Origin of the sequence: Paucibacter aquatile (assembly GCF_002885975.1) — a bacterium.
Lineage (GTDB): Bacteria > Pseudomonadota > Gammaproteobacteria > Burkholderiales > Burkholderiaceae_C > Paucibacter_A > Paucibacter_A aquatilis.
In genome coordinates this window covers 3,403,042-3,515,689 of the sequence record NZ_POSP01000003.1, presented here as the reverse complement: position 1 = coordinate 3,515,689, position 112,648 = coordinate 3,403,042, and the positions used below count along the sequence as shown (strand labels likewise).

Below are 112,648 nucleotides of genomic sequence, written 5' to 3'. Positions count from 1 at the left end.
CACCCAGCGCATCACGGTGGGGCTGACTTGCGCGGTGATCCAGGCGCCCAGGGCGCCGGCACCGGCATGGTTGACCACGGTGGCGATGAAGATACCCAGGATGATGGGCAGGGGCTTGCGGAAGCGGGCGGCCAGCAAAAAGGCCAGGAGCTGGGTTTTGTCGCCGATTTCAGCGAGGGCGACGATGCCGGTGGAGACGAGAAAGGCTTCCATGGTGGGCGAACACTGTTCCTGCGGCCGGCATGAAAACAACCGATGACCACGCACACGCCGGCCGCAAAGCAGGTGTGGGTGGCCAAAGGTCTTGCCAGGGGTCAGGTCTTGCACACTGCACAAGAGATGACGCTGCCCGCGCCATGGCCGAACGCTCGACCAAGTGTGTTGACGCGGGCCGGCAGCCAGGGCGGCTGCAGCGGCTACTCCCCAATGACCCGACCATTGTAGCCGCGGGCTTGAAGCCGGCCTATTTGCGGCCGCCGCGGCGCAGCGTCGGGCTGGCCAGGTCCAGCTCCTCGGCCTTGAGCACCAGGGCATCCGGGAACTGCTGGCGCAGGGCCAGACCGCCCTGCTTGAAATCGGCCACGATGACGGTGCGCAAGCGCTCGCCCTGCCAGTGGCGGGTGGCCAGGGTGCGCACGATGTCGCCGTCCAGGGCCGCCAGTTCATCCGGCACCCGGCCCAGCTCGGCCAGGGGTCGGCCGCGCATCAGGCCCTCGGCCGCCAGGGCGGCCAGGCCGGCCGTGGTTTCCAGCTGGCGGCCGAAGTCGCCGATCAGCACCGCGCGGCGTGCCACCAGCTCGGGGTCGGGCACACGCTCCGTAGACAGGCGGCGGATCTCCTGCTGCAGCAAGGCCGCCACCTCACCGGCGCTTTCATGCTTGGTCTGGGCGCTGGTGATCAGCTGGGCGCCCCCGGGCTGGGCGTCGATGCCGCTGGTGGCACCGTAGCTCAGGCCGCGTTTGATGCGCACCTCCTGGTTGATGCGCGAGGAGTAGCCCTGACCCAGGACCGCATTGGCCAGGGCGTTGGCCTGCTGGGTCAGCACCTCGGTGGCCTGGGCTTCGGGTGTCAGGCGGGCAAAGGGCACGGGGCTTGGGCCGGCGGTCGGTGCCATCACCTGCACCGCACTCTGGCCGGCACCGGGCAGGTCGACCAGTACCGTGCGCGCCGCCAGCGGCTTGGGCACCAAGGACGGTTGTTGCGGCAGTGCCATGCGATGGGCTCGCCATTTGCCGAAATGCTTGTCTGCCAGGCTGCGCGCCTGGGCCGGCGTGATGTCGCCGGCCAGGATCAGGGTGACCCGCTCGGGCCGCACATGCAGGCGGTGGAAGGCGCGCACATCGTCAAGCTGGATGCGGCTGAGGCTGGCCAGGGTGGGCTGCTGACCATGCGGGCTGTCGCCCCAGTACAGGCGGCGGCCGATCTGGGCGGCCAACTGGCCCGGGTCGGAGCGGCCGAGCTTGAGCGCATCGACCGCCTGGGCCTGCAGGCGCTGGAACTCCTCTTCCGCCAGGCTGGGACTGCGCAACATCTCGGACAGCAGGCCCAGGCTGCCGTCCAGGCGGTGGCTGGCCACCGTCACGCCCAGGTGGCTGCTGCGAGCGGCGCTGCCGATCTCCAGCTGCGTGCCCAAGGCCTCGATCTCGGCGGCCAGGGCCGCGGCCGACACCGGGCCGGCGCCACGCTGCACGCCCTTGCCCATCAGGGCCAGGCTCAGCTCGGCCAGGCCGGACTTGCCGCCCGGGTCATAAGCCCCACCCGCCTGGACCAACAGCCAGGCCGTGACCAGAGGCTGGGCATGACGCTCGACCACGGCCAGGCCCAGGCCATTGGCCAGGCGCTGCTGAATGAAATCGGGCACCTGCAAAGGCTGGGGCGAGGCCGGGCGGGGCGGCGACTCAAACCCGGTCTGGGCCCAGGCGCAGCCCAAGGAGGCGGCCAAGGCCAGACCCAGGGCCGCAGCCAACACAGGCGGGCGGCGAACGAACGAAAACATGGTCCGGCGGCTCATGGCTTGCCCACTTTCTTGCGGGCCGGCGCAGCCTCGGCCTCGTACAACACGGTCACCCGGGCGCCGCGCAGCACATCGCGCTTGAGCACGCCTTGCACATCGGCGGCGCTGACCGCCTGCAAATCGTTCAACTCGCGGTTCACCCACTGCACATCACCGCGCAGCAAGGCCGCCTCGCCCAGCACCTCACCCAGGCCCAGCGGCGTTTGCCGGCGAATCAAGGCAGCGGTCAGCAGCTGAGCCTTGACCTTCTCCAGCTCTGCTGCGGCGATGGGCTCCTCGGCCAGCTTTTGCAGCTCACGCATCAGCGGCGCCACCAGCTCGGCGGCGCTCTGCTTGCCGCTGGCAATGGCATGGGCCACCAACAGGCCGGCGTCGGCATTGAGCTGGGCTTCGAAGCCGGCACTCTGCGCCAGCTGCTGGCGGTAGACCAGGCTCTCGTTCAGGCGCGAGGACTCGCCCATGGCCAGCAGCCCTTGGGCCACCTGCCAGACCGGCGCATCGGCGCTGGAGGCCTTGGGACCTTGCCAGATCAGCAAGGCCGCCGGCAGCGGCACATTGGGCGCCTTGAGCTGATGCAGCTCGTCGCGTGCACGCCGCGGCTCGCTCTGTTGCACCCGCGGGATGGCACTGGCCGGTTGGCGGATGCTGCCGAAGTAATGGTTCACCCAGCGATTCAGCTGCACCGGGTCAAACGCGCCGGTGACGATGAGCACCGCGTTATCCGGCCGGTAGTACTGGGCATGGAAGGCACTGACGTCCTGCAGGGTCGCGGCGTCCAGCTCCTCGATGCTGCCGATCACCGGGCGGCGGTAGGGGTGCAGCTGGTAGCCCAGGCGCGGCACGGCGTGAAACAACCGGCCGTAGGGCTCGGCCAGCACGCGCTGGCGGAACTCTTCCTTGACCACGGCGCGCTCGCTGTCGAAATTGGCCTGATCCACGGTCAGGTTGGACATGCGCTCGGCCTCGGCCCAGAGCAGGGGTTCCAGGTGGTTGGCCGGCACGACGCTGTGGTAAGCCGTCATGTCATCGGCGGTGAAGGCATTGTTGTTGCCGCCGACATCCTCGGTCATGCGGTCGAACTGTTCGTTGGCCATGTAGCGGGTGCGCTTGAACATCATGTGCTCGAACAAATGCGCAAAGCCGCTGCGACCGGCCGGGTCGTCCTTGCCGCCCACGCGGTACCAGACCTGCACGCTGACTGTGGCCCCGGCCTGAGGCAGGGCAATCAGCTCCAGGCCATTGGTCAGAATGCGGCGCTCGAAGGCCAGGGGTGCGATCTTGAGCGGCGCCACGGCGCTCTCGGCGGCGGTCTGCGCCCAGACCGCCGGGCTGGCGCCGGCCAGCAAGGTCGGGCCGGCCGTGCCGAGGCTCAGACCCAGGCCCAGGCTCAGAAAGCGGCGACGCGCGCCGCTCATGCCCTGCGCTTCCCCGGCCCCTCCCGCACCGACCTGCTGTCCTGGCTCTCGTCGTTCTCTGCTGTGCATGCTGCTCACGCTGATCCCATCATCGTCTTCTTCTGATGCGCCCACGGCGGCCGAAGCGCCGTGCGCAGACGCCCATGCTGCCACAAGGAACCGGCTCGGCCGTGACGGCCCGGCTGCAGATGCCGCCGCCGGGCGCCCTCCCCCCTAACTGCTGACAGCCGATGTCAGCAGCGGGCAGGCAAGATGCGCCGCAGCCATCCCCCCACCCCATCCACACGCACTGCCGGAGACCCTCGCATGAACTATGCCTACACCATTGTTTACGTGGCCGATGTGGCCGCCTCCCTGGCGTTTTTCGAGGCCGCCTTCGGCCTGAAGCGCCGCTTCCTGCATGAATCGGGCGCCTACGGCGAACTGGACACCGGCGCCACCGCCCTGGCCTTTGTCGACCACGAAACCGCACTGGACAGCGTCGGCCAGCCCTATGTGGTGGCGGCCGAGAGCGCGCGCCCGCTGGGCATGGAGATCGGCTTCAGCACCGAGGACGTGCCTGCCGCCTTCGCCCGCGCCGTGGCCGCCGGCGCCACGCCGCTGAAAGAACCGGTCACCAAGCCCTGGGGCCAGACGGTCGCCTATGTGCGCTGCCCGGATGGCAGCCTGGTCGAGTTGTGCTCGCCCATGGGCTGAGGACCATGCGCGGTCTCGGGCCCCGCAGCCGGGAACAACTTGCTGCGCTCGGCATCCACGATCTGGACCAACTTCGCCAGCACGATGCCTATGCGCTCTACGCAAAGCTCAAGGCACGATGGCCCGGGGCCAGCCTCAATCTTCTGTACGCTTTGATGGGTGCACAGGAAGATCGTGACTGGCGCGACATCGCCCGCGAACGGCGCAGCGAAGCCTTGCTGCATCTGGACGCCCTGGGTTTGGCACCCCGTTGAGACCTGACGACACTGGATACGGCAAGCATGAAGCCCAACCCCCACACCGACCCTCTGGCCCACCATCTGCTCAGCATGGCCTACAACAATGCCTGGGCCAACCACCGCCTGCTGGCGGCCTGCGCCCAGCTGAGCCCGTCTGAGCTGCAAGCGACCCGCTGCAACTTCTTCCCCAGCATCCTCGCGACCCTGAACCACAACCTCTGCGTGGACTGGTTTTACGTCGATGCGCTGGAGCGCGAGCTGGCCGGCGACGCCCCGCACGAGGACTGCTACCAGTTCTTCGCTGTCGACGAGCCGTTTCAGTACGCTGCCGATTTGCAGCGCGAGCAGGCCGCCGTCGACCGGCGCCTGCTGGCTTACTGCGCGGCCCAGCGCGACGCCGATCTGGGCCGCATCGTCACCATCGCCCGGCCGGGGGGCGCGCAGCAGGACAGCCGCACACGCCTGCTCGCCCATCTGTTCCAGCACCAGATCCACCACCGCGGTCAGGTGCACGCCATGCTGGCCGGCACCGCCGTCAAGCCGCCTCAGCTGGACGAGTTTTTCTGTGCCGGCGAGGCGGATCTGCGCGCCACAGAGTTTCAGGATCTGGGCTGGACCGAGGCGGACATCTGGGCCTGATGAGTCCGCTCGGGACGGGGCCGGATCACGCCTCCGGCGCCCCCAGGGCCTGCATGGCCTGGCGCGTGTCCTGGATCACACGCTGCGCCACCCGGCGCTCGGTCTCGGGCAGCTGGCGCGCCGCTTCGGCCTCCAGCAGCAACGGCCGCAGCAAGGCATTGGCGCTGGCACGGAACTCCTGGCCCAGGGTGTCGAGCTGGGCGAAGCTGTCGACGCGCATGGCGGACAGGCGCTCGCGCAGCGCTGCCTCAAATGCCTCGCGCTTGTGGCGCAGCTCTTCATCCTTGCGGCCGCTCTTGTCCATCATCCACTTGAGCAGGCCGGCCACCAGCAAGGCACCGCCCGCAAACGGCGCCACCGGCGCGATCACCGGCAGCACGGCGGCTGCACCCAGGGCATAGACCGCCGCGCCCGTGCCTGCGGCAGCCACCGCGCCGGCGCCCAGGGTCAGCTCGGCCGCACTCTCGGTGGAATTCTTCAGCCGCGTGCTGATCTGCAGGGCCGGCATCAGGCGGCGCAGCTGGCTGTGGTGCGGGCGCTCGAGCACGCTGGCGTGGACCAGGCTGAACTCTTCGCGGAACAGGCGCAGCTCTTCCTTCAGCAGGCGCAGCTGCCCCTCCTGGCGGCGGGCGGCACGGTCCAGGCGGCGCTCCAGCTCCTTGGCAAAGGTCGAGCGGGCCATCTCGGCCCAGACCTTGTGCTCGGTCCAATCGTCCGTGCGCAGGCGCTCCAGCATCTGCAGCTCGACGGCATTGCCGGCATCGTGGATCAGCTCTTCAAAGTCCTCTTCGAAGCTGCGTTTTTCATGCGCGATGCGCGCTTCCACCATGGCGATGCGCTGACCCACCTGCTGGAACAGCTGCTCCACCCGCTGCGCGTACGCGGCGGCCGAGCCGGCCTCCGGCGGCGGCGCCTGCAGGCCGCGCTCGAACTCGCTGAGTCGCCGCGCCAGCACGGTCAGGCTGGAGCTCATGCCCTGCTGCAAGACCTGATCGCTGCTGGCGCCGTCCAGGTAACGGCCCACGCCCAGGGCCAGATCGATGTCGCCCGACAGTCGCGCCGCCGTCTGCGCCGCCGGCAACAATGGCCGGCCGCCGAACAGCCGGGCCGATTGGCGGCTGACGGTTTTCCACAACGAGGGCGCCGGGCCCACCGCCTCGGCCAGGCGCGAAAGCTCCTGGCTGGGCAGCAGCAAGGCTTGCGCCAGCTCCTGCGCAAACTTGTGTGCCTGCTCGCCCTGCAACTGCAGCAGAGGCTGGGCATCCAGGAAGGCCTGGCGGCGCTGGGCCTCGGGCAGCTCGGCGCTGGCGCGCTTGAGCTGAGCAAAGGCGGCTTTTTGCTCGCCGGGCGACTCCAGCGCCCGCAGGGCCGCGTGGGCGCCCAGGGCCGAATCCTGCAGCCGGGCGGCCAAGGCCGACACCCGCTCGAACTCCCCCAGCGTGACAAAACCGTCGGCCGCGGCCAGCGCAGCCAGGGCGCGGATGAAGGCCTGCGGGAAGCCGCCATCTTCGCGTGCGAACTGTTCCAGATCGGGCCGATCCAGAGGGGTGGCGACGGGCTTGACGGATGGACTGGTCGGTGGCGAAAAAACACTCACGGGGACGGGGCTCCAGGCTTGAAGGTCAGACCCGCATCGTCCCAGATTCTGGGCCGCCCTAGATTCATGCGGGCGCCGAGGCGCGCAAATCCTGCAGCCAGAGGCCCGCCGCCCGGGCCTCGGCCTCATGCGCTTCATCACGCCAGGTTTCAGCCAGGGCCGCGCGGTACCAGTCCTGCATGGCCGGCAGCTGCAGCAATCGCTGGGCATAGGCCTGCGCGGCCTCGCCCAAGGCCGGCCCATAGCTCTGCACCCGAAAAGCCACCGGGGCGAAAAACGCATCCACAGCCGTGAAATCGGGGCCGGTGAGGTAGGGGCCGCCGAAGCGCTTCAAGCCCTCCAGCCACAAGGCCTCGATGCGCTGCCAGTCGGCCAGCAAGGCGGGCGACCAATCGCCCACCTGCACTCGCAGGCCGCAGTTCATGGTGCAGACATCGCGCAGGCGCTGGAATCCGGAGTGCATTTCAGCGCAGACGCTGCGCGCCCAGGCGCGCGCCGCACGGTCCTGCGGCCAGACCCGCGGGTCCAGCTCGGCCAGATACTCGACGATGGCCAGGGAGTCCCAAACTGTCAGGCCCTCGTGATGCAGGCAGGGCACGCGGCCGCTCGGCGAGAACAAGCGGTAGTCTCCGGCGCTGCCCGGCGCCTGGCCGAACACCACCAGTCGCTCCTCGAAGGGCAGTTGCAGCTGCATCAGCAGCACCCAGGGTCGCAAGGACCAGGACGAGTAGTTTTTGTTGGCGATGAAGAGTTGCAGCATGGTGGGCACCCGTGAGCCAAGTGGCGGGCGCCAGCATATGCCAGAGCGCGGCAGGGCAGCGGCCCCAGGCTGTCGACGGGTTGCACCCATCGGGCCGATCGGCAGCTCATGTCGACCAGCCTCCCGTCTGTCGCCGCAAGCGGGTGGAGCTCTGGCAAGTTTGACTATGCTGCAAGCCTGCAGTTCCAAATCCTGGGCCCAGCGCATGCCCGACGTCCCCTTCCTCAGAATGGGCCGCCGAGCTTCGAAGGCCCGCACGTTTCCACCTGCCCTGTCTCTTTCTGAGGTGCACATGACATCGTCTGCTTCTGCGGTTCGCCCCTTCGCCCCCACCCTGTTGGCTCTGGCCAGCCTGGCCTTGAGCGCCACGCTGACCCAAAGCGCCGTGGCCGCCACGGCCAATGCCCGTGGCGAAACGCCGCTGATCGCCCGCTCAGCCTTGTTTGGCAACCCGGTCAAGAGCGGCGCCCAGCTGAGCCCGGATGGCCAGTGGCTGTCCTGGATGGCACCGGTGAATGGCGTGATGAACGTCTGGGTGGCGCCGGCTGACAAGCCCGAGGCGGCCAAGGCCGTCACCGACTCCAAGGACCGCCCGATCCCCGGCCATTTCTGGTCGGGCAACAGCGAGCAGGTGCTGTTCATCAAGGACAACGCCGGCGATGAGAACTTCCGCCTCTACGGTGTCGATTTGAAGAGCGGCCAGCAGCGCGACTACACGCCCTACAACAAGGTGCGGGTGCGCATGATGGCACGCTCGAACACGCGACCCGACGAGCTGCTGATCGGCATTAACAACCGCGACCCGCGCTGGCACGATGTGCATTTGCTCAATCTCAAGACCGGCGAGCTGAAGCTGCTGATGCAGGGCGACGGCTTTGCCGGCTTCCTCGGCGACGACGATCTGAATGTGCGCATGGCCCTGCGCCCCAATGCCGCGGGCGGGCAGGATTTCTTCCCGGTCCAGAACGGCAAGACCGCCGACAAGCCAGTGCTGAGCACGACGCTGGAAGACAGCGCCACCTCGCCGCTGGGCTACACCCGTGACGGCAAGACCCTGTACTGGATGGACTCGCGCGAACGCGACACCACGGCCTTGTTCGCCGAGGATGTAGCCAGCGGTAAACGCACCCTGCTGGCCGAGGACGCCAGGGCCGATCTGGGGGCCAGCTTGCGCGACCCGGTCAGCGGCGTGATCCAGGCCTATGCTGTGGACTATCTGCAGACCGAATGGAAGTTCCTTGACAAGACGCTGAAGGCCGACTTCGACTGGCTGCAAAAGCAGCTGGGCCAGGGCGAGGTGATCGTTTCCAGCCGCACGCGCGCCGACGACAAGTGGATCGTCGGCATCGATCCGGTCTCCAAGGTCGCTGCCACCTACCTCTACGACCGCAAGGCCAAGAAGCTGCAGGCGCTCTATGTCGCCCGCCCCGAGTTGCAGGACGCACCGCTGGTGCCCATGCAAGGCCTGGAGATCAAGGCCCGCGACGGCCTGATCCTGCCCAGCTACCTGAGCCTACCCAAGGAGGCCGACAAGAACGGCGACGGCAAGGCCGACAAGCCTGTGCCCCTGGTGCTGTTTGTGCACGGCGGCCCCTGGGCCCGCGACGGCCATGGTTACAACGGCTACCACCAATGGCTGGCCAACCGCGGCTATGCGGTGCTGTCGGTCAACTTCCGCGCTTCCACCGGCTTTGGCAAGAAGTTCCTGAACGCCGGCAACAAGCAATGGGGCCTGGCCATGCACAACGACCTGCTGGACGCCGTGGACTGGGCCGTCAAGCAAGGCGTCACAACCAAGGACAAGGTCGCCATCATGGGTGGCAGCTATGGCGGCTACGCGGCCCTGGCCGGTGTGGCCTTCACGCCCACCACTTTTGCCTGCGCCGTGGACATCGTCGGCCCCTCGAACCTGGAAACCCTGCTCAGCACCATTCCCCCGTACTGGGAGGCCGGCAAGAAGCAGATGTACAGCCGCATGGGTGACCCGACGACCGAGGAAGGCAAGGCCATCCTGCGCGCCGCCTCGCCGCTCTACAAGGCCGACCAGATCGTCCGCCCCCTGCTGATCGGCCAGGGTGCCAACGACCCGCGTGTCAAACAGGCCGAAAGTGACCAGATCGTCCAGGCCATGCAAGCCAAGAAGATCCCGGTCACCTACGTGCTCTACCCCGACGAAGGCCATGGCTTCAACAAGCCCAACAACCGCATCGGTTTCAACGCCGTGGCCGAGGCTTTCCTGGGGCAATGCCTGGGCGGCCGTGTCGAGCCCCTGGGCGAGACCGTGCGCCAGTCCACCGCACAAATCGTGACCGGTGCGGAGCATGTGCCGGGTCTGGAGGCGGCCGCGAAGAAGTAAATCGCTGAACCGCTGGCCCATTCATCGCCCGATCCTGGGCGGTGATCTGCGCCCTGGAGTCTGTCATGGCTCTGGGGCGCTTTTCTTTGCCGAGCCAGCGAGAACCACCTGGGCCCATTGGCGGGGAACGGCACAGAGCAGCCCTTGAAGTTTGGGCTTGTGACAAGGGGTGTCGGGCAAGTGCTTCCGCTCATGTCCCCCGGCCCGCGCTGCGCGCGGACCTCCTCCTTTACTTCGCTTCAGCACTCACCCGACACCCCTTGTCAGTTCAACCGGTCGGCGTCTTCGTCGAAGGGGCAAGGCCTTGCTGGATCGGGTCGGCTGGGCGCTCTGCGAAGTGAAGTAAAGGAGGAGGCGCCCGACGCAGTCGGGCGCCGGGGGACATGAACGGAGCAGAGCGCCCAGTCGGCCCGATCAACAAGCAACCCAAGGACTGCTTCGTGCCGAAGCCGGTCCCTCAAGGCCCTTGCAACACGATATCGAGTGCACGCCTTCACCCGCCCGAGCTCAACATCCCCCGCTCCTCGATGAAACGCACCACCTCGGCCACGCCGGCCAGGGTCTTGAGGTTGCTCATCACAAAAGGCTTGCTGGCGCCGCGCATGCGGCGGGTGTCGGCTTCCATGATCTCGAGGTTGGCGCCGACATGCGGGGCCAGGTCGGTCTTGTTGATGACAAAAAGATCGCTCTTGGTGATGCCGGGGCCGCCCTTGCGCGGGATCTTCTCGCCGGCGGCGACGTCGATGACGTAGATGGTCAGGTCGCTGAGCTCGGGGCTGAAGGTGGCGGCCAGGTTGTCGCCGCCCGATTCGACGAAGACCACATCGGCATCGGGGAACTGCGCCAGCATGCGGTCGATCGCCTCCAGATTGATGGAGCAGTCTTCGCGGATGGCGGTGTGCGGGCAGCCGCCCGTCTCCACGCCCAGGATGCGCTCGGCCGGCAGCGCGCCGCTGAGGGTCAGCAGGCGCTGGTCTTCCTTGGTGTAGATGTCGTTGGTGATGGCCACCAGATCCCAGCGTTCACGCATGGCCTTGCACAGCATCTCCAGCAAGGTAGTCTTGCCCGAACCGACCGGGCCGCCGATGCCCACGCGCAGGGGCGGCAGGCGCTTGCTGCGACCGGGGATGTGGTGCAGCGGAGTCAGGTGCGAGGTGCTTGGCGTCATGATCGGAACAGGCGGGAGTACTGGGTTTCGTGGCGGGCTGAGAGGATCGCCAGCATGGGAGAAAAGGCCTGACGCCGAGATTCATCGGTGGTGATCGCCTCGGCCACCGCCGCGGGAATCTCGGCGGCCAGGCGGGCCAGGATGCGCTGTCCAGCGCTCTGCCCCAGGGGCACCGACTTGATGGCGGCGCCGACCATGGCCTCGGCCCAGGCGAAGGCGTAGGCCAGCAGCGCATCCTCGGGCGCAGCCTCGCTGGCTGCCAGGGCCAGGGCCATCACCAGCGGGTAGCAGGGCTGGCCCAAAGCCTGGCACTGCGCGATCTGTGCCGGCGTGGCGGTGTCGTGGTTGCGCAGCCAGTCCAGCAGCGAACGGCCCATCTGCTCGGACTGCAGGCGCAGCTCGGCACTCTCGCGGGTTTTCAGCAACCAGTCGTTCAGGCGGCGCAGAGTCGCCCGGTCGTCTTCGCGCCAGGCTCGCAAGGCCTGGGCCGCCAAGGACAGGTCACCGCGCGCTTGGCTCAGGCGCAGCTGCTGCGAGAGCCAGTGCGCGGTGCTGACTTCGTCATGCACCCAGCCATGGGCCACGGCCGATTCGATGCCCTCGGAATAGGAGAAGCCGCCGATGGGCAAAGCCGGCGAGGCCAGCCAGAGCAGTTGCAGCAGGGCGCTCATGGATGGGCGTGATGATGATGGTGAGGAGGGTGAGCATGACCGTGGTCCTGCCCATGGTCATGGCTGTGCCCATGCCCCGCCGCATACGCCCCGCCCTCCGGTTCAAACGGCGCGTCCAGCGCCTGCACCTGCAGATGCGGCTGGGCGCGCAGCATCTCGGCCAGCACATGGTCGGGCTCGATCTGCAAATAGCCGGGCTGCAGCTCGATGGGCACATGGCGGTTGCCCAGGTGGTAGGCCGCGCGAGTCAAGTCAAAGGGCGAGCCGTGCTCCGCGCAAGCGCTGATGCGCAGCAGCGCCTGGGGCGCCGCCTCGACGCGGATCAGGCTGCCATCCTCGGCCAGCAGCACATCGCCGCCGCGCAGCTGGGTGCCGCGCGGCAGGAACACGCCCAAGACTCGACCACTGGAGTCCTCAGCCTGAAAGCGGCTCTTCTGCCGCGTGTCCCAGTCCAGGCTGAGGCAGGCCGCACGGCGCAGCAGCACCGGCGCCAGGCCCTGGCCTTGCGGGATCAGACGGGCCACTTGCAAGAGCGCTGCGGCGCTCATGCCAGCGCCAAGGTCATGTAGCAGCTGTGGGGGTCGATCCGGTAGCTGCCGAAGGGCTCGCAGACGACAAAGCCCTCGCTGGCGTAGAGCTGGTGGGCCGGCTCGAAAAATGCCTGCGTGCCGGTTTCCAGGCTCAAGCGGCGATAGCCGCGCTGACGGGCCTCGGCCAGCACATGGCGCAGCATGCGGCGCGCCAGGCCGCGGCCACGCAGCGCGGCCGCGGTGCGCATGGACTTGAGTTCAGCGTGCTCCGCATCCAGGCGCTTGATCGCGGCGGTGGCCGCCAGCACCGGGCCTGCGGGCTCGTTCAGCCACGCCGTCCAGAAAGCGATCTCCGGTTGGCGCAGCTTGTTCATGTCCAGCGCGTGCACACTTTCCGGCGGCGAGGTGGCGCGCATGTCCTGCATATGCTCTTCCATGAAGGCGGCAATGCGCGGGTCGCTCAGGTCATCGAGGCGGATCAGCAAGTCGGTTTCGGTGGTCATGGCAAGTGGGGACATCAGAACAAGAAATAGCGTTGGGTCATGGGCAGGCTCTGCGCCGGCTCGCAGCTGAGCAAGAGGCCATCCGCCCGCACGGCATAGCTTTGCGCATCGACCTCCATGCGCGGCGCGTAATCGTTGTGGATCATGTCGCGCTTGCCCAGGCCACGGATGCCGCGCACGGCAGCCAGGGTCTTTTGCAAACCATAGCGCTGGCCCACCCCGGCCGCCAGGCCGGCCTGCGACACAAAGCTCAACGAGCTGCGCGCCAGGGCGCCGCCGAAGGCCGCGAACATGGGCCGGTAATGCACCGGCTGGGGCGTCGGGATGGAAGCATTGGGGTCGCCCATGGCGGCCAAGGCGATGCTGCCACCCTTGAGGATGATGCTGGGCTTGACGCCAAAAAAGGCTGGCTTCCAGAGCACCAGATCGGCCCATTTGCCGACCTCGACACTGCCCACCTCGTGGCTGATGCCATGCGCAATCGCGGGGTTGATGGCCAGCTTGGCCACATAACGCTTGACCCGCGCGTTGTCATTGCCAGGCCCATCGCCAGGCAAAGGCCCGCGCTGCAGCTTCATCTTGTGCGCCGTCTGCCAGCAGCGCAGGATCACCTCGCCGACCCGGCCCATGGCCTGGGAGTCGGAGCTGAACATGCTGATGGCGCCCAGGTCGTGCAGGATGTCCTCGGCCGCAATGGTCTCGCGGCGGATGCGGCTCTCGGCAAAAGCCAGGTCCTCGGCAATCGCAGGGTCCAGGTGGTGGCAGACCATGAGCATGTCGACATGCTCGTCCAGGGTGTTGATGGTGTAGGGCCGGGTCGGGTTGGTGGAGCTGGGCAGCACGTTCGCCTCGCCCACCACCTTGAGGATGTCGGGCGCATGGCCGCCGCCGGCGCCCTCGGTGTGGAAGGTGTGGATGGTGCGGCCTTTGAAAGCGGCCACCGTGTCCTCGACAAAACCGCTCTCGTTGAGCGTGTCGGTGTGGATGGCGACCTGGGTGTCGGTGGCCTCGGCCACGTTCAAACAGTTGTCGATGGCGGCCGGCGTGCTGCCCCAGTCTTCGTGCAGCTTGAGGCCGATGGCGCCGGCCTCGATCTGCTCCTGCAAGGCCAGTGGCTGGCTGGCATTGCCCTTGCCGAGAAAGCCCAGGTTCATGGGGAAGGCATCGGCGGCCTGCAGCATGCGCTCCAGATGCCAGGCGCCGGGCGTGCAGGTGGTGGCCAGGGTGCCGGTGGCCGGGCCGGTGCCGCCGCCCAGCATGGTGGTCACGCCGCTGGCCAGGGCTTCCTCGATCTGCTGCGGGCAGATGAAATGGATGTGGGTGTCCACCGCGCCGGCGGTGACGATCAGCCCTTCGCAGGCGATCACTTCGGTGCCGGGGCCGATGATGATGTCCACGCCGGGCTGGGTGTCGGGGTTGCCGGCCTTGCCGATGGCGACGATGCGGCTGTTCTTGAGGCCGATATCGGCCTTGATGATGCCCCAGTGGTCGAGGATCAGGGCGTTGGTCATGACCGTGTCGACAGCACCCTCATCACGAGCACGCTGCGATTGCGCCATGCCGTCACGGATCGTCTTGCCGCCACCGAACTTGACCTCCTCCCCATAGCCGCCCGCGCGCAGGGTCAGGTCTTGTTCGACCTCGATGATCAGCTCCGTGTCGGCCAGGCGCAGGCGGTCGCCCACGGTGGGGCCGTACATCTCGGCATAGGCGCGTCGTCCCAGCGTGGCCATCACAAGCTCCCTTGCACCAGGCCGCGGAAGCCGTGAACGATGCGCGCGCCGGCCAGGTCCACCAGCTCCACGGTGCGCTGCTGGCCCGGCTCGAAGCGCACGGCCAGGCCGGAACCGATGTTCAGCCGCATGCCGCGCGCCGCGGCGCGGTCGAACTGCAGGGCCGCATTGGTTTCGGCGAAGTGGTAGTGGGAACCAACCTGAATGGGCCGGTCGCCCGCGTTCTGCACCACCAGGCTCAGCGTGCGCCGGCCCGGGTTGAGCAGGTGCTCGCCCTCGGACGTGAACAGCTCGCCGGGAATCATGCGCCGACCACCCGGGTCATCAAGGCCAGGCCCAGCAGCGCAATGCCGCCACCCAGCACGCGGCTCAGCGGCAGGGCCCAGCGCGCCTGCGTGCGGCGCAGCCACAGGCCCAGGCCCAGGCCGGCCACATGGAGCAGCCAGGTCGCCAGCACCATGCCCAGCAAGGCCAGACCGCCGTCCAGCTCGCGGCCATGGGCCACGCCGTGGAAGCAGGCGAAGAAGCCCACCAGGCCCATGGCCAGGGCCGGTGCCAGGGCGCGCCGGGTGGCGGCCAGCAGGCCCAGGGCCAGCACCGAGGCGGCGATCATGGGCTCCACCGCCGGCAGCTCCAGGCCACTCAAGCCCAGCAGCGCGCCGACGAGCAGCAGCACGGCAAAGGCCAGCGGCGCCTGCCAGGGCCGGCGCAGGGCCAGGCCGCTCCACAAGCCCACGGTCAGCATGGCCGCCAGATGATCGGCCCCACTCAAAGGGTGGAAGAAACCGGTAATGAAGTCATGGCCATGGGCGGCATCGCCGGTGTGCGACACGGCCACCAGGGGCAGCAAGCCAGCGAGGGCGGAGACGAGGGCGCGTTTCATGAGGGCGGGTTCCTGTCGGTGTCGTTGAAATAAATGCGGGGACGGCTCAAACGATGGGCTGATGCACAGTCACGAGCTTGCTGCCATCCGGGAAGGTCGCTTCCACCTGGATGTCGGGAATCATCTCGGCCACGCCGTCCATCACATCGGCGCGGCCGAGCAGTTCGCGGCCCTCGCTCATCAGCTGGGCGACGGTCTTGCCGTCGCGGGCGCCTTCCATCACGGCGGCGCTGATGAAGGCCACGGCCTCGGGATAGTTGAGCTTGAGCCCGCGGGCGCGCCGGCGTTCGGCCAGCAGGGCGGCCGTGAAGATCAGCAACTTGTCTTTCTCTCTCGGCGTCAGTTCCATGGTGTTCGGCTCGGGTGTTGCGAGGGGTGTTTGCAAGTCCCGTGCCGACTTGGAGACCGCCGCGCGCAGGCGGCACGAAACCTGCTCGCCGTTCGCCCATGAGCGCCCTGCCCCACGATGTGCCGCTGCCCCTGCACCCGCCCCTTCATCCGCCTGAAGGCGGCCCGGCGCCGCAGCGCGTCATCAAGATCCGGCGCGACTACAACGCCTGGGTGGCGCGCGAAACGCTGGAGGACTACGCCCTGCGCTTCACGCCGCAGCGCTTTCGCCGCTGGTCGGGCTTCCGGGTGGCCAACACGGCTTTCGGCGCGGCCTCCTTCCTGATCCTGGAGGCCGTGGGCGCCACCTTGCTGCTGCAGTACGGCTGGGCCAATGCGGCCTGGGCCATCGTCGCCACCGGCCTGATCATCTTTCTGGCCGGCCTGCCCATCAGCATCTACGCCGCCCGCTACGGCGTGGACATGGACCTGCTGACCCGCGGCGCCGGCTTCGGCTACCTGGGCTCGACCCTGACCTCGCTGATCTACGCCAGCTTCACCTTCATCTTCTTTGCGCTGGAAGCGGCCGTCATGGCCTACGCCCTGGACCTGGCGCTGGACATCCCGCCGCGCTGGGGCTATCTGATCTGCGCGCTGGTGGTGATTCCCCTGGTCACCCACGGTGTGTCGGTCATCAGCCGCCTGCAGCTGATCACGCAACCGCTCTGGCTGGTCCTGCTGCTGCTGCCTTTCGCGGCGGTGCTGTGGCAAGAGCCGCAGGCCTTTGCCGGTGCTCTGCACCATGCTGGCGCGCTCTCGGGCACGGCCGGCTTCGAGTTGCGCCACTTTGGTGCGGCGCTGACCGTGGGCATTGCCCTGATCACGCAAATGGGCGAACAGGCCGACTACCTGCGCTTCATGCCCGCCCTGCCGGCCAATGCCGCGCCGGCGCAGCGGCGGCGCTGGTGGGCGGCGGTGCTGGTGGGCGGGCCGGGCTGGGTGCTGCTGGGCGTGCTCAAGATGCTGGGCGGCGCCTTGCTGGCCTGGCTGGCGCTGAGCCACGCCGTGCCGGCCGAGCGCGCGGTGGACCCCAACCAGATGTACCTGGCCGCCTACGAGTATGTGTTCCCGCACTACGGCTGGGCGGTGGCGGCCACGGCCCTGTTCGTGATCGTGTCGCAGCTCAAGATCAATGTCACCAATGCCTATGCCGGCTCGCTGGCCTGGAGCAATTTCTTCTCGCGCCTGACGCACAGCCACCCGGGGCGGGTGGTCTGGGTGGTGTTCAACACCTTGATCGCCTTCTTGCTGATGGAGATGAATGTCTTCGAGGCCTTGAGCGCTGTGCTGGGCCTGTACGGCAATGTGGCCATCGCCTGGATCATGGCCGTGGTGGCCGATCTGGTGATCAACAAGCCCCTGGGGCTGTCGCCGCCGGGCATCGAGTTCAAGCGCGCCCACCTTTACGACGTCAACCCGGTCGGCGTGGGCGCCATGGCCCTGGCCTCGGCGCTGTCGGTCAGCGCCCACCTGGGCCTGTTCGGGCCGGATGCACAGGCCTTCTCGGCCCTGATCGCCCTGGTGACGGCCTTGCTCGCCTCGCCCTTGATCGCCTGGGCCACACGCGGGCGCTACTACCTGGCGCGTGCACCGTTCGGCGAAGACCCAGACGAAGGCCGCCCCCTGCGCGCGCGCCGCTGCGTGATCTGCGAGCGCGAGTACGAAGGCCCGGACATGGCCCAATGCCCCGCTTACCAGGGCGCCATCTGCTCGCTCTGCTGCAGCCTGGACGCGCGCTGCGGTGATCTCTGCAAGCCCCAGGCCCGGCTCTCGGCCCAATGGTCGGGCGCGCTGCGCCGCCTGCTGCCGCGGCCGCTCTGGCCGGTGCTGGACAAAGGCCTGGGCCACTTCCTGCTGCTGATGGGCGTGCTGCTGCCCCTGCTGGCGGCGCTGTTCGGCCTGCTCTACCACCAGGAGCTGCAAAGCCTGGGATCCGGCGAAACGCCGGCCAGCCTGCGCGCCGGCTTCCTCAAGGCCTATGTGCTGCTGAGCCTGGGCCTGGGCATTGCCGCATGGTGGCTGGTGCTGGCCCACCAGAGCCGCGAGGTGGCGCAAGAAGAATCCAACCGCCAGACCGAGGCCTTGATGCGCGAGATCGCCTCGCACCGCCGCACCGACGAGGCCTTGCAAGCGGCCCGCGTGCTGGCCGAGCGCGCGCAAGCCGCGGCCGAGGCCGCCAACCAGGCCAAGAGCCGCTACGTCAGCGCCATCAGCCACGAGCTGCGCACGCCACTCAACAGCATCCTCGGCTATGCCCAGCTGATGGCCGAGGACACGCACGAGCTGCCGCCGCGCCGGCGCCAGGCCGTGCAGGTGATCAAGCGCAGCGGCGAGCACCTGCTGAGCCTGATCGACGGCACCCTGGACCTGGCCCGCATCGAAGCCGGCCGCCTGAGCCTGGAGCTGGCGCCCCTGCGCTTCGAAGACTGCATGCACGAGCTGGCCGAGATGTTCGAGCCCCAGGCTGCCGCCCAGGGCTTGCAGTTCCGCTTTGAAGTGCAGGGCGAGCTGCCGGCCTGCGTGCGCGGCGACGAGCGGCGGCTGCGCCAGATCCTGATCAATCTGATCGGCAATGCCATCAAGTTCACGCCGCGGGGTCGGGTCACCCTGCGCGTGCGCCATGCCCGCGAGCTGGCCCTGATCGAGGTGGAGGACAGCGGCCCCGGCCTGGACGCGGCCGAGCTGGCGCGCATCTTCGAGCCCTTCACCCGCGGCAGCAGCCGCGGCACCGGTGCCACCGTCGGCGCTGGCCTGGGCCTGACCATGGCGCAGATGCTGGCGCGGCTGATGGGCGGCGAGTTGAACGCGCGCAGCACGCCGGGCCAGGGCTCGGTGTTCAGCGTGCGCCTGTTCCTGCCGGCCTTGCCGGACAGCGCCCTGCCGCCCGCGCGCGCGCCCCGCCCGCGTCTGGGCTATGCCGGGCCGCGCCGCCTGCTGCTGCTGGTCGACAACGAAGAGGCCGACCGCCAGCTGCTGATCGAGCTGCTGGCGCCGCTGGGCTTTGAGCTGCGCAGCGCCAGCAGCGGCCATGATGCGCTGGACCTGATCGTCAGCGGCGGCCTGCGGCCTGACGCCGTCCTGCTGGACCTGGCCATGCCCGGCATCGACGGCTGGGAGACCCTGCGCCGCCTGCGCGCCCTGAGCCTGCCCCAGCCGCCACGCGTGGCCATCGTCTCGGCCAATGCCTTCGAGAAAGGCCAGGAGCATGAGGGCGGCATCAGTGCCGTCGACTTCATCACCAAGCCGGTGCGCCATGCCGAGCTGCTGGACTGGCTGGGCCAGGCTTTGACGCTGCAGTGGTTGGATCAAGCCACGGAAGCGCCGGCAGCCTTGCCGCTGAAGCAGACGCCCTTGCCCGCTGAGCACCTGCCGGCCCTGCGCGAGGCCCTGGAGCTGGGCCACTACCGCGGCGTGCTGGCCGCCCTGGACCGCATGCAAGCCAGCCAGCACGACTGCCAGCCTCGTGTGGAGCAGCTGCGCGAGCAGGCGCGGCAGTTCCAGTTCGAAGCCATGCTGCTGAACCTGGAGGATGCGCCATGCTGACGCCGACATTCAGCGGCACGGAGGGGCCGCGCAGCGAGCGCGTGTTGATCGTTGACGATGTGCCGGACAACCTGGCCCTTTTGCACGACGCGCTCGATGAATCGGGCTACACCGTCTTCGTCGCCACCAGCGGCGAGGCGGCCCTGGCCCGCGCGCGCCAGGCCCAGCCCGACATCGTGTTGCTGGACGCGGTGATGCCCGGCATGGATGGCTTTGAGCTGGCGCGTCGACTCAAGGCCACCCCGGCCACGGCCGGCATCCCGCTGATCTTCATGACCGGCCTGACCGAGACCGAGCATCTGGTGGCCGCGCTCGAAGCGGGCGGCGCCGACTATGTGACCAAGCCCATCAAGCCCAAGGAGGTGCTGGCGCGCATGCAGGTCCATCTGCGCGCGGCCGCGCAAGCCCAGGGCGCCGTGCAGACGCGGCGCGCGCTCGATGCCTTCGGCTACGCCAGCGTCACCGTGCGCCTCAGTGACGGCCGCCTGATGTGGCAGACACCGCTGGCGCGCGAACTGCTGCAGCGCCACTTCCCGGCCGAGCCCGGCGGCCTGCTGCCCGCGCCGGTGCGCGCATGGCTGGCGCAGCAGCCGCTCAGGGCTCAGGAGCACTTACGCGAGCCACCGCGCTTTCAGCATGAGCAAGGCGCTCGCCGCCTCAGCTTTGCCCTGCACCCCTCGGGCCTGGAGAACTTGGACGAAGGCGATGAATGCCTGCTGGTCATGCGCGAGCAGAGCGACGCCGCCCTGATCGAAGCCATGGGCCTGAACTTCCGCCTGACCGCGCGCGAGGCCGAGGTGCTCTACTGGGTGGTCAAGGGCAAGATCAACCGCGACATTGGCGACATCCTGGGCGCCAGCCCGGCCACGGTGAAAAAACATCTGGAGCGCGTCTTCGCCAAGCTCGGCGTCGAGACCCGCACCTCGGCGGCGGCCATGGCCTTGAACCGCCTGCGCCAGCTGCACCCGCAGTGGGAGTTGTGAATCCGTCCTCGGGCTGCCCCGCTCAGCGCGGCGCCGCCAACCAGGCCTCCAGATCGGCCACGGGCATGGGTCGGCCAAAGCAATAACCCTGAGCCTCCTCGCAGCCGAGCTCGATCAGGATCTGGCGCTGGCCCTCGGTCTCCACGCCCTCGGCCACCACGGCCAGGCCCAGGGCCCGGCCGATGCCCAGTACGGCGCTGGCCAGGGCGCGGTCGTCGGCATCGGTTTCCAGATCGCGCACAAAGCTGCGATCCAGCTTGAGCTCGCTGACAGGCAGGCGCTTGAGGTAGCTGAGGCTGGAGTAGCCGGTGCCGAAATCATCGAGCGAGAGCCGCACGCCCATGGCGAAGAGCTTGGCCAGCTGCCCGGCGGTGCGCGGGTCGTGATCCAGCAGCAGGCGCTCGGTCACCTCCAATGTCAGCTGCTCGGGCCGCAGGCCGTGGCGCGCCAGCAGCGAAGCCACATGCGCGGCCACATCGTCCTGCTGGAAGCGGGTGGGCGAGACATTGACCGAGACCGCGCGGATGGCCACGCCCTGCTCGCGCCAGCGGGCCAGCTGCTCGCAGGCGGCCTCCAGCACCCAGGCGTCCAGCGCATTGACCAGGCCGCATTCCTCGGCCACCGGGATGAACTTGTCCGGTGGCACCGCGCCACGCTGCGGATCGGTCCAGCGCAACAAGGCCTCGGCGCCCACCACCGCACGGTCGCTCAAGCGCAGCTTGGGCTGGTAATGCAGGCGCAGGGCCTGGGTGGACAGGGCCTGGCGCAGCGCCCCCTCCAAGGCCACACGCTCATCCAGGGCCTGGTTCATGGCCGGCAGGAAGAAGCGCGCGCAGTTGCGGCCGGCGCGCTTGGCCTCGTACATGGCGATGTCGGCGTTCTTGAACAGCAGCTCGGGGTCCTGGCCGTCCTCGGGGAAGCAGCTGATGCCGATGCTGGCACTGATCAGCAAGGGCGCCTGATTGGGCAGTTGCAGGGGCGGCTGCAAGGCGGCCAGCAGCTTGTCAGCCACCTGCATGGCCTGGCTGCCGCTGCAGCCGGGCAGCCAGGCGACGAACTCATCGCCGCCGAAGCGGGCCAGGGTGTCGGCTTCGCGCAGGCAGGCCTGCAAGCGGGCCGCGACCTGGCGCAGCACCTCGTCGCCCGTCGCGTGGCCAAAGCTGTCGTTGACGGTCTTGAAGCGGTCCAGGTCCAGCAGCAGGAGCGCGGCCGGGCTGCCGCTGAGCATGGCCACCGGCAGGGCCTGGCCCAGGCGGTCGTGGAAGAGGCTGCGATTGGGCAGGCCGGTGACGCCGTCGAAATAGGCCAGGCGCTCGATCTGGCGCAGATGCTCGTCGTGCTTGAGCGCGACGCTGCAGAGCTGGGCGCAGGCCTCGACCATGCGCCGGTGGAAGGGCGCCACCTCGCGCGACTCGCGGTAGTAGAGCGCAAAGGTCGCGGCCACACGCGTGCCGTCGAGCAGGATGGGCGTGGACCAACACGCCCCCAAGCCCACCGACAAGGCCAGGCCTTTGTAATCGGCCCAGAGCGGGTCCTCGGCGATGTCGCGCACCTCTACCGCCTGCTTGCGCCAGGCCGCCGTGCCGCAGGAACCCACGGCCGGGCCGATGGGCAGGCCGTCCAGCGCATTGCTGTAGCTGGACGGCAGGCTCGGCGCAGCCAGCGGGCGCAGCCGCCCCTGGGCATCGACCGCCAGCACCGAGCAGATCACATCCGGCGCCAGCGACTCGACACGCCGGCACAGCAGATCCATCACCACGGGCAGCGGCCGCCCCAAGGCCACGGCCTCCAGCACCTGGCGCTGCAGGATGGCCACGCTTTCGCGCTCACCCCGCTCGTCCATGGGGCGCAGGGCCAGCAGGGTCAGGACGCCGGGCACAGCCCCGGCCTGCGCCGGCTCCTGGCCCTGGGCCTGGACTTGCAACTCATAACTTGCCAAGCCACCGGCAGCCAGGCGCAGCTGGGCATGAAAGCTCTCGCGCTGGGCGCCGCGGCTGGGGTCGAGCAAGGCTTGCCAGCAGCTGTCCAGAATGTCGGGAAAACAGTCCGCCAGCCGATCGGCCGGCACGGCGCGCTCGAGGAAGAAACGGTTGGCGTGGCGGATGCAGCCCTGGCCATCGACCCAGACCAGGCCCATGAAGGCGTGGTCGAGAGAGGCACAGAGGGCTTGGGCGTCGAGCGACGCGAGTCGGGTCAAGGTTTGCACTTCAGCCTGCTCGCTCCGGGTAAGACTGCAGGCCATGGTACGCCGCCCACCGGCGCAGGGCTAACTTGCAGGCATGCCACAGCGGCACGGTGTGGCTTTCTCGCGGCGCCAGCGCCGGTGGCGCCGTGGTTCCGCCCTCAGATCAGACGAAGGGCGGCAGTGGTGCCGGACGGCCGATCAGGCGGCGGGCTCGGCGCTTCAAATCCAGCCATTGCTTGGCCCGCGAGTGGTCGAAGCGCTTGACATCGATCAGGGTCAGGTCTTGACAGGCGGACAGGGTGTGCAAGCCGTCTGCATGATCGGCGCGCGCGAGGGCACCATGCAGATGCAGCCCGGTGGGGGCGCAGTGCACGCGGTCCAGGCCCAACTGCTCGAAGCGCAGCATGCGGGTGGCGCCGCCATAGGTGCGCGAGCTGTCCTGCACCGGCAGCATCACCGCGCCATCGGCGGCGTGGAAGGGCCGGCCCGCCGGGCGCGCGCCGCTGCGGTCGACGCGGATGGGGTTGCCGGCATGGAGCTTCCAGGGCCCGGTCAGCGCCGGGGCATGGGCCAGATGCAGCTCGCGCTGGTCGCGCGCGCCCGGCCCCACCAGGGAGAAGAACATCCACCAACGGCCCTGGTGCTCGATCAGCGAGGCGTCGGCCACCGGCAGATCGCTGAGCAGGGCGCATTCGCGCTGCCAGTGGTTCAGGCTGTCGTCACCGCGGTAGAGCGCCACCTCACCGGCCTGGGCACTCTCGGGCACCATGAACGTGGCACCTTCATGCTCAAAGACCTGGGGGTAGGACAGATGAAAAGGCCGGGCCAGCACGGTACGCCGGCTGCGCCACTGCAGATCGGCCGCGCCCAGCTCGTGGCGCTCGATCACGGCGTGCTTGGTCCGGTAGTCGAAGGCCTCGACGAAGACATGCAGGGTGTCACCACGACGCAGGCCAAAGGGATCGGCCAGATAGCGCCAGGGCCCGGCCGAAGGCAGCCAGGTGATGGCACCGGCCAGGGCCTGCAAACGGGTGGCGTCGAGCGCCTCAATCGGTGCCGGCACGATGCCGACCTGCCAGAAATCGGTGCGCGGCCGCTTAAACATGGGCCGCGCCGCTCCGCAGACGCGGCTGCATTCGCGGCGCCTTGGCACGCCGGCTGAGCACATCGCGGTAGAAAGCGATCACACGGGCCACAGCCTGCGGGCGCTGGTAGGCCTGCAGGCAATACTCGACCCGCTGGCGGTCCACGGCCTGGCCGGGCAGCGCGCGCAAGGCCTCGATCCGTTCACGCAGCGCCCGGCCCAGGGCCACAACATCGTTCACTGGCACCAGGGTGGCCGGCTGCTGAGCCAGCATCTCCGAAGGGCCTTGAGTCGCCGTGGCCAGAATGGGCAGGCCGACGCGCATCGCCTCCAGGATGGCGAGCGGGAAAGCCTCTTCACGCGAGGGTGACACGAACAGATCCATGGACTGCAAGGCCTGTTCAACATCGGCGCGGTAACCCAGCAAATGGATGCGGGCATCACCGCCGCGCAGGCGCTGCAAGGCCTCCAGGTCCTTGCCTTCGCCGAGGATGGCCAGAGCGGCATCGGCCGGCGCGTGGTCGCGGAAGGCCTGGATCAGCAAGTCCATGCCCTTGCTCGGATGCAGGCGCCCGACCGAGCCGACCAGGGGCTGGTCGGGGCGCAAGCCCAGCTCGCGGCGCAGGCACAGCGACAGGGGCGCGGGCGCACGCTCGGGCGCCCAGTTGTGGATCACGCTGACCGCGCCGTCGAAGGCCGGCAGCTGCTGGGCCTGCGTGCGGTTGACGCAGATCAGGCCGTCCTGGCGGGCATGGTGATGGGCTTTGTAGCCGACATGCAGGGTGGCCACACGGGCCGCGCCGCGCACTGCGGCCACCGCCTTGCAGGCCGGGCCCAGGTGGCCGTGGCAGACATCGGCGCCCAGGCGACGGGCCAGACGGCGCACGCGGCAAGCACGCAAGAGCGGCAGGGCCAGGCCATGGAACTGGATGCCGGGGCCCAGCTCGCCGGCCACGGCCGAACCGCGGCTGCCGATCACGTGCACTCGGTGTCCGAGCGCGGCCTGGGCTTGGGCCAGATCGATGCAATGGCGTTCGCCGCCGGCGATGCGCGAAGAAAACACCACGTGAACGATGGTGAGCGCGGGGCTGGAAGCAGGGCTGGCGAGCGACATATCCGGGGCCTCAGAGCTGGGCGATAGGTGTATCAAATTGAAACCGCAGCAAATCTTAACAATGCTTAACATTGCAATTCCACCGTACAGACCCCGTGTTTGCTGGGGTTGGGGCGAAAGGCGCAGCGGGTGGAACGCCCGGGCGCGGCGGACAGGACGGCGGCCCGCCGAACGGCGCGATCTGCGCCCACAACAGAAGCGCAGCTCGCATCGGCCTTGCTTTTCGGACCCACAGGCGATGCTTCGCGTGGCCGCCGGCCCTGGCGGATGGCTGCGCAGCTCGCCCCGATCCCGCAGGGCCCACGGGGGCTGCGGCACAATCCCGGCCCATGTCCAAGCGCTCCTTGCCTTCGGCCTCACCGGCTTCGCCGCCGGCCGAGGCTGCCGCTGAATCTCCCGCCGCCAGCCCGGCGCCGCGCACCGCCGCCGCGGGCGGTCTGGCCGAACAACGCCGCCTGCAAATGGCCGACATCGCCCGCCTGGCCGGGGTGTCGGTGTCCACCGTGTCGCGCGCGCTGAGCGGCAGCAAGCTGGTCAATGCCGAGACGCGCCAACGCGTGGCCGAGCTGGCCCGCTCGCTGAACTATTCGATCAACCTTGGCGCCCAGAACCTGCGCCTGCAGAAGAACCGCACCGTGGCGGTGGTCGTGCCCTTCGAGGCGGCTTCGCGCCAGCACATCTCCGACCCCTTCTTCCTGGCCCTGGTGGGCAGCATTGCCGATGCCCTGACGGACCAGGGCTACGACATGCTGCTCTCGCGCGTGGACGCCGAACACCTGGACCTGGCCGCGCAGTTCTACGACTCGGGCAAGGCCATCGGCGTGATCATGGTGGGCCAGTGGCGCCATCACGACCAGCTCAACGCCCTGGCCGCACGCCAGCTGCCCCTGGTGGTCTGGGGTGGAGCGATGCCCCAACAGCTGTACTGCACCGTGGGCGGCGACAACACCGACGGCGGCCTGCAAGCCACCCGCCATCTGCTGCAGCTGGGCCGGCGCCGCATTGCCTTCCTCGGTGACGCCGCCCTGCCCGAGGTCTGGCTGCGCCGCGAGGGCTACCAGCAGGCCTTGCGCGAAGCCGGCCTGCAGGCCGACCCCGCGCTGGAACTGGCCCTGCCGTTTGAGCCCGGCGGTGCCCGTACGGCGCTGGAACGCTGGCTGCCGCAAGCGCCGGCCTTCGACGCCGTGGTGGCCTGCAGCGATCTGCTGGCCTTGCAGGCCATCCACACCCTGCGCGCGGCGGGCCGGCGCGTGCCGGAAGACGTGGCAGTGGTCGGTTATGACGACATGCCTCTGGCCGCTTACTGCGACCCGCCGCTGAGCACCGTGCACCAGCCGGTGGCCGAAGCCGGGGCCGAACTCGTGGCCACGCTGATGGCCCAGCTGCGCGGCGAGCGCAGCCCCTCACGCACCCTCGGCGTGAGCCTGATCGTCCGGCGCAGCGCCGCCTGACGATCGATTGCAATAAGTTTTGTAGAAACCTTGTTGCTTCAAGGCAGATACGCGTTTTCCCTTGTTTGCAATCGATTGCAATAAGTTCCAAAATGGTGCCCAAGAAGACGGCAGTGGTGCACGATGCCCCAAAAGGCAGCAAGCCCGCCAGCGGTCTCGATGTTCCGCGGGTCGCGCCGCCTTCCCTGAGCGTGACCCGCCCCTCCAAGGAGACAGACACCATGCGACAGCACCAGCCCTCGTTCACCACCGCCACCTTCTCTCGCCGAGCCGCGCGCCCGGCCCTGGCCGCCATCACCCTGGCCCTGCTGCAACTGCCGGCCCTGGCCCAGCAAGCGGCCGCGCCCGCCGGCGAGGCCGAAGCGGCTCAGGACAATAAACAGGACAAGCTGAAACTCAACCAGGTGGTGGTGACCGGCAGCTCGGTGCGCACGACCAAGATGAAGCAAAGCCTCTCGGTCAGCTCCATCGACAGCGAACAGATCGCCAAGACCGGCGCCAGCAACGCGGCCGAGCTGCTGCGCAGCGTGCCGGGCCTGCGCTCGGAATCGACCGGCGGCGAAGGCAATGCCAACGTCACCGTGCGCGGTGTGCCGCTGTCGGCCGGTGGCTCGCGCTATGTGCAGATGCAGGAAGACGGCCTGCCCGTGCTGCTCTTCGGTGACATCTCCTTCGGCACCGCCGACCAGTTCCTGCGCGCCGACTACAGCACGGCCCGCCTGGAGGTGGTGCGCGGCGGTTCGGCCTCCACCCTCGCGTCCAACTCGCCCGGCGGCCTGATCAACTTCATCAGCAAGACCGGCGCCGGCAAGCCCGCTGGCGCCATCGGCCTGAGCGTGGGCCTGGACGACCGCCTGATGCGACTCGACGCCGACTACGGCGGCAGCATCGGCAATGGCACCAGTTTCCACATCGGTGGCTTCCAGCGCATCGGCGAAGGCGGCCGGCCGACCGGCATGAATGTCGAAAACGGCGGCCAGATCCGCGCCAAGCTGACCCAAAAGATCGACGCAGGCTATGTGAGCGTCAGCCTCAAGGCCCTGAACGACCGCACGCCCTCCTTCATGCCGGTGCCCGTGACCGTGGACAAGGGCACGATCCGCACCATCTCCGGCATCGACCCGCGCACCGCCTTCTTCATCACCCCCAGCCTGGCCAAGGACACCGGCTACAACAAGGACGGCGGCACCACGACCAGCAACACCCGCGACGGCCTGCGCATCAAGAGCCTGGCCCTGGGCTTCGAGGCCGGCCTGGATCTGGGCAACGGCTTCAGCGTGGAAGAAAAGTTCCGCAAGGCCAGCAACTCGGGCCGTTTCATCGCCCTCTTCCCGGCCGACAACGGCAACAACGGCGCGGCCAACTCCTTCACCGGCACCCTGTTCAACACCTCGCTGGACAACTTCGACAACACCTTCAACGACCTGAAGTTGAGCAAGGTGATGCAGAGCGACGGCGTCAAGACCACCCTGGTCGCCGGCCTGTTCTACGGCGTGCAGAACGTGGCCCAGACCTGGTTCTGGAACCAGTACAAGCTGAGCATGCAAGGCGTTGGCTCGCAGGTGCTGAACGCCGCCGGCCAGCCAGGCACCGGCCCGATCGCCGAAGGCTGGACCACCTGGGGCGGCTGCTGCACGCGCACCTTTGACGTGCAGTACACCCAGACCTCCCCCTATGCCGCGGCTGCGGTCGACCTGGGCAGCCTGACACTCGACGGCAGCCTGCGCCGCGACGAGCAAAAGGCCAGCGGCACCACCCTGTCCGGCAACAACACGGCCAAGACCTGGGATGCAGCCAGCCAGAAGACGGTCAACTACAAGGTCGGCCACACCTCCTACTCGCTGGGCGCCAACTACAGCGTGACGCCCAATCTGGCCGGCTTCGCCCGCGTCAGCAACGGCGTGTCCTTCAGCGCCGACCGCCTGCTCTACGGCAACCCGCTGGACGGCTCGGTGCCCATTAGCGTCAATGAGATCGACCAGGTCGAGGGCGGCCTGAAATGGCGCCAAGCCGGCCTGAGCCTGTTCGCGACCCTGTTCAACGCCCGCACGACCGAAAGCAATTTCGAGGTCACCACCCAGAAGTTCAGCGCCAACAAGTACAAGGCCAGCGGCCTGGAGCTGGAAGCGGCCTACAGCTGGGGCGACTTCAGCCTGAGCGGCGGCGCCACCTTCACCAGCGCCAAGATCAAGGCCTCGAACGACGCCACCATCGTCGGCAAGAAGCCGCGCCGTCAGGCCAACTTCGTCTACCAGCTGGCACCGAGCGTGATGCTGGGCCAGATCGAGGTGGGCGCCGCCCTGGTCGGCTCGGGCAAGTCCTACGGTGACGATGCCAACACCATCACGATGAAGGGCTACACCCTGGTCAATGCCTTTGTGAATGTGCCCCTGGGTGACAAGGCCCAGCTCTCGCTCTCGGCCAACAATCTGTTCAACACCCTGGCCTACACCGAGATCGAGGGCGATGGCCATGCCGCACGCGCCTTCAACGGCCGCAGCCTGCGCGCCACGCTGAAGTACAACTTCTGATCGCGGCGGCCCCATGCACAAGGAGCTGAACTCCGCCATCCTGCTGGTGGGCGAAGCGCTGGTGGACGAGTTCCACGAGCGCCAGATCGCCGGCGGCGCACCCTTCAATGTGGCGCGCTCGCTGGGGGCCTTGCTGGCCGACGGGGCCGGCGGTTCAGCCCCGGTGTGCCTGGTCAGCCGCATCGGCCATGACGATGCCGGCGGTGCCCTGATCCGCGCCAGCCTGCAACGCTTCGGCCTGGCGACCGAAGGCGTGCAGATCGACCCCACGCACGCGACCGGCCGTGTCACCGTCAGCGAGCAGTTGGACGCCGACGGCAGTCCGGCCGGCCACAGCTTTCACATCCACACGCCGGCCGCCTGGGACTTCATCGCATCGGAACCGGCCTTGGCCTCACTGGAAGCCTTGCGGCCGCGTTTCTTCTACTTCGGCACCTTGGCCCAGCGCGGCGCGGTCTCGGGGGCCAGCATCCAGGCCCTGGCCGAACGCGCCCGCAGCCTCGGTTGCACACGCTACCTGGACCTGAACCTGCGCGCCGGTACCGACACGCCCGAGCTGGCCGTCGCCTCGTTGGCCCAGGCCGACTGGCTCAAGGTCAATGACGAGGAACTGGGCCTGCTGCTGCGCTGGTTCGGCCGCGCGGGTGATGCGGCGCTGAATCCGCTGAAGGAGGCCGAGGCCTTGAGCCCCGCCTTGGCGGCGCTGATGCAGCGCTTCGGTCTGCAGCGCCTGATCCTGACCCGCGGCAGTGCGGGCTATGCCGCCTTCGGCACGGACGGTGCGCTTCTGGCGCAGGGGCCCGGCCTGAGCCTGCCGCGCATGATCGACACCGTCGGCGCCGGCGATGCCTTCAGCGCCATGCTGCTGGCCGCCCAGCTGAGCGGGCAAGCCCTGGAACACAGCCTGGCCTTGGCCAATGGCTATGCCGCAGCCCTGTGTGGCGAGCGCGGCCCCATGCCGGAGGACGACGCCTTCTTCCTGCCCTGGCGGCAGGTCTTGAAGCCCGCAATGCTCAAGAGCGAGGCCGCATGAATCTCTCCAGCAAACCCAGACTCAGCTTCTGGCAGATCGTCAACATGAACATCGGATTCTTCGGCATCCAGTTCAGCTTCGGTCTGCAGCAGAGCAATATGAGCCCGATCTACCAGTACCTGGGCGCGGACGAAGCCAGCCTGCCCTTGCTGTGGCTGGCCGGACCCATGACCGGCCTGCTGGTGCAGCCTCTGGTGGGTGCTTTCAGCGACCGCACGGTCAGCCGCTGGGGCCGGCGCACACCCTACTTCCTGATCGGCGCCCTGCTCTGCAGCCTGGGCCTGCTGGCCATGCCCTTCAGCCCGACGCTGTGGTTTGCCGCCGGCCTGCTCTGGATCCTGGATGCCGCCAACAACGTGACCATGGAGCCCTACCGCGCCTACGTCTCGGACCGGCTCGACGCCAGCCAGTATTCCCTGGGCTTCCTGACCCAAAGCGCTTTCACCGGCCTGGCCCAGACCCTGGCCTATCTCGCACCCACCTTGCTGGTCCTGATGGGCATGGACAAAGACGCGCTGGGCAGCAACAACATCCCGCAGATCACCCTGACGGCTTTTCTCATCGGTGCCGTGTTTTCCATCAGCACGGTCTGGTGGTCGGTGCGGAGGGTGCCCGAGTTGCCGTTGAGCGCCGACGAACTGGCGCAGATGCGCCGCCAGCCGCGCGGCCTGGGTGCGGCGCTGCGCGAGATCTGGAGCGCGCTGCGTGAGATGCCGCGCACCATGCGCCAGCTCTGGTGGATGAAGCTGTTCCAGTGGTACGCCATGATGTGCTACTGGATCTACATCGTGCCGTCCCTGGCGCTGACGCTATTCCAGAGCAGCGACCCGCATTCCGCCGGCTTTCGCGAGGCCGGCCTGGTGAACGGGCAGATCGGCGGCTTCTACAACTTCGTGGCCTTCCTTGCGGCCTTTGCGATGGTGCCCTTCACCCGGCGCTTCGGCCCCAGGCGCGTGCATGCGCTGTGCCTGGTGCTGGCCGGCGCCGGCATGTGGGCCATCCCCGAGATCCAGAACCGCTGGCTGCTGCTGCTGCCCATGCTGGGCGTGGGCCTGGCTTGGGCCAGCATCATGGGCAACCCCTATGTGCTGCTGGCCGGCAGCATCCCGCCCGAGCGGGCCGGGGTGTACATGGGCATCTTCAATATGTTCATCGTCATCCCCATGCTGATCCAGATGGTGACGCTGCCGCTGATTTATCACAGCCTGTTGGGCGGCCGCCCGGACCATGTGATCCGCCTGGCCGGCGTCCTGCTGGTCTGCGCCGCGGTCGCGATGCTGCGCGTGCAGACCACGCCCCAGCCTTCCCAGTCCGAATTGAAATCATGAAGAACCAAGTCCAACTGATCACCTACGTCGACCGCCTCGGCGGCCGCCTCGACGGGCAGGACCTGCAGCGCCTGCGCCGCCTGCTGGGCCCGGGCGGCGCGCTCGGCGAGGTCTTCGGCGGCGTGCACCTGCTGCCCTTCTTTCATGCCATCGACGGCGCCGATGCCGGCTTCGACCCGATCGACCACACCCAGGTCGACCCGCGCTTAGGAAGTTGGAACGACATCAAAGACCTGACGGACAACCTCGACGTCATGGGGGATGTGATCGTGAACCACATGTCGAGCAGCTCGCCGCAGTTTCTGGACTACTCGGCGCGCGGCGACGCCTCGCCCTATGCCGGCCTGTTTCTGACCCTGGATGCGGTCTTTCCGGAGGGCGCCACCGAAGCCGATCTGCTGGCCGTCTACCGGCCGCGCCCCGGCCTGCCTGTGCAGATGGCCACACTGAAGAACGGCCAGAAAAAGCTGCTCTGGACCACCTTCACCGCCGCCCAGATCGACATCGCCGTGCACCACCCGCAGGGCCGCGCTTACTTGCTGAGCATCCTGCAAACCTTTGCCGACAAAGGCATCCGCATGGTGCGCCTCGATGCCGTGGGCTATGCCATCAAGAAAGCCGGCGCCAGCTGCTTCATGATGCCGGAAACTTTTGCCTTCATCGATGAGTTCGCGGCGCAGGCGCGCAGCCTCGGCATCGAGGTGCTGGTGGAGATCCATGCCTACTACCGGCGCCAGATCGAGATCGCCGCGCGCGTGGACTGGGTTTACGACTTCGCCTTGCCGCCGCTGGTGCTGCATGCCTTCTTCTTCGCCCAATCCGGCCCGCTGCAGCAGTGGATTGCGCAGCGCCCCTGCAATGCGCTGACGGTGCTGGACACCCACGACGGCATCGGCATCATCGACATCGGCGCCGACGCCAGCGACCGCGTAGGCCAACCCGGCCTGGTGCCGCCGGCCGAGCTGGACGCCCTGGTCGAGCGCATCCACAGCAACAGCGGCGGCGAGAGCCGCCAGGCCACGGGCGCTGCGGCCTCCAACCTCGATCTTTACCAGGTCAACTGCACCTTCTACGACGCCCTGGGCCGCGACGATGTGCGCTACCTGCTGGCGCGGGCGCTGCAGTTCTTCCTGCCCGGTGTGCCCCAGGTCTACTACGTCGGCCTGCTGGCCGGCCACAACGACATGGAGCTGCTGGCCCGCAGCGGCGTCGGCCGCGACATCAACCGCCACTACTACGACGAGGGCGAGATTGCCTCGGAGCTGCAGCGCCCCGTGGTGCAGCAGCTGATCCTGCTGATCCGCCTGCGCAACAGCCACCCCGCCTTTGCCGGCGAGTTCAGCAGCGAGGCCACCAGCCCGCAAGACCTGACCCTGCGCTGGCAAGCCGGCGCCCAGCAGGCCACCCTGCATGTGAACTTCGCCACCCTGGCCCACGAACTGAGCCACACCGACGCCAGCGGCCAGCTGCAAAGCCTGCAGTTCCACTGAGCGCGCCTGCTGGCCCTGGCCCTCGCTTGGTGCAATTCGGGCACGCCCCTGGTGCGGATGCACCGCCTCGCGCCGTCAAAGGGTCAGCGGCCGAGGTCGGCACATTGCGGACCTCCGCTGTCTTGATCGTTCTCGCTGCGGTGTCTCGGCCCGCCGCCGGGCTCATGGTTCGCGGGTCGGCTCTTCGAGCCGACTCCCCTCGGTGCTCACTGCGCGGCTCAGCGGCGCCAAACTCCCTCCGTTCGCTGCGCTCACTGCGGTCAAACAGTGGCCCCGAGTCAGAGCTTGATGCGCGTGAGACCACGCGCCTGAGCCGCTCCGCTGCGCCCTCGGCCGCGCACAAATCGCCCGTCGGCGGGCCGAGCCACCTTCGGAGGTGGCGTGTTCCACCGTTGATGGGGCGCGTCGATCGCGATGCAAGCGCCCTGCAGCCCGTGCCGCTGCCGGGCGATTTGTGAGGGGCCGAGCAGCACAGCGCCTCGGGGCGCGCGCGTACCCGCGCGCTTCAAGCTCTGACTTGGCGCTTCTGTCTGAACGAAGCGAACGCAGGGAGCGGAGTGAGTTATGCGCCAGCCCCGAGGCGCTAGCAGCACAGGGGAGTCGGCCCGTCAGGGCCGACCCCGGAACCATGAGCCCGGTGGCGGCACGAGCTGCAGGGCCTCACGAGCAAAACCAAAGGCGGCTTCGTACCCAAGGCCGTCTTGCCTGCCCCAAAAAAAAGCCCCAGGCACAAGGCCTGAGGCTGGAATCCACCCAGGGGCGGTGGAGGAGACAACTGAAGTTGAGAAAGCTATTGCAGCTTCCGTGCCAGCCTGACTCGGCCGCCCATGACCAAAGACAGAGTCGCCTGCTGTCGCTAGGCTGCCAGGCGCTTCCACCCCGTTTCCACATCCCAGCCCGGGCACCTGCCAACGTGCACAGAGCAAGGAGACTCCTCATGCGCAAGCGCTTTGCCATCCCTGAGACCCGCCACGGACTCCGCAAGCTGGCAGGCCTGACCCTGATGGCCCTGCTGTCCGCGGTCTGCCAGGCGGAGACATCCACGATGGCGGAACGTCTGCAGCAGGCGGCGAGCGACGGACTCTACGAACCGGGCTTGATTTCCGATGGCGGCGTCTTCTGCCTGACCCTCTCGCCAGCCGAGGACCGCGCCCTTTGGGTGCGCTCGGGGGGCGGTCGCAGCAGCCTTGCGATCATGGAGGCCAAGCGTCGAGACGGGCGCTGGCTGGCGCCCTTCCCTGCCAGCTTTTCCATGGACCCGCGCTGGAAAGACATCGACCCGATGTTCAGCCCCGATGGGCGCAGCCTGATCTTTCAATCCAACCGGCCGGTACCGAACCGCCCCGAGCGCAGCGGATTCGACATCTGGCAGGTCCGACTGCAGGCCGAGGGCTGGGGGGAGCCCGAGCACCTGGGGGACGGCATCAACGGCGATGACTCCGAGTCCTCGGCTTCGATGGCCGCAGATGGCAGCATCTATTTCATGAAGAACAACCCTGACGGCGAGGGGCAATCCGACCTCTATGTCTCCAGGTTCAAGGATGGCCGCTACCAAGCTCCGGAAAACCTCGGCGCGCCCATCAACACCCGACAGCGAGAGTCCAATCCCTTCATCGCTCCCGATCAAAGTTACCTGATCTACTTTTCCAGCGGACCTGATGTGCAGGGGGAAACCGATCTTTTGATCAGCTTCCGCGAGGGCGGCCATTGGCGCCCGCCCATCAATCTCGGCCCGCCGATCAACAGTATCGGCGCTGAGTTTTGTCCCATGGTGCATCGGGATCGGCTGTATCTGTCGCGCCAGTTCAAGGCCGAGGGGCGCATGATCGAGAACATCCACAGCTTTCCCATCGATCTCCAGCGTCTGCGCGAACGAGATCGAGAGCAAAGAACCAGCGTGCCTGCCGGCCCTGTGACGCGCCCCGCGTTTGCTGCACCTCCGGGAACCACCCCGACTCCTGCACCAGCCGAGAACGCGCTCGGGCGGCGCCCTTGACCACCGCGAGCCGACGCCTCCCGGGCGGCCGTGCCTGCTCTGCCCCCTCAGGCCCAGACCGCGTACAGCTGGTTCAAGACCGACAGCGCACCGTCCGCCAGACCCAGATCCATGCCACTGGGCACCTGTGATTCACGTGGATTGATGCGCAGAAGACGGCCACCGTGCCGCTGCAGCAGACGATGGCTGAAATGCCGCACCGAGGGCACGTCGCTGCCCGCGCCGATCTCGATCACCAGCGGCCGGCGGGCTCGGGCCAGCAGCGCCTGAAGGCGCTCGCCCTGCTCGGCGCTGCGTTCGTCCTGCCAGCTCCAGTCGCCGAACATCAGGATGTTGGGACGGGCCAGGCCGCCGCAGCGCGGGCAGACCGGTGCGGCATTGAGCAGCAGGCAGGCCTCGGCATCCACCTCGGGCTCGAAATCATCGGCCGGCCAGATCGCCTGGCCACAGCCGGCCAGGCATTGCAGATGGTGGATGGAGCCGTGGCATTCATGCAGCAGCTCCGGCGCGTAGCCGGCCTTCTGAAACTGGCCGTCGACATTGCTGGTGAACACCGCCAGGCCGAGCGGCAGACGCTCACCCCAGCGGCGCAGGATGTCGAAGCCGGCATGGGGCTGGGTCTGGCGGTAGAGCTGCAGGCGGTGGCCGTAAAAGCCCCAGGCCAGGCGCGGCTGGCGTTCAAAAGCCAAGGGGTTGGCGATGTGCTGAAAGCTCAGGTTCGCCCGGGCCAGGGCCGGATAGGCACGCCAGAAGCCCTCGCGGCCGCGGAAATCCGGCAGGCCTGAATCAACGCCCATGCCCGCGCCGGCCGCCACCAGCAGCAGATCGGCCTGCTCCAGCAGCTCCAGAGCATGGGCGATCTGGGCGGCCGACAGGCCGTGCAACGGGGGCGACTCCAGGGACTCGGAAGACAAAGAAGCAGATGCGTCGCTCATGCCCCATTGTTCCCGAGCCACAGCCGGGTCGCAGACGCTTTCAGCTGTCTGCGCAGAACTTGCGTCAGCTCAAAGCGGCACGGCGGCGGCAGGCGCCCAATGCCGGCATGGGCACGAACAAGCATGCCCGCAGCAGCAACAGCAAGGAGTGATCGATGTTGAACCTGTTCAAAGACCTGTTCTCTTCCGATGTCGGCCTGATGAGCGCCGCCGTGATTGCCATCACGCTGGGCATGGGCGCGTTCTATGTGCGCTACTTTTTGAGCCACATCGCCAGCGACACCGCGGCTCACCGCAACGATTGAGCGCTGAACGCTGAACGCTGAGCGTCGCACGCCAAGGCGACGCACGCTCAGAGCTCCAGCACGAAGTTGTCGCGCCCCTGCGATTTGGCGCGGTACATGGCGGCATCGGCCCGCTCGATCAGCGCCGCCGCGCTCTCGCCTGAACCGGCCAGGGCCAGGCCCAGGCTGGTGCGTACGGCCAGGCTCAGACCGTTGCTGAGCACAAAGGGCTGGCGGATGTGGGCGAGGATCTTGCTCGCCAGAGGCTCCAGCTCGTGGGCCTGCTGCACGTCTTCGAGCAGCACGGTGAACTCATCGCCGGCCAGGCGGGCGACGAAATCGGTCTGACGCAGACTCTGGCGCAGGCGCCGGCCGAACTCCTGCAGCACCTCGTCGCCGATGGCGTGGCCGTGGCGGTCGTTGATCTGCTTGAAGCCATCGAGATCCAGGAAACCCAGGGCCAGCTGGGTGCCGTGGCGCTGGGCGCGCAGCAGGCCCTGATCCAGCTGCTCGTGAAAATGGCGGCGGTTGGGCAGGCCGGTCAGGGCGTCGAAGCGTGCCTCCTCGGCCAGCTGCAGCTGCAGCTGCTTCATCGCCGTCAGATCACTGGCCAGGACGAAAAAACCCTGCACCGGGCCGCTGCCATCCAGGCAATCGGGCACATGGCTGAACTGGAAAAAACGCCCGTCCTCCGGGTCCAGTGCCCAGAGCCCGAAATCGCGGCGCTGGCCCTGCAAGGCCGCCTCCACATGCTCGCGGTGGCGGGCGTACTCCGCATCGCCCAGCACCGCCTGCAGGGTCTGGCCCAGAACCTCGGATTCGGGGCGCCCGCACCAATCGATCAGCTTGCGATTGCAGAACTGGACCCGCTGCTGTGCGTCGACGTAGGCAATCACGGCCGGCACGTTGTCGGTGACGCCGCGCAGCCGCGCCTCGCTGGTGCGCAGGGTGCGCTCCTGCTGCTCCAGCCGGGCGCGCTTGCTGCGCAGCTCGATCAAGAGGCCCACCTGGCGCGCCAGCACCTCCAGCGCATGGACTTGCGAGGCCGTCAGCTCCCGCGGCTGGCTGTCGATGACGCAGAGCGCGCCCAGGGCATGGCCCTCGGTCGTCAGCAGAGGCGCACCGGCATAAAACCGCACATGGGGTGCCCCCGTCACCAGCGGGTTGTCGGCAAAGCGCGGGTCCAGCCGGGCATCACGCACCTGCAGCAACTCATGTGGATGCACGATGGCATGGGTGCAGAAGGATTCCTCGCGCGGCGTCTCGCGGATATCGAGGCCGCAACAGGCTTTGAACCACTGCCGGTCGGCATCGATCAGGCTGATGGCGGCCACCGGCACGCCGCACCATTCGGCCGCCAGCTGCACCAGATCATCGAAGGCCGGATCACGGCCGCTGTCCATCAATTCCAATGCCTGCAAGGCCTTCAAGCGTTCGGCTTCCTGAGCAGGCACGGGGTAAGACATGAGAGGCTCCAGGCGGGGGGTCGGCGCCATATTAAGCGAGGCCAGCCCCGGCTGCTGAGACCCCGGTGCGGGACAGACAGGAGCCCAGCGCCAGGCCTCAGTTCTGCGTGATCTTGGAGCCGCGCAGCTTCACATCCGTGCCCGCCTTGACATCGACCGTGCCGCTGGCCTCAATCTGCACACGGCCGCCCTGGATCAGGATGCTGCCGTCTTTCTTCAGCAGCAGGCGGGTCTTGCCAACCACCAGCTCCAGAGAATCGGCCGCCTCGATGCGCAGCTTGCGCCCGACGGTGACGGTCAGGTCCTGATCGACGCTCAGGGTCTGCGAGCCCGTCAGGCTCAGGCGTTCGGGCGGGCGGGGTTTGGGATCGGTGGCCATGGGGTGAGTCCCCTCACAAGCCAGCGGCCACGGCCACCAGCTGATCCAGCGCCGCACCCCAGCCCTGATGGAAGCCCATGGCCTCGTGGGTCTGGCGGCCGGACTCATCGCTGTGCATGACCGTGGCGGTGTAGAGCGTGCCCCCATCGGCATGCGGCGCCAGGCTGATGACGGCGGTGAAGACGAAGGGATGGGCGGCCGCGTCGGCTGGGCGGAAGCCGGCCTTGAGCGCGCCGGTCCAGACCAGGCGCTCGTTCGGCACCAGCTCCAGATAGCAGCCCTCATTGGGGTGCTGATCACCGGAGGGCGACTGCATGACGGTGCGGAAGATGCCGCCCGGGCGCAGATCGATCTCGCATTCGACCGTCTGCCAGGGCTTGGGGCAGAACCACTGCATCAGCAGCGCCGGCTCGGTCCAGCAGCGCCAGACCTGGGCGACCGGGGTCGGAATGACGCGTTGCAGGACCAGGTCGAGATGGGGCATGGAGCTCATGGCGGGGTTCCGATCGGCCAAGTGTGGGTGTGGTGGGAAGGCTGCAGGCGATTGTGACCACCCCGGCCGCCCGCGGCAAACCGGCGGCGACTTTCCTGCGGCATGGCCAGCCCTGTACGCCATCCGCCGTATATGCCAGCGCGAGCCGGCTGCCTACATTGGCTTCGTCAGACCGCAGCTTCCCACCAACCCGGAATCCTTAGGAGCCCCGCCATGCCCGTCCCGTCCCAGACCCCCAGCCGCCGCGTCTTCTCGCTGAAAGCCCTGGCCGTCGTCAGCGCGCTGGCCGGCCTCAGCGTCACCAGCCTGTCGGCCCAGGCGGCCGACACCATCAAGGTCGGCGTGCTGCACAGCCTGTCCGGCACCATGGCCATCTCGGAAACCGTGCTCAAGGACACGGTGCTGATGGCCATCGACGAGATCAATGCCAAGGGCGGCGTGCTCGGCAAGAAGCTGGAGCCCGTGGTCGTGGACCCGGCCTCCAACTGGCCGCTGTTCGCCGAGAAGACCAAACAGCTGCTCACGCAGGACAAGGTCGCCGTGATCTTCGGCTGCTGGACCTCGGTCTCGCGCAAATCGGTGCTGCCGGTGGTCGAGGAGCTCAACGGCCTGCTGTTCTACCCGGTGCAGTACGAGGGTGAAGAGCTGAGCAAAAACGTGTTCTACACCGGCGCCGCGCCCAACCAGCAGGCCATCCCCGCGGTGGACTATCTGATGAGCAAGGACGGCGGCGGCGCCAAGCGTTGGGTGCTTTTGGGCACCGACTACGTCTACCCGCGCACCACCAACAAGATCCTGCGCGCCTACCTCAAGAGCAAGGGCGTGAAGGACACGGACATCGACGAGAAGTACACGCCTTTTGGCCACAGCGACTACCAGACCATCGTTGCCGACATCAAGAAATTCTCGGCCGGCGGCAAGACCGCCGTGGTTTCCACCATCAACGGCGACTCCAACGTGCCCTTCTACAAAGAGCTGGGCAATGCCGGCCTGAAGGCCAAGGATGTGCCCGTGGTCGCCTTCTCGGTCGGCGAGGAAGAGCTGCGCGGCGTGGACACCAAGCCCCTGGTCGGCCACCTGGCCGCCTGGAACTACTTCATGTCCATCAAGAACCCGGCCAACACCGCTTTCATCCAGAAGTGGAGCGCCTACGCCAAGGCCAAGAAGCTGCCCGGCCATATGGACAAGCCGCTGACCAATGACCCGATGGAGGCCACCTACATCGGCATCCATATGTGGAAGCAGGCGGTCGAGAAGGCCAAGAGCACGGACGTGGACAAGGTCATCGCCGCCATGGCCGGCCAGACCTTCACCGCGCCCTCGGGCATCACCTCCAAGATGGACGAGAAGAACCACCACCTGCACAAGTCGGTGTTCATCGGCGAGATCAAGGCGGACGGCCAGTTCGGCGTGGTCTGGAAGACCCCGGCCCCGGTCAAGGCCAAGCCCTGGAGCCCCTACATCGAAGGCAACGACAAGAAGCCCGATGAGCCGGTGAAGAAGTAACTTTTCTATTGAGCTGACCCAATGGGCCGCGAGGCCCGTGGTCGGCAGCCTTCCTTTTTGAACCGCGGAGCCCTCATGGCCACACTCGTGCACCGCGCGGCCTCCCTGCTGAGCGCGCTGCTGCTGGGCTTGCTGATGCTGCTACCGACACCGCCCGCGCAGGCGCTGACGCTGGCGCAGGCGCGCACCATGGCCAGCGACGAAGACAGCGAGGCCCGCATCGCCGCGCTGCATGCCGCCTTGCTCGCCGCCGCGCAAGCACCCGACCCACGCCTGCAGGCCTTCATCCAGGCCCTGGCCGCCGAGCAACTGAAGACCAGCGGCACGCGCCTGCTGATCCTGCACGCCGATGGCAGCGCTGAGGACGCCCTGAGCGGCGCCCCGCTCAACCCGGTGCCGCAAGACCTGGCCGAGGTGATGATCAACAACCGCCTGCGCGGCGAGTTGGATCAAGCCCTGGCCGCGCTGCAATTGTTCAGCGCCAAGCCTGCCGAACGCCTGGCCGCCGCTCAGGCCCTGCAACAGAATGCCAGCGAGCAGCAGCTGCCCTTGCTGGACCGCGCGCTGGCCCGCGAGAGCGATGAAGACGTGTTGGCCGAACTGAGCCTGGCGCGCGCCGCCGCCTTGGCCGGCAGCAGCGACCCGAGCCTGCGTCTGCAAGCTGCGCGCGAGCTGGGCCGCTCAAACCGGCCCGCCACCCAGCTGCTGATCAACCAGCGCCTGGCCGAAGAGACCGACCCCAATGTCAAAAGCGCGCTGGCCGCCTCGCTGCGCAAGCTGGAATCCAGCCTGGCCTGGGGCGAGCGCCTGGGCGAGCTGTTCACCGGCCTGAGCCTGGGCAGCATCCTGCTGCTGGTGGCCCTGGGCCTGGCCATCACCTACGGGCTGATGGGCGTGATCAATATGGCCCATGGCGAGCTGATGATGATGGGCGCTTACGCCACCTATCTGGTGCAGCTGGCCTTCCGCCATTGGCTGCCTGCCGCTGCGTTTGACTATTACTTGCTGGCCGCCCTGCCGGCCGCCTTTCTGGCCGCGGCGGCCGTCGGCGCGCTGATGGAGCGCCTGGTGCTGCGCTGGCTCTATGGCCGGCCACTGGAAACCTTGCTGGCCACCTGGGGCATCAGCCTGGTGCTGATGCAGGCGGTGCGCAGCCTCTTCGGCGCGCAGAACGTCAGCGTCGAAAACCCGGCCTGGATGAGCGGCGGCCTGCAGCTGCTGCCCTCGCTGTCCCTGCCCTGGAATCGGCTGCTGATCATGGGCTTCGCCCTGGCGGTGCTGGCCGGCATGAGCCTGCTGCTGCGACGCACCCGCCTGGGCTTGTTCGTGCGCGGCGTGACGCAGAACCGCGCCATGGCCTCCTGCATGGGCGTCAACACCGCCCGCACCGACACCTACGCCTTCGCCCTGGGTTCGGGCATTGCCGGCCTGGCCGGCTGCGCGCTGAGCCAGATCGGCAATGTCGGCCCCGACCTGGGCCAGAGCTATATCGTCGACGCCTTCATGGTGGTGGTGCTGGGCGGCGTCGGCCAACTGGCCGGCACGGTCTACGCCGCCCTCGGCCTGGGCCTGGGCAACAAGCTGCTGGAAGGCATGGTCGGCGCGGTGCTGGCCAAGATCGCCGTGCTGGTGTTCATCATCGTCTTCATCCAGAAGCGGCCGCAGGGCATCTTCGCGATGAAGGGGCGGGTGGTGGAGGCCTGAATGTTGAGGTCTTCCAGCCTGTGTGAAGGAAGCGAACTCCGGCCGAGTGCCTCCGCTCATGTCCCCCGGGCGGGGCTGCGCCCCGCCCTCCTCCTGATGCCAGTCTCTTTCGCTTCGACACTCGGCCGAAGCCCGCTTCCAGCCAACGATGGGCGCTCGCGATGCATGGGTGGGGGTCTGCCCGAAAGGAAGGGTGGCTGGGTGCTCTGTGGAGCGAAGTCAAGGGGGAGGCACGGGCGCAGCCCGGGCCGGAGGACATGAGCGCAACAGAGCGCCCAGCCACCCTGACCACTCATAACCCAACACCAACATCCCCCTGCAAACCATGAAGCCCCAATCCTTCCTCAGCCCCCGCGCCTGGCTGCTCGTCGCCTGCGCCCTGCTGCTGATCTGCGTGCTGGCGCCGGTGCTGAATCTGTGGGTGCCCGAGGGTCAGGTCTTGCATCTGAGCGACTACGGCGTGGCCTTGCTGGGCAAGTTCATGTGCTACGCCATCTGCGCCCTGGCCATGGATCTGATCTGGGGCTTTGCCGGCATCCTGTCGCTGGGCCATGGCCTGTTCTTCGCGCTCGGCGGCTATGTGATGGGCATGCATCTGATGCGCCAGATCGGTCGCGAAGGCCAGTACCAAAGCACCCTGCCCGACTTCATGGTCTTCCTCGACTGGAAGACGCTGCCCTGGCATTGGCAGCTCAGCGACAGCTTTCTCGCCACCCTGGTGCTGGTGCTGGCCGTGCCGGGCGGCCTGGCCTTTGTGTTCGGCTACTTCGCCTTCCGTTCGCGCATCAAGGGCGTGTACTTCTCCATCATCACCCAGGCCCTGACCTACGCGGCCATGCTGCTGTTCTTCCGGAATGAGACGGGTCTCGGCGGCAACAACGGCTTCACCGATTTCAAGCGCATCCTCGGCCAGCCCATCCACACGGCGCAGACCCGCATGGTCTTGTTCGTGCTCAGTGGCCTGGCCCTGGTGGGCTGCTATCTGCTGGCGCGCTGGCTGACGCGATCCAAGTTCGGCCGCGTGCTGCAGGCCGTGCGTGACGCCGAATCTCGGCTGATGTTCTGCGGCTACTCACCCCTGCCCTACAAGCTCTGCATCTGGACCGTCTCGGCCATGATGTGCGGCCTGGCCGGCGCGCTCTATGTGCCGCAGGTCGGCATCATCAACCCGAGCGAGATGAGCGTGGCCAACTCCATCGAGATCGCGGTCTGGGCCGCGGTCGGCGGGCGCGGCAGCCTGCTGGGGCCGATCGCCGGCGCCTTTGCGGTCAACGGTGCCAAGAGCTGGCTCACGGTCAGCGCGCCCGAGTTCTGGCTCTACTTCCTCGGCGCGCTCTTCATTGCCGTCACCCTCTTCCTGCCGCAGGGCTTGGCCGGACTGGTCTCCCGATTCAGCTCGTTGCGAAAGGCAGGCCAGGCATGAGCCCCGATCTGCTCGAACAAGGCCAGGAACGTCTGGCCGAACAGCAAGGCAAACATGGCGGCGACCGCAGCCCCGGCTACGCCCGCCCGCACCGCGCCGGCGAGCTGGACCTGACCCACGGCCGCATCCTCTACCTCGAAGACGTGCACGTCGCTTTCGACGGCTTCAAGGCCATCAACGGCCTGTCCCTGGACATCGCGCCGGGCGAGCTGCGCTGCATCATCGGCCCCAATGGCGCGGGCAAGACCACGATGATGGACATCATCACCGGCAAGACCCGGCCCGACCGCGGCGAGGTCTTCTTCGGCGGCACCATCGACCTGCTGCGCCACAGCGAGGCCGAGATCGCCTCCATGGGCTTGTGCCGCAAGTTCCAGAAGCCCACGGTGTTCGAGGCGCTGAGCGTGTTCGAGAACCTGGAGCTGGCCCTGCAAGGCCCGCGCGGCGTGGCGGCGGCGCTGTGGCACCGGCTCAGCGGCGCGCAGCGTGATCGCCTGGCCGAGGTGCTGGAGCTGATCCAGCTGCAGGCCGAGGCGCAGCGCCCGGCCGGCCTGCTCAGCCACGGCCAGAAGCAGTGGCTGGAGATCGGCATGCTCTTGATCCAGGAGCCGAAACTGCTGCTGCTCGACGAGCCTGTGGCCGGCATGACCGACCAGGAAACCGAGCGCACGGCCGAGCTCTTTCTGCAGCTGAAGGGTCGGCACAGCCTGATCGTGGTCGAGCATGACATGGGCTTCATCGCCCGCCTGGGCGGCACCGTCACCGTGCTCTGCGAAGGCCGCGTGCTGGCCCAGGGCCCGCTGTCCCAGGTGCAGGCCGACGAGCGCGTGATCGAGGTCTACCTCGGACGTTGAGCGGCATGCACACACGATCCATCAACCCTTCCTCCTCCTGCCTGCCATGCTGATCGCCCAGAACCTCCAGCAGTACTACGGCGGCTCGCACATCCTGCGCGATGTCTCGCTGCGCGTGCAGCCCGGCCGCATCACCGTGCTGCTGGGCCGCAACGGCGTCGGCAAGACCACCTTGCTCAAGTCGCTGATGGGCCTGGTGCCGGTGAAAAGCGGCGAGGTCCGGCTGCAAGGCCAGGACATCACGCGCGCCAAGCCCTTCGAGCGCGCCCGCGCCGGCATCGGCTATGTGCCGCAAGGGCGCGAGATCTTCGGCCGCTTGACCGTGGCCGAGAACCTGGCCCTGGGCCTGGCCACGCGGCCGGCCGGCACCCCCATTCCGCCCGAGCTGTTCGAGCTCTTCCCGGTGCTGCAGCAGATGCTGCAGCGGCGCGGTGGCGATCTCTCGGGTGGCCAGCAGCAACAGCTGGCCATCGCCCGCGCGCTGGCGGCCGGGCCGCGCCTGCTGATCCTAGACGAACCCACCGAAGGCATCCAGCCCAACATCATCCAGGACATCGGTCGCGTCATCCGCCGCCTGGCCGAGCGCGGCCTGGCGGCCAATGGCGGCCAGCCCATGGCCGTGCTGCTATGCGAGCAGTACTACGACTTCGCCGAGGAATTGGCCGACGACTACCTGGTGCTGGAGCGCGGCGCCGTCATCTCGGCCGGCAGCCGCTCAGAGATGGTCAGCCGTGGCGTGCGCCAGCTGGTCTCGATTTGAGTGAAACCCGCAAAGCGGCTCAGGGCCGCGGACCAGGCGCATTGGCGCGCGAGGTCGTCGGCAACCACTCGCGGTAAAAGCTCTCGAGGCGCGGCCCCTGCTTGCGGATCACCGCATTGATGCCTTCGACCGCCCGCGCCCCCAAGGCCGAGCGCGAGCAACCGACATGCACGGTGGTGGCCGCGTCCGCGCCGCGCAGCGGCAACAGGCGCAGCTCCTGGGTGGGCAGGCCCAGCTCGCGGGCGGCAAAGCTGAGCTCGGTGGGAAAGGCAATGATGGCGTCGACCTTGTCGTCCAGCAGCATGCGCAGCAGGCCCGACACACTCGGGTTGCCATGGCGCACGCTCAGCCGAGCGCCGACCGGCAGGTTCTTGATCATCTGGTCGTAGCGCTGCCCCAACGAGCGCCCACCGGCCACACCGACCCGCCAGCCCTCTTGCGGCAGATGGCCCGGCGGCACCGCTTGCAGCAGCTCGGCCAGATCGACCCGGCCCTGGCCATCGGGCAGCAAGGGCAGGCGGCCGGGCCGCTCGCGCTGCAAGGTGACCAGCTGGTAGGGCAAGGCGGTCAGATAGGGCTCGCTGAAATGCACAAAGGCCTCGCGTTCGGGCAGTCGCAAAAAGGCGGCCACGCAGACATTGGGCTTGTTGCGCAGCTCCACGGCGGCGCGGGCATAGTTGGCGTCCAGCACCTGGTGCTGCAGCTCGGGCAGGCCGGCCTGGAACAGCAGCAAGGCCTTGTCGACAAAGCCCCGGCCCTGGCCCAGGCCTTGCAGAATGGCCGTGGGCGGCGAATGCACCATGACCCATTGCAAGGTCTCTTTCTCGATCACCGGGCCGGAGGAGGCCGCGGCCTGCGGCGCCTGCGCCCGCGCGGCGGGCGCTCCGAACAGCGCCAGCGACAGAGCCAGCGCGAGCCCGCGGGCACTGGCCCGGGCGCGTGCCCCGACCCGCTGCCGCCCGTCGCTGTCTTGCCACGTCTTCTTGCTCTGGTCCACGTGCCGTACCCGCCCCCGCCATCTGCTGGAGCCAGCATACCCGAGGCCAGCAGGGCGGTTCTCACATCGCCCAAAGCCGCGGCGAAGCCTCGTCCAAACCCCAGAGCTCGCGCCGCCAGGCGGCCCGGCACTGCCGCAGCAGCTCGAACGCCGGCTCGACCAGGGGCGCCAGCACGCGCAGCACCAGCAGGCGCTCCTGTGCCGCCGTCACGCCGGCGGTATCGCGCAGCGGGTGAGCCTCGATGCAGGCACGCACGGCCTCCAGCGCCCGCTCGCGCCGCTCACGCGACAGCGCCTCGCCGCCCGCGAACACCAGGCTGGCCAGGCAGCGCCGCCCGGCCAGGCCCAGGGAGCCATCCATCAGCAAGGCATCGCTGCCATCGATCAGACCACGCTCCAGCCAGACACCCGGGATCTCCAGATGCTGCTGGAACTGTCCTTCCGCGAAGGGCTGGCCGGCCTTGGGCAGGCCCAGGGCCGTGAGGTCCCAGGCCATCAGCTCGGCGCCCGGCGCCAGCTCAAAGCGGGCCTCGTTGAGCGCCCGGCAGCCCGGGTAGGCCAGGGCTTCCAGCGGCAGCCATTCCAGCCGCGCGCCGGGGGCCAGACGGGCCTGCAGACTTTGGGTGGCCAGGGCGCCGGTGCTGCTGCGGTAGAAGCGGGTGGCGCCAGGCGTGCTCAGCAAGGCATGGGCGCCCTCGCCCACGCTCAGTTCGATCTCCAAGCGGTCGCCCGCAACCAGGCCGCTGGGCGGATGGACCAGCACGTTGTGACAGATCGCCTCGCCCTCGGGGTAGAGGCTTTTCAGCACCCGCAGCGGCCCCTCGTGGCGATGCCGCAGCAGGCAACGGCCGCCCTCCAGCCGGTAGTCCAGCGCCAGCCGGGCTCGCCAGCCCAGGCTGTCGGGCGTGCAGGGCAAGGCCTCGCCGCGCTCGGGCTGGGGCATGAAGAAGGCCGGATTCGATGGAAAAACGGGGATGCGCTGCATCCCCGTGTGGCTCGCAAGAAGCGGGCCAGAGTCGATCCGAAGATCAGCCGCGCTGGCGGCGGCGCACCACGGCCAGCAGGCCCAGACCCAGGGCCATCAGGGCATAGGTTTCCGGCTCGGGCACCGGGGCGGTGTTGATGACAAAGGACAGGTTGTCGGCGTAGCCGTCGTTGTCGCTGGAGTTCAGGCGTTCCATGGACAGGCTCAGGTTGATCGTCGTCGTGCCCACGGGCAGGAAGCCCTGGGTCTGGCGGTAGAGCAGACCGGTCTGGTTGCCGCGGTCGGCCGGGGTGACCGGGCCCAGGGTGGCGGAGCCGATTTCGGTATTGCTGCCATCCAGGAAGGACACGTAAACCAGGGCGTTGTCGCCTTGGCTGGTCCAGCCGCCCAGGTAGCCGTCGAGCTTGAAACTGGCGCCGCCGGTGGCGATCAGGCTGCTCAGATTGCTGACGTCAAACAGCTGGAAACCCGCCGAGGCCGGCGAGGATTGACCGGCAAACAAGAAGCTGCCACGGTCGACCGGGCCCGGCTGGCTGGGCAAAACCCAGTTGCTGCCGTAGGCGACCGACTGGAACAGGTCCACTCCGGCAAAGGCGGTCCAACCGGCGACGCCGCCTTCGGCGTTGCCGTTGACGATCAGGTTCTGGCCCAGGGTGGCGGCGTGGGCGCCGAAGCCAGCAGCGAACAGGGAAAGCGCCAGAACGCCGCGGGTGATGAGCTTGTGGTTCATGATTTGAGAAATGCTTGAGGTTTCAAATAAAGAGAGCGGATGGATCAGGCGCCGAGGCGGTACTGGTCCAGCAGGGCCGGGCCGGACATGGCCGGATCGCTGATCGAGGCCTCGCCGGTTTCCATATGGCCGGCAAAGCGGCGGCTGTAGTCGCCCTGGCCGGCCACACGCACGCTGAAGTCGTACCAGTAGGCGCTTTCGCGCAGCGGCAGACGCAGGGTGGTGCGGGTCTTGGCGGCCAGGTGGATCTGCTGCGGCGCCACGCTGTAGTACTTGTTGGCCGAGAGGATGAAGGTGCAGGCAAAGCTGCCGTTGTTGCTCAGCTCGATCTGCAGTTCGCCATTGGCCACGTCCGGCGTCACGCGCACCTCGGGGTTGGGCTGGGCGGCCGCGGCCACGCGGCGGGCATTGCCGGTGAAGTGGCGGTGGTAGCCGTTGGGGCCCAGGACCCAGAGGTCGTAGGCGCCGTTGGCGGCCGGCTGCCAGCTGCCGGTCAGCTGCTTGCCGGCTTCCACGGTGTAGCGGCGCGGCAGGGCGGCCAGGTTCAGGCGGTCGTAGACATGGAAGACGGCGGCCGGGCCGCTGGTGTCGCCCAGGCCGTTGCCGGTGTGGGCAAACTGCAGCTCGATGCGGGCGGCACCGACGCGGCCGGCGCTGACCTTGACCGCAGCCGTGGTGTGCAGCTCATACGGCAAGGCACGGGCCGGGCGCGGGCCGGCTTCCTGCACCGGCACGTTCAGCGTGGTCGGCGTGGGCGGCGTGGTGGTGCCCGGCAGGGCGCGGGCACGGTTGGCCAGCTCCAGGGTCTTGGGCAGTTGGGCGAAGAAGGCGCTGTCTTCCGGGTCGCGGAAGTTGAAAGCCGACGTCAAATCACCGGCCACGGCACGGCGCCAGGCGCTGATATTGGGCTCCATCACACCGAAGCGCTTCTCGATGAAACGGATCACCGAGGTGTGATCGGCCACTTCGGAGTTGACCCAGCCGCCCTTGCTCCAGGGCGAGATCACGTACATGGGCACGCGCGGGCCAAAGCCGTAGGGCTTGTGCTGGTGGGTGGCCGCCGTGCCGTTGAGGATGTGGTGGTACTCGCCCGTGGTGTCCACGGTGGAGTCACCGGCCAGGTCGGCCTTGGCCGGGTCGGCGTCCCAAGTGATGTAGCTGGGGGCGGCCGGCGGCGGCATGTGGTCGAAGAAGCCGTCGTTCTCGTCGAAGTTGATGAACAGAACCGTCTTGCTCCAGACGTCTGGATTGGCGGTCAGTGCTTCCAGCACCTTGGCGGTGTAGTCGGCGCCCTGGGCCGGGCTGGACGGGCCGGGGTGCTCGGAGCCTTCGGCCGTGGCCACGATCCAGCTGACCTGCGGAAGCTTGTCGGCCAGCACGTCTTCGCGCAGCTTGTCCAGATCGCGCGTGCTGATGCCGCGGTCCTTCAGCTGCTGCGAGTAGCCGGGGCGGCCGTACCAGGCATCACGGAAGGGGCGGAAACCGGCCAGGGCGTTGTCGGTGAAGTTGTCCGCCATGTTCTGGTAGACCTGCCAGCTGATGCCGGCATCCTGCAGGCGCTCGGGGTAGGTGGTCCAGGTGTAGTCATCGGCCGGATCAGGCTTGAACCAATCGTGGCTGTTGTCGGTGGACGGGCCGTTGCCCTTGCGCAGCGGATCGTTGGTGCCGGTCCAGAGGAACAGGCGGTTGGTGTTGGTGCCGGTCTGGCTGGAGCAGTGGTAGTGGTCGCAGATCGTGAAGGCGGTGGCCATCGCGAACTGGAAGGGCAGATCGGCCCGCTTGAAATAGCCCATCGAGTGGTTCTGCTTGGCCTTGGGCCAGGCGTTCATGCGGCCTTGGTCCCAACCAGCCTGGGCATCGGGCCAGGAGTGGGGCGTGCCCGACACGCGCATGTGCGCAAAGGTCTGCTGCGTGTTCAGGTGGAAGGGCGCCAGCGCCACCGGGTTGACCGGCGGGCGGCCGGGCGTGGCCGTCACGGCATTGGGCTGCATCCAGACGCTCTTGCCGTTGATGCCGGTCTTGTCGACCACAGGCACCGGGAAGGGATCGGCAAAACCGCGCACGCCGTTCAGCGTGCCGAAGTAGTGGTCGAAGCTGCGGTTTTCCTGGGTCAGGATGACGATGTGCTCGACATCATGGATGGTGCCGCTGCGGACATTGGCCGGGATGGCCAAGGCGCGTTGGATGGCGGGCGGGAAGGCGGTCAGCGCAGCGGCGGCGCTGGCGCTGCGCAAGAAACTGCGGCGGTCTTGGGTGGTCATGGAGGAGGTCCTGAGAATCAGAAAACTGGGGCGACCCGACGCTGAAGTCGGGCCGGGGCAAGCCGGGCTTGGCTCAAACCGCGCGGCGGCGCAGGACGGCGGCAATGCCGATCAAACCGCCCAGCAGCAGCGCATAGCTCTGCGGCTCGGGCACCGGTGCGGCGGTGAAGCTGAAGTCGTCCATGACGAACTCGCCGTGGTTCTGACTCTTCACCTGCACGGCATCGACCAGGCCGGCATAGCCGCTGGCCAGAAAGCTCGGGGTGGCCGATGGGTCAAGGCTTTGCGAGCTGGCGACACGCTGGCCTTGGTAAAAGAGCTCGAAGCTCAGCACCGCGCCGCTCTGGCCGGCGAACCAGGCGCCGTCAAAGCGCACGGCCTGGCTGAAACCGATCCGGCTGGCGGCGTCTTCGGCCAGGAAGCCACTGGCCACGCGGCCGGCACCCGAGTGGGCGGTGTAGGGCTCGGCAGCGGTGGAGAAGGCGGTCCAGCCGAAACGCGACCAATCGAGGCCGCCATAGTTGAGCGGCACCAGACCATCGGCCAGGTCATCGAAATTCAACACCGCGGCATGGGCGCCGCCGGCAAAGGACAGGCTGGACAGCAGCGCAGCAGCGAGCGCAACGCGGCGCAGGGACTTGGAGCAGGACATGGGGAATTCCTCACAAAACGACAGCGGATGCCGCGCAATCTAGTGAGGCGATTTGCAGACCTGATGACAGTCCCTAGGCCGAATGGCAGGGGGCTTTTGCCATTCGCGTGCGAGGAGCGCGCGCAGCGCCCCGGGCTCAGTCGCCGGCCAGCTTTTCCATGAACAGCGCAAACGGTTCGGCGCGGTGCGCACCGAAGGGCCCGCAGCGGGCAAAACCCAGGCGCTCGAACAGGCGCTGGGCCGAGCGCTGGCGCACGCCCACCTGCAGGCGCAGCAGGGGCTGGCCGGCACGCAAGGCCTCGCGCTCCAGGGCTTGCAAGAGCATCTCGCCCAGGCCGCGGCCGCGCCAGCGGGGCTGCACCATCAACAGCTGCAGCTCGGCCCATTCGTCGTGCAAGAGCAAGGCCGCGCAGGCCAGCACCCGCGCCTGCGCATCGCGCAGCGCCAGCACGCGTGCTTGCGGGCTGCGCAGCAAGGCCAGGTCCGGGGCGCAGGCCGCACGGCCGGCAGGGCTGAGCTGTCGCGCCTCGGCCTCGAACTGTTCGAACAGCGCCCGCAGCTGCGGCTGATCGACGGTTTCGCGCAGCAGGCTCAGGCCTTGCAACTGGCCCGCCGGGCTGCGAATGGCCGAGCGCGGCGGCGGGTCGCCGGCGCGCGCCACCCAGATCTGGGACGAACCAAGGCTGTGGAAGTTCATGGGTCGGGCCTCCGGTGAAACGCGCGCCGCCGGGGCGGCAGACACGAAAGCCATGCGCAGCGGCATGGCACCAAGAACTGGCAGGGCGGAGCGGGCGGTGGCAAGACGGGGCATGGCAGCAAGCCTTTTTGGGGAGACCTGCACCGCAGCCGGGCGGCGGGCAGGTCGATTCAGGAGATGCAGGGTTTGTACGCAAGCGCCATGCCAAGCCCGAGGCCCGGCCGCCGTCCACCCGTTCCACCCGCCCCGGCCTGGCCGACAATGCCCGCCATGCGCCGCGCCGACCGCCTCTTTCAAATCGTCCAGCTGATCCGTGGCCGCCGCCTGTCCACGGCCGAGTTCCTGAGCCAGCGCCTGGAGGTCTCGGCCCGCACCGTCTACCGCGACATCGCCGCCCTGCAGCAGCAGGGCGTGCCCATCGAGGGCGAGGCCGGCGTGGGCTACCGCATGCGCGCCGGCTTCGACCTGCCGCCGCTGATGTTCAGCAAGGACGAAGCCCAAGCCCTGGTGGCCGCCCTGCGCCTGGCCCAGGGCCAGCTCGACAGCGTGCTGGCCCGCCAGGCGGAAGAGGCCATGTCCAAAATCCTGGCCGTGCTGCCGGCGCCAGCCCGCGCCGCGGCGGAGAGCCTGGCCGTGTTCGCGCCGCTGACCGGCTTGGACGAGGCCATGCGCGAACGCCTGGCCCGCCTGCGTGAAGCCACCGAGAACCGCCACAAGCTGCGCCTCGATTACCTGGACCTGGCCGGCACGGCCAGCCAACGCACCGTGCGGCCCCTGGCCTGCTACTTCTGGGGCCCCAGCTGGACCCTGGCCGGCTGGTGCGAGGTGCGAGGCGATTTCCGCAACTTCCGCGTCGACCGCATTCAGAGCCTGCAGGTACTGGACGAACGATTCCGCGACGAGCCGGGCAAGACCCTGGCCGATATGCGCCGCGCCTTCGAGCAAAGCGATACCCCCTCGACCGATCGGGCTTGAGCTGGATCAATGAGGGTGCCGGGCTGCCGGCGCAGACTGGGAGTCCGCGAGCTCGGAATCGTCCGGCTTCGCCCTTCTCAGGAGCACATCCCCATGAAAGCCAATGTTGGAACTCTGGACCGCGGCCTGCGCATTGTGGGCGGCCTCACCCTGATCGCACTGGCCGCCACCGGCCAGGTGGGCGTTTGGGGCTGGATCGGGGTGGTACCCGTGCTCACCGGTGTGTTCCGCTTTTGCCCGGCCTATCCCTTGATCGGCATGAACACCTGCGCGCGCAAAGACCTCTGACGCTCGGGACTATGGCAGACCGGCTAGGCTGCAGCCTTCTTGCTGCCTGAAGATCTCGCCATGCTCTTGCGTCCCCAACTGGCCAGCGTCCTGCTGGCCGCCTGTGCACTCGCCGTCGCGCCACCCGCTCGCGCGGCCGAATCGGCCGTGCCGCTGGAGACCGTGGCCCAGGTCGACCTGACCCGCTACGCCGGCGCCTGGTTTGAAATCGCCCTGCTGCCCAATCGCTTTCAAAAGCAATGCGCGGCCGACACGCAAGCGCGCTACCGCCTCGATGGCGAGCGCGTGGAAGTGGTGAATCGCTGCCGCAAGGCCTCGGGCGAGGTGGAGCGCACTGCCGGCCACGCCAAGACGGTTGAAGGCAGCGGCAATGCCAAGCTGCGCGTCACCTTCTTCTGGCCGTTCTACGGCAACTACTGGGTGCTGGACCTGGACCCGGACTACCAGCAGGTGCTGGTCGGCGAGCCCAGCCGCAAATACGGCTGGATCCTGTCGCGGACGCCGCAGATGGATGAGGCCAAGCTGCAGGCCTTGCTCGACAAGGCCGAAAGCCTGGGCTACGACAAAAACGCATTCCGACGGACGCCGCAGACCCAGCCGCTGGACTGAAGCAGCTTTCAGGCGCGCAAGGTGCGCGGCCACAGACGTGCCAGCAGGGCCCCGAGGCGCAGACGGCCGGCCGGTTGCTCGATCCAGCGGTAGAAGGAGACCGCGGCCAGATTGCTCAAGCCCCAGGCGGCTAGCATGGCCATCAGGCCTGGCCAGCCATCGCCCAGATCATGGCGCTCGAACAAGGCGTTGATCAGCAAGCAGATCGGGAAATGCACCAGGAACAGGGCATAGGAATGCGTGCCCAGATGCGCCAGCAGGGGCTGCAAGCGCGGCGGTGCCAGCAGCAAGGGCAAGCCAGCTTCGTGACGACGCTGCTGCCAGGCCAGCACCAGGGCGGTGGCCAGGGCCAGCGCGATGCGCTCGCGGAAGTCCAGCAGCAAGGCTGCCAGACCCAGCGCAGCCAAGAGCATCAGCCCCAGACGGCGCTGCGGCAGCAGGCCCAGCCAATGCACCAGCGCCCCCAGGCCGTAGGCGCCGAAGAAGTACAGGCCCCAGTTGTCCAACGCGGAATCGCGGTTGAAGACCAGCAAGGATGCAGCCGTCAGCACGGCCACCAGCCCCGGCCCGATCCAGCGCCGCCAGGCGCGCGGCAAAGCCAGTCCGCGGCTGAAGGCGAGCACGCCGGCCAGCAGCGCAAACAGCTGCAGATCGATGGCCACGTACCAGGCACCGACCGTCAGCGCCTCATAGCCGAGCACGCCGTGCACCAGCCCGGCATGGGCCAGCAACTGGCCCCAGCCGACCTGAGCCGGCACCAGCTCGGGCAACCAGCGCGCCACCAGGGCCGAGCAGGCCAGGGTCAGCAGCACTGCGCCCATGAAGGGCAGAGCCAGGCGCTGGTAGCGACGCGCCAACAGCGAGAACCAGCCCCCCTCCAGCAACTGGCCCTGCGACGACAGCGCGCGCGCCGTCAGAAAGCCACCCAGCACCAGGAACACCTGCACCGCCATGCGACCGTATTGGTAGGCCCAGGCCATCAATGCGGGCAGGAGCTCTTCCACAGCCTCCGCCACCGGGCCGTAGGCGGACAGGTGGTGCAGCACGATCAGCTGGGCGGCGGCGGCCTTCAGGCCGTCGACATGCAAGAGACGAGTGACAGGGGGGCGGGCAACAGGGGTCTTGCTTGAGCTCATGGCCAAGCGCCCGAGGCTTGTGGCCGCGGGCGCAGATTGCGTTCCAGATCCAGGGTTTGGGGCTGCCCGGCCAGCAAGGCCAAGGCCCTGCGCACAATGCAGCAGGCCCCGGTGCCAGCCCGGGGCCCGGCCGCCCCAAGGTGGGGCGGACACATCCGAGAAAACCCTAGATTCTAAACGCCGGCCAGACTTGAGCGTTCAGAGGCGGATGCCAGCCAGCTCGGCGCTCTTGCGCGGGTGGATCAGATTGACACGGCCCGGCTGGCCATCGGCGCCCTTCATGCGCTCGGCGCCTTGCAGGATCAGAGCCTTGACCTCCACCGCCTTGAGCGCGGGCTTGAGCGCGATCAGCTTGGCCGCCAGATTGGCCACCTGGGGGCTGGCCATGCTGGTGCCGCTGAGCTTCATGCGCGCGCCGCCGGGGACAAAGCTGTCGACCTCAAAGCCGTTGGCATGCACGACCACGGTCTTGCCGAAGGTCGAGAAGCTGGTCTCCTGGCCGGCCGTGTCCACCGCGCCGGCGGTGATCAGATTGGGCAGCTCAAAGCCAGCCGGGATGTACTCCTGGAAGTCGGCGCTGTTGTCCTCATTGCCCGAACCGGCCACGAACAGGATCTCCGGTGCGCCGGCGATGGCCGCGCGCAGGGCGTCGCGCTCGATCTTGAACAGGCGGCTCGCTTCCGCCTTGCGCGCCTCGGGCGTGCCGCCGGCGTTGTGGAAGGCCAGCGCGCCCTCGTAGGCGCTGGGGCCGTAGCGCCAGCTCATATTGACCACGCGAACGCCGGCTTTCTTGAAGCTCTCGACCATCTGGCCGTAGGCCAAGGCCGTGGCGCGGGCCTGCGCTTCGTTGGGCAGCTTGGGTTCCAGCTTGGCGCTCCAGAGCTGGGTGGCGGCGAACACGCGGGCAAAGGGGTTGCCCTCGACGGCAATGCCGGCGACATGGGTGCCGTGCACGTAGAGGCTGGTCAGGCTCATGTCCTCGCTGAAGCCCTTGACCTGCTCGGCCTTGAGGCCGGACATGGTGGCGCGAAACTGGCGCGAGTCCGGCGTGTCCAGGGCCGCACGCTGGTCCATGGCGCCCTTGATCAGGCTGCGCAGCTGCGGCCAACGGCTTTGCGCTTCACCCAGAGGGCGCAGCAGCTCGCGGCTGGGCTTGGCGTCCTCGTCAAAAGCCAGGCCGGCCAGCGGCGCGGCCGGCTTGAACAAGGCCAAGTCCACGCCTGAATCCCAGACCGCCACCACCACCGGCGTGGCTTTCGCCTCGGCCGGGATGGCAAAGGTGCGCGGCGTCCAGAGGTCGGCACGCGCCTGCGTCTTCGTGTTGGCATCGATCACCGCCTGCAGGCCCGCCACGATGGCGGCCTTGTTGGGCGCGAACAGCTCGGCTTGCAGACGGTTGCTGATGATGGCCAGGGCGATGCTGTCCGGCACCACCATCTTGCCGTTGGTGGCCATGGCATCGATCTGGCTGCGGAAGGCACCCAGCACCAGCTCGGGGTTGTAGGTCTCGGCCCCGCCCTTGCCGGACTTGACGTTCTCCTGCACATCGGCCCAGGGCAGCGCGCTGTAACGCTTTTCCACCTCGGCGCGCAGCCAGGCGGCATCACGCTTCTCCAGGCGCTGCTGCGAGAGCAAGTCGGTCAGCAAGCCGGCGCTGAGCTGACCGCCGATCTTTTCCTGCAGGGCGCGCGACTTGGCGGTCCAGGCCGGCACGGCCGCCCAGTCGCCACGCAGCTGGGCCAGGCTTGCCAGGGCGCTGTAGTAGCTGCGCAGGGTCGAGGCGTCCTGGATGTCGTAGCGGGCCAGATCGGACTTGACCTCGGCCTCCAGCTGCGCGCCCATGGCCAGCAACTCGCTCAGCGGCGCGCTCAGGTATTCGCTGGGCAGCTTGGTCAGGGTGACGGTGCGGCGCGGCAGCTGGTCGGCCCGAGTGATGGGCTGGCGGGCGGCGCTGGCAGCCTCGGCCGGCGCGGCAGCAACGCCCGCGCTAGCCGCGGAGGCGCTCATGGCCAGGGGGCTCAGCAGGCTCAGGGCGGCCAGCGAAATCAGGGTCTTGGCGTGCAACATGTCTGGGTCTGTCCAGCAGGACAAAAAGTAAACGATGGCTGCACGATAGGGGCCAATCCCGGCGGCGCGGGAGCTCAAGCGACGAGCTGCCGGTTCGCCGACATGGGCTGCGGGCGGCGCGCGATGACACCGCCCGTCCAGGCTCAGCGCCCCAGCTCCGCCAGGGCGGCGCTGACCTGGGTTTCCAGGCTGTGGCCGGCGCGCCAACGCCGCTTCTGCAGCTCGGCCGCGGCGGCCACGATCAGCGGCCGGGCTTCTTGCGCCTCGCCCGCGCGCAGCAAGGCCCGGCCCAGCTGCAGCCGCGCCCAGGCCTGCTGAACCGGGTCCGACGGGGCCTGGGCCAGCTGGATGGCCAGGGCCTCGCGCCGCGAACGCAGGGCCGCGCGCGCCTCGCCCTGGGCCACTTGCGCCTCGGCCAGCCACAAGAGCTCCTGCGCCACCGGCATGGCGCTGGCGCCCAGCAAGGCCTGCAGCTCGCTGAGGCCCTGCGCATGCAAGGCCAGGGCCTCCCGCCCCTGGCCGGCGCGCAAGAGCGCCCGCGCCAGCAGGCTCTGGGTTTCCAGGGCAAACACGCTGCGCTCGCCGTGGATGCGGCGGCGCTGCGCCAGCAGCTCGCGCAGCAGCGGCAAAGCCTCGTCCAGGCGCTGCTGGCCCAGCAAGGCCTGGGCCAGACCGTGGCGTGAATTGAGGGTGTAGGGGTGGTCGGGCGGCAGGCGCTGGGCCTTGAGCGCCAGCGATTGCTCGAACCAGGCCTGAGCCTGGGCATAACGCTCCTCCCGCTCGGCCAGGGCGCCCAGGCTGTGCAGGGACGAGGCCACCTTGGCCGATTCGGCACCGTCATGCTGGCGGCGGATCTCCAGCGCGCGCTGGTAGTGGCGGCCGGCTTCCTCGAACGCGCTCAGCCGCGTCAGCACCAGGCCCAGGGCCGCGAGAGAATCACCGAGCAGGCTGCCCGTGGCCTGGCCCGGCCGCGCCTGGTAGGCGGCCTCGCGCAAGCCCAGGGCTTCGCGCGCCAGGGGCAAGGCGCGCGGGGCCAGGCCGGCATTGACCAGGGCCACGGTGAGCTCGTGCAGGGCCAGGGCTTCCTTGTTCAGGTCGCGCTGGGGCAGGCTGCGCTGCAGGGCCAGGTCTTGCTCCAGCAGCTCGATGGCGCGCAGCGAGCGGCCGCTGCGCTGGTAGACCAGGCCCAGCACATGCTTCATCTCGGCCTGCACGGCCGGCTGCTGTTTCAGATCGGCGTCGACCCGCGCCGCCGCATCGTCGATGAACTCGGCAAAGCTCTTGGGCTGGCGCCCGATCAGGAACGGATCGAAGTCTTCGAAAATGGCGATCACCACCTGGCGCACGCGCTTGGCGTTCTCGGCCTCCTGCTGCGCCTGCTGGCGCGCGGCCTCGGCCAGATCGCGCTGGTGCATCAGGCTCCAGCTGAAGCCCAGGCCCAGCAACAGCACGCCGGCGCTGACCGACAAGGCCAGCCAGCGCCGCCGCAGCAGCTTGCGCAGCACATAGGGCCCGCGGCGCGGCAGCGCCTCGATCGGCAGCTGGCGCTGGAAGCGGCGCAGATCGGCCTGCAGCTCGGGCACGCTGCGGTAGCGCTGCTCGGGCCGCTGCTGGGTGGCCTTGGCGATGATGGCCGCCAGCTCGGCCCGGCGCAGCGGCGAGGGGCCCGGCCCCTGCGGCTGGTGCAGCTGCAGCAGCTCCTGCAGCAGGCGCCCCAGGCTGTAGACATCGCTGGCCGCGCTGACCGGCTGCCAGGCCAGCAGCTCGGGGCTGGCAAAGCGCGGCGTGGCGCCCAGGCTGCGCGGCCCATCGGTGGCGCCGAGCTGGCGCTCGCCGGCGGCGCTGCGCCCCTGCAGCTGGGCCACGCCAAAATCCAGCAGCATGGCCCGGCCATCGGCGCCCACCAACACATTGCCCGGTTTGACATCGCAGTGCAGCACCAGCTGGCCGTGGGCGTAAGCCAGGGCTTCGCAGACCATGGAGAACAGCGCCAGAATGGCCGGCAGGCTCAGCTTCTGGCGCGCCACATAACGGTCAATCGCCTCGCCCTCGACATACTCCATCACCAGATAGGGCTGGCCGGCCGGCGTGCTGCCGCCGTCCAGCAGGCGGGCGATGTGCGGGTGGTTGAGCGAGGCCAGGATCTGGCGCTCGCGCGCCAGCTGATCGAGCGAGGCGGGGTTGCCGCTCAGCCCCAGCAGCAGCTTGATGGCCGCGCGCTGCTGGTAATGGCCGTCGTTGCGCTCGGCCAGAAACACCTGGCCCATGCCACCGCGCCCGAGCTGGCCGACCAGGCGCCAGGCGCCCAGCACATCGCCGATTTCGGGGCTGGGCGGCGGCGACGACAGGGCGTCGCCCACCCGGCCTTGCGTGGCAGGCCGGGTGGTCTGGGCCTCGGTGGCCTGGGGCAGCGCCTCCGGCGCCAGCGTGGCCCAAGCGTCCAGCGACAAGCGGGTGGTGTCCTCGTCGCCCGGTGGCGCGGCGGGGTTCATCGGCGAGCGATCCTCAAATCAGACGCACTCAGACCGCCGAACGCTGCAGCTGCAAGCGCGGCGCGGCGCTGCGCTCCAGCACCCGGCCCAGCACGGCCGCCGGCCCAAAGCCATGGCGCGCGAACACCGCCTGCACGGCAGGCAGCGTCTCGGGCGCACAGGCCAGCAGCAGGCCGCCGCTGGTCTGCGGGTCGCTGAGCAGGGCCAGGTCTTCAGCCGAGAAGCCAGCCGGCAGCTCCACCTCGGCGCCGTAGGCCGCCCAGTTGCGGCCCGAAGCCCCGGTGATGCAGCCCTGCGCCGCCAACTCGCGCACGCCCTCGATCAGGGGCACGGCGGACCAGTCCAGGGCCAGGCTGCAGCCCGAGCCGCGCGCCATCTCCAGCGCATGGCCGGCCAGGCCGAAGCCGGTGACATCGGTCAGCGCATGCACGCCTGCCAGGGCCGCCAGATCCGGGCCCGGGGTGTTGAGCCGGGTGGTGCTGGCCAGCATGCGGGCATAGCCCTCGGCGTCGAGCAGGCCTTTTTTCAGCGCGGCGCTGAGCACGCCCACGCCCAGCGGTTTGCCCAGCAGCAGCACATCGCCCGGCTGGGCGCCGGCATTGCGCTGCACCCGCTGCGGGTGGACCAGTCCCAGGGCGACCAGGCCGTAGATCGGCTCGACCGAATCGATGGTGTGGCCGCCCGCGATGGGGATGCCGGCCTCGCGGCAGACCGAGGCGCCACCCTCCAGCACGCGGCCGATGGTGGCCGTGGACAGGCGCGCGATCGGCATGCCCACCAAGGCCAGGGCCATGATGGGGCGGCCGCCCATGGCGTAGACATCGCTGAGCGCATTGGTGGCAGCGATGCGGCCGAAGTCGAAAGGGTCATCGACGATGGGCATGAAGAAATCGGTGGTGGCCACCAGGGCCTGCTCGTCATTCAGGCGGTAGACAGCGGCATCGTCCGAGGTCTCGATGCCCACCAACAGCTCGGGCGGCAGGGGCATGCCGGCCTGGCTGCTGCGCAAAATCTCGCTCAACAGGCCCGGCGCGATCTTGCAGCCGCAGCCGCCACCGTGGGACAGAGAGGTCAGACGGGGCTCGTCGACGGGTTCGCGGGGCGGGTTGGCTGACATGGCAGGGCTCGGGAGACGACGCAGGGCCGAAAGCATAGCCGCAGCAGCCTGCTCCGAGATGGACGACAAATTCATCCAGGCTGCGTACAGTGCTTCAGGCACTGCCGCTCCGACTGGCCACCATGCCTGAGTCCAGCCCCTCATCCTCGTCATCCTCCTCCGCTGCCACCTCCAAGCCCGCCCCGGCCCCCCCGAGCCCACTGAGCTCGCGCCAGCGCCGCGACCGGGCCGTGCTGCTGGGCCTGAGCCTGTGCCTGCTGCTGGCCGCCTGGGGCAGTGTGCTGCGGGTGCGCGAGGGCATGGCCCAGGCGCAGGAGCAGACCCGGCGCAGCGGCCTGCAGCTGGCCGAGGCGCTCGACCATGAGCTGGACATCCACGTCTACAACCTGCTGGCCATGAAGTACCTGGCCGAGCGTTTTTTCAGCGGCCGCATCCGCGGCGCCGAGAACCCGGTGATCCGCCTCCATGCGCGCGACGGCGGCCAGGCCTACGAGTCGCGCCTGCCACCCCAGTTCGGCGACCCGGCCTCGCTGGGCCGGGTCACCGGCTTTGGGCCTTTGCCCGCGCTGGACGACCCGGTGGCCGAGGAGCTGACCATGGCCGTGGGCCTGACGCCGCTGATGCGTGCGATTCGCGAACGCAGCCCCGATGTGCCCTGGGTGCAGTACACCTCGGCGCGCCATTTCATGTTCGTGTTCCCGGCCAAGGGCGCGGAGACCTTCCAGTTCCGCCCCGAGCTGCTGGGCCGCGAATACTTCGCCAATGCCCGGCCCGAGGCCAACCCGGAGCGCCGCCCTTTCTGGAGCCAGCCCTACCTCGACGCCGGTGACCGCGAAGCCATCGTCACCGTCACCCAGCCCATCGACCAGAACGGCCAGTTCCGTGGCAGCGTCAGCATCGATGTGCGCGTCAGCAGCCTGCAGCGCGGTCTGGCCGCCACGCCCCTGCCCTATGCCCATGTCCACCTGGTCGATGCGCGAGGCCGCAGCATCGTCGCCGTGGCGCCCGCGCCGGGCCAGGAGGACGACAGCGAGCTGCGCCCCCACATCCGCCTGCGCCTGCCGCTCAAAAGCGCGCCCTGGGCGCTGGAGCTGCACCTCAGCGAGGACGACCTGCTGCGCAGCAGCCTGCACAGCAGCGCCGGGCACCTGGCCACCGTTCTGGTGCTGGCCCTGAGCCTGGGCTTTGTCTTCACGCTGACGCGCAAGAACCGCCAGATCGAAGCCCTGGCCCAGCACGACGGCCTGACCGGGCTCTACAACCGCCGCCATTTCGACACCCTGGCACCGCAGCAATGGGCGCTGGCCCAACGCCAGGGCTGGGCCCTGGGCCTGGCCTTGATCGACATCGACCACTTCAAAAAATACAACGACCACTACGGCCACGCCGAGGGCGACCAGGCCTTGCGCGCCGTGGCCCAGGCCCTGCAGGCGGCGCTGCGGCGCAGCTCAGACCTGCTATTCCGCGTGGGCGGTGAAGAGTTCGCGGTGCTGCTGATGCTGACCGAAGGCCAGGCCCTGGAGCCGGTGCTGGCGCAGCTGAACGCCGCCGTGCGCGATCTGCACCGGCCCCACCTGGCCAGCCCCAGCGGCCAGCTCAGCATCTCCATCGGTGCCACCGTGCTGGGCCGCCCCACCTGGCTGGACCTGGGCGCCGCCTACCGCCGCGCCGATGAAGCCCTGTACGAGGCCAAGGCGGGCGGGCGGGACCAGATGGTGCTGCGGATGCCGCCGGAACCGCCAGCAGACGTGGGTTGAGGCGGCGAAAACTCGCCGCCTGCGCCTCGCCCCCCCGGGCTCAGGCGTCAAAGCTCAAGGCGCAAAGTAGCGGCTGGCCATGGCCAGCAAGGGCAGCATGGCGCCAAGGACCAGAACCAGCTTCTGCGTCCTGACCTTGAACAGAGCCAGGTGTTGGCTCGGCGGAAAGGGCCGGCGGAACCCGCCCGTCCAGATGAGCGGGCAGCTGAACCCCAGCAAGGCCCACAGGCAGAACTGCATGGCCAGGGCCGCGGCCACGCGGTCACCGGCGCCAGCCGCAAGCGTCGCAGCGACCACGGCACATGCGGCAGGGATAGAGGCGCAGAGGATGCGGTGCTTCAGGCCTTGCTGCAGAAGCAAGAGCAGAGGCTGCGATGGGCTTGTAGTTCTCACAAACGCTCTCCCGTAGAGGGTTCTGACCGGCAAGCAGAGTTGCTGCTATGGCTTGGTGGCCACAGCTGGCAGCCGAGCAGCAAGCGGCAGCTTGCCCGCATGACTCCGCTCAAGATGATAGCCAGGTCGCCAGACAGCCTGGAACCATGGGGAACCCCAGCCTCGCATTCATCAGAGGGTCGCCAGATAGTCCAGGCGGGCGCGCCCCAGCTCGACCTCGCACCCCATGCCCTCGGCGGGAGCCCCGGTTCCGTCGCCAAACCTGGCACTTCGAAAGCTGCACTCCGCATCTCGATAGGCGGCCCACTTCGCCTTCCCAATCAGGTTCAAAGGCCTCCAGGCAATGCCGGTACACCGGTTCGGTGCGCCAGTCGTTCCGAGCGATCGCTGCACGCTGGCGCGCTTCGAACTCCACTCGGACGTTTGGCCAACGAAGGACATGCATGCAGACTTCGACAAACTCCGTCGGCGCATACGGAGGCATCTCAAGAAACGCCGCTTCAAACTCACCTTGCAATTCAGGATTCGCTGCGATGATTTCGAATGCTTCAGAGGCAAATGGCAGCGCATCAGGCGCGTCAAATATGACGCTCAGCTTCGCCTCCGCTTCGCGCGCCAACTGGACTAACTGCTCGACAGGTGTCACTGTGGGCCCAACGTTCGAGCTGAGTGGCCGCAGCCAGCTGGCCGCGCGGAGGTGAGAATGCAATGACAAAGTAGCGCGGCCAGATGGCGAAGGTCCACTCGAATGCTGGGTTAGGCCGCGAATTTTCAGTGCTTTGGCTGTGCAAGGAGTTTCTCCGCCACCAGGGCTACGGCGCTGACGATGCCGCCAACGACTTGGAGTTCTTTGTACACAGCACAACTAACACTTGGGAAGTCTCCTTCGATGGCGGCTGCAGTGTAGTAGCGGACCCAAGGAACCGGGTGTTCACGGGCGAGCCGAAGTACACGATCTTCTCCGTCGGGCAGCATCTTGCGAAGCATGTGGACGAGCGCCACGCACTCCGGAGCGATCAGGTCGCGAATCTCGTAGCGACCAGAATCCTCTAGATACCCAACACACGAAGCGCAAAGCACCAAGTTCGATTCGATCTCTTCAGCGGGAAGCAGGACAGGATCTTCCAACAGCGGCCTAACGTTGAAGCTGAGCCGCGAGCGGCGGCTTGCCGACGCGAGTCGGCTCGAGCGAATGGTTAGGGCGCCTCTTGGCATTCGCTACAGGTTCTTCGAGCGCCCTGCGCTCTGCCTTCCGGTCGGAAAGTGTTCCCGAGTTGCCGCAGTTATCCACGAAGAGCTTCCCGTTCAAGTCTCGGTTGAGCATCAACAAGTACGAAACGCCAACATCCATGGGAAAGCGAGTGCTGTTGTTCTCGCTTCTTACCGTCAATTCGCGTGACGCCTTTCCGCGCAGTACTTTCGACACCTTGATTCGATACTCGATCGCTGTAACGCCAATTGGGTCCGACAGGTCTTCCGTCAACACCCTCTCCCGAATGGTCTTCGCCACCACGACCGCCTCAGCTTCAGAAACCTCCTGCTCGAGAGTAGGCGCCCTCCCATCGGTGCAAAGTGCAAGCGCTGCGCATGGTGCTGCCGCGGCGATTCCCAGAACGATGCGAAAGAAAGGTGGGATTGATGGCATTGCGCTCTAACGTGAAAGTGAGCGGACGCCGAAGGCGGTCCGCTCCAATGACAGGTTGTGCAGAGACACCTCGGAGGCACTGCCGTGGAACTGGTCCACAGCATACCGAAGCGGTACCCACGCGGCGAACGCCCGAGGCGCCAAGCGCCTTGTCCGCCTGCCAGGTAGCGGCGCAAGACGAAACGGAGAACAAGCGGTCCTGCTCAGCCAGGCAAGATCACGGCGGCCAGGGACTGACAGCGCTTGAACTGCGCCCGACTCGAACATGCGCGATGGGCATTGCCCTGCGAGACCGTGGCGAGCGACAGACCGAAGGCGGATCTTCATGCGTTGCTTAGCTTGCTGCACAACGTTGAAGCTGAGCCGGAGCCGCAGGCGATCGGCTCGAGCGACCGGTTATGCAGAGCCACTTCGAGGGCACTGCGGTGGAAGTGGCCGACAGCATACCGAAGCTGAACCCACGCGGCGAACGGCTGAGGCGGCAAGCGCGCTGTTCTTCTGCGGGCCGACGGCGAAACAAGAAAAGAGAATGAGCAGCTTGGCCAAGACCGGCAAGATCACGGCGGCCGAATGCTGAGCCGGATCGGATGCAGCCTGACGCCGAGGAAATCATGGCAGATTGCTCCGCGCAATCGAGGCGAGCGCACGACCGAAAACGGACCTTCAAGCGATGCTTAGCTTGCTGCATAACGTGAAAGTGAGCGGACGCCGAAGGCGGTCCGCTCCAATGACAGGTTGTGCAGAGCCACATCGGAGGCACTGCGGTGGAGCAAGCCGGCAGCATAACGAAGCGGTACCCACGTGGCGAACGCCCGAGGCGCCAAGCGCCTTGTCCGCCTGCCCGCTGGCGGCGCAAGACGAAATGGAAGAAAAACGGCCGCGTTCAACCCGGCAAGATCAATGTAGCCGGACGTTGTCTGCCCACGAACAAAGCCCGACTCGAACAAGCGCGATGCGGATTGCTCCGCGAGATCGCGGCGAACGACGAACCGAAGGCGGATCTTCATGCGCTGACTAGCTTGCTGCACAACGTGCGCGGTAAGCGGACCAGCCAGCGTAGCTGGCGCAGGTCCGCTTGACCAAAAGGTTAGAGGGCTGGTTCACAGCGCACTCCGGTGATTTGACGAAGCCTCTGGGACAAATATTCGTTGACGATCCGATATCCGTTCCGTCCGATCGCTGCGTCGCGAGGCAGATCCCGAAGACTGAGCGGCAACGTGTCGAGATCGCACTCGGCGCAACGAAAGTAGAAGTAGTTGTACCGTTCAGATGAAGGTGCATCCAACGGCAAGTCCAGCGGAACGCCTTGGAGGACGAAGCGTTCGCTGTCGGAGAGGTCCGCGATGAAACCCGGCACCTCGTCAAACCTGTCGGTCTCTTCCAGCCTGACCGGATCAAGGAATCGATTCAACTCGGCCGCAACTGCGGCGAGTTCCATGCCTTCCGGTATTACGACGGCCCCCCAATAGCTCGGCATGCCCTGACCTCTAACGTTGAAGCTAACCGGCCAGCGACGGCAGGACGCCGAAGGGCCAGAATGAAATGAGGCCCGAAGGCGGCATGCCGTTGCGGGTCCGGTTGAGCGGCAGGTTAGAGCGCATTGGCGATTCCGCACTCACGGCAGGCCCCTACTTCGCGCACTGATGGCTTGATTGATGCGCTGCGCAACGAATCGGCTGAGGTAATAGGAAATAACAAACGGCAGCACTGACACAAAAGCACCATATGCAATGGCGTATGGAATGACTTCAATAGATCTCGACCAAACAGCTGCAAAGACTGACAAGATGCCCAGGAATGCAGCGAATGGCCAAGCGAAGCTGAGCTTGGCGCGCTTGGCCACGACAGCAATGGGGCCGGCGACCAAACCACCACCTAAACCAAAGTAGACCAGTACACCAAGGACGACTGCTTCGCTATGCGCGTATGCCGGCGTACACCATGCAAGCGCTGCGGTGGCCGCTGCAAGGCGGAGAAGGCGATCCTTATTGCGCGGTGCAAGCATGTGCGCTCTAACGTGAAAGTGAGCGGACGCCGAAGGCGGTCCGCTCGAATGACAGGTTGTGCAGAGCCACTCCGAAGGCACTGCCGTGGAAGTGGCCCACAGCATACCGAAGCGGTACCCATGCGGCGAACGCCCGAGGCGCCAAGCACCTTGTCCGCCTGCCAGCTGGCGGCGCAAGACGAAACGGAGAACAAGCGGCCTTGCTCAGCCGGGCAAGATCACGGCGACCAGGGACTGACAGTGCTTGAAATGCGCCCGACTCGAGTAAGCGCGATGCGGACTGTCCTGCGAGACCGTGGCGAGCGACGGGCCGAAGGCGGATCTTCATGCGTTGCCTAGCTTGCTGCACAACGTAAAGGTCAGCGGACGCCGCAGGCGGTCCGCTGCAACGACCGGCTATGCAGAGCCACCTTCGGAGGCACTGCGGTGGAAGTGGCCGACAGCATACCGAAGCTGTACCCACGCGGCAGTCGGCTGAGGCGACAGGCTGCCTCGGTGCCATGCGGCAGGCGGAGAACCGAGGAAAGCGAACGCCCAGCGTGGTTTGAGCCGACAAGATCACGGCGACCGAAAGCTGGGTCTGCCTGCGCCCAGCCCGAATACGAGAAAGACGCAACCCTTTGCTCCGCCTGATCGCCGCGAACGCGCAACCGAAAACGGATCTTCGAGATTTGCTTAGCCTGCTGCATAGCGTTCGAGCTAACCGGCCCGCGACGGCAGGACGCCGAAGGGCCAGAATGAAATGTGGCCCGTAGGAGGCATGCTATTGCGGGTCCGGTTGAGCGAATGGTTAGGCCGCAGCCATTTCGAACTACTTGAAGCATAAGTAAACTCAACAAATACCTCTTTACCCAAATCGAAGACTCGTATCTTTACCGCGCAGTCTGAATTGAATTTTTTGCTCTTGGCTACGCAGACACCAAGTCTGACAGCGGACGCAACGACTTCTCCATTTCGTTGAATGGTCACAAAGAAATTTCGCCTGATGCGGCCCAGTTCTCTATTCACCAACTTGGTTGAGAAAATAACTTTGTAGGCGGCGCTACCAATTTGGCATTGCTTCTCAATTGGAAGTGCTGCATTTTCAATGCCGCGCCCGGAAGTAGGAGCCGGACTCGTACCTTCAGTTGTATCCGCAGACTCCGCAACTTCCGACAGGTAGATCGGAGCCATTCCCTCCGGTGCTAACTTGGGATTGCTGAGTTCGTCCACGTCGACTGCGATAACGCCACTTTTGGGGACGCAACCGTAATGGACTGTCAAGGGCAAATCTGGTGTAGTGGACGCGTGGCTAGAAATCGAAGCGATTCCAATTGCTGCGGCTAAGCTAAGCTTCTTCATGCGGCCTAACGTTGAAGCTGACCGGCCCGTGACGGCAGGACACCGAAGGGCCAGAATGAAATGAGGCCCGAAGGTGGCATGCCGTTGCGGGTCCGGTTGAGCGACTGGTTGGGCCGCATGGCTACTACTCGATGTTGTGAACTGTATCGGGCGCTACGCCCAGAAGGCAACTGACAACCTCATGTGCGACACCATAGAAGGCGGCATAGGAGGACTCTTCAGGGTGGGGGCGAAATTCACTGAGAGTGAGTTTCACGGCTAGGACAGGTGACCAGCTTTGAGAAAGTAGGACAGTGAACGCTGCATTCCTGGCCGCGGCGGCGTACTCGGGATCGATGGCCTGTGCATGAACTACCAAATCGAAGTTCTCAGATGGTTCGATGGTTCCCGTAACGCCGGCTCGCAGAACGCGCCCCCCGGTATGGCGCACCCACTCTCGAGTGACTATCCGCTCCTCATGCACGCTGCTCCAATGTCCGCGTTCGCACTTCTCCTTGAGCCATTCGATGGCGGAAAACGGTGTATTCATGCGGCCCAACGTTTGACATGAGAGGCGGCACCCGGCTTGCCGGGTGACGTCCTCTCGATGGAAGGGTTAGGCCTCACTCCGTGATTGGTTTCAACTGCATTTGGCATAACGAAACCAGCTTTACTTGCCTGAGTTGTTAGTTGTAGCGCTCGGGTGCACTGCCTCTACTTCTCATACGACAGTTCACCACTAGGTAGGACTTTTAGCCGCCACGCTGAGCTCAAGTTCGATGCTTCGACGAGTGTATTGAAGTACCGAACGAACTCGTCTCGACGCGCCCACGTCTTCATGCAATCCATGTGTGCACATGCGTCATAGAAGTCCCCGAAATCTGAAAACATTGCTACCAAGTCTGGGAAGCCCATGACATTGGTCTCGTCACCAATGGCTTGATTGCAGATTGGGCAGACAGAGAACGGTGTGCAGAGACCCATATGTCGCTAGATGATTGCGTGGCGTTGAAAAGTGACTTGTGAGGCCTAACGTTCGAGCTGAGGGGCCGCAGCCAGCTGGCCGCGCGGAGCTGAAAATATGCAGGCAGCGCAGCGCGGCCAGCTGGCGGAGGTCCACTCGAGCGACCGGTTAGGCCTCACCTGCATGGTCCGTACTCCATTGCCTGCAAGAAAAACTCACCGAACTCAGCAATCGAAGCAGGCGGACCAGGATAGAAGGTCGATACGGCCGACTCAAAGACGGCATAGGCTACTGGCATAGCGGCAGCAAAGCCCAGTTTCCTCTTCCACGAGGACAGCAGCGTACTTGGAACTAGGACGGCGAGCAGCCACATCGCGATGCTCACGACACGAAAAAGCTCCTTGTGCCAGACATTGAATCGCCCCGGGTTCCGAGGAGGCCTGTTGGTTTAAGTCAGGCGGTCGCGGCCTGACCAGCGCGGTGACGATGGTAATTGGCTTCGAACTCAGCAGGCGGCACATGGCCCAGCGGCCCCATCAGCCGGTGATGGTTGAACCAGGCGACCCATTCCAGTGTTGCCAGTTCCACCGCCTGCTTGGTCTTCCAAGGCCCGCGCCGGTGAATGACCTCGGCCTTGTACAGCCCGTTGATGGTCTCGGCCAGTGCGTTGTCGTAGCTGTCGCCCTTGGAACCCACTGAGGGCTCGATTCCGGCCTCGGCCAACCGCTCGCTGTAGCGGATAGACACGTATTGCGACCCACGGTCGGAGTGATGCACCAGGCCATCGGACGGCTTGCGGTCGTACAGCGCCTGCTCCAATGCGTCGAGTACGAACTCGGTGTGCATCGAACTGCTCTGACGCCAACCCACGATGCGCCGGCTGAACACGTCGATGACGAACGCTACATACACCCAGCCCTGCCAGGTTGAGACATAGGTGAAGTCCGAGACCCACAGCTGGTTCGGCCGCTCGGCCCGGAACTGCCGATTGACGCGGTCCAACGGGCATGGCGCCTTGGGATCGGGAATGGTGGTGCGCACGGCCTTGCCTCGGCGCACACCCTGCAGCCCGAGCTGGCGCATCAGCCGCTCGACGGTGCAGCGCGCCACGGCGACGCCTTCGCGGTTGAGCTGGCGCCAGACCTTCTCGGCGCCGTAGACCTGATGGTTGGCCTGCCAGACGCGCTGCACCTGCGGTAGCAGTTGCACATCGCGCTGGGCTCGCAAAGAGCGCAAGGCCGGGCTGCGCTGACAAGCGACGTGGCGCCAGTAAGCCGATGGGGCAATCTGCAGGACGCGGCAGATCGGCTCGACCCCAAGCTGCTGGCGGTGCTGGTCGATGAACGCCTTCAGGACTTGATGCGGCGGTCGAGCTCCGCCTGGGCGAAAAACGCGCTGGCCAGCTTCAGAATCTCGTTGGCCTTGCGCAGCTCGCGCACCTCTCGTTCCAGTTCCTTGATGCGCTGAGCCTCCGCAGTCGAGACACCGTCTCGCTGGCCGGCATCGACCTCGTGCTGCTTGACCCAGGTGTGCAAGGTCTGCGGCACGCAGCCGATCTTGTCGGCGATGGATTCGATGGCCGCCCACTGCGACGGATGTTCTGCTCGGTGCTCCAGCACCATGCGCACGGCACGCTCACGCACCTCGGGCGAAAACTTCGGGGACTTCTTCATGGCTCCATTCTCCAGAGTTGGAGCCTCCTCAAAACCCGGGGCGATTCACATATCCTCCACACGAGGCTATTCCAAAGAAGAAAGCACCCAACAGAAGGAGCATGCAGCACAGCAGAACAACGCCATTCCCCGCGATCCTGATCGTCGTCGATTGAACCGGAGGCAGCGTGGGCGTGACTGGTGAGGGTGCGGAATGCATGAATCAAACGTGTCGTGTGAGGCCTAACGTTGAAGCTGAGCCGGAGCCGCAGGCGATCGGCTCGAGCGACCAGTTATGCAGAGCCAGGTCGAAGGCACTGCGGTGGAGGTGGCCGACAGCATACCGAAGCTGTACCCATGTGGCGCTCGGCTGGGGCGACAAGCGCGTTGTTCTTCTGCGGGCCGCCAGCGAACCAAGAAGAGAGTACGAGCAGCCTGGCCAAGACCGGCGAGATCACGGCGGCCGGAGGCTGGCACTGTGCGGGACGCCCCCGACTCCGAGGAAGTCACGGCGAAATGCGCAGAGCAGTCGTGGCGGTCGCCACACCGAAAACCGCTCTTCAAGCGTTTCTTAGCTTGCTGCATAACGTTTGACATGAGGAGCAGACGACGGCGGCACAAGCTTTGGCAACCAACACAAACCATGCTCGCCGTTGGCTGTCCCCTCGATGGAATAGTTAGCCATCTGCTCCTTGCCACGAATGCTTAGGCCTGCCTCGCCTACTTAGCTGACCGACCTTCATCTGCCGGCACGAAATCGTAGCGCTGTGTACGCCGTATGCCTGGCAACGAAGATGAAGAACGAACAATGAGTCCACGCGAAACATCTCCAACCACGGCAATCAGTGTGCAGGAAATGTGAGGAATATGGAGGTTCAATTGCTCCCCAGCGGTGAGACGATATGGGGGCTGCTCGTGCATCACGTTTGCATCGTCGATATAGAGGACTTTGCCAGACCGAATCAAGTAGTCGCCCGACAATCCTCGGCTGACGACAGTCCAGTCAGCCTTCTCCGAAAACTCCACCTCTATCGATTGATAGCGAAGCTGGACCGACTTGATCCCGCATGGTAGCTCCGCGGCGCCGGCTTCCGTGCAGATGAACAGCGCAGTAATTGCATAGAGAAGTCGCATAGACGTATTAGATGGCTAACGTTCGAGGTAAGCGGGAGACGGCGGCAAGGCGCCAGGCCCGCGCGATGCAGGATAAACCACAGCGGCGCGCGGGCCTGGCGACTTGCCGGCGGCTCTCCGCTTGACCGAGGGGTTAGGCCTCACTCAGTTGTGCTCGGGAATGGGCGCAATGTCGGGCTCCACAAATTCCGACCTCGCTACTGGCGAGAACAGAAGGCTTGCCGAGTAGTGCTTGAGCATGATGTCGCTGTCGAGAAGCCGTGGATTCAATGCGATGAACTCGGCGGATGACTCTGAGTGACTGGACAGTTCCATAAAGTGACGGACTGCCCTTATCCACGCTTTCGTGATCGTCTCGTGGAACTTTACCGATCCGACTCCCAGGTGGTCTAGAAATGCCAGCAACGACGCCTTCAGTCGCAGCGCTGCCTCGTCGGGCGAGCTCTGGCACAAGTACACATAGGCCAGGCGAACGTGAGCAGCGTGGCCAAATGCGGATGGCTCGACCTTAAAGGCTTCGAAGGAACGCTGAAACTGAAGGTCTTCCGGCGAGAGGGAGTGCTTCACAGTTTTCCTTTCAGTACGCGTCGCGACACGGCTGGCGCGTGAGGCCTAACGTTCGAGGTAAGCGGGCGACGACGGCAGGACGCCAGGGCCCGGTTGGCGACAATGTACCGCGTACCGCCAACTGGGCCCTGGTGGCCTGCCGGCGGCGCTCCGCTTGACCGAGGGGTTAGGCCGCACTTGATGAGATCGCTTGGTGAACGCTTGGGCCGCTCCTACCGCTAGCCAAAGTACATGGCAACGACGGTTGCGGTGGGCACCGCGAACGCGGCTGCGCAAACGCAGAGGGTGAGCGCCTTGCGCCTAAAAGACCTTCTCGGAAGCAAGACTAAGCCTAACAGGCCAAAGAATGCGACTACGGGCGCTGCAATCACCAGCCCAAATAGCGAGTTGTAGTGAAGTAGCACCCCTAACGCTGTGACCCAAGAGTCAGATTGAGGTGGTGCAAAAGCGAGCAAGACGGCACTGAAAGCAAACAGGCTGAGCACCAAAGCAACCGGGCCAATGATTGACCAGAAAACGATGTACTGAAGATCCTGGGCTTTGCTCACGGTCTTTTGAGTGTGTGGCTGTCGCGTCTGGCTAAGGCCGACGCTGAGCGAGGAGAGGACTTTGGCTCCGTCACTGGCGCAGTGGTCGTTTGTGCGGCCTAACGTTCGAGGTAAGCGGGCGACGAAGGCAGGACGCCAGGCCCGAGCTGGCGACAATGTACCGCGTACCGCCAGTTTGGGCCTGGTGGCCTGCCGGCGACGCTCCGCTTGACCGAGAGGTTAGGCCGCATTTGAGACAGGATGAAGCTGGGGTCGAGTGGCGACGATGAAGGTTTGAGCCAAATTGTGCCCTCGCTACTCAATCGGCCATCGTACGAGGACACAGCAATGAGTGACGCGAGGCTTGAATGGGCCTTGAGAACGCCGCCATTCGTGTTGGGCTATTGCCGAGAGAAATGAAGCTGGGCTTCAGGTGGCTGCGGCTAAACCTCTACCGGCCAGCGGGGCACAAAACTGTTCTCGGTTTCCTGAACCGAAATGATCTTGTTGACATGAAAGTTCCGAATTCCGGCCTTCTTGATGTCGTAGCAGAAGAACTTCTCGTCTCTGCCCTTCAGGCGATAACTGTAGGGCTCCGCCTCCCGTGTCTCTACGCTCCCATCGTCTTCCCTCGCCGTAATGATGATGGTGTGCAAGTTCTTTCCGGCAGAGGCGATAGTGTCTCGGATGCTCATGAAGTCCTCCCTTTAGGGGTTGGCGTGGTGAACGGCGGTTGATCTATGCGGCCTAACGTGAAAGTGAGCGGACGCCGAAGGCGGTCCGCTCCAATGACAGGTTGTGCGTTGCGCGTGAAAGGCAGCCAGATTCAAAGAGCATGCTTGGCCTCGTAGTCGTGTAGCGCTTCCGCCAATCCCGCCGCAACATCGTCACAGTCTTTGCGCCAAACATAGTCCGTGTCCTGACGCGTGATGACAACCGTGCCGCGAACGTTCGGCCTCTCCCCGTCCCACTTGAGCAAGACAACGGCTCCTTGCGTTTGAGCAGCCTCAATCTGCGGAATGAATCGGTCGATCATCTCGGTCACCAATCTAGCGACGCACAACGTGAAAGTGAGCGGACGCCGAAGGCGGTCCGCTCCAATGGCAGGTTAAAGCGAATGCTCATAGGTACCCACGCCAGAAAATACTTCGCTGAGCGCTTGATGCAGCTCAGAAAAATCGTCGCCAAGTTGGCTCAGCACGACTTCGTACGCGGAATGGCCGTCGAGCTGGCTGGCTAATGCCTCGGGCACGCTGACTTGCAGCCGCCGTCCTGTGAGCCGAGCGAAGACCTGAGTTGTCTTGCAGTTCAGCTGATCTCGGACCATCACTTCGACAAGGTCAGAATCCGGAGATCGCGCGAGCGACAGCACGTAGCCGTCCGCCCCGCGGATGTGCACATAGGCAACGTCGTCCCGGTCGAGATCGGACGGGCTTGCTGCGATCTGCTGCGCGAGGATTTGCATGCGCTTTAACGTGAAAGTGAGCGGACGCCGAAGGCGGTCCGCTCCAATGACAGGTTGTGCAGAGCCGCTTCGAAGGCACTGCCGTGGAAGTGGCTCACAGCATATCGAAGCGGTACCCACGCGGCGAACGACAGAGGCGCCAAGCGCCTTGTCCGCCTGCCCGCTGGCCGCGAAAGACGTAAAGGAAACCAAGCGGCTGCGCCCAAGCCGGCAAGATCATGGCAGCCGGAGGTTGAATTGGCTTGAACAGCGCCCGACTCGAACAAGCGCGACGCGGATTGCACTGCAAGACCATCGCGAACCACAGACCAAAAGCGGATCTTCATGCGTTGCTTAGCTTGCTGCACAACGTTTGAGCTAACCGGCCCGTGACGGCGGGACGCCGCAGGGCCAGAATGAAATGAGGCCCGAAGGCGGCATGCCGTTGCGGGTCCGGTTGAGCGATGGGTTAGGCAACATTTTTGGATTGGCGCCTGCCGATGAATTGCAAAGCCACGGAGACGACCAACAAAGGAAAAGAGACAAATGCGCCAAGCAAGAGCGATGCGTACACGCCACCAAGCTCACCAAACAGCAGTGCGAGTGCCAACTTGGCAGAACCTGCACATTCCCCCGGCCCGTATGGATTTGGATTGCACCCAGGAATCAGCCAAATGGCAATCTGAGAAGCAAGCGAAACGCCTAGCGGAAAGCATGCCGCACGGATCGCGATCTTTCTCAAGAGGCTCGGTGAGACTCGCATGATGCCTAACGTGAAGGTGAGCGGACGCCGAAGGCGGTCCGCTCGAACGACATGCTATGCAGAGCCACGTTCGAAGGCACTGCGGCGGAAGTGGCCGAGAGCATACCGAAGCGGTACCCACGCAGCGGTCGGCTGAGGCGACAGGCCACCTCCCTACCATGCGGCAGGCGGCGAACCGAGGAAAGCGAACGGCCAGATTGGCTTGACCCGGCAAGATCACGGCGACCGAAAGCTGGGGCTGCTTGCGCCCAGCCCGAACACGAGAAAACCTCAGCCCATTGCGCCGCGTGTTCGCCGCGAACGCGCAACCGAAAACGGATCTTCGAGGTGTGTTTAGCCTGCTGCATAGCGTTGAAGCTGAGCCGGAGCCGCAGGCGATCGGCTCGAGCGACCAGTTATGCAGAGCCAGGTCGAAGGCACTGCGGTGGAGGTGGCCGACAGCATACCGAAGCTGTACCCATGTGGCGCTCGGCTGGGGCGACAAGCGCGTTGTTCTTCTGCGGGCCGCCAGCGAACCAAGAAGAGAGTACGAGCAGCCTGGCCAAGACCGGCGAGATCACGGCGGCCGGAGGCTGGCACTGTGCGGGACGCCCCCGACTCCGAGGAAGTCACGGCGAAATGCGCAGAGCAGTCGTGGCGGTCGCCACACCGAAAACCGCTCTTCAAGCGTTTCTTAGCTTGCTGCATAACGTTCGAGTTGAGGCGGGACCGACGGCAAAGCGCCATGCCCGGCGGAGGGATGATAAACCTCACCTGGAGCCGGGCTTGGCGGTTTGCCGTTGGGCCTCGCCTCGAACGAGGGGTTAGGCCTCATTGCACGCGCTGCCTACACGAATCTCAACAACGGACTTTGTCTCCTCCGGTCCGCTCCACGACTTGGCCTTGAATCGTTCAACAACGTAGTCAACTTCGACCGAGCATCCGATTTGGTAGGCGGCGTCCAGTTCACGAGACTGCGCTTCACGAGTCCAACTCGACTCCGTTCCATCTTCTTCCCGCACTCTGAACTCAGGCCAGTCTCCCATGCTTCCCATGTAGACCTTGATGATCATGCCCTTGAGCGTGTGCATCGGCAGCACGCCAGACGCAATGTTGCCCCACCATTCAGGCGTCCCGTGGAGGCCGTGCGTAGGTTGAAGGCCAAACTCCTCGGTGTTGAGCGTGGCTTCTTGGACCTGACGGATCTTCGTGGCGTCGTCCAGAAGGCGATATGTAACGGTGTGGGTCATGAGGCCTAACGTAAAGGTCAGCGGACGCCGCAGGCGGTCCGCTGCAACGACCGGCTATGCAGAGCCACCATCGGAGGCACTGCGGAGGAAGTAGCCGAGAGCATACCGAAGCGGTACCCACGCCGCAGGCGGCTGAGGCGCCAGGCTGCCTCCTCACCATGCGGCAGGCGGCGAACCAAGGAAAGCGGACGGCCAGTTTGGCTTGACCCGGCAAGATCACGACGACCGGAAGCGGGGGCTGTTTGCGCTGAGCCCGAATGCGAGAACACCTCGGCCCGTAGAGCCGCGTAATTGCCGCGAACGCGCAACCCAGAACGGCTCGTCGAAGAATTCTTAGCCTGCTGCATAGCGTTGAAGCTGAGCCGGAGCCGCAGGCGATCGGCTCGAGCGACCGGTTATGCAGAGCCAGGTCGAAGGCACTGCGGTGGAGGTGGCCGACAGCATACCGAAGCTGTACCCATGAGGCGTTCGGCTGAGGCGGCAAGCGCGTTGTTCTTCTGCGGGCCGCCGGCGGACCAAGAAGAGAGTACGAGCAGCCTGGCCAAGACCGGCGAAATCACGGCGGCCGGAGGCTGGCAATGTGCGGGAAGCCGCCGACCCCGAGGAAATCACGGCGCAATGTACAGAGCAATCGTTGCGGTCGCGAGACCGAAAACCGCCCTTCAAGCGTTTATTAGCTTGCTGCATAACGTTCGAGCTGAGCGGCCGCAGCCAGCTGGCCGCGCGGCGCTGAAAATACACCGGCAGCGTAGCGCGGCCAGCTGGCGGAGGTCCACTCGAGCGACCAGTTAGAGCTACGAATCACAGGTAGCTCCCTTTGTAGCTTCTCGGTCGTGCTGCTGTTGCTGAAAGTTGATGTGTGAACCACGTTGAGTGACGCACGCTTCCGCGAAAACAAGCTCGATGCGAGCAAAGAAACTCATGCAAAAAATAATCGAGCCAAGGGCAACAAGACGCATGGCTAAGTAGAAGTTGGCGCGAGTGAACAGGAAAGTAACTGCTGACACCGCAAGAAGCGCGCCGATAGGGACCGATGCGTCCGCATAGAACCACGGCACCTGCCCCGGAAATAGCCAGCCCACGCCCATGACGCAGGCAGGCGGGATGACGGGAATAAGAACAACTGATGCTGCAAGTAGCAGCCACCAAGCGAGCTTCGATTCAACGCGCAGACTCATAGCTCTAACGTAAAGGTCAGCGGACGCCGCAGGCGGTCCGCTGCAACGACCGGCTATGCAGAGCCACCTTCGGAGGCACTGCGGTGGAAGTGGCCGAGAGCATACCGAAGCTGTACCCACGCCGCAGGCGGCTGAGGCGCCAGGCTGCCTCCTCACCATGCGGCAGGCGGCGAACCAAGGAAAGCGGACGGCCAGTTTGGCTTGACCCGGCAAGATCACGACGACCGGAAGCGGGGGCTGTTTGCGCTGAGCCCGAATGCGAGAACACCTCGGCCCGTAGAGCCGCGTGATTGCCGCAAACGCGCAACCCAGAACGGCTCGTCGAAGAATTCTTAGCCTGCTGCATAGCGTTGAAGCTGAGCCGGAGCCGCAGGCGATCGGCTCGAGCGACCAGTTATGCAGAGCCAGGTCGAAGGCACTGCAGTGGAGGTGGCCGACAGCATACCGAAGCTGTACCCATGAGGCGCTCGGCTGAGGCGGCAAGCGCGTTGTTCTTTTGCGGGCCGCCAGCGAACCAAGAGGAGAGTACGAGCAGCCTGGCCAAGACCGGCGAGATCACGGCGGCCGGAGGCTGGCACTGTGCGGGAAGCCGCCGACCCCGAGGAAATCACGGCGCAATGCACAGAGCAATCGTGGCGGTCGCCAGACCGAAAACCGCCCTTCAAGCGTTTCTTAGCTTGCTGCATAACGTAAAGGTCAGCGGACGCCGCAGGCGGTCCGCTGCAACGACCGGCTATGCAGAGCCACCTTCGGAGGCACTGCGGTGGAAGTGGCCGAGAGCATACCGAAGCGGTACCAACGCCGCAGGCGCCCGAGGCGACAGGCTGCCTCCTCACCATGCGGCGGGCGGCGAACTGAGGAAAGAGAAAGGCCAGCTTGGCTAGAACCGGCGAGATCACGGCGACCGAAAGCGGGAGCTGTTTGCGGCCAGCCCGAACCCGAGAAAGGCTCGGCCCGTTGCGTCGCGCGATCGCCGCGAGCGCCCAACCGAAAACGGATCGTCGAAGTTCTCTTAGCCTGCTGCATAGCGTTGAAGCTGAGGGGCCGCAGCCAGCTGGCCGCGCGGAGCTGAAAATACACAGGCAGCGTAGCGCGGCCAGCTGGCGGAGGTCCACTCGAGCGCCGGGTTAGGGCTCAAGCTCGACACTTGCGACCTCTCCTCGAATGCGGAACTCTTGCTTGGATTGAAATTGAAATGACCAAGCCCAGCTCGATTCAGGGATGACTTCCACCCAGAATTGATCTCGGCCCCAGTCGTCATCCGTGCAATATCCAAAACTGCTTAAGCAAACTCGATCGCTCTGCAAAAACGAAGAGTCGCCAGGGATGGACTCAAAATGAGTCACACCGCAACACGTAAGGGTTGCACGATTTGGTAGATCTCTGGATACCCAATCGCCATCGGCACGCAGCCATACGAGCTTGACTGCCTGCGATGTTACGTTGTACTCGACGGACGAAAAGTTGTAGTCGTTGTGAAGATCAAGTTCCGTATTGTTGGCGACAAGATAGATGCTGGATTGCAGCACGAAGTTTGATGCACGCATTCCTGAGCCCTAACGTGTTGTATACCGCAGCTGCACGCCGCATATCACGGCCGCTGTCGCCATAACCGGCCAGGCGAAAACCCAAGTAAGTGCCTGTCGAAACACGCTTTTTCGCTTCTGGATTGAGATTTCAAACGGCATTAATTTCCACGGCAAAAGCCGCGCCTGTTACAAACACTCGGCTTGGGCTGCAACGCAACATCCAGCCGGCCGGTGGCTCGCCATATTGCCATCAGTTCATGGCGTTAGTTCCTCAGGCCAACCCTTGAGTGTCACGCGCCCAAACTCCCGGCTCCGGGGCCAGCGGGGTTACCCAGCTGGGCGCGACAGCGGTGCCCAGCCAAACATGGCCGCGCCGGCCGGGCTCTGCCCCTCCCGCTACGCCCCCGCCCCCTGCTCCGCCAAGGCCTCCTTGATGAAGCGCACCAGCGCACGGGCGGTTTCTGAGCCGGCGGGCATGGGCAGGCTCAGGGCCTGGATCCATTCGCCTTCCTTGACGGTCAAACGCCAGCCCGGCAGCACGTCGACCAGGCCGCCGCCGCTCTCGGTGGCGGTGGGCACGCAGAAATCCGGGCTGAGCACCACGCCGCCGCCGGCGCGGGCCATGGCCAGCAGCACCTCGTGGTCGTTGCCCCAGGCGGCGGCGCGCAGGCTGAGTGCGGCTTCTTCCAGCGGGCGGCCCTGGGCGTCTTCGCGCAGCCAGCGGCGTTCGCTGGCGTCTTCGTGCTGGCCGACCAGCAGGCAGGACAGGTGCAGCAGATCCTGCGGCCCTTGCAGCGGGCCGGCCGCGGCCGCCCAGGCGGGCGAGGCATAGGCGCGCACGGCATAACGCAGCAGGGGCTGGGCCACCCAGTCCTCGGGCGGCTGGGCGGTGGCGCGGAAGGCCAGGTCCACGCCTTCGGCGAGCAGATCGACCCGGCGGTAGGTGAACAAGAACTCATAGCGCAGCGCCGGGTGCAAGGCCTGAAAGCGCGCCAGCAGCGGCGGCAGCACATGGTTGCCGAACACCGGCGGCGCGCTGATGCGCAAGGTGCCGCTGAGCTGGTCACGCTCGCTGCGCAGGGCCAGGCGGGCACCTTCGGTGGCCTCCAGCACCACCCGGGCGCGGGCCTGCAGGCGCCGGCCGGCTTCGGTCAGGCTGAGGCTGCGGGTGCTGCGCGCGAACAGGGCCAGGCCCACGGCCGATTCAATCGCGGCCACGCGGCGGCTGACGGCCGCGCGCGTCAGCTCCAGATCCCGCGCCGCACGGGCAAAACTGCCGGCTTGGGCGATGCGGGCGAACAGCTCCAGTGCATTGGCGTCCAGGGCCTGATCGGCGGCGGTGCGGCGGCTGCGCGACAGGCGCGGGGCGCTGGTCGTTCTTGTTTTTGTTTTTGTTTTTGTTGCTGTCGTTGTCGTTGTCGTTGTCGTTGTCGTTGTCGTTGTCGTTGCGGTTGCCGCTGCTGCCGGGGTCGACGGCGCAGGCGACGGCGCAGGCGATGGCGATGGCGAAACGGGCGGTTGGCGCGGCTTGCTTGTCAACGTTTGATTACCAATGTGTCGATTCAACGCAGTCTAGTCGCTGAAATCTCGCCAATCTAGACTGAGTTCCCGTGCCCTCCACGGCCTACCACTTGGTTCCACAGCCCTCCACCGCCATCCACCGGCCGCCACCCGCCAAGAATCCCGATGAAGCCCACTGCCCCCTCCCTGCCCCACGCCTTGCCCCCGGTCCAAGCCGTGCAGCTGCGCTGCGCTGACGGCCGCCTGCTGCACGCCAGCTGGCAGGAGCCGGCTGGCCCGGTGCGCGCCCTGGCCGTGATCAGCCCGGCCATGGCCGTGGCCAGCGGTTTCTACCGCGGCTTTGCCGAGTGGCTGGCCGGGCGCGGCTATGCCGTGCTCAGCTACGACTACCGCGGCATCGGCCGCAGCTTGCAGGGCTCGGTGCGGCAAGAGCGGGCCGGCCTGCGTGAATGGGCGAAGCTGGACATGGCCGCCGCCCTGCGCGCCATCGAACACCGGCGCCAGCGCGAGCAGCGGGCGCAAGGCCAGCCGCTGGGCGTGCTGGCAATCGGCCATTCCTTTGGCGGCCAGGCCATCGGTCTGGCGCCCGGCTTCGAGCAGCTGGACGCGGTGCTGGGCGTGGCCGCCCAGGCGGCCGACTGGCGCTTCTGGGCCGGCGTGCAAAAGGCCAAGGCCGCGCTGTTTTTCCATGCCTTGCTGCCGGGCTTGAGCCATCTCTTCGGCCACGCGCCCGGCTGGGTGCTGGGCGGCCGCGCGCAAGACCTGCCCAAGGCTGCGGCCCTGCAATGGGCGCGCTGGGGCCGGCGGCGCGGCTATCTGTTCACCGACCCGGCGGTGCAGGCCGATCTGGGCTACCACCGCTTCACCGGCCCGGTGCACCTCTGGAACATCAGCGACGACACCTTGTTCGGCCCCGGCCCGGCGGTGGACCACCTGGGCCAGCAGTTCCGCAGCGCCGCGCTGCAGCGCCACACCCTGGACCCGCGCCAGCTGGGCCTGCGCGCCATCGGCCATTTCGGCATGTTCCGCCGCGAACTCGGCGCCCAGATCTGGCCGCTGCTGCTGGCGCCCGTGGAGCAGGCCACGCCGCAGCTGCGCGAACGACTGCTGGCTTGATCGGCAGCCCTGGCTACACTGGCTCTTCCCCCCCCCCACCCGCCACGGCCCATCGGGCCCGAGGAGCCGCGCATGAAGACCCAGCACGCCCCCACCCAGGCTCGCCCTCCTGCCTTGCTGCTGATCGCGGCCTGCTTGCTCAGTGCCAGCGCCTTCGCGCCCACACGAGCCCAGGCCCAAGCCATCAAGCCGGGGCTGTGGGAAATCAAGATGAACCCCCAGCTCAGCCCCGAGCGCCAGGCGGCCATGGCCCAGGCCCAACAGCAGCTGGCCCAGATGCCGGCCGATCAGCGCAAGATGATGGAAGAGATGATGGCCAAGGCCGGGGTCAACGCCAATCTGGCCACCGGCGCCGTCACGCTCAAGGTCTGCATCACGGCCGATCAGGCGGCCCTCAATGAGCTGCCAGTGCACAGCCAGGGCCAGGGCTCATGCAAGCACCAGGTTCAGCGCAAGGGCGCGCAAATCCTCAATCAGTTCAGCTGCAGCGACCCCGAAGTCAGCGGCCAGGGCACGACCACACTCACCAGCCCCGAGGCCTACACCTCGACCTTGAACACCGTCAGCAAGAACAAGAGCAGCGGCAAGAACGAAACCCTGGTGGTGAACGGCAGTGGCCGCTGGCTGGGCGCCGATTGCGGCAGCATTGCGCCGATGAAGACGCCGAAATAGCAAGTCCGAGGGGCCGACGCGGGCCCGGCAGGCCGGCTCAGAGCTTGCCGGTGAAGATGCGCCCCAGCCAGCCCAGATACCAGGCCAGCAAGGCCTCGAACCAGCGCGGCTTGGCCATGGGTGGCGCCGCCGTCGTCGTCGTCGCAGGCTCGGCGCTGAGCGGTTCTTGGGGCTTGGGTTTCATGGCGGGCTTGGCTGGCGCGGGGCAGCCACAGCAAAGCAATCGGGTAAGCGCATTGTGCGCCGCGGGCGCCGGGCCGAGCGCATAGGATGCCGGCATGGACAACGTCGACTTGCAAGTGTTGCGGCAGCTGGCCGCCTGGCGCCGTGAGGGCCGCGGCGCGGTGCTGGGCACCATCACCCGCACCTGGGGCTCGGCCCCGCGGCCGGTGGGCTCGCTGGTGGCGGTGCGGGATGACGGGCAGATCGCCGGCTCCGTCTCGGGCGGCTGCATCGAAGACGATCTGATCGCCAAGCTGCGCGAAGGCGCCCTGGCCCTGCAGCGGCCGGAGCTGCTGCGCTACGGCGTCGGCGCCGAGGAGGCCCAGCGCTTCGGCCTGCCCTGCGGCGGTACGCTGGAGCTGTTGCTGGAGCCGGTCAGCCAGGCCTCGCAGATCGAAGCCCTGCTGGAGCGCCTGGACCGCGGCGAGCGGGTGCAGCGCCTGCTGGACCTGCACAGCGGCCGGGTGCAGCTGCAGGCGCCCGAGCACGGTGCCGACACCTTGCTGCTGGACGCCCGGACGCTGCGCAGCCACCACGGCCCGCAGTGGCGCCTGCTCATCATCGGCGCCGGCCAGATGACCCAGTACCTGGCGCAGATGGCCCTGGGCCTGGACTACCGCGTCACCATCTGCGACCCGCGCGAGGAATACGCCGACGGTTTCGCCGTGCCCGGCTGCACACTCAGCCGCGACATGCCCGACGATGTCGTCACCGCCATGCAGCCCGACGGCCACAGCGCCATCGTCGCCCTGACCCACGACCCCAAGCTCGACGACCTGGCCTTGATGGAGGCGCTGCAAAGCCCCGCCTTCTACGTCGGCGCCATCGGCTCGCGGGTCAACCAGAGCAAGCGCAAGGCCCGCCTGGCCGAACACTTTGGCCTGACACCGGCGCAGCTGGCCCGCCTGCATGGCCCGGTAGGCCTGCACATCGGCGCCCGCACGCCGCCCGAGATTGCCCTGTCCATCCTGGCCCACATGACGGCCGAACGCTACGGTGTCCAGATCCACAGCCAGGGACCCGAGCCGGGCGCGCGCGGCGAGGTGGGATGCGCGCTCTGAAGCGCCTGCGCGGCCGGGCTCGTGCCTGGCCGGTGCTGCCCCTGGCCCTGGCTGCGCTGTGCGCCCCCGCCCTGGCGCAAAGCCCCGAGCAGATCCGCCTGCGCGATCAGGAGATGGCGCAATGCCCGCTGGCCGAGGTGCCCACCTGGGGCGATGGCCGCGACCGCCCGGCCCTGGCCTCGCCGCTGCGCCTGCGCTATGCCCACGCCGGCGCGCCGGCCTGGTTCACGGCCGAGCAGGTGATGCAGGCGCTGCAGAGCGCCGCCAGCAGCTGGTCGCGCTGCGGCGTGCCCAGCGAGGTGCTGCGGCTGCAGGCCAGCGATGAGCTGCCGACCGGCGCCGTGTTTGTGCACTGGAGTGCGGCGGCCAGCCGCGGCAATTTCGGCCTGGCCGATCTGGGCCAGCGCAGCCTGGCCCTGAACCCGGCCATGTTCACCCTGCTACGGCAGCGCAACCCCAGGCACCCGGCCGGCGAAACGCTGCAGATGGTCGTCTCGCACGAGATGGGGCATTTCTTCGGCCTGATGGCGCACTCGCGCCGCTGCATCGATGTGACCTCGTACTACACCGACGGCAAGGGCGGCCAATGCCAGACCACCGACCCGGGCCTGCTCAAGGCCTTTGGCGAGTACCGCGCCACCCTGCCCACGGCCTGCGACATCGAACGCTGCCGGCGCGCCAACGCCCAGGCGCGCTGACGAAGCCGGGTGCCACGCTCAATCGGGCGGGAACATCCAGCGCTCGTAAATGCGCCGCGCCGTGCCGTCGTCCACCATGGTCTTGAACACCGCGTTGACCTGGGCCTCGGCGCCGATCTGGCTGGATTTCTTGGAAAAGGCCACGGTCAGATGCGTGGTGTTGAGCACCAGCACATCGCCGAACTCGGCTTCCAGCTTGAGCTTGTGGATGATGTGGCCCAGGGTGGACAGGGAGCCGGCCACGGCCATGGCGTCGCGGTCGGCCACCGCCTTGCGGATGGCCAGGGTGTAGTCCAGCACCAGGTCCTTGCGGATCTCGGGGTCCGCATCGAAGCGCGGGTCGACCTTGAGCCCGCGGGGCGCGCCGACGATGATCTTCTTCAGGTCCTCATAGCTGCGCACCCGCACGCCCTTGCGCGCCCGGACACCAAATTCCAGCGGCACAAAAGCCGTGCCCCGGTTGGCATAGGCTGCGCGGGCCTCGCCCCAGGCCATGATGGAGAAATCGCAATCGCCCACCTCCAGATCGCGCTCCACGCGGGCATAGGGCGTCAAGGTCTTGATCGTGCGGTGGCCGCTGCGGCGCTCGAACTCCTTGAGCAGGTCGACGACGATGCCCACATAGGGTTCTGCGGCATCGGGGTCGGGGTTCTTTTTGGCCCAGGGGTCGAACTGGATCAGATCCACGCGGAACTCGCGGGCCTGGGCGGCCGACGCCAGCAGCGCCAGACAGAGGCAAGCTCCGCGCAGCCAGGAAAACCAAACACCATTCACCTTGTCACGCCTTTGCCGGCTCCGAAGTCTCGGGCCGACCCATGCCTGGCCAACCCTTGGGTCTGAATCTAACAGAGGGGGCTGCCGAGCTGCGGCAGCGCGGCTCAGGGCTCGGGCCGATCGCGTGCCACTTGGCACAGGTAGTCGGCGATTTCGTCTGCCTCGGCCTTGCCCGCCGCGCCGGCCGCAAGCAGGGGCTTGAGCATCACCCGCAAGGTGTTGAGGCGGCGACCGGCCGGCACGCCTTCGCGCCGACGCAGCTCGACAAAGCCCTGGCCTTGCCAGAAGCGCTCAGCCCGCGTGTTGCCCAGCACCACCCCCAAGCGCATCCAGCGGGCGCCCTGCGCGCGCGCCCATTGCTCCAGGCCCTGGTAGAGCGGGGCGGCATCGCCGCGGCCATGGCGCGCCGTGGCGACGATGAACAGGGCGAGATGGCAGACCCCGGGCCGCATCAGGTCCTCGACCACGCTGCCATAGGCCAGCAGTTCACCCGAGGGCTCGGCGTAGAAGCCGAGCTGGCGCAGGCGGCTGTAGCTGAGCTCGGCCGGCGGGCGTTCGTCGAACTCCTGCTGTGCCTCATCAGGCCGCGGCGGCTCGTCTCCGACGGTCCAGAAGTACTCCGGGTTGGCCTCCAGAAAGCGCTGCACCGCCGGCACATCGGCCGCCGTCAGCTCGCGGCAGTATCGGCCGGCGCCACAGGAAAACAGGATGGAGCTCAACTGGCCCCCTGGGGCGCACGCAAATAGATCTCCGGGTCCAGGCGCTCCATGAAACTCTGCGGCTTGGACGCGGGGCTGAAGCCGTACTTGGCGTAGAGACCAGCGGCCGTACTGGTGGCCAGCATGAAGCGGCGCAGTTGCTGCAGATCGGGGTGGGCCATGACAGCGTCCATCAGCGCCCGGCTGCAGCCCTGGCCTTGGTGCTCGGGCAGCACGAACACATCGCAGAGGTAGGCAAAGGTCGTGCGGTCGGTGATGACGCGGGCAAAGCCGATCTGGGCGCCCTCGCGGTACGCACCGAAGCACAAGGATCCAGCGATGGCCTGCGCCACCGTGGCCTTGGGAATGCCCAGGCACCAGGGCGCCTGCTCGCTGAGGAAGCGGTGGATCAGGTCCAGATCCAGGCGCGCCGGATCGCAGCTGATGACGAAGGGGGAATCAGGGCTCATGCCGAGGATTTCAACAGAAGCGCAGCTGCAGTCCCAAGGTCATGCCCGTCAGTCGAACACCGGCAAAGCGCCAGCCCAAGCTCAAACCCAAGCTCAGCGCTCGCGGCGCTGCTCGCGAATCTCACGCAGGCGCACGCACTCGGCATGGCCGGCATAAGCCGGCTTTTCGCAGCGGCGGTCCACGCACCAGACGCGCAGCAGGATGTTCTCCTTGGCGCAGGCCTGGCGTGGGTCCAGGGGGGCGGCCGGGGCCTCCTCGTGGCCTGCGGCCTGGGCGGCCGACGCAGCCTGGGTCGCGGCCGCGGCAATCTGGGCCGGCGTGGCCACCGCCAGGCTGGCATCCTGCTGCGGCATCGGCGGCAGCCTGTTGGCCGCCCCACCGGGCGCCGGGGCCGAGGCCACGCCCTCCTTGCCGGGGCGGCGGGCATCGGTGCGCACGGTCTGCACCTGAGATTGCGAAGGCGCCTGCGCGGCCAGGCGCGAGGACGAAGCTGCAGCCGCGGACGGCGAGGCCTTGTTGCCACCGTTCGGGTTCAGCAAAGGCGCCGGCGCAGGGCCCAAGACCACGGCCGCCGGGGCCGGCACCATGGTCTGAGCCGACGCCGAGGCGGGCGCGCGTCCGGCCTGTGCCAGTGCTGGATCGGTCGCCGGCGCGGATGCCGGGACGGGGACAGCCGAAGCAGCAGCAGCAGAAGAACCCGACGACGGCGCGGAAGCCGCCGCCAGTTCCAGCGACGGCGCAGCGCCTCCATCCCGGGACTTGGCCCACCAGCCGCCCGCAGCCAGCACGAGCAAGAGCGCCGCCGCCGCCATCGCCAAGGGCGGCAGCGACCGGGCCTTGCCGGCTACCGGGGTGGACGCAGGGGCCGACGCAGGGGCAGGCACCGGGGCCGGCCCGGGCGCCACGGCCGCCTTGGCGGGGCGCGACGCCGGCGCCGCGGAAGGCGGCGGCTGCACCAGGGTGGCGGCCTCAGCCAGGGCATTCGGCGTAGGCTTGGCGAGCGGCACGGTGCGCGGGCGCGGCTGGATCACCGTCACATCATCATCCGCGCCCTCGCTGCCGTCCTCACTCAAGGGCAAGGGCAGATCGGCCTCATGCAGCCCGGGTGCTTCGCGCTGGCCGGTCAGGGCGTCGCGGAAGGCCTCCATGCTTTGCGGGCGCTCCAGCGGCCGCACGGCCAGGGCCCAATCGACGGCGGCCAGAAACGCGCGCGAGCAGCCCGGCAGGGCCCGGCCCGCCAGGGGCTCGTAGTCATCGACCACGGCGCGCGCCGTGGCCGGCGGCGGCGGCTGGCCGGTCAGCAGGTAGTGAACGACAGCGCCCAGGGCATAGACATCGGTCCAGGGCCCTTGGCGCAGGGCCGTGCTTTCGGCGTACTGCTCGATGGGTGCGTAGCTGGGCTTGAGGATGGCGGTGAAGGTCTGGGTGCGGTCACCGATGGCGCGCCGCGCCGCGCCGAAATCCAGCAGGATGGGGTCGCTGCCATCGGCCGGCATCAAGATGTTGTCGGGCGCAATGTCGCGGTGGTAGACGGCCGAGGCATGCAGCAGGATCAAGGCTTCCAGCAGAGGCAGCAACAGCGCCCGCAGCGCCCACTCGTCCAGCGCAGGCGCCCGGCCGGCGTTGATGTCCTCGCGGCGCTGGCGCAAGGTCTGACCCTGCAGATAGGGCATGGCCATATAGGCCGTGCCATTGGCCTCCCAGAACTGGTAGACCTTGAGCAGGGAGCGGTGGTCGAAACGGGCCAGCAGGCGCGCCTCGTTGACGAAGGAACGACGGCCGATCTCGAAGGTTTCGCTCAGCGAACCCGAGCGCACCGACACCACCGAGCCCTCGCCACGCTGGGCCAACTGCCCCGGCATGTACTCCTTGATCGCCAGCTCGCGCTCCAGCGCATGGTCGCGCGCCAGGTAGACGATGCCGAAGCCGCCCACACCCAGGGTCCGCACAATCTCCAGCGCCCCGAAACGGGTGCCGGGGGGCAAGGCATTGACGTCGTCGACAGGCAGGCCTGGCGAGCGAAGTCCGGTGCGGTCAATGGGGGTGTCCGACATGAGCGAGCCAACAAGCGATTCGGAAAGTGGGCAAGGGTACTCGATGTGCGAGGGCGTGCGGTAGGCGCATCACCCCCTAATGGCAAGAGTCACACGCGCCCGGAGGCACGGCCTCAAGGCGCCACCGGCAAGGCCTTGAGGTAGTCGTGCAGCTGGCTGGCGATGCGCTGGCGCTCGGCCGCGCTCAGGCCATCGGGCAGGGCCGGCATGGCGGTGCCGGGCTTGACGGACTGGGGCTGCAGCAACCAGCTCTGCCAGGTGCGGGCATCGATCAGCTTGGCGCGAACGGCCAGATTGAGCGGCATCTTGGCGCCGCCAAAGCCGTTGATCTGGTGGCAGCTGAGGCAATAGGTCTGCGCCAGGGCCGCATGCTCGGCCCAGCGCCCACTGTCCATGCCCGAGGGCAGCAAGGCCTCAGGGTTGACGGCGCGCAGGCTGATTTCGGCCACCTGGTAGGGCCAGTGCGTGCCGCCCTCGGCCTGCAGGGTGGGGGCACTCAGGTTGTCCCAGATCAGGTAGTAGGGACCGAGCGCCACGCGCTTTTCGCCCTGCGCGAGGTTGTCCACCGTGAAGGGCTGACCATCGGCCAGGCCCACGGCCAGGTAGGCGCGGTACTTGAGAAAACGCGCCACCGGCATGCGCGCGACGAAGCCATCGAGCGCCTTGAACTCCAGCTCACGGTCGGGCTGGGCCTGCCAGCTGGGGCCGAGGGTGGCGCTCAGCACCGCCTCCACGGGATAGGCCAGATAGCGCCGCTGCACCGGCTGGTCTTTGCTGCTGAGGTGGGGCTCGACGACGGTCACGGCCTGCGCCTTGTGACCCTGGGCCAGCAGCTGGCGGTGCAAGGCGGCTGGCGCGGGCAGGGTCTCGGCGCTGACGGCCCAGGGCGCGCTCAGCGCAGCGCACAGCAGCAGCCAGGCGGCACGGCGCCGGGCGCGGGAAGGGGAAACAGGGTGGGAACTCGCGGGGATGCTCATGCCAGGCTCCTGGCCCGGAACGGGCCTGAGCTGCATTGCAGCACAGCCCGGCCGTCAACATTCAAGCCAGCAAGCTGGGCACCAGGCCGGTCCAGCGCTTGAATGAGCGGCGGAAGTTGCTGCGATCGTGAAAGCCCAGGGCCTGGGCCACGCGCTCATGGCTCTGGCCTTGCAAGAGCAGCAGATAGAGCGCCCAGTGGGTGCGCACCTGGTCGAGTTGGGCCTGGAAATGCGTGCCGTGCTGGGCCAGATGGCGCTTGAAGGTGGCGCTGCTGACGCCAAAGGCCTGGGCGCTCTGCTCCAGCGTGGGCGCTTCACGCAGGCGCGGCAGCAGGTGGTCGTAGAGCGCAGCCAGCAGGCCGCGGCCGGCGGCGCCGGGGTCGGCGCCCTGGGCCAGGGCCTGGGCGGCCATGCTGTCGGCCACGCCGCGCGGCCAGGGTTCGTCGAGGCAGGCGGCCGGCACGCGCATGGCGTCGACCTGGCAATCGAACTGCAGGTCGGCGCCGAGGAACACCGCATGCTGCGAGAGATCGCGCGGGCGGCTGCGGTTGAAGCTGTAGCGCCAGGGCAGGCGCCGGCCGCCCAGCCACTGGCACAGGCCGGTGACGGCGCTCATCTGCATGTCGACCACGAAGTTGCGCTGCGCCGCGCCGACGCCGCAGGCCTCGGTCCAGATCAGCAGCAGCTCGTCCTCATGCCAGAGCAGGCGCGGCGTCAGCAGGGGCGAGAGCCGGGCGCTGTGCGCGGCCAGCAGCTCCAGGGCCTGGCGGCCGTTGCGCGCCTGAGCCAGGGCATGGCTGGCCAGGCCGGCATGGCCGGGCAGGCTGAGCTGGCCCAGAACAAAAGCCGTATCCGGCGCCTGCAGCTGGGCTTGCAAGGCGGCCAGCAGATCGAGCAGCTGCTGCGGGCTGAGCAGGCTCGGCATTGAACTGAAGCCAGCGGCTGCCAGCAGATCGGCCGGCGCCAGGCCGCGGCTGCGCGCAAACTCCAGCAGCAGCACGGCCTGGTGTTCCCAGACCAGGCAGCGTGTGCCCAGCTGATACACATTGGCCGGCGCCACGGCGCTCAAGGCCGGGCTGAGACCGGGTAGGGCCGCGTTCACAGCCGGGCCGCCAGCCGAAGCAGCTGCTGTGCACCGGGCTCGTCCGCATCAACCGCACTCCACACCACCCGCGCCGGCCGCTGGATGCGCTGGCCCTGGCGGCTGTGGTGGGCCAGGCTGCCCAGGGCTTGCTGCAAATGGCCGGCGGTCTGCGCCGCCAGGGCCGGGCCGGCGCCGGGCATCAGCAAGGCAAAGCGGTCAGCGGCATAGCGGCAGAGCAGGTCCTCAGGGCGCAGGTTCAGGATCAGGAGATGGCCGGCCGCTTGCAACAGCCGGTCGGCCTCGGCCAAGCCATGCTCGCGGGCGACGCTGTCAAAGCCATCCAGGCTCAGCATCAGCAGGGCCGCGCCGGGCTGGTCCTCGCGCTGCTGCTCCAAGGCGATCTGGCGGGCCAGGTAGTCGGCATCGCCGAGCTGGGTGATGGCATCAAAGCTGCGGTGCTCGCGGATCAGGCGCTCGCGCTTGAGCAGTTGATCGCTCAAGGCCCGCTCCTCTTCGCGCCAATGCTGCAGGCCGATGGTGAGCACCAGCATGCCCAGCGGCGTCAGGCCCGATTCCAGCCAGTTGTCCCAGACCACGGCCTTGGGCAGGCGCCAGAACTCGTCCAGCACATCGACCCATTCGCCCAGCAGGATGCCGGCCAGGCCCAGGCACAGCCAGCTGGTGACGCGGCCACCGGGCCGGCTGCTGCGCAGCTGGGTGATCCAGATGGCGGCCATCAGCACCATGCCGCCCTCGCCGGCCACATCCATCCAGCGCCAGTCCTGCAGCGGCTTGGCCTCGCCGCCCCAGGCGAAAGCCGCCATCAGGCCGGCCATCAGCAAGGCCAGGAGATGGCCGAAATGCGCCAGGCCCAGCACGGGCGCCTGGGGCACGGGCTGCAAGGCCTTGAGCAAAGGTGAGATGAGCATGGGCTGACGATGCTAAAGAGGCTTTGTGACAGGCCGTCATGCAGCGGCGCGCTGTGGACGGCGGGGGTCGAAACAGCTCAGTCCGGGGCCGGATCTGCGCTCTTGCAGCCGCTGCGGCCGCCCGAGGGCTGGTCGTCACGGAACTGCCATACCGCCTGCCTAAGGTGCGGAGCCATTGCCGATCCGGCGCTTGCCTGTGCTCCGCTGCGGAGCCCCCCACCCACCATGTCCCACTCCTTCCGCCTGCCCTGCCCGGCCCTGCGCCGCCGCCCTCGCCTGACGCCGCTGAGCCTCGGCCTCAGTGCCGCCCTGCTGTCCCTGGCCGCGTCGCCCGCCTCGGCACAAAGCGCCGCGCCCGCCCCGGCCGGCGCCGCCAGCGCGCCCACCACCACGCTGGAGACCGTGCAGCTCAGCGGCCAGGCGGCCAATCTGCGCAATGCGCTGGACAAACAGCGCGCCGCCACCGGCGTGCTGAGCGTGGTCCATGCCGACGGCATCGGCCAGCTGCCCGACATCAATGCCGCCGAGGCCCTGGCCCGCCTGCCCGGCGTCTCGGTCGAGCGCGACCAGGGCGAAGGCCGCTTCATCCGCGTGCGTGGCCTGGGCCCGGATCTCAACGCCGTCAGCATCAACGGCACCCTGGTGCCCTCGGCCGAAGCCGACCGCCGCGCCGTCGGCCTCGACGTGGTGCCGGCCGGCTTGATCCGCTCGCTGGAAGTGCGCAAGACCCTGAGCCCGGACCAGGATGCCAACTCGCTCGGCGGCTCGGTGGCGGTGAACACCGTGTCGGCCTTCGACCAGCCCGGCCGCGTGCTGAACCTCAGCGCCGGCGCCAGCTACGCCGCGCTGAGCGGCAAGACACGCCCGAACGGCGCCCTGATCTACAGCGAGCGTTTCCTCGCCAACACCCTGGGCCTGGCCCTGGCCCTGAGCAGCGATGAGCGCAGCTTCGGCTCCGACAATGTCGAGACCGGCGGTGCCTGGAACCTCAGCGGCAGCAGCCCGGCCTTGAGCAAGCTGGAGCGGCGCAGCTACACCATCAGCCGCGTGCGCCACGGCGGCGCCCTGAACCTGGACCTGCGACCCGACCCCGGCCAGAGCTACTACCTGCGCAGCTTCAGCAGCCGCTTCACCGACACCGAGCAGCGCCAGGCGCAGACCCTGGAGCTCTCGCCCGCCCTGGCTGCGGGCCAGACCGATGGAAAGGCCAAGGCAGCCCGTTCGCTGAAGGCGCGCGAGGAGATCTCGCAGGTCGATTCCCTGAGCCTGGGCGGCGAGCGCCGCTGGGGCGACTGGAAGCTCAGCGCCGCCCTGGGCGCCGGCCGCGCCAGCGAGAACAAGCCCGACACCCTGTCCGGCGCCACTTACAAGAACAGCACGGCCTTCAGCGGAACCGGCTTCGCCGACAGCCAGAAGCCCGTGATCAGCGGCCCGGCCGGCCTGGCCAGCAGCAGCGGTTTCGCGCTCGACAAGATCAAGCTGGAGCAAAGCCGCGCCACCGACCGCGAGCGCAATCTGCGCGTCGACCTGCTCAAGGACCTGGACCTCAACGGCGCCGAGCTCGAGCTCAAGGGCGGCGTCAAGATCGCCCGCCGCCAGAAGGACAACGGCCGCGAGGTCTGGAGCTACAGCGGCAAGACCCTGGCCAAGGCGCCCTACGGTTTCAGCAGCACGCAGCTGTCCATGGCCAGCGTGGTGGCCGAGGGCATGCCGCGTTATCCCTGGGGTGAGCTGGGCCCCAACTTGAGCGAGCAGGCGGTGCGCCAGCTGGTGGCCGGCCTCAAGCCGGCCGAGTTCCGCGAGGCCAGCGATTCGGCCATTGCCGACTACCGCATCAAAGAAGAGAGCGACGCCGCCTATCTGCAAGCCACGATCGATTGGAAGCACACGCAACTGATCACAGGTCTGCGCCACGAGGCCCTGCGCCTGGAGGCCGACGGCACGGGCAACAGCAAGGGTCAGTTCAGCGCGCAGCACAGCGAGAGCCGCAGCCGCCACTGGCTGCCGGCCCTGCTGCTGCGCCAGCAACTGAGCAGCGAGCAGCACCTGCGCGCGGCCTACACGCAATCGGTGGTGCGCCCCACCTTCGGCCAGCTCAGCCCCGGCTTTGTGATCGAGGACAAGAACGCCGAGTTCGGCAACCCGGCACTCAAGCCCTTGCGCTCGCGCAATCTGGACCTGGGCATCGAACAACGCCTGGATCGCGACGGCAGCTTGTCGGCCTATGCCTTCCACAAGAGCATCCGCGACTTCGTCTACCGGACCAATCTGGCCGGCCAAGGCCTATGGGCCGGCTTCGATTCCGCCCTGACCTACGCCAACGGCGAAGACGCCAAGGTCAGCGGCCTGGAGCTGGCCTATGGCCAGGCCTTGCGCGGCCTACCGGCGCCTTTCAACGGCCTGGTCTTGGGCGCCAACGCCACCTTGGTGCACTCCAAAGCCACCATCGCTGGCTACAAGAACGGCCAGCTGCAAAGCCGCCAGCTGGCCCTGCCCAGCCAATCGGACCGCAGCCTCAACCTCAGCCTGGGCTGGGAAGGCCATGGCCTGAGCACCCGCCTGGCGGTGAACCACAAATCGGCCTATCTGCTGGAGGTGGGCGATGTGCTGAACCCGGCCAAGGACTTGTGGGTGGATGGCCAGACGCAGTGGGACTTCTCGCTGCGCTATGACATCAGCACCAAGCTGCAGCTCAGCCTGGAGCTGCTCAATCTGAACAACAGCACCTACTACGTCTACGCCGGCCAGCGCGCCCTGAACGCGCAGTACGAGCAGTATGGCCGCAGCGTCAAGCTGGGCCTGAAGCTGGCGGTGTTCTGAGCATGCGACTGCACACCTTCGCCCTCGCGGGCTTGATCGCTCTTGGCTTCATGGGCGCGGCACAGGCCGCTGACCTCAACCCGACCCGGCTCCAGCTCGACAAGAAAGGCCTGCAGCTGCTCGACCGCCAAGGCCGGGAATTGTCGCGTTATGCCGTGCGCGCCAAGCGCTGGGATCAGCGCGCGGACGGCGCCCAGGACCATGTCGCTGTGCTGCTCGATGCCGACCGTGGCCGGCCGGTGCTGCTGCGCAGCGAGGGTCAGGTCTTGCGCGCCCAGGACCTGCCCGAGCCCAGCTTTGCCGTCGAAGCGCTCTGCCTGCACCGCGACCCGCAAGGCCTGCTGCAGCTCTTCCTGCTCGGCGAGGAAGGCCTGAGCGAGCAATGGCTGATCGCCGGCCCCGAGGGTGCACGCCCGCTGCGCCGCCTGGCCACGGCGCCCGGCGCCAAGGGCTGCGTGGTCGATGACAAGCAAGAGCTGCTGCACATCGATGAGCCCGGCCTGGGCCTGTGGGAACACAGCACGCGCGTCGAGGGCAAGCCGCAGCGCCAGCTGCTGCGCGCAGCGAGCCGCAAGGCCAAGGCCCCGGTGAGCAAAACCTGGGACTGGCCGGTGCTGCAACCCAGCGGGCAGACCGCGCCGGTGGCGCGCTTCGGCGACGCGGCGGACGATCCGGCGATCTGGGTGCACCCGAGCGATGCGCGTCTCAGCCGCATCCTCGGCACCAACAAAAAGCAAGGCCTGCTGGTCTACAACCTGCAAGGCGAGGAGCGGCAGCTGCTGGAAGTGGGGCGCATCAACAATGTCGATCTCCGCCAGGGCCTGCAAGTGGCGCCGGGGCAGTCCATGGACCTGGCCGTGGCCACCCAGCGCGATGAGAACGCGCTCCTGCTCTTCGGCATCGATGGCCAGGGCCAGGTGTCCGAGCTGGCCCGGCTGCCCACCGATCTCAAGGACATCTACGGCCTCTGCGTAGGCCGCAGCGCCGAGGGCGAGCTGGACGCCTACCCCAACGACAAGGACGGCCGCGTGCAGCAGATCCGCATCACGCGCAGCGCCGAGGGGCGCTGGCAGTCACGCCTGCTGCGCCAGTTCCAGCTGGCCAGCCAGCCCGAGGGCTGCGTGGTGGACGAGGCGAACGGACGGCTCTTTGTGGGCGAAGAGAAGCGCGGGATTTGGCAGATCGACATCGGCAGCAGTGCCGGCTTGGCACCCAAACCGCAGCTGATCATGCCGGTCGGCGGCGCCCTGGTCGCCGATGTGGAAGGTCTGGCGATCTACCGCGCCCGGCCGGGTGACGCCGGCTATCTGCTGGTGTCCTCGCAAGGCAATCACAGCTATCTGGTGCTCGACGCCCAGCCGCCCTACGCCTTGCGCGGCGGCTTTCGCATCGGCATCAATGCCGAGCTGGGCATCGACGGCGCGTCGGAAACCGATGGCCTGGAAGTGAGCGCCGCCAACTTCGGCGGGGTCTACGGCCAGGGCCTGATCGTCGTGCAGGACGGCCACAAGCGCTTGCCCGACGGGCCGCAGAACTTCAAGCTGCTGCCCTGGAGCGAGGTGGCGCGCGCACTCAAGCTGCCCTGAAGCCGGGCTCAGGGCTCAGAAGCGCAGCTGCACGCCCAAGGAGAGCACGTTGATGTCGTTCTTCAGGAAACGGTTGTATTCCAGCTGCAGGCCCCAAGTGGCGTTGAAGTCGTAGCCGAGGCCGGCGCCGACGCTGGCCTCGGTGAGGGACTTGGCCTGCATACCCACCCGGGTGGCCTTCATCGAGGTGCGACCCAGGCCCAGGCGGCCGTAGACCTGGAAGGACTCGTTGAGCGGCGCGCTCAGGCGCAGTGCGGTGCCGACATGGCTGTCGGGGTAGACATAGTCCTCGCGCTCGAACAAGCCAGGAATGATGTTGAAGTTGAGGTTGCGGGTGAACAGCTCGGCCGACAGATGGGGGTTGAAGCGGTAACCCACGGCCAAGGCCACAGACGGGTCCGAGTCGCCCAGATAGACCTTGGACTTGCCCTTGGCGCTGCCGAAGCTGGCGCCCAGGTACAAGCCCTTGCCATCGAGCTCCGGACCCGCCTGAGCCACGCCCTGCAGCATCAACAGGCCTGCGGCCGCCAGGGCCAGCAGGCGGGCGCCGCCTGCTTGTTTCTTCTTCTCGTTCTGGAACACAAACCTCTCCTCGTTTGTCTCTGGAGGTGGCAGGTTAGCAAGCCGGGCTGTCGCCGGCCATCGCCCCCACGAGGGTGTTCACAAAGTCGCGCCGGATGCAACTTTCGGGCTCAGAATCTGCCAGTCCTGGCGTGCCAGCTGGATCAACACCAGACCGGACAACAGGGGCAGCAGGTAGATCAGGCCGTCGGCCACCATCAGGCCGACCGAGTTCTGCGCCCAGGGCGCAACACCCGCCTGCAAGCCGTCCACCCATTTGCGGCCGTAGATGGCCAGCAGTGGCAAAGCCAAGCAGGCAGCGCTGCGGCGCAAGCCCGGACTGATGCCCGCACCCAGCACCTCACGGCCGGCCAGCAGGAACAGCGGCGCGATCACAAACAGCATGGTGAAGAAGACATTGGCGATCGGCAGGGCAGCGCCGAGCTCGGCACGCAGGGCCCAGAAAGGCAGCCAGGCCAGGCACAGCAGACCAATCCCCCAGGCGCTCTTGCGGGCGCGGTGTTCGGCCAGGGAGTCGCTGATCTGCGCGGCCTGCGAGGCCGGCTTCTTCATCAGATGCATCAGCGCAAGGCAGAACAAGCCCACAGTGGCGTCGATGGCCAGGGTCACCGGGTAGCCGAAAGCCTCGATGGACAGGCCTTGCCAGGTTGCGGTGTAGGCGATGGACAAATTCATCAAGGCCATATAAGCCGTGAACTGGGTCGCGGCAACCTTGGGGTTGGTCACATCCATGAACAGGGCCGAGCGCACACCGTACATCAGGCCCATGAAGACATTGAAGCCCAGCACCGCCACCCACAAGGCCGTGACCAGGGCCGGTTCCACCGCCGCCTTGCTGTCGGCCGCACGCGGCATCACATAGCCATGCTGTTGCAGCACCAAGGCCAGGTAGGCGACCGGCAGGCTCATCAGAATCACTGCCGCACTCAGAACCACACGCCGGCCAATGCGGTCGGACAGCAAGCCGCCCAGCACCATGGCCGCACCGCTGACCACGCTGGTGGCCAGATTCATCCAGGCGACCTGGTCGTCGTTGAGGCCGAGTTCGACCGAGAGGTTGGACTGCAAGGCCAGACTCAGCGACATGGCGCCGCAAGGCAGCAGGGCGAAGAACACCCCGGCGTAGGCGCCGCGCGTGCCGATGAAGGAGCGGAAGGCGTCCATGGCAAAGCTGCGCATCTCGCCCAGGGCGTGGCGCAGGCCGCGGCCGGCCTGGTGGGCCGTCTCACCGGCCTGGGCCAGGGCTTCCTTCATGGGCAGGACAATGAAGCCCGTCACGGCCAGGATGCTCAGGGCCACGAAGACAAAGCTGTTCTGGAAGCCGATATAGGCCATCAGGAAGAGCACGCCACTGCCCCCCACCGCCTGGCCCACGGCCGCACCGGCGAACATCAGGCCATTGGCCAGACCACGCTCCTCGGGGTGCAGGGTGTTGCAGGCCAGGGCATCGATGGCCACGTCCTGCATGGCCGCAAAGGTGTTGTGCACCAGCAGAATGGCCGTGAACAAGGCCAGCTGTTCAGGCAGCTTGACGAAGACCAGCACCCCCAGGGTGGCGGCCATGATCAGCTGCGTGAACAGAATCCAGCCGCGACGATGGCCGAAGCGCTGCGAGCGGAACACATCGACCAGAGGGCCGAAGGCCCACTTGAAAGCCCAGGGCAGGTAGAAGGCGGCGACAAACGCCCCGATCTCGGCGGGCCCCACGCCCATGCGGCGCAGCTGGGTGGCCACGGCGGTGGCGGCGAAACCGAGTGGAATGCCCTCGGTCATGTACAAGAAGAAAAAGGCCGACAGGCGACCGTTGCGGCTTCCCAGCAGATTGGGCAATCTCATGCGCTCATCCGCGCGCCGGCGGGCGCGCCCCTCGTGTTGTTGTGGGGCGGATTATCCCGGTCGGCCGCAAACCCGGCCATGCTGGCCTACCCGGAGGGCCGGCCCGGTGGCGCCAGCCTCAGCGGCGGCGCAGGCTGGCCAGGGTTTCCACGCGCTTGAGCAGCTCGCGGTCGTTCCAAGGCTTTTTGAAGATGCCGTACAAACCCTGCACCTGATGCACGCGGGCCTGCATTTCATCGTGGCCGGTGATGGCGATGATGGGCAGGTCTTCGGTCTCCAGGCTGCCCTGGACATCGGCGATCAGCTCGAAGCCGTCCTTGTTGGGCATTTCCAGGTCGGTGATCAACACTGCAAAGCGCTGCTCGGCCAGGCGCTGCAAGGCCTCCAGGCCGTCCTTAGCCACGGTCACCTGGTAGCCCACGCCTTCAAACAGACGGGCCAGCTTGGCCCGGGCCACGGCCGAGTCGTCGACCACCAGCAGCGGGATCGGGCCGCTCGCCTGCACCGGGGCCGCAGCCACCGGGGCTTCCGGCGCCAAGGGCGCGGTGGCCGCGCGCTTGACCGGCGCGTAATCCTCCGGCAGCGGCGGCATCACGGTGTTGTGGCCGGCCGGCGGCACCTCATGGTCACCCCGCCGCAGGCTGATGATGAAGACCACGATGGCCAGCGGCACCGCGATCAGCAAGGGTAGGAGATAGGGACCGAGCAGGTCCGGCACTTCAAATGACATGGTGAGCATTCCCCGCCCGTCCCGGGCCTGGCAGGCCTCAGGCGAATGGCAACGGGCCTTGATTCTTTGGAAGCGCTGAATCTACCACCGCAGCGCGCCCGACGGACCGGGAAAAAAGCCGGGGTGGCCACCGGCAGCCGGCAGCCCCATCCCGCTTGCGGCCTCAGTCCTTGCTGCCCACCACGCGGTAGGCGCCGGCGCCCAACAGCGCACCCACGATGGGCGCCACCCAGAACAGCCACAGCTGCTCGATCGCCCAACCACCCACGTACAAGGCCACGCCGGTGCTGCGCGCCGGGTTGACCGAGGTGTTGGTGACCGGAATGCTGATCAGGTGAATCAGGGTCAGGGCCAGGCCGATGGCGATGGGCGCAAAGCCGGCCGGTGCGCGGCCGTCGGTCGCGCCCAGGATGATGATGAGGAAGAAAGCCGTCATGACCACCTCGGTCACCAGGGCCGCCACCATCGAATACTGGCCCGGCGAATGCTCGCCAAAGCCGTTGGAGGCGAAGCCGCCGGCCAGATCAAAGCCGGCCTTGCCGCTGGCAATCAGGTAGAGCACGCCGCCGGCGGCCAGGCCGCCCAGCACCTGGGACACGATATAGGGCAGCAACTGGCCGGCCGGGAAACGGCCGCCGGCCCACAAGCCCACCGAAACCGCGGGGTTGAAGTGTCCGCCCGAGATATGGCCCACGGCATAGGCCATGGTCAGCACGGTCAGGCCGAAGGCCAGGGACACGCCATGCAGGCCGATGCCCACGCCGGGAAAGGCCGCGGCCAGCACGGCACTGCCGCAGCCGCCCAGCACCAGCCAGAAGGTGCCCAGAAACTCCGCGCCATAGGCTTTTGTATTCATGATTGCTTCACTCCATCCGTTGATTTGAAAGGTTCGCAACCATCCGAAGGATGGCCTTTTCGCAAACCATGATGGCGCAGCAAAAATGTCAAAGCAAGCGCGGATACCCCCAGGCATTCGGCCCCCTCCAGGCGCCACAGCCCTGAAATCGGCCCCAGCCGGGTCGTCTCAAGCCGGCGGCCAGTGACGCGCAAACACAGCGCGCACCGCGGGGTCATCCTCGGTGGCGCGCAGGGCCGCAAAGAATTCGGGCCGCTGCACCTGCAGATGCGCGCGGCTGCCCGACCATTTCGACACCACCGCCGCCAGCAAAGCCAGGGCGCTGAGCCGGCCCGCGCCGGCGCAGGCGCTGCCGTACTGGTCGGCAAACAGCTCCCAGAGCCGGTGCAGGCGGGCGCGCGTGCCTTGGCGAATGCGCTCCTGCACGGCCGCGTCGCCGTCGGCGTCGGCACACCAGCGCTGCGGGTAGTCGATCACGCCGATGGCGGCATAACAGTTGGCCGTCAGGTACACCAGGCCGCTGAGCGCCTGCGCCCGCTCACCGGCCTGCACTGGCAGCAGGCCAGAGCCGGGCGCCGCGTCCAGGCCCAGGTGGATGAGGATGGCCGCGCTCTCGCTGATGGCCCGGCCATCGGGCAGGCGCAAGGTGGGAATCTGCTGCAGCGGATTGATCCGGCTCAGGGCCTCCAGGCCCGGGCTGGGCTGCCAGCTGGCGGCCTCCACCAAACGGTGGGGCAGACCGGCCAGCACCAGGGCCGCCTCGATGGCCGCCGAACCCGAACCGCGGCTTCCGTACAACTCGTACATGACGCAAACCTTCTGCTGATCACCCACCCAGGACCACGAGGTCGACCGGCCAGGGCCGCTGCGGCCCGCGCAGCCGCTCAAACTCGGCGCACAGCTGCAGCACGCCCAGGTCGTCAAAACGCCGGCCGATGATCTGCAAGCCGATGGGCAGACCCTGCGCGCTGTAGCCGGCATTGATGCTGGCGGCGGGCTGCTCGCTCATGTTGTAGGCCAGGGTGAAGGCGATGTGCTCGAAGGGCCGCGCGGGGTCGTTGAGCGGGCTGGCCCATTCGGCCGCGAAGGCCGGCTCCGGGCTAACCGGGCTGAGCACATAGTCAAAGGGCTGGCAGGCCGCCACCGCCGCCTCGCGCAGCGCCTGCATCTGGCTGTAGCCCTGGAACAACTCGTCCGCCGCCAGATCGGCCGCGCCCTCGACCCAGGCGCGGATATAGGGCAGCACGCGCGCCTGACGCTCGGGCGGCAGGGCGCGAAAGTCCAGCCAGGAGCGCATGCGCCAGAACTTGTCCAGGCCGTCGATCATGGCCCGGCTGCAAAAAGGCGCCAGCGGCTCGACCCGGGCCCCGGCCTGCTCGAAACGACGCGCCGCCTCCTGCACCACCGCGCTCACCTCGGCGCTGGCCGGTGTGCCCCAACCGGCATCGAGCAGCAGGCCCAGGCGCAGGCCGCGCAGATCGCGCTTCAGGTCCTGCCAATCGATGGACTGCTGCGGCAGGCTGCTCGCGTCGCGCCAGTCAGGGCGGCTCAGATGGGCCATCAGGCGCGCCGCATCGTCCACGCTGCGCGTCATCGGCCCGGCCACACGCCCGGCGTAGGCCGGTTTGATGGGGATGCGACCCAGGCTGGGCTTGAGGCTGAAGATGCCGCACCAGCCCGCTGGCAGGCGCAGCGATCCGCCAATGTCGGTGCCCACGTGCAGCGGGCCATAGCCGGCCGCCGCCGCGGCGGCCGCGCCAGCGCTGGAGCCGCCGGGGTTCTTGCTCAGATCCCAGGGGTTGCGGGTCAGCGGATGGAAGCTGGACAGGCCGGAGCTGAGCATGCCGTAGTCCGGCATGGTGGTCTTGGCCAGCAGCACGGCGCCGGTCTCGCGCAGGCGGGCGGCCGGGGGCGCGTCCTCCTCGGCCGGGCGCAGCTCGCTGGCGGCGCATCCAAGGGGCATGGGCGTGCCGCGGGTGGCGATGTTTTCCTTGAGCGTCAGCGGCACGCCGTCCAGACTCAGGCGTGGGTCCAGGCCCGCCGGGCAGAGCGGCTGGCCGCGCAGCCAGCGCGCCTCACTGGCGCGTGCCTGGGCCAGCGCAGCCTCGGCATCGAGGGCATAGAGCGCATGCAGCCGGGGCTCGCAGCGCTCGATCTGGGCCAGCACCGCCTGCGTCGCCTCAACCGGAGATAGCTGGCCATCGGCAAAGGCCTGCGTCAGCTCGACCGCCGACCACAGATGCAGAAGGGGCTGCGAGGGGGAGATCGGGACGCTGGAAGACATGGGCTCGCTCCGGACATGGGGCCGGCTCGGGCCGACGCTCGCGGCCATTGTGGCCCAGCCCGAGGCCGGCCCGGCGGTGGCAAGCGATGCACCAAGGCGGGGCAGGTTTCGGTACTTGTTGCAGGGCCCAAGCCGTTCCCCCTCATGGGGGTGGCGCGGGCCCAGGCGGCATGACACAGTCCGCCCGGTTTCCGCGTCAGGGCTGCAGTCGGGCCGACACGGACCTCACCCTCCCCACAAAAAGCCAAGATTCGAGGATGCCCATGAAGCCCCTGCCCGCCACCAGCCCCCGTCCCGTCAGCACCCGAAGCGCCCTGGGCCTGCACGGTGGCATCAGCCTGCTGGCCCTGGGCTGCGTGGCCAGCATGTTGGCAGCGTGCGGCGGCAGCCCGGGCGCCGAGATCGTGGAGGTCTACGACTGTGTGCTGACCAATTGCAAGGACTCGGAGCTGCTGTCCACGGACGCCTTGAGCCCGCATGCCGTGATCCGTGGTGAAGGCAACGTGCTGAACATCAGCGCCCAGCTCGGCCAGAGCGCCAATCTGCTGACCCGCGTGCGCCTGACCGGCGCTGACCGTTTTTTCGCGCAAACCAGCAGCCAACGCATCGAGCTGCGCGACAGCGATGGCAAGGGCAGCAGCTACACCGGCTCGCTGACGGTCAGCGGTGAAGAGCCCAGCCTCAGCATCGTGCTGGAACGGCGCGGCGAACAGCATGTCAACAGCGTCACCCTGCCCAAGAGTTTCAGCGTGCTGGCGCCGGTGGGGCCGGTCAATCTGGGCCTCAAGACTGGCAAGCTGATGATCAACCTCGGGCACGCCAGCGGCAGCTCGGTGGACAACCTCAGCAGCCTGCGCTGCACCCGCAAGGACGGCAGCAGCTTCGCTGGCGGCCGCAGCGACAACTACAGCCTGCCCTTTGTGATCGAGAACGTGAATGGCTCGCCCTGGGTGCGGATCAACACCACCGATCTGGACCTGTCGCTGAACCAGCACAGCAGCAGCCTGGACACGAATGCGCCCAATACCTCGCCCGTGCAGACCTGCGAGATCGCGGTCAGCTGGCGCGTCTACCGCATGGGCAGCACGGCCAGCACCCTCTCGCGCCACAGCACGATGCGCGGTGAGCGCGCGGCCAGCCAAAGCATCAGCTACGACGCTCGGCTCTGATCAAGGCCGCGCCAAGGGCAGGAGCAGGCGCTCCTGCAACCAGCCCTGCAAGCAGCCGACCACCACCCCAGCCGGGTCGGCACCCTCCACATCGCGCAGCTGCTCGGCCGCCAGTTCGCACAAATCGCTGAAGCTGCAGCCCGAACGCAAGCCTTGCAGCAAGCGCCCTTCCAGCGGCGCCAAGGTGCGCCAGCGCGTCTCCTGCAGCGGCCGCCAGACCAGGCAGGTGTGCGGGCCAAAACCGGGGGGGGCCAGCGGCTCGGCCTCGGCCCCCGCCTCCGGCGCCGGCAGGTCTTGCGCTTCGCGGCGCAGGCGCCGCCAGGCCGGGCCCACGGCCCAGTTCAGGCTCAGCAGCTGCACGCCCGGTCGCAGGCGCAAGCGCAGCGCGGGCCAGGCCTCGGGCTGCACCGCACGCAAATCCTCGGCCGCCAAGGCCTCGCTCTCGGCCGCGTCAAAGGCCATGCGCAAGGCCCAGTCCATGCGAGCCAGATCGACCAGGGCGGCGTGAGGCAAGACTTGACCCTGCTGCTGCTTCTGCTGCCGCATATCGGCCTCATTCGATCCCTCGCCAGCCACCGGCAAGCTCGCCATGAAATCGGCCAGGCCATCGCCCCACCAGCGCAGGGATGCGTGTCGCGGCGGCTGGGCACGCAGATAGGCCAGCGCCAGGGCCTCGAATTCAGCGTCACCGAGGGCGCGATGCAGCACCTCGTGGTTGTCGCGCAAGGCGCTGATCAAGCGCGCTCGGTAGGCCTGCTGATAAACCGACAAGCCCCGTTCGGCCTCGGGCTCGCGCAAAAGCCCCGCCGTGGGCAGGGCCTGCGGGCTGCACACCAGCGCTTGCAGCTCACGCTGCTGCTGGGCCAGCAGGCTGACGCTCATGCGGCCTCCTGCTGAACCGCCAGGGCTTGGGCGCTGCACTGGCGTGCGTGATCCAGCTCATCAAGCAAAACATCAAGCGGAGGGATCTGATCGTCTCGCTCGATCATGGTCGGCCGCGCTCCAAGATGCACGATAGTCTGGCGGTAAAGCTGCCAGACCTCTTCACAGACCGGCTGGTCATGGGTGTCCACGCGCAGATCGCCATGCTGCTCATGACCGGCCAGATGGATCTGCAACACCTGCGCGGCGGGCAGGCGCGCGATGTAGTCCCAGGCATCAAAGCCATGGTTGCAGGCCGAGACGTAGACATTGTTGACGTCGAGCAGCAGGCCACAACCGCTGCGCCGCATGAGCTCGGCCACAAACTCGCCTTCGCTCATCTCATCACCGGCAAAACGGACATAGCTGGATACGTTTTCCAGCAAGAACGGTCGCTGCAAAGCATCCTGCACCTCGGCCACGCGTGGCAGCAGATGCTGCAGCGCCGCTTCGGTATAGGGCATGGGCAGCAGGTCGTGCAGCTGCTGGTGGTCTACACCGGTCCAGCACAGGTGATCGGACACCCAGCCGGGCTCGATGCGATCGGCCAGGGTCTTGAGTTCTCGCAGGTAGCCACGGTTCAGCGGATCGCTGCTACCGATGGACAGGGACACGCCGTGCATGACCATGGGGTAGTCACGCCGCAGGCGGTCCAGATGGCGCAGCGGCGGGCCGCCGGGCACCATGTAGTTCTCGGAAATGATCTCCAGCCAATCAGGCCGCCGACCGGGCGGCAGGGCTTGGGACAGCGCCGCGTAATGCTCGCTGCGCAGGCCCAGACCGAAGCCTTGGATGCCGTGCAAGGGTGAGCGGTTCGTCATGGCTGGAGAAGGTCGTCAAGTGCGGTGGATGGGCACGCAGGCTTACTTCAGCACCGTGCCACCAGCAGCCTTGCACTCGTCGGCCGTCTTCTTGGAGACCCAGCCCTGGCCCTTGCAGCTGTTGTGGCCCTTGCAGGCGCTCTTGGCGGTCTTGCATTCCGAGCTGCCCTTGCAGCTGTTGATGCCGGAACACTTGACCATGCCGTCCTCGGCCGCCTGGGCGGCGCCGCTGAAGGCGGTGCTGGCAAACAGGGCGGCGGCGGCGGTGGCGATGCTCAGGCCGGTCTTGAGGGTGCTGTGGTTCATAGGAACTCCTGTTGAGGGTCAAGGGAAAACGATGAGGGAAGGCGACAAGCACGATCAATGCATCACGCTGTCCTGGTGTGAGTCGTGGTGGCAGTCGCAGCCTTACAGCGCTTGCTGAACTTTTTTCGACAGCGGTAACCGGCCCGGAAACTGCCGGGCGGTTTGCAGTGCGCGGTAGCCCCAGGATTTGCGCGTGAGGCCCTGCAGCCCGTGCCGCCACCGGGCTCATGGTTCCGGGGTCGGCCCTGGCGGGCCGACTTCCCTGCGCTGCTCGCGCCTCGGGGCTGGCGCATAACTCACTCCGCTCCCTGCGTTCGCTTCGTTCAGACAGAAGCGCCAAGTCAGAACTTGAAGCGCGCGGGTACGCGCGCGCCCCGAGGCTCTGCGCTGCTCGGCCCTTCACAAATCGCCCGGCAGCGGCCCGGGCTGCAGGGCGCTTGCATCGCGGTCGATCTGCCCCTTCGACAGTGGAGCACGCCACCTCCGGAGGTGGCTCGGCCCGCCGACGGGCGATTTGTGCGCGGCCGAGGGCGCAGCGGAGCGGCTCAGGCGCGCGTACCCGCGCGCTTCAAGCTCTGACTCGGCGCCACTGTTTGACCACAGTGAGCGCAGCGAACGGAGGGAGTTTGGCGCCGCTGAGCCGAGGAGTGAGCACCGAGGGCAGTCGGCTCGCAGAGCCGACCCGCGAACCATGAGCCCGGCGGCGGGCCGAGCCACCGCAGCGTGAGCGATCGACGCAAGGAAGGCCCGCAATGTGCCGAAAACCGAATCCGCCTCCCGCCCGCAAGGGTTTGTCTGCGCCCACCGCACCCAGCGGCGGTGGCCGGCGGCCAAGATAATGTGCGGCGCGCATTGAACTCGCTGGCTTGGGCCCGAGCGCAGTGCGCACGTCCCAGCTCCGCTGCCTCTGGATTGCCTGCCTCCCGCATGACCGCCCCTCGTCCGCACGATCTACCCCGCTCCCGCCAGCCCTGGCTGTGGATCCCCTCGCTGTATTTCGCCCAGGGCCTGCCCTATGTGGTGGTGATGACGCTGTCGGTGGTCATGTACAAGAACCTGGGCTTCAGCAACACCGACATTGCGCTCTACACCAGCTGGCTCTACCTGCCCTGGGTGATCAAGCCGCTGTGGTCGCCGCTGGTGGAGCTGCTGGGCACCAAACGGCGCTGGATCGGCGCCATGCAGTTCCTGATCGGCGCGGCCCTGGCCGGTGTGGCGTTGACGATTCCCGGCGAACGGGCGCTACAGATGACGCTGGCCCTGTTCTGGTTGATGGCTTTTGCGTCTGCCTCACACGACATCGCCGCCGATGGCTTTTACATGCTGGCCCTGCCGCAGCGCAGCCAGGCGGCCTTTGTCGGCGTGCGTTCCACGTTTTACCGCCTGGCCAATATCGGCGGCCAGGGCGGCCTGGTCTATCTGGCCGGTGAGCTGCAAGAGCGCACCGGCAGCATGGTCATGGCCTGGTCCTGGGTGTTCGGGGTGATCACCGCCTTGTTCGGCCTGTTGGCCCTGTGGCACAGCCTGTTCAGCCTGCCCCGCCCGGCCAGCGACCGGCCCTCGGGTGTGCAGCCAGCCCAGCTGCTGCCCGAGTTTGTGCGCGTATTTGCGCTGTTTTTCCAGAAGCCCGGCATCGCCGTCATCCTGGGCTTCCTGCTGCTCTACCGCTTCCCCGAGGCCCAGCTGCTCAAGCTGGCCACGCCCTTTCTGTTGGACCCACCCACGGCCGGCGGCCTGGGCCTGAGCACCAAGCAGGTCGGCATCGCCTACGGCACCGTGGGCCTGACGGCCCTGACCCTGGGCGGCCTGGTCGGTGGCTGGGTGATCTCGCGCGTGGGCCTGAAGCGAGCGCTCTGGCCGCTGGTGCTGGCCATGCATGTGCCCAATATCGCCTTCCTGGCCATGGCGCTGTGGCTGCCCGCCAATCTGTGGCTGATCAGCGGTGCCCTGGCCGTGGAACAGTTTGGTTATGGCCTGGGCTTCACCGCCTACCTGATGTACATGATTCTGGTGGCCGAGGGCGAGCACAAGACCGCGCACTACGCCATCTGCACCGGCTTCATGGCCCTGGGCATGATGCTGCCCGGCATGTGGAGCGGCTGGCTGCAGGATCAGCTCGGCTACACCGCCTTCTTTGTCTGGGTGCTGGTCGCCACCCTGCCCTCTTTTGCCATGGCCGCCCTGCTCAAGATACCGGCTGATTTCGGCCGCAAGGCGGAGGCCCCGTGAAGCGCCGCCAGCTTCTGGCCTGCGGGCTGTCTCCCGTGATCGGCACCGGCCTGGGCTTGGCCGGCTGCGCCGAGGCCCCGTTGCGCCTGCCGCCCCTGCCCGGTGAGCTGCGCTTGGAGCCCGCGCCCGAGCTGCTGGCCCAGGCGCCGCTGCCGCTGCGAGAGTTCCGCGCCGTTTGGGTGGCCACGGTGGCCAATATCGACTGGCCCAGCCGCAAGGGCCTGAGCAGCGCCCAGCAGCAGGCGGAAGCCATCGCCCTGCTGGACCTGGCCGTGCAGCTGCAGCTCAATGCCGTCATCCTGCAGGTGCGGCCCAGCGCCGATGCCCTGTTCGATTCGCCCCTGGAGCCCTGGAGCGAGTACCTCAGCGGCAGCCAGGGCCAGGCGCCCGAGCCCTTCTACGACCCGCTGGCCTTCTGGATAGATCAGGCCCACCAGCGCGGCCTGGAGCTGCATGCCTGGCTCAACCCCTTCCGCGCTCGCCAGAGCCAGGCCAGCAGCGCCGCCGCCGCCCAACACCTGAGCCGCAGCCAGCCGCAATGGGTGCGGCGCTATGGCGACCAGCTCTGGATCGACCCCGGCGAGCCCGCCGCCGCCGACCACACCCTGGCCGTGGTCGAGGACCTGCTGCGCCGCTACGAGATCGACGGCCTTCACCTGGACGATTACTTCTACCCCTACCCGGTCAATGACACGGCCGGGCGCGAGCTGGATTTCCCGGACGAACCCAGCTGGACCCGCTACCGCGAGGCCGGCGGCACGCTGAACCGGGCCGACTGGCGGCGCCAGAACGTGGACCAGCTGGTGCAGCGCCTGCAGCAGGCGGTGCGTCGGGTTCGCCCCGAGGCGCGCTTCGGCATCAGCCCTTTCGGCATCGGCAAGCCGGCGCTGCGCCCTGAGGGCATCGCCGGTTTCAGCCAGTACGACAAGCTGTATGCCGATGTGGAACGCTGGCTGGCCGAGGGCTGGGTGGACTATCTGGTGCCCCAGCTCTACTGGCCGATCGCACAAAAGGCCCAGGCCTTCGGCCCCTTGCTGGACTACTGGCATGGCCAGAACCCGCTGGGCCGCCACATCTGGCCGGGCCTGTTCAGCAGCAAGGTGACCGACAAGGCCGACAGCTGGCCGGTGGACGAGTTGCTACAGCAGATCGCCCTGCTGCGCGAGCGCCGGCCCGGCAGCGGCCACGCCCACTTCAGCATGGTGGCCCTGGCGCAGAACCGGCGCGGCCTGGCCGATGCGCTGCGCCAGCAGGCCTACAGCCAGCCCGCCCTGGTGCCGGCCACGCCCTGGCTGGCCGGGGCCGCAGCGCCCGACGTTCCCGCCCTGGATTGGCGCTGCCATCGCGAAGTCCAGAACAACGGTGAGGCACAGCTGATCTTGCGCCTGCGGCCCGGCACCAGGCATGCCGGCAGCTGGCGCTACTGGGTGCAGATCCGCCATGCCCGCGAGGGCTGGCGCAGCCGCCTGATGGGCAGCCAGGCCGATGGCAGCGCCGAGCTGCGCCTGCCGGCCGCGGGCGTCGAGGGCCTGGTGCTGCGCGCGGTGGGAGGTCTCGGGCAGCTGGGGCCGGCTCAAGCCTTGCGTGTGCCGGCCGACTGAGCGTCCATCTCCTCGGCCTCCGTCAGGCTGGCAAACTGGCTCAGCGGCAGCGGCAAGGTCTCGGCCTCGGCGTGGTTGGGTGCCACGCGCGGCAGCAGCAGCTCAAAGCAGCTGCCTGCGCCGGCCTCGCTGTGCAGATGGATCTCGCCACACAGCACATTGCTGACCAGGTTGTGGCTGATATTCAGGCCCAGGCCGCTGCCGCCACGGCCCATGCGGGTGGTGAAGAAGGGGTCGAAGACGCGCGGCTGGATCTCGGCCGCGATGCCGCAACCATCGTCACGGATGCGCAAGCGCACATGCCCGGCATCGGGGCAGTCGACCAGGATCTCCAGCCGCCCCTGCTCGCGCCCCTCGAAGCCATGGATGGCCGCGTTCTGGATCAGATTGCTCAGCACCTGGCCCAGCGCGCCGGGATAACTGTCCATCTCCAGGCCTGCCGGAACATCGACCTGGATGTCCAACGGCAGGCGCTTGAGCGTGGGTTGCAGCGTCATCAGGATGTCGCGCACCAGCTGGTCGAGCGCAAACACGCGGCGCTGGGCACTGCTGCCATCGACCGCCACCTGCTTGAAGTTCTGCAGCAGCTCGCTGGCCCGCTCCAGATTGCCTTGCAGGATCTGGCTGCCGCTGCCCAGGCGCTGCAAGAACTTGCTCAGCTGCGAACGGCGCAAGCCCTGCTCGACATCGCGGGCCATCTGCTCGGCATCGGCGGCCAGGGTGCTGGCGGCCAGGCGGGCATTGCCGATGGGCGTGCCCAGCTCGTGGGCCACGCCGGCGACCATGCGGCCCAGGCTGGCCAGGCGCTCGGCGCGCAGCAGGCTGCTCTGGGTCTTGCCCAGGTCGTCCAGCGCCAGCACCAGCTCGGCATTGCTGGCGTGCAGCTCAGCGGTGCGCTCCTGCACCCGGTTTTCCAGCTGATCACGCGCCTCCTGCAAGGCCTGGGCGTCGCGCTTGAGGCGAGCCTCGCGCTGCGCCAGCTCCGCGCCCATCTGCGCAAAGCTGCGGCCGAGATCACCGAGCTCGTCCTCGCGCAGCTCCGCCTCGCCGTGCGCGATCTCAAACCGACCCTCGCTGACCCCCTGCACGGCGCTGCGCAGCTCGGCAATCGGCCGGCTGATCTGGCGCCGCACGATCCAGCCCAGCAAGCTCATCAGCACCAGCAAGGCCACGGCCCCGACCAGCAGGATGTTCTCGCTGCTGCGCGCCACGCCGGCGTCGAGATGGGCGCGGGGATAGACGCTGACGAACAGCCAGTCGGGCCCGGCAATGCGGGCCACACCCAGCAGGTGGCGGCCATCGGCGCTGAGGCTGACGGCAGCCTGGCCTTCGGCCGGCGGCGCCAGGGTGGCGATTTCATCGAGCAGGGGATCGCGGATCTGGTCGAGTTTGAGCTTGCCCTGAGCCGCCTCGATGCGCTCGGCAAAACCGGGGTGGGCAATCAGGTGGCCATCGCGGCTGAGGATCAGGCTGTAGGTGCCGGGCAGGCTGTCGCTGACGGTGCGTTTGAGCAGACTGGCGACCGACACATCCTGCGAGACGCAAGCGATCCAGCGCCCCTCGAAATCAATCGGCAGCACGGTCGACACCATGTAGATGCGCGCCTTGTCGTCGTAGTAGACCGGGGTCCAGCGATTGCTGCGGCTGGGGTTGCGTTCAGGCGAAGCGCCAGCCACCGGCGGGTAGTCGAAGTTGTTGGTCTCCGGCGTGGCCTCGGCGCCCCAGTTGACCGAGGGCGAGAACATGATCAGGCCCTGGCCCGGCAGGTCGAAGTAGGCCGAGTAGTAGCGCGCCGTCAGCGGCGGGCCCCATTCGCGCAGCAGATCGAAGGCCACCTGGGTTTGCCACATCAGGCTGTCGTTGAGCTCGGCCTGCGCGCGCAGGTAGACGCTGGGCAGACGGCGGTGGTCATCAAGCTCGGGGCGCAGGCGCAGCAGCTGGTCGGGCGAACGGGCAAACCAGCGCCGGAAGTCACCCTGCCAGCCCGGCGGCCGGGCAGCCGCCAGGCGGCGCAGGTACTCGGCGCGCAGCAGCTCGACATTGCGTTCGGCGAGGGCAAAGTCTTCGCCACTGGCGCGCGCCCGCTCCATCACGGTGCTGCGCAACTCCTCCATGGCCTGGGCCTCGACATCGCGCTGGCTGACATGCTGAACCAGCCAGGTCAGGCCCAGCATGCTCACGATCAGGGCCAGGCTGAGCCGCCACAGCAAGCCACGGGCCAGGGTCGCATCGACATGCGCCCACGCTTTCGCCCGCTGCCACCCGCCCGTCCATCGCCCCATCCGCCATCACCTGCTTCAAGTGGAGGAGGCTGGATCATGCCGCAAGCGCGGCGCCACGGCTGTGGCGATTTCCCCCCGTTTTCAGCCCAGCCAGTGCAGCCAATGGCCGTGGGCATGGGACCAGGCCAAAACCCAAGCGCTGAGCTGGCCATCGGGCGCCAAGGCTTGAACAGTCCAGAGTGAGGCACTCTCGGCCGACTCGCCCTCGGGCGCGGGCGGCAGAGCCAGACCGGGCGGGCGCAGCGAGGCGGTTTCGGCGCTGAGCCAGAGCAGGCTGTGCCGGCGCATCAAGCCCTCGACCTCAGCCCGGTGGGCGGCCAGGCTGGGTGTATCGAAATAGGCCAGCACCCAGCTGTTGAACAGCACCGGCTGCACGCCGGCCGGCAGCCCCTGCAGCCAAACGGCCAGGGTCTGCAGCCCCTGCTCGACCCGCTGCACCGGGTGGCGGTTGGCTCGCGCCTGGGCCAGGGCCTGGTCCAGACGGCGTGCGCGGACGCGGTCGTGCGGCCAGAGGCAGGCGCGCAGCCAGCGCACCGCATCCTCGTCCTGCACATCGACCGGCGCCAGATCGACGCCCAAGCGGGCCCGCAAGCGCCAAGGCGTGCGCGGCGGCTCGGCAGCGCCGCGCCACTGGCAGGCCACGGTGGGCCGCTCCGGCGCCGCCGGGGCGCCGAGCTGGAAACGGCCGTAGTCATAGCGGTAGGCATCAACGCCCAGATTGAGGCCGGCGCTGCAGCCGAAATCGAACAGGGCCAGGTCTTGCCGGCCGGTCTGGGCGGCGATGGCGCTGAGCGCCGGCCAGAGCACGGCGCAGCGCCCGATCTCGTTGGTCTGGGTGCTGCGCAGGCGCAGATGCTCGAGCAGGCGCGGCCGCTCGGCACGCACAAAGCGGTGCAGGCTGTCCGCCAGCGCCGCATCGGGCGCGCGTTCGCCGCCCACGCTGGGGTAGTAAGCCGCCAAGTCATGCGGCACGCCGGCCAGCACCCGCTCGTGCAGAGCTGCCAGCAGCAGATTGGGCCGGGCCTGCGGGGCATGCCGCACATGGGCCATCAAGGCCAGCAGCTCGGGCGAATCGGCCACGATCTGGCACAGGGCCACGTAGAGCGGGTCGTTCGGGCATTCCTGCACCGCGAACTGGCGGTACTGCCGGGCCCAGCGCTGCAGATCGGTGGAAGGGGTCAGGTCGTCATCATCCATGCGCCCAGCTTACGAGGCCGACGCCCGGCACAATGTCGGGCACCCGACAATCGCGAAAGCACGCGTCTTTTGCCTTCACCATGGACCGCACGCCCCCAGCCACCAGCGCCAACGCCGCCCTGCGCGCCCTGATGTGCGCCAATTTCCCCGAGCTGGACGGCGCGCAAATGCCGGCCGAGGCCGTGCTGCAAGGCAGCGTCAGCCTGCGCCGTCTGGCCCGCGGCCGCACCTTGTTCGCTCAAGGGCAGCCGGCCTTGGCCTTCTACGGCCTGGTGACGGGTGAGATCGAGGCGCGCTTCACCGGCCTGGACGGCACGGTCTCGGTGCTGGAGCATGTGCAGGCGCCGCGCTTGTTCGGACTGGCCGCCTTTGCAGCCGGCCAGGCGGCCAGCTATGAAACCCTGGCCACGCAAAGCAGCCAGGTGCTGGTGATCGGCTCGGCGGCTTACACCTTGCTGATGGACCGCTGGCCCGGCTTTGCCCGCGCCCTGATGGCCGAATTTGCGCGCCGCTACGACGGCACGCTGCGCCTGCTCGAGGCCTCGCGCCACCGCAGCGCGCCCGAGCGCTTTGCCCTGGCCCTGGCCCAGTTGCGCCGCGACCGCGCCGCCGGCCCGCCCGATGCCCAGGGCTGGCAGACCTTGCGCGCCACCCAGGCCGAGCTGGCCGCCGTGGCCAACCTCTCGCGTCAGACCGTCAACCAGCTGCTGCAACAGGCGCAGGCCGAAGGCCGGCTGCACTGCAGCTATGGCCAGCTGCATCTGCGCGTCATGATCTAGCCGCGACAGCAGGCCGGCAGCCAGGTCGGCGGCGCCGTACCGGCAAACAGACCCAGCCGCGCCGGCGCCTGGCCCGGCCGGTGCACAAAGCTGCCGAAAAGCTGGTCCCACAAAGGGATGGCCGTGCCGTAGTTGTGGGCCTCGGCCTCGACCACGCTGTGGTGCCAGCGGTGCAGCTCGGCGCTGCCGATCAGCCAGTTCAGCGGCCCCAGGCTGCCGCGCAGATTGGCATGCACGGCCAGGCCCTGAACCTGCAGAAACAGCGCCGCCCACAGCATCACCTCGGCGCTGAAGCCCAGCAGCAGCCAAGGCAGCAGACGCGCCGCCTGGTTCCAGGCGGCATTGAGCGGATGGGCCAGCACGGCATTGGCGGCGTTGAGCTTGGTCGGCTGGTGGTGCAAGGCATGAAAGCGCCACAGCCAGGGGCTTTGATGTGCCCAGCGATGCAGGGCAAAGGGGCCCAACTCCCCCAGAGCTATGGCCAGCGGCAGGGCCAGGCCGGGGTGGAGATCCAGGGCCAGCCCATGCCCTCCCAGGCCTGAGCGCAAAGCCAGGCTGCTCAGCAGCAGGCCGGTGAGGCTGTCCACCAGGGCATTGAGGCCAAGAAAGCCGCCATCACGCGCCAGCTCCGGGCCGCGGGCCTGCCAGTCCTTGCGCAGGGGCCAGAGCCGCTCGGCCAGCATCAAAAAAGCCAAGGAGGCCAGACCCAGCAGGGCCAGCACCTGTTCGGGCGGCCAGTCGCGCAAGGCCCAGGCCGCCGGCGGCAGGGCGGCCAGCAAGAGCAGATGCGGCCAGTTCATGGTGTGCAAGCGGCGCGGCACGCTGGTGCCTGTTTCCAGATCGGTGTTCATGGGAGTGCATGCTGGGGCCGCCCGGCGCCACATGCATTAACCTCGGTTCATGCCACGCCCCGAGATCGCCGAAAGCCCCGCCCCCTGCCCGATTTGCGGCGAGGCCTTGCTGGCCCAGCTGCAGCAATCGCCCGCGCGCCTGGCTCGCTGGGCGGCGCTGCCGCGGCTGCCGCTGAAGCGGGGTCAGGTCTTGCTGCGTGCCGGCGACACGCCGAAGGCACTCTGGTGGGTGGAGCAGGGCCTGCTGCGCGCCAGCCTGCTGGACGCCAGCGGCC

The 112,648-nt window shown here is 67.5% G+C and carries 97 protein-coding genes, 1 pseudogene, 1 riboswitch and 1 other annotated feature (2 of these 100 running past the window's edge); of the genes and pseudogenes, 33 read left to right on the top strand and 65 right to left on the bottom strand.

All coding sequences use genetic code 11. From position 1 onward, the window contains the following. The 3 genes from C1O66_RS18335 to C1O66_RS18325 all read right to left on the bottom strand — a co-directional run. A protein-coding gene (locus C1O66_RS18335; protein WP_102769211.1) for a TMEM165/GDT1 family protein crosses the window boundary here: on the bottom strand, positions 1-213 show its beginning. It extends 369 nt beyond the left edge of the window; 213 of the gene's 582 nt are visible here — the first part of the coding sequence; the start codon lies at positions 211-213; its stop codon lies beyond the left edge, outside the window. Between the two features lie 96 nt (positions 214-309). Next, positions 310-442: riboswitch (yybP-ykoY riboswitch) on the bottom strand. Positions 443-463: 21 nt separating this feature from the next. Next, positions 464-1,996, bottom strand: coding sequence for a M16 family metallopeptidase (locus C1O66_RS18330; protein ID WP_165794678.1), 1,533 nt, complete (start codon positions 1,994-1,996; stop codon positions 464-466). 11 nt (positions 1,997-2,007) lie between these two features. Beyond that, on the bottom strand, positions 2,008-3,429 hold the full coding sequence (locus C1O66_RS18325) for a M16 family metallopeptidase (RefSeq protein ID WP_165794677.1): 1,422 nt from the start codon (positions 3,427-3,429) through the stop codon (positions 2,008-2,010). A gap of 306 nt (positions 3,430-3,735) precedes the next feature. Between C1O66_RS18325 and C1O66_RS18320 the strand changes: the two genes are divergently transcribed. The 3 genes from C1O66_RS18320 to C1O66_RS18310 are packed head-to-tail and all read left to right on the top strand — an operon-like array spanning position 3,736 to position 5,003. Beyond that, positions 3,736-4,125, top strand: a complete 390-nt coding sequence (locus tag C1O66_RS18320) for a VOC family protein (RefSeq protein WP_102769208.1) — start codon at positions 3,736-3,738, stop codon at positions 4,123-4,125. Between the two features lie 5 nt (positions 4,126-4,130). Continuing rightward, entirely contained in the window at positions 4,131-4,379 is a 249-nt protein-coding gene (locus tag C1O66_RS18315) for a TfoX/Sxy family DNA transformation protein (RefSeq protein ID WP_102769207.1), read from the top strand. A gap of 27 nt (positions 4,380-4,406) precedes the next feature. After that, entirely contained in the window at positions 4,407-5,003 is a 597-nt protein-coding gene (locus tag C1O66_RS18310) for a DinB family protein (RefSeq protein WP_102769206.1), read from the top strand. A 25-nt stretch (positions 5,004-5,028) separates the two neighbouring features. Here C1O66_RS18310 and C1O66_RS18305 read toward each other — a convergent pair whose 3' ends face one another. Then, positions 5,029-6,600: a hypothetical protein gene (locus tag C1O66_RS18305; RefSeq protein WP_102769205.1), complete on the bottom strand. Its 1,572-nt coding sequence runs from the start codon at positions 6,598-6,600 to the stop codon at positions 5,029-5,031. A 64-nt stretch (positions 6,601-6,664) separates the two neighbouring features. Continuing rightward, positions 6,665-7,360 carry a glutathione S-transferase family protein gene (locus tag C1O66_RS18300; RefSeq protein ID WP_102769204.1) on the bottom strand — a complete coding sequence of 232 codons (696 nt, stop codon included), beginning with the start codon at positions 7,358-7,360 and terminating at the stop codon, positions 6,665-6,667. 292 nt (positions 7,361-7,652) lie between these two features. On the opposite strand from C1O66_RS18300, the gene C1O66_RS18295 reads away from it, so the two are divergent. Continuing rightward, positions 7,653-9,716, top strand: coding sequence for a S9 family peptidase (locus C1O66_RS18295; protein ID WP_102769203.1), 2,064 nt, complete (start codon positions 7,653-7,655; stop codon positions 9,714-9,716). A 493-nt stretch (positions 9,717-10,209) separates the two neighbouring features. Here the strand turns inward: C1O66_RS18295 and ureG are convergent, their stop codons facing one another. From ureG to C1O66_RS18255, 8 genes and pseudogenes are all read right to left on the bottom strand, one after another. Next, on the bottom strand, positions 10,210-10,884 hold the full coding sequence (ureG, locus tag C1O66_RS18290) for an urease accessory protein UreG (protein WP_102769202.1): 675 nt from the start codon (positions 10,882-10,884) through the stop codon (positions 10,210-10,212). Continuing rightward, positions 10,881-11,555, bottom strand: coding sequence for an urease accessory protein UreF (locus C1O66_RS18285; protein WP_102769201.1), 675 nt, complete (start codon positions 11,553-11,555; stop codon positions 10,881-10,883). The genes ureG and C1O66_RS18285 overlap by 4 nt, the downstream gene beginning before the upstream one ends. Positions 11,556-11,557: 2 nt before the next feature. After that, positions 11,558-12,103 (bottom strand): annotated as a pseudogene (ureE, locus tag C1O66_RS18280) (urease accessory protein UreE); the annotation flags it as partial. Beyond that, positions 12,100-12,603 (bottom strand): GNAT family N-acetyltransferase, encoded by a 504-nt coding sequence (locus tag C1O66_RS18275; RefSeq protein WP_243392844.1) that lies wholly within the window; start codon positions 12,601-12,603, stop codon positions 12,100-12,102. The pseudogene ureE and the gene C1O66_RS18275, both read right to left, overlap by 4 nt. Next, complete coding sequence (ureC, locus tag C1O66_RS18270) at positions 12,603-14,321, bottom strand: urease subunit alpha (RefSeq protein WP_102769198.1); 1,719 nt, start codon at positions 14,319-14,321, stop codon at positions 12,603-12,605. Before ureC ends, C1O66_RS18275 begins: the two co-directional genes overlap by 1 nt. After that, positions 14,321-14,626, bottom strand: a complete 306-nt coding sequence (locus C1O66_RS18265; protein WP_102769197.1) for an urease subunit beta — start codon at positions 14,624-14,626, stop codon at positions 14,321-14,323. The genes ureC and C1O66_RS18265 overlap by 1 nt, the downstream gene beginning before the upstream one ends. Then, the gene (locus tag C1O66_RS18260; RefSeq protein WP_102769196.1) at positions 14,623-15,204 is read right to left on the bottom strand and encodes a HupE/UreJ family protein; all 582 of its coding nucleotides are present in this window, start codon (positions 15,202-15,204) and stop codon (positions 14,623-14,625) included. Before C1O66_RS18260 ends, C1O66_RS18265 begins: the two co-directional genes overlap by 4 nt. A gap of 46 nt (positions 15,205-15,250) precedes the next feature. After that, entirely contained in the window at positions 15,251-15,553 is a 303-nt protein-coding gene (locus C1O66_RS18255; protein WP_102769195.1) for an urease subunit gamma, read from the bottom strand. A 98-nt stretch (positions 15,554-15,651) separates the two neighbouring features. Between C1O66_RS18255 and C1O66_RS18250 the strand changes: the two genes are divergently transcribed. Beyond that, complete coding sequence (locus tag C1O66_RS18250) at positions 15,652-19,134, top strand: hybrid sensor histidine kinase/response regulator (RefSeq protein ID WP_102769194.1); 3,483 nt, start codon at positions 15,652-15,654, stop codon at positions 19,132-19,134. After that, positions 19,128-20,117, top strand: a complete 990-nt coding sequence (locus tag C1O66_RS18245; protein ID WP_102769193.1) for a response regulator — start codon at positions 19,128-19,130, stop codon at positions 20,115-20,117. The genes C1O66_RS18250 and C1O66_RS18245 overlap by 7 nt, the downstream gene beginning before the upstream one ends. A 22-nt stretch (positions 20,118-20,139) precedes the next feature. Here the strand turns inward: C1O66_RS18245 and C1O66_RS18240 are convergent, their stop codons facing one another. The 3 genes from C1O66_RS18240 to C1O66_RS18230 form a co-directional block, all read right to left on the bottom strand. Continuing rightward, a complete protein-coding gene (locus C1O66_RS18240) occupies positions 20,140-22,314 on the bottom strand; it encodes a putative bifunctional diguanylate cyclase/phosphodiesterase (RefSeq protein ID WP_165794676.1) in 2,175 nt (724 codons plus the stop codon). Positions 22,315-22,465: 151 nt separating this feature from the next. After that, positions 22,466-23,407: a glucosamine inositolphosphorylceramide transferase family protein gene (locus C1O66_RS18235; RefSeq protein ID WP_102769191.1), complete on the bottom strand. Its 942-nt coding sequence runs from the start codon at positions 23,405-23,407 to the stop codon at positions 22,466-22,468. Continuing rightward, a complete protein-coding gene (locus tag C1O66_RS18230) occupies positions 23,400-24,500 on the bottom strand; it encodes a glycosyltransferase (RefSeq protein ID WP_165794675.1) in 1,101 nt (366 codons plus the stop codon). Before C1O66_RS18230 ends, C1O66_RS18235 begins: the two co-directional genes overlap by 8 nt. Before the next feature lie 329 nt (positions 24,501-24,829). Between C1O66_RS18230 and C1O66_RS18225 the strand changes: the two genes are divergently transcribed. The 6 genes from C1O66_RS18225 (at position 24,830) to C1O66_RS18200 (ending at position 34,329) form a co-directional block, all read left to right on the top strand. Next, positions 24,830-25,951, top strand: a complete 1,122-nt coding sequence (locus C1O66_RS18225; RefSeq protein ID WP_341476786.1) for a LacI family DNA-binding transcriptional regulator — start codon at positions 24,830-24,832, stop codon at positions 25,949-25,951. A gap of 221 nt (positions 25,952-26,172) precedes the next feature. Further along, entirely contained in the window at positions 26,173-28,482 is a 2,310-nt protein-coding gene (locus C1O66_RS18220) for a TonB-dependent receptor (protein ID WP_102769731.1), read from the top strand. A 13-nt stretch (positions 28,483-28,495) separates the two neighbouring features. Next, entirely contained in the window at positions 28,496-29,515 is a 1,020-nt protein-coding gene (locus C1O66_RS18215) for a PfkB family carbohydrate kinase (protein WP_102769189.1), read from the top strand. Beyond that, on the top strand, positions 29,512-30,843 hold the full coding sequence (locus tag C1O66_RS18210) for an MFS transporter (protein WP_102769188.1): 1,332 nt from the start codon (positions 29,512-29,514) through the stop codon (positions 30,841-30,843). The genes C1O66_RS18215 and C1O66_RS18210 overlap by 4 nt, the downstream gene beginning before the upstream one ends. Further along, a complete protein-coding gene (gene gtfA, locus C1O66_RS18205; RefSeq protein WP_102769187.1) occupies positions 30,840-32,333 on the top strand; it encodes a sucrose phosphorylase in 1,494 nt (497 codons plus the stop codon). The genes C1O66_RS18210 and gtfA overlap by 4 nt, the downstream gene beginning before the upstream one ends. 937 nt (positions 32,334-33,270) lie before the next feature. After that, a complete protein-coding gene (locus C1O66_RS18200; protein WP_165794674.1) occupies positions 33,271-34,329 on the top strand; it encodes a TolB family protein in 1,059 nt (352 codons plus the stop codon). A 47-nt stretch (positions 34,330-34,376) separates the two neighbouring features. Here C1O66_RS18200 and C1O66_RS18195 read toward each other — a convergent pair whose 3' ends face one another. Beyond that, on the bottom strand, positions 34,377-35,264 hold the full coding sequence (locus C1O66_RS18195; RefSeq protein ID WP_207795983.1) for an SIR2 family NAD-dependent protein deacylase: 888 nt from the start codon (positions 35,262-35,264) through the stop codon (positions 34,377-34,379). Positions 35,265-35,419: 155 nt separating this feature from the next. On the opposite strand from C1O66_RS18195, the gene C1O66_RS18190 reads away from it, so the two are divergent. Continuing rightward, positions 35,420-35,569 carry a DUF3149 domain-containing protein gene (locus C1O66_RS18190; protein WP_102769185.1) on the top strand — a complete coding sequence of 50 codons (150 nt, stop codon included), beginning with the start codon at positions 35,420-35,422 and terminating at the stop codon, positions 35,567-35,569. A 47-nt stretch (positions 35,570-35,616) separates the two neighbouring features. On the opposite strand, the gene C1O66_RS18185 is transcribed toward C1O66_RS18190, so the two are convergent. From C1O66_RS18185 to C1O66_RS18175, 3 genes are all read right to left on the bottom strand, one after another. After that, positions 35,617-37,014 carry a diguanylate cyclase domain-containing protein gene (locus tag C1O66_RS18185; protein WP_165794673.1) on the bottom strand — a complete coding sequence of 466 codons (1,398 nt, stop codon included), beginning with the start codon at positions 37,012-37,014 and terminating at the stop codon, positions 35,617-35,619. A gap of 97 nt (positions 37,015-37,111) precedes the next feature. After that, positions 37,112-37,393 (bottom strand): hypothetical protein, encoded by a 282-nt coding sequence (locus C1O66_RS18180; RefSeq protein WP_102769183.1) that lies wholly within the window; start codon positions 37,391-37,393, stop codon positions 37,112-37,114. 13 nt (positions 37,394-37,406) lie between these two features. Beyond that, positions 37,407-37,886: an SRPBCC family protein gene (locus tag C1O66_RS18175; RefSeq protein WP_102769182.1), complete on the bottom strand. Its 480-nt coding sequence runs from the start codon at positions 37,884-37,886 to the stop codon at positions 37,407-37,409. A gap of 213 nt (positions 37,887-38,099) precedes the next feature. Here C1O66_RS18175 and urtA point away from each other — a divergent pair, with 213 nt between their 5' ends. The 5 genes from urtA (at position 38,100) to urtE (ending at position 44,133) form a co-directional block, all read left to right on the top strand. Continuing rightward, positions 38,100-39,392, top strand: coding sequence for an urea ABC transporter substrate-binding protein (urtA, locus tag C1O66_RS18170; RefSeq protein WP_102769181.1), 1,293 nt, complete (start codon positions 38,100-38,102; stop codon positions 39,390-39,392). Between the two features lie 75 nt (positions 39,393-39,467). Then, positions 39,468-41,096 carry an urea ABC transporter permease subunit UrtB gene (gene urtB, locus C1O66_RS18165; RefSeq protein WP_394341032.1) on the top strand — a complete coding sequence of 543 codons (1,629 nt, stop codon included), beginning with the start codon at positions 39,468-39,470 and terminating at the stop codon, positions 41,094-41,096. Between the two features lie 325 nt (positions 41,097-41,421). After that, the gene (gene urtC, locus C1O66_RS18160; protein ID WP_102769180.1) at positions 41,422-42,519 is read left to right on the top strand and encodes an urea ABC transporter permease subunit UrtC; all 1,098 of its coding nucleotides are present in this window, start codon (positions 41,422-41,424) and stop codon (positions 42,517-42,519) included. Further along, positions 42,516-43,373: an urea ABC transporter ATP-binding protein UrtD gene (urtD, locus tag C1O66_RS18155; RefSeq protein ID WP_102769179.1), complete on the top strand. Its 858-nt coding sequence runs from the start codon at positions 42,516-42,518 to the stop codon at positions 43,371-43,373. Before urtC ends, urtD begins: the two co-directional genes overlap by 4 nt. Positions 43,374-43,419: 46 nt before the next feature. After that, positions 43,420-44,133: an urea ABC transporter ATP-binding subunit UrtE gene (urtE, locus tag C1O66_RS18150; RefSeq protein ID WP_102769178.1), complete on the top strand. Its 714-nt coding sequence runs from the start codon at positions 43,420-43,422 to the stop codon at positions 44,131-44,133. 19 nt (positions 44,134-44,152) lie between these two features. Here urtE and C1O66_RS18145 read toward each other — a convergent pair whose 3' ends face one another. The 6 genes from C1O66_RS18145 to C1O66_RS18120 form a co-directional block, all read right to left on the bottom strand. Continuing rightward, complete coding sequence (locus tag C1O66_RS18145) at positions 44,153-45,130, bottom strand: hypothetical protein (RefSeq protein WP_102769177.1); 978 nt, start codon at positions 45,128-45,130, stop codon at positions 44,153-44,155. A gap of 61 nt (positions 45,131-45,191) precedes the next feature. After that, positions 45,192-46,025, bottom strand: coding sequence for an urease accessory protein UreD (locus tag C1O66_RS18140; RefSeq protein WP_102769728.1), 834 nt, complete (start codon positions 46,023-46,025; stop codon positions 45,192-45,194). Positions 46,026-46,158: 133 nt separating this feature from the next. Further along, positions 46,159-46,845: a PEP-CTERM sorting domain-containing protein gene (locus C1O66_RS18135; protein ID WP_102769176.1), complete on the bottom strand. Its 687-nt coding sequence runs from the start codon at positions 46,843-46,845 to the stop codon at positions 46,159-46,161. Positions 46,846-46,889: 44 nt separating this feature from the next. Beyond that, complete coding sequence (locus C1O66_RS18130; RefSeq protein ID WP_102769175.1) at positions 46,890-49,106, bottom strand: phosphocholine-specific phospholipase C; 2,217 nt, start codon at positions 49,104-49,106, stop codon at positions 46,890-46,892. Between the two features lie 73 nt (positions 49,107-49,179). After that, positions 49,180-49,758 (bottom strand): PEP-CTERM sorting domain-containing protein, encoded by a 579-nt coding sequence (locus tag C1O66_RS18125; protein ID WP_102769174.1) that lies wholly within the window; start codon positions 49,756-49,758, stop codon positions 49,180-49,182. Positions 49,759-49,894: 136 nt separating this feature from the next. Beyond that, the gene (locus tag C1O66_RS18120) at positions 49,895-50,569 is read right to left on the bottom strand and encodes a GNAT family N-acetyltransferase (protein WP_102769173.1); all 675 of its coding nucleotides are present in this window, start codon (positions 50,567-50,569) and stop codon (positions 49,895-49,897) included. 156 nt (positions 50,570-50,725) lie between these two features. Between C1O66_RS18120 and C1O66_RS18115 the strand changes: the two genes are divergently transcribed. The 3 genes from C1O66_RS18115 (at position 50,726) to C1O66_RS18105 (ending at position 52,327) form a co-directional block, all read left to right on the top strand. Continuing rightward, positions 50,726-51,430: a helix-turn-helix transcriptional regulator gene (locus C1O66_RS18115; RefSeq protein WP_102769727.1), complete on the top strand. Its 705-nt coding sequence runs from the start codon at positions 50,726-50,728 to the stop codon at positions 51,428-51,430. Between the two features lie 93 nt (positions 51,431-51,523). Beyond that, entirely contained in the window at positions 51,524-51,718 is a 195-nt protein-coding gene (locus C1O66_RS18110) for a YgaP family membrane protein (RefSeq protein ID WP_102769172.1), read from the top strand. Positions 51,719-51,778: 60 nt separating this feature from the next. Next, positions 51,779-52,327: a lipocalin family protein gene (locus tag C1O66_RS18105; RefSeq protein ID WP_102769171.1), complete on the top strand. Its 549-nt coding sequence runs from the start codon at positions 51,779-51,781 to the stop codon at positions 52,325-52,327. An 8-nt stretch (positions 52,328-52,335) separates the two neighbouring features. Here C1O66_RS18105 and C1O66_RS18100 read toward each other — a convergent pair whose 3' ends face one another. The 4 genes from C1O66_RS18100 to selD all read right to left on the bottom strand — a co-directional run bounded on the left by C1O66_RS18100 (position 52,336) and on the right by selD (position 59,139). Further along, on the bottom strand, positions 52,336-53,463 hold the full coding sequence (locus tag C1O66_RS18100; RefSeq protein WP_102769170.1) for an acyltransferase family protein: 1,128 nt from the start codon (positions 53,461-53,463) through the stop codon (positions 52,336-52,338). Positions 53,464-53,661: 198 nt separating this feature from the next. Further along, complete coding sequence (locus tag C1O66_RS18095; RefSeq protein WP_102769169.1) at positions 53,662-55,530, bottom strand: S8 family serine peptidase; 1,869 nt, start codon at positions 55,528-55,530, stop codon at positions 53,662-53,664. A gap of 143 nt (positions 55,531-55,673) precedes the next feature. Then, the gene (locus C1O66_RS18090) at positions 55,674-58,022 is read right to left on the bottom strand and encodes a serine/threonine-protein kinase (RefSeq protein ID WP_102769168.1); all 2,349 of its coding nucleotides are present in this window, start codon (positions 58,020-58,022) and stop codon (positions 55,674-55,676) included. Positions 58,023-58,050: 28 nt separating this feature from the next. Further along, a complete protein-coding gene (gene selD, locus C1O66_RS18085) occupies positions 58,051-59,139 on the bottom strand; it encodes a selenide, water dikinase SelD (RefSeq protein WP_102769167.1) in 1,089 nt (362 codons plus the stop codon). A 122-nt stretch (positions 59,140-59,261) separates the two neighbouring features. Here selD and C1O66_RS18080 point away from each other — a divergent pair, with 122 nt between their 5' ends. Then, the gene (locus C1O66_RS18080) at positions 59,262-60,896 is read left to right on the top strand and encodes a sensor domain-containing diguanylate cyclase (protein ID WP_102769166.1); all 1,635 of its coding nucleotides are present in this window, start codon (positions 59,262-59,264) and stop codon (positions 60,894-60,896) included. Positions 60,897-60,950: 54 nt separating this feature from the next. On the opposite strand, the gene C1O66_RS18075 is transcribed toward C1O66_RS18080, so the two are convergent. From C1O66_RS18075 to C1O66_RS18010, 15 genes are all read right to left on the bottom strand, one after another. Next, entirely contained in the window at positions 60,951-61,256 is a 306-nt protein-coding gene (locus tag C1O66_RS18075; RefSeq protein ID WP_102769165.1) for a hypothetical protein, read from the bottom strand. Between the two features lie 804 nt (positions 61,257-62,060). Next, complete coding sequence (locus tag C1O66_RS23785; RefSeq protein WP_133155288.1) at positions 62,061-62,417, bottom strand: hypothetical protein; 357 nt, start codon at positions 62,415-62,417, stop codon at positions 62,061-62,063. Positions 62,418-62,424: 7 nt separating this feature from the next. Further along, positions 62,425-62,802, bottom strand: a complete 378-nt coding sequence (locus tag C1O66_RS18060; RefSeq protein WP_133155287.1) for a hypothetical protein — start codon at positions 62,800-62,802, stop codon at positions 62,425-62,427. A 1,219-nt stretch (positions 62,803-64,021) separates the two neighbouring features. After that, complete coding sequence (locus C1O66_RS18055; RefSeq protein ID WP_133155286.1) at positions 64,022-64,372, bottom strand: hypothetical protein; 351 nt, start codon at positions 64,370-64,372, stop codon at positions 64,022-64,024. A gap of 177 nt (positions 64,373-64,549) precedes the next feature. Next, positions 64,550-64,939, bottom strand: coding sequence for a hypothetical protein (locus C1O66_RS23780; RefSeq protein ID WP_133155285.1), 390 nt, complete (start codon positions 64,937-64,939; stop codon positions 64,550-64,552). 699 nt (positions 64,940-65,638) lie between these two features. Continuing rightward, complete coding sequence (locus C1O66_RS23775) at positions 65,639-66,280, bottom strand: hypothetical protein (protein WP_133155284.1); 642 nt, start codon at positions 66,278-66,280, stop codon at positions 65,639-65,641. A gap of 124 nt (positions 66,281-66,404) precedes the next feature. Then, entirely contained in the window at positions 66,405-66,809 is a 405-nt protein-coding gene (locus C1O66_RS23770) for a hypothetical protein (protein ID WP_133155283.1), read from the bottom strand. Between the two features lie 867 nt (positions 66,810-67,676). Further along, a protein-coding gene (locus C1O66_RS18045; protein WP_102767821.1) for an IS3 family transposase occupies positions 67,677-68,896 on the bottom strand; the annotation gives its coding sequence in 2 pieces (ribosomal slippage) (positions 67,677-68,608 and positions 68,608-68,896; 1,221 coding nt in all). Next, positions 68,502-68,618 (bottom strand) — a sequence feature (AL1L pseudoknot). (Overlaps the previous gene by 117 nt.) A gap of 1,257 nt (positions 68,897-70,153) precedes the next feature. Next, positions 70,154-70,576, bottom strand: coding sequence for a hypothetical protein (locus tag C1O66_RS18040; protein ID WP_207795900.1), 423 nt, complete (start codon positions 70,574-70,576; stop codon positions 70,154-70,156). A gap of 970 nt (positions 70,577-71,546) precedes the next feature. Further along, positions 71,547-71,798 carry a WYL domain-containing protein gene (locus C1O66_RS18035; RefSeq protein WP_102769159.1) on the bottom strand — a complete coding sequence of 84 codons (252 nt, stop codon included), beginning with the start codon at positions 71,796-71,798 and terminating at the stop codon, positions 71,547-71,549. 131 nt (positions 71,799-71,929) lie between these two features. Further along, entirely contained in the window at positions 71,930-72,139 is a 210-nt protein-coding gene (locus C1O66_RS18030; RefSeq protein WP_102766721.1) for a hypothetical protein, read from the bottom strand. A gap of 72 nt (positions 72,140-72,211) precedes the next feature. Continuing rightward, positions 72,212-72,568: a hypothetical protein gene (locus C1O66_RS18025; protein ID WP_102769157.1), complete on the bottom strand. Its 357-nt coding sequence runs from the start codon at positions 72,566-72,568 to the stop codon at positions 72,212-72,214. Between the two features lie 1,545 nt (positions 72,569-74,113). Continuing rightward, positions 74,114-74,539, bottom strand: a complete 426-nt coding sequence (locus tag C1O66_RS18020) for a hypothetical protein (protein ID WP_102769156.1) — start codon at positions 74,537-74,539, stop codon at positions 74,114-74,116. Positions 74,540-75,333: 794 nt separating this feature from the next. Beyond that, on the bottom strand, positions 75,334-75,717 hold the full coding sequence (locus C1O66_RS18015) for a hypothetical protein (RefSeq protein ID WP_133155282.1): 384 nt from the start codon (positions 75,715-75,717) through the stop codon (positions 75,334-75,336). Between the two features lie 1,925 nt (positions 75,718-77,642). After that, positions 77,643-78,785, bottom strand: a complete 1,143-nt coding sequence (locus C1O66_RS18010) for a LysR family transcriptional regulator (RefSeq protein WP_102769154.1) — start codon at positions 78,783-78,785, stop codon at positions 77,643-77,645. A gap of 147 nt (positions 78,786-78,932) precedes the next feature. Here C1O66_RS18010 and C1O66_RS18005 point away from each other — a divergent pair, with 147 nt between their 5' ends. Beyond that, entirely contained in the window at positions 78,933-79,883 is a 951-nt protein-coding gene (locus C1O66_RS18005; protein WP_102769153.1) for an alpha/beta hydrolase family protein, read from the top strand. A gap of 72 nt (positions 79,884-79,955) precedes the next feature. Then, positions 79,956-80,555, top strand: a complete 600-nt coding sequence (locus C1O66_RS18000) for a DUF3617 domain-containing protein (protein ID WP_102769152.1) — start codon at positions 79,956-79,958, stop codon at positions 80,553-80,555. Positions 80,556-80,592: 37 nt separating this feature from the next. On the opposite strand, the gene C1O66_RS23980 is transcribed toward C1O66_RS18000, so the two are convergent. Further along, entirely contained in the window at positions 80,593-80,739 is a 147-nt protein-coding gene (locus C1O66_RS23980; RefSeq protein ID WP_165794671.1) for a hypothetical protein, read from the bottom strand. Positions 80,740-80,833: 94 nt separating this feature from the next. On the opposite strand from C1O66_RS23980, the gene C1O66_RS17995 reads away from it, so the two are divergent. After that, positions 80,834-81,838, top strand: coding sequence for an XdhC family protein (locus C1O66_RS17995; RefSeq protein WP_102769151.1), 1,005 nt, complete (start codon positions 80,834-80,836; stop codon positions 81,836-81,838). Next, positions 81,826-82,536 (top strand): zinc metalloprotease, encoded by a 711-nt coding sequence (locus tag C1O66_RS17990; protein WP_102769150.1) that lies wholly within the window; start codon positions 81,826-81,828, stop codon positions 82,534-82,536. The genes C1O66_RS17995 and C1O66_RS17990 overlap by 13 nt, the downstream gene beginning before the upstream one ends. An 18-nt stretch (positions 82,537-82,554) precedes the next feature. On the opposite strand, the gene C1O66_RS17985 is transcribed toward C1O66_RS17990, so the two are convergent. The 7 genes from C1O66_RS17985 to C1O66_RS17955 all read right to left on the bottom strand — a co-directional run bounded on the left by C1O66_RS17985 (position 82,555) and on the right by C1O66_RS17955 (position 89,523). Continuing rightward, positions 82,555-83,310: a transporter substrate-binding domain-containing protein gene (locus C1O66_RS17985; RefSeq protein WP_165794670.1), complete on the bottom strand. Its 756-nt coding sequence runs from the start codon at positions 83,308-83,310 to the stop codon at positions 82,555-82,557. A 104-nt stretch (positions 83,311-83,414) separates the two neighbouring features. Then, a complete protein-coding gene (locus tag C1O66_RS17980) occupies positions 83,415-84,029 on the bottom strand; it encodes a GNAT family N-acetyltransferase (RefSeq protein ID WP_102769148.1) in 615 nt (204 codons plus the stop codon). Continuing rightward, the gene (locus C1O66_RS17975; RefSeq protein ID WP_102769147.1) at positions 84,026-84,478 is read right to left on the bottom strand and encodes a GNAT family N-acetyltransferase; all 453 of its coding nucleotides are present in this window, start codon (positions 84,476-84,478) and stop codon (positions 84,026-84,028) included. The genes C1O66_RS17980 and C1O66_RS17975 overlap by 4 nt, the downstream gene beginning before the upstream one ends. 93 nt (positions 84,479-84,571) lie before the next feature. Continuing rightward, entirely contained in the window at positions 84,572-86,533 is a 1,962-nt protein-coding gene (locus C1O66_RS24645) for a serine/threonine protein kinase (RefSeq protein ID WP_102769146.1), read from the bottom strand. 113 nt (positions 86,534-86,646) lie between these two features. Then, positions 86,647-87,510, bottom strand: coding sequence for a hypothetical protein (locus C1O66_RS17965; protein WP_102769145.1), 864 nt, complete (start codon positions 87,508-87,510; stop codon positions 86,647-86,649). Between the two features lie 61 nt (positions 87,511-87,571). After that, positions 87,572-88,612 carry a helix-turn-helix transcriptional regulator gene (locus tag C1O66_RS17960; RefSeq protein WP_243392843.1) on the bottom strand — a complete coding sequence of 347 codons (1,041 nt, stop codon included), beginning with the start codon at positions 88,610-88,612 and terminating at the stop codon, positions 87,572-87,574. Next, positions 88,609-89,523: a GGDEF domain-containing protein gene (locus C1O66_RS17955; RefSeq protein ID WP_102769144.1), complete on the bottom strand. Its 915-nt coding sequence runs from the start codon at positions 89,521-89,523 to the stop codon at positions 88,609-88,611. Before C1O66_RS17955 ends, C1O66_RS17960 begins: the two co-directional genes overlap by 4 nt. Before the next feature lie 225 nt (positions 89,524-89,748). On the opposite strand from C1O66_RS17955, the gene C1O66_RS17950 reads away from it, so the two are divergent. Continuing rightward, on the top strand, positions 89,749-92,343 hold the full coding sequence (locus C1O66_RS17950) for a TonB-dependent receptor (RefSeq protein ID WP_102769143.1): 2,595 nt from the start codon (positions 89,749-89,751) through the stop codon (positions 92,341-92,343). Between the two features lie 2 nt (positions 92,344-92,345). Beyond that, entirely contained in the window at positions 92,346-93,929 is a 1,584-nt protein-coding gene (locus tag C1O66_RS17945; RefSeq protein ID WP_102769142.1) for a phytase, read from the top strand. 15 nt (positions 93,930-93,944) lie between these two features. Here C1O66_RS17945 and C1O66_RS17940 read toward each other — a convergent pair whose 3' ends face one another. The 6 genes from C1O66_RS17940 to C1O66_RS17915 all read right to left on the bottom strand — a co-directional run bounded on the left by C1O66_RS17940 (position 93,945) and on the right by C1O66_RS17915 (position 100,217). Next, complete coding sequence (locus C1O66_RS17940; protein ID WP_102769141.1) at positions 93,945-94,511, bottom strand: porin family protein; 567 nt, start codon at positions 94,509-94,511, stop codon at positions 93,945-93,947. Positions 94,512-94,589: 78 nt separating this feature from the next. Continuing rightward, a complete protein-coding gene (locus C1O66_RS17935; RefSeq protein ID WP_102769140.1) occupies positions 94,590-96,347 on the bottom strand; it encodes an MFS transporter in 1,758 nt (585 codons plus the stop codon). 118 nt (positions 96,348-96,465) lie between these two features. Beyond that, positions 96,466-97,077 carry a response regulator gene (locus C1O66_RS17930; RefSeq protein ID WP_165794669.1) on the bottom strand — a complete coding sequence of 204 codons (612 nt, stop codon included), beginning with the start codon at positions 97,075-97,077 and terminating at the stop codon, positions 96,466-96,468. A 163-nt stretch (positions 97,078-97,240) separates the two neighbouring features. Further along, positions 97,241-97,933: an aquaporin Z gene (gene aqpZ, locus C1O66_RS17925; RefSeq protein WP_102769138.1), complete on the bottom strand. Its 693-nt coding sequence runs from the start codon at positions 97,931-97,933 to the stop codon at positions 97,241-97,243. 168 nt (positions 97,934-98,101) lie between these two features. Beyond that, on the bottom strand, positions 98,102-98,740 hold the full coding sequence (locus tag C1O66_RS17920; protein ID WP_102769137.1) for a glutathione S-transferase: 639 nt from the start codon (positions 98,738-98,740) through the stop codon (positions 98,102-98,104). 19 nt (positions 98,741-98,759) lie between these two features. Beyond that, the gene (locus C1O66_RS17915; RefSeq protein WP_102769136.1) at positions 98,760-100,217 is read right to left on the bottom strand and encodes an amidase; all 1,458 of its coding nucleotides are present in this window, start codon (positions 100,215-100,217) and stop codon (positions 98,760-98,762) included. Between the two features lie 263 nt (positions 100,218-100,480). On the opposite strand from C1O66_RS17915, the gene C1O66_RS17910 reads away from it, so the two are divergent. Next, complete coding sequence (locus tag C1O66_RS17910; protein WP_133155281.1) at positions 100,481-101,386, top strand: hypothetical protein; 906 nt, start codon at positions 100,481-100,483, stop codon at positions 101,384-101,386. On the opposite strand, the gene C1O66_RS17905 is transcribed toward C1O66_RS17910, so the two are convergent. The 3 genes from C1O66_RS17905 to bufA2 are packed head-to-tail and all read right to left on the bottom strand — an operon-like array spanning position 101,387 to position 103,434. Continuing rightward, a complete protein-coding gene (locus tag C1O66_RS17905; RefSeq protein WP_102769134.1) occupies positions 101,387-102,268 on the bottom strand; it encodes an HvfC/BufC N-terminal domain-containing protein in 882 nt (293 codons plus the stop codon). Then, complete coding sequence (gene bufB / locus C1O66_RS17900; protein WP_102769133.1) at positions 102,265-103,128, bottom strand: MNIO family bufferin maturase; 864 nt, start codon at positions 103,126-103,128, stop codon at positions 102,265-102,267. Before bufB ends, C1O66_RS17905 begins: the two co-directional genes overlap by 4 nt. Positions 103,129-103,170: 42 nt before the next feature. Continuing rightward, a complete protein-coding gene (bufA2, locus tag C1O66_RS17895; RefSeq protein WP_102769132.1) occupies positions 103,171-103,434 on the bottom strand; it encodes a BufA2 family periplasmic bufferin-type metallophore in 264 nt (87 codons plus the stop codon). Between the two features lie 927 nt (positions 103,435-104,361). On the opposite strand from bufA2, the gene C1O66_RS17890 reads away from it, so the two are divergent. Next, complete coding sequence (locus C1O66_RS17890) at positions 104,362-105,663, top strand: MFS transporter (protein ID WP_102769131.1); 1,302 nt, start codon at positions 104,362-104,364, stop codon at positions 105,661-105,663. After that, entirely contained in the window at positions 105,660-107,264 is a 1,605-nt protein-coding gene (locus tag C1O66_RS17885) for a glycoside hydrolase family 10 protein (protein WP_243392842.1), read from the top strand. Before C1O66_RS17890 ends, C1O66_RS17885 begins: the two co-directional genes overlap by 4 nt. On the opposite strand, the gene C1O66_RS17880 is transcribed toward C1O66_RS17885, so the two are convergent. Both C1O66_RS17880 and C1O66_RS17875 read right to left on the bottom strand, forming a co-directional pair. Further along, positions 107,237-109,546 carry an ATP-binding protein gene (locus tag C1O66_RS17880; RefSeq protein ID WP_102769130.1) on the bottom strand — a complete coding sequence of 770 codons (2,310 nt, stop codon included), beginning with the start codon at positions 109,544-109,546 and terminating at the stop codon, positions 107,237-107,239. The genes C1O66_RS17885 and C1O66_RS17880 overlap by 28 nt on opposite strands. 81 nt (positions 109,547-109,627) lie before the next feature. Next, positions 109,628-110,743, bottom strand: coding sequence for a DUF2332 domain-containing protein (locus C1O66_RS17875; protein ID WP_102769129.1), 1,116 nt, complete (start codon positions 110,741-110,743; stop codon positions 109,628-109,630). A gap of 80 nt (positions 110,744-110,823) precedes the next feature. Here C1O66_RS17875 and C1O66_RS17870 point away from each other — a divergent pair, with 80 nt between their 5' ends. Continuing rightward, positions 110,824-111,522 (top strand): Crp/Fnr family transcriptional regulator, encoded by a 699-nt coding sequence (locus tag C1O66_RS17870; RefSeq protein ID WP_165794668.1) that lies wholly within the window; start codon positions 110,824-110,826, stop codon positions 111,520-111,522. Here the strand turns inward: C1O66_RS17870 and C1O66_RS17865 are convergent. After that, positions 111,519-112,373 (bottom strand): sterol desaturase family protein, encoded by an 855-nt coding sequence (locus tag C1O66_RS17865; RefSeq protein ID WP_165794667.1) that lies wholly within the window; start codon positions 112,371-112,373, stop codon positions 111,519-111,521. The genes C1O66_RS17870 and C1O66_RS17865 overlap by 4 nt on opposite strands. 49 nt (positions 112,374-112,422) lie before the next feature. On the opposite strand from C1O66_RS17865, the gene C1O66_RS17860 reads away from it, so the two are divergent. Next, on the top strand, positions 112,423-112,648 hold the start of the coding sequence (locus C1O66_RS17860; RefSeq protein WP_102769126.1) for a Crp/Fnr family transcriptional regulator. The gene runs 392 nt beyond the window's last position; 226 of the gene's 618 nt are visible here — the first part of the coding sequence; it begins with the start codon at positions 112,423-112,425; its stop codon lies off the right edge, out of view.

Excerpts from the sequence above, each read along its gene's own strand:
- C1O66_RS18330 (WP_165794678.1), bottom strand. The coding sequence starts at position 1,996 with ATGTTTTCGTTCGTTCGCCGCCCGCCTGTGTTGGCTGCGGCCCTGGGT.
- C1O66_RS18325 (WP_165794677.1), bottom strand. The coding sequence starts at position 3,429 with ATGAGCGGCGCGCGTCGCCGCTTTCTGAGCCTGGGCCTGGGTCTGAGC.
- C1O66_RS18320 (WP_102769208.1), top strand. The coding sequence starts at position 3,736 with ATGAACTATGCCTACACCATTGTTTACGTGGCCGATGTGGCCGCCTCC.
- C1O66_RS18315 (WP_102769207.1), top strand. The coding sequence starts at position 4,131 with ATGCGCGGTCTCGGGCCCCGCAGCCGGGAACAACTTGCTGCGCTCGGC.
- C1O66_RS18310 (WP_102769206.1), top strand. The coding sequence starts at position 4,407 with ATGAAGCCCAACCCCCACACCGACCCTCTGGCCCACCATCTGCTCAGC.
- C1O66_RS18300 (WP_102769204.1), bottom strand. The coding sequence starts at position 7,360 with ATGCTGCAACTCTTCATCGCCAACAAAAACTACTCGTCCTGGTCCTTG.
- C1O66_RS18295 (WP_102769203.1), top strand. The coding sequence starts at position 7,653 with ATGACATCGTCTGCTTCTGCGGTTCGCCCCTTCGCCCCCACCCTGTTG.
- ureG (WP_102769202.1), bottom strand. The coding sequence starts at position 10,884 with ATGACGCCAAGCACCTCGCACCTGACTCCGCTGCACCACATCCCCGGT.
- C1O66_RS18285 (WP_102769201.1), bottom strand. The coding sequence starts at position 11,555 with ATGAGCGCCCTGCTGCAACTGCTCTGGCTGGCCTCGCCGGCTTTGCCC.
- C1O66_RS18275 (WP_243392844.1), bottom strand. The coding sequence starts at position 12,603 with ATGTCCCCACTTGCCATGACCACCGAAACCGACTTGCTGATCCGCCTC.
- ureC (WP_102769198.1), bottom strand. The coding sequence starts at position 14,321 with ATGGCCACGCTGGGACGACGCGCCTATGCCGAGATGTACGGCCCCACC.
- C1O66_RS18265 (WP_102769197.1), bottom strand. The coding sequence starts at position 14,626 with ATGATTCCCGGCGAGCTGTTCACGTCCGAGGGCGAGCACCTGCTCAAC.
- C1O66_RS18260 (WP_102769196.1), bottom strand. The coding sequence starts at position 15,204 with ATGAAACGCGCCCTCGTCTCCGCCCTCGCTGGCTTGCTGCCCCTGGTG.
- C1O66_RS18255 (WP_102769195.1), bottom strand. The coding sequence starts at position 15,553 with ATGGAACTGACGCCGAGAGAGAAAGACAAGTTGCTGATCTTCACGGCC.
- C1O66_RS18250 (WP_102769194.1), top strand. The coding sequence starts at position 15,652 with ATGAGCGCCCTGCCCCACGATGTGCCGCTGCCCCTGCACCCGCCCCTT.
- C1O66_RS18245 (WP_102769193.1), top strand. The coding sequence starts at position 19,128 with ATGCTGACGCCGACATTCAGCGGCACGGAGGGGCCGCGCAGCGAGCGC.
- C1O66_RS18235 (WP_102769191.1), bottom strand. The coding sequence starts at position 23,407 with ATGTTTAAGCGGCCGCGCACCGATTTCTGGCAGGTCGGCATCGTGCCG.
- C1O66_RS18230 (WP_165794675.1), bottom strand. The coding sequence starts at position 24,500 with ATGTCGCTCGCCAGCCCTGCTTCCAGCCCCGCGCTCACCATCGTTCAC.
- C1O66_RS18225 (WP_341476786.1), top strand. The coding sequence starts at position 24,830 with ATGTCCAAGCGCTCCTTGCCTTCGGCCTCACCGGCTTCGCCGCCGGCC.
- C1O66_RS18220 (WP_102769731.1), top strand. The coding sequence starts at position 26,173 with ATGCGACAGCACCAGCCCTCGTTCACCACCGCCACCTTCTCTCGCCGA.
- C1O66_RS18215 (WP_102769189.1), top strand. The coding sequence starts at position 28,496 with ATGCACAAGGAGCTGAACTCCGCCATCCTGCTGGTGGGCGAAGCGCTG.
- C1O66_RS18210 (WP_102769188.1), top strand. The coding sequence starts at position 29,512 with ATGAATCTCTCCAGCAAACCCAGACTCAGCTTCTGGCAGATCGTCAAC.
- gtfA (WP_102769187.1), top strand. The coding sequence starts at position 30,840 with ATGAAGAACCAAGTCCAACTGATCACCTACGTCGACCGCCTCGGCGGC.
- C1O66_RS18200 (WP_165794674.1), top strand. The coding sequence starts at position 33,271 with ATGCGCAAGCGCTTTGCCATCCCTGAGACCCGCCACGGACTCCGCAAG.
- C1O66_RS18195 (WP_207795983.1), bottom strand. The coding sequence starts at position 35,264 with ATGAGCGACGCATCTGCTTCTTTGTCTTCCGAGTCCCTGGAGTCGCCC.
- C1O66_RS18190 (WP_102769185.1), top strand. The coding sequence starts at position 35,420 with ATGTTGAACCTGTTCAAAGACCTGTTCTCTTCCGATGTCGGCCTGATG.
- C1O66_RS18185 (WP_165794673.1), bottom strand. The coding sequence starts at position 37,014 with ATGTCTTACCCCGTGCCTGCTCAGGAAGCCGAACGCTTGAAGGCCTTG.
- C1O66_RS18180 (WP_102769183.1), bottom strand. The coding sequence starts at position 37,393 with ATGGCCACCGATCCCAAACCCCGCCCGCCCGAACGCCTGAGCCTGACG.
- C1O66_RS18175 (WP_102769182.1), bottom strand. The coding sequence starts at position 37,886 with ATGAGCTCCATGCCCCATCTCGACCTGGTCCTGCAACGCGTCATTCCG.
- urtA (WP_102769181.1), top strand. The coding sequence starts at position 38,100 with ATGCCCGTCCCGTCCCAGACCCCCAGCCGCCGCGTCTTCTCGCTGAAA.
- urtB (WP_394341032.1), top strand. The coding sequence starts at position 39,468 with ATGGCCACACTCGTGCACCGCGCGGCCTCCCTGCTGAGCGCGCTGCTG.
- urtC (WP_102769180.1), top strand. The coding sequence starts at position 41,422 with ATGAAGCCCCAATCCTTCCTCAGCCCCCGCGCCTGGCTGCTCGTCGCC.
- urtD (WP_102769179.1), top strand. The coding sequence starts at position 42,516 with ATGAGCCCCGATCTGCTCGAACAAGGCCAGGAACGTCTGGCCGAACAG.
- urtE (WP_102769178.1), top strand. The coding sequence starts at position 43,420 with ATGCTGATCGCCCAGAACCTCCAGCAGTACTACGGCGGCTCGCACATC.
- C1O66_RS18135 (WP_102769176.1), bottom strand. The coding sequence starts at position 46,845 with ATGAACCACAAGCTCATCACCCGCGGCGTTCTGGCGCTTTCCCTGTTC.
- C1O66_RS18130 (WP_102769175.1), bottom strand. The coding sequence starts at position 49,106 with ATGACCACCCAAGACCGCCGCAGTTTCTTGCGCAGCGCCAGCGCCGCC.
- C1O66_RS18125 (WP_102769174.1), bottom strand. The coding sequence starts at position 49,758 with ATGTCCTGCTCCAAGTCCCTGCGCCGCGTTGCGCTCGCTGCTGCGCTG.
- C1O66_RS18120 (WP_102769173.1), bottom strand. The coding sequence starts at position 50,569 with ATGCCCCGTCTTGCCACCGCCCGCTCCGCCCTGCCAGTTCTTGGTGCC.
- C1O66_RS18115 (WP_102769727.1), top strand. The coding sequence starts at position 50,726 with ATGCGCCGCGCCGACCGCCTCTTTCAAATCGTCCAGCTGATCCGTGGC.
- C1O66_RS18110 (WP_102769172.1), top strand. The coding sequence starts at position 51,524 with ATGAAAGCCAATGTTGGAACTCTGGACCGCGGCCTGCGCATTGTGGGC.
- C1O66_RS18105 (WP_102769171.1), top strand. The coding sequence starts at position 51,779 with ATGCTCTTGCGTCCCCAACTGGCCAGCGTCCTGCTGGCCGCCTGTGCA.
- C1O66_RS18100 (WP_102769170.1), bottom strand. The coding sequence starts at position 53,463 with ATGAGCTCAAGCAAGACCCCTGTTGCCCGCCCCCCTGTCACTCGTCTC.
- C1O66_RS18095 (WP_102769169.1), bottom strand. The coding sequence starts at position 55,530 with ATGTTGCACGCCAAGACCCTGATTTCGCTGGCCGCCCTGAGCCTGCTG.
- C1O66_RS18090 (WP_102769168.1), bottom strand. The coding sequence starts at position 58,022 with ATGAACCCCGCCGCGCCACCGGGCGACGAGGACACCACCCGCTTGTCG.
- selD (WP_102769167.1), bottom strand. The coding sequence starts at position 59,139 with ATGTCAGCCAACCCGCCCCGCGAACCCGTCGACGAGCCCCGTCTGACC.
- C1O66_RS18080 (WP_102769166.1), top strand. The coding sequence starts at position 59,262 with ATGCCTGAGTCCAGCCCCTCATCCTCGTCATCCTCCTCCGCTGCCACC.
- C1O66_RS18055 (WP_133155286.1), bottom strand. The coding sequence starts at position 64,372 with ATGGAACTCGCCGCAGTTGCGGCCGAGTTGAATCGATTCCTTGATCCG.
- C1O66_RS23780 (WP_133155285.1), bottom strand. The coding sequence starts at position 64,939 with ATGCTTGCACCGCGCAATAAGGATCGCCTTCTCCGCCTTGCAGCGGCC.
- C1O66_RS23775 (WP_133155284.1), bottom strand. The coding sequence starts at position 66,280 with ATGAAGAAGCTTAGCTTAGCCGCAGCAATTGGAATCGCTTCGATTTCT.
- C1O66_RS23770 (WP_133155283.1), bottom strand. The coding sequence starts at position 66,809 with ATGAATACACCGTTTTCCGCCATCGAATGGCTCAAGGAGAAGTGCGAA.
- C1O66_RS18035 (WP_102769159.1), bottom strand. The coding sequence starts at position 71,798 with ATGAGCATCCGAGACACTATCGCCTCTGCCGGAAAGAACTTGCACACC.
- C1O66_RS18030 (WP_102766721.1), bottom strand. The coding sequence starts at position 72,139 with ATGATCGACCGATTCATTCCGCAGATTGAGGCTGCTCAAACGCAAGGA.
- C1O66_RS18025 (WP_102769157.1), bottom strand. The coding sequence starts at position 72,568 with ATGCAAATCCTCGCGCAGCAGATCGCAGCAAGCCCGTCCGATCTCGAC.
- C1O66_RS18020 (WP_102769156.1), bottom strand. The coding sequence starts at position 74,539 with ATGACCCACACCGTTACATATCGCCTTCTGGACGACGCCACGAAGATC.
- C1O66_RS18015 (WP_133155282.1), bottom strand. The coding sequence starts at position 75,717 with ATGAGTCTGCGCGTTGAATCGAAGCTCGCTTGGTGGCTGCTACTTGCA.
- C1O66_RS18005 (WP_102769153.1), top strand. The coding sequence starts at position 78,933 with ATGAAGCCCACTGCCCCCTCCCTGCCCCACGCCTTGCCCCCGGTCCAA.
- C1O66_RS18000 (WP_102769152.1), top strand. The coding sequence starts at position 79,956 with ATGAAGACCCAGCACGCCCCCACCCAGGCTCGCCCTCCTGCCTTGCTG.
- C1O66_RS23980 (WP_165794671.1), bottom strand. The coding sequence starts at position 80,739 with ATGAAACCCAAGCCCCAAGAACCGCTCAGCGCCGAGCCTGCGACGACG.
- C1O66_RS17995 (WP_102769151.1), top strand. The coding sequence starts at position 80,834 with ATGGACAACGTCGACTTGCAAGTGTTGCGGCAGCTGGCCGCCTGGCGC.
- C1O66_RS17990 (WP_102769150.1), top strand. The coding sequence starts at position 81,826 with ATGCGCGCTCTGAAGCGCCTGCGCGGCCGGGCTCGTGCCTGGCCGGTG.
- C1O66_RS17975 (WP_102769147.1), bottom strand. The coding sequence starts at position 84,478 with ATGAGCCCTGATTCCCCCTTCGTCATCAGCTGCGATCCGGCGCGCCTG.
- C1O66_RS24645 (WP_102769146.1), bottom strand. The coding sequence starts at position 86,533 with ATGTCGGACACCCCCATTGACCGCACCGGACTTCGCTCGCCAGGCCTG.
- C1O66_RS17965 (WP_102769145.1), bottom strand. The coding sequence starts at position 87,510 with ATGAGCATCCCCGCGAGTTCCCACCCTGTTTCCCCTTCCCGCGCCCGG.
- C1O66_RS17955 (WP_102769144.1), bottom strand. The coding sequence starts at position 89,523 with ATGCTCATCTCACCTTTGCTCAAGGCCTTGCAGCCCGTGCCCCAGGCG.
- C1O66_RS17950 (WP_102769143.1), top strand. The coding sequence starts at position 89,749 with ATGTCCCACTCCTTCCGCCTGCCCTGCCCGGCCCTGCGCCGCCGCCCT.
- C1O66_RS17945 (WP_102769142.1), top strand. The coding sequence starts at position 92,346 with ATGCGACTGCACACCTTCGCCCTCGCGGGCTTGATCGCTCTTGGCTTC.
- C1O66_RS17935 (WP_102769140.1), bottom strand. The coding sequence starts at position 96,347 with ATGAGATTGCCCAATCTGCTGGGAAGCCGCAACGGTCGCCTGTCGGCC.
- C1O66_RS17930 (WP_165794669.1), bottom strand. The coding sequence starts at position 97,077 with ATGTCATTTGAAGTGCCGGACCTGCTCGGTCCCTATCTCCTACCCTTG.
- aqpZ (WP_102769138.1), bottom strand. The coding sequence starts at position 97,933 with ATGAATACAAAAGCCTATGGCGCGGAGTTTCTGGGCACCTTCTGGCTG.
- C1O66_RS17920 (WP_102769137.1), bottom strand. The coding sequence starts at position 98,740 with ATGTACGAGTTGTACGGAAGCCGCGGTTCGGGTTCGGCGGCCATCGAG.
- C1O66_RS17915 (WP_102769136.1), bottom strand. The coding sequence starts at position 100,217 with ATGTCTTCCAGCGTCCCGATCTCCCCCTCGCAGCCCCTTCTGCATCTG.
- C1O66_RS17910 (WP_133155281.1), top strand. The coding sequence starts at position 100,481 with ATGAAGCCCCTGCCCGCCACCAGCCCCCGTCCCGTCAGCACCCGAAGC.
- C1O66_RS17905 (WP_102769134.1), bottom strand. The coding sequence starts at position 102,268 with ATGAGCGTCAGCCTGCTGGCCCAGCAGCAGCGTGAGCTGCAAGCGCTG.
- bufB (WP_102769133.1), bottom strand. The coding sequence starts at position 103,128 with ATGACGAACCGCTCACCCTTGCACGGCATCCAAGGCTTCGGTCTGGGC.
- bufA2 (WP_102769132.1), bottom strand. The coding sequence starts at position 103,434 with ATGAACCACAGCACCCTCAAGACCGGCCTGAGCATCGCCACCGCCGCC.
- C1O66_RS17890 (WP_102769131.1), top strand. The coding sequence starts at position 104,362 with ATGACCGCCCCTCGTCCGCACGATCTACCCCGCTCCCGCCAGCCCTGG.
- C1O66_RS17880 (WP_102769130.1), bottom strand. The coding sequence starts at position 109,546 with ATGGGGCGATGGACGGGCGGGTGGCAGCGGGCGAAAGCGTGGGCGCAT.
- C1O66_RS17875 (WP_102769129.1), bottom strand. The coding sequence starts at position 110,743 with ATGGATGATGACGACCTGACCCCTTCCACCGATCTGCAGCGCTGGGCC.
- C1O66_RS17870 (WP_165794668.1), top strand. The coding sequence starts at position 110,824 with ATGGACCGCACGCCCCCAGCCACCAGCGCCAACGCCGCCCTGCGCGCC.
- C1O66_RS17865 (WP_165794667.1), bottom strand. The coding sequence starts at position 112,373 with ATGAACACCGATCTGGAAACAGGCACCAGCGTGCCGCGCCGCTTGCAC.